106 protein-coding genes (1 of these 106 cut by a window edge) are annotated in these 110,026 nt (G+C 67.4%); 50 read left to right on the forward strand and 56 right to left on the reverse strand.

Translation table 11 applies throughout. From position 1 onward, the window contains the following. The 5 genes from ACGLHS_RS29715 to fusA all read left to right on the forward strand — a co-directional run. Positions 1-1,674: DUF4118 domain-containing protein (locus ACGLHS_RS29715; protein ID WP_394485415.1), on the forward strand; the 1,674-nt coding region annotated here is incomplete at its 5' end. A 4-nt stretch (positions 1,675-1,678) separates the two neighbouring features. Beyond that, a complete protein-coding gene (gene kdpE / locus ACGLHS_RS29720; RefSeq protein WP_093243150.1) occupies positions 1,679-2,377 on the forward strand; it encodes a two-component system response regulator KdpE in 699 nt (232 codons plus the stop codon). Between the two features lie 695 nt (positions 2,378-3,072). Next, complete coding sequence (locus ACGLHS_RS29725; RefSeq protein ID WP_394485661.1) at positions 3,073-4,242, forward strand: FAD-dependent oxidoreductase; 1,170 nt, start codon at positions 3,073-3,075, stop codon at positions 4,240-4,242. A 15-nt stretch (positions 4,243-4,257) separates the two neighbouring features. Continuing rightward, the gene (locus tag ACGLHS_RS29730; RefSeq protein ID WP_394485416.1) at positions 4,258-4,842 is read left to right on the forward strand and encodes a hypothetical protein; all 585 of its coding nucleotides are present in this window, start codon (positions 4,258-4,260) and stop codon (positions 4,840-4,842) included. A 454-nt stretch (positions 4,843-5,296) separates the two neighbouring features. Further along, on the forward strand, positions 5,297-7,315 hold the full coding sequence (fusA, locus tag ACGLHS_RS29735) for an elongation factor G (RefSeq protein WP_394485417.1): 2,019 nt from the start codon (positions 5,297-5,299) through the stop codon (positions 7,313-7,315). A 43-nt stretch (positions 7,316-7,358) separates the two neighbouring features. Here fusA and ACGLHS_RS29740 read toward each other — a convergent pair whose 3' ends face one another. The 6 genes from ACGLHS_RS29740 to ACGLHS_RS29765 form a co-directional block, all read right to left on the reverse strand. After that, the gene (locus tag ACGLHS_RS29740; protein WP_394485418.1) at positions 7,359-8,489 is read right to left on the reverse strand and encodes a zinc-binding dehydrogenase; all 1,131 of its coding nucleotides are present in this window, start codon (positions 8,487-8,489) and stop codon (positions 7,359-7,361) included. Between the two features lie 90 nt (positions 8,490-8,579). Beyond that, positions 8,580-9,122 carry a tyrosine-protein phosphatase gene (locus tag ACGLHS_RS29745; protein ID WP_394485419.1) on the reverse strand — a complete coding sequence of 181 codons (543 nt, stop codon included), beginning with the start codon at positions 9,120-9,122 and terminating at the stop codon, positions 8,580-8,582. Next, the gene (locus ACGLHS_RS29750) at positions 9,119-9,613 is read right to left on the reverse strand and encodes a hypothetical protein (RefSeq protein ID WP_093243166.1); all 495 of its coding nucleotides are present in this window, start codon (positions 9,611-9,613) and stop codon (positions 9,119-9,121) included. Before ACGLHS_RS29750 ends, ACGLHS_RS29745 begins: the two co-directional genes overlap by 4 nt. Further along, the gene (locus ACGLHS_RS29755; RefSeq protein WP_394485420.1) at positions 9,610-10,764 is read right to left on the reverse strand and encodes a glycosyltransferase; all 1,155 of its coding nucleotides are present in this window, start codon (positions 10,762-10,764) and stop codon (positions 9,610-9,612) included. The genes ACGLHS_RS29750 and ACGLHS_RS29755 overlap by 4 nt, the downstream gene beginning before the upstream one ends. 336 nt (positions 10,765-11,100) lie before the next feature. After that, positions 11,101-12,546 carry a nicotinate phosphoribosyltransferase gene (locus ACGLHS_RS29760; protein WP_394485421.1) on the reverse strand — a complete coding sequence of 482 codons (1,446 nt, stop codon included), beginning with the start codon at positions 12,544-12,546 and terminating at the stop codon, positions 11,101-11,103. Between the two features lie 66 nt (positions 12,547-12,612). Next, entirely contained in the window at positions 12,613-13,683 is a 1,071-nt protein-coding gene (locus ACGLHS_RS29765) for a bifunctional nicotinamide-nucleotide adenylyltransferase/Nudix hydroxylase (protein WP_394485423.1), read from the reverse strand. Positions 13,684-13,935: 252 nt separating this feature from the next. Between ACGLHS_RS29765 and ACGLHS_RS29770 the strand changes: the two genes are divergently transcribed. The 5 genes from ACGLHS_RS29770 to ACGLHS_RS29790 all read left to right on the forward strand — a co-directional run bounded on the left by ACGLHS_RS29770 (position 13,936) and on the right by ACGLHS_RS29790 (position 18,559). Next, entirely contained in the window at positions 13,936-14,718 is a 783-nt protein-coding gene (locus ACGLHS_RS29770; RefSeq protein ID WP_371126698.1) for a pseudouridine synthase, read from the forward strand. Between the two features lie 23 nt (positions 14,719-14,741). Further along, positions 14,742-15,863, forward strand: coding sequence for a winged helix DNA-binding domain-containing protein (locus tag ACGLHS_RS29775; RefSeq protein WP_394485424.1), 1,122 nt, complete (start codon positions 14,742-14,744; stop codon positions 15,861-15,863). A 125-nt stretch (positions 15,864-15,988) separates the two neighbouring features. Then, a complete protein-coding gene (locus tag ACGLHS_RS29780; protein WP_093243176.1) occupies positions 15,989-16,645 on the forward strand; it encodes a response regulator transcription factor in 657 nt (218 codons plus the stop codon). Continuing rightward, positions 16,642-18,024 carry a sensor histidine kinase gene (locus ACGLHS_RS29785; protein ID WP_394485425.1) on the forward strand — a complete coding sequence of 461 codons (1,383 nt, stop codon included), beginning with the start codon at positions 16,642-16,644 and terminating at the stop codon, positions 18,022-18,024. The genes ACGLHS_RS29780 and ACGLHS_RS29785 overlap by 4 nt, the downstream gene beginning before the upstream one ends. Positions 18,025-18,220: 196 nt before the next feature. Continuing rightward, positions 18,221-18,559, forward strand: a complete 339-nt coding sequence (locus ACGLHS_RS29790) for a hypothetical protein (protein ID WP_093243178.1) — start codon at positions 18,221-18,223, stop codon at positions 18,557-18,559. Positions 18,560-18,611: 52 nt separating this feature from the next. Here the strand turns inward: ACGLHS_RS29790 and aqpZ are convergent, their stop codons facing one another. Both aqpZ and ACGLHS_RS29800 read right to left on the reverse strand, forming a co-directional pair. After that, a complete protein-coding gene (aqpZ, locus tag ACGLHS_RS29795; protein ID WP_093243180.1) occupies positions 18,612-19,316 on the reverse strand; it encodes an aquaporin Z in 705 nt (234 codons plus the stop codon). A 179-nt stretch (positions 19,317-19,495) separates the two neighbouring features. After that, positions 19,496-20,506 carry an NAD(P)-dependent alcohol dehydrogenase gene (locus ACGLHS_RS29800; protein ID WP_394485426.1) on the reverse strand — a complete coding sequence of 337 codons (1,011 nt, stop codon included), beginning with the start codon at positions 20,504-20,506 and terminating at the stop codon, positions 19,496-19,498. A gap of 99 nt (positions 20,507-20,605) precedes the next feature. Here ACGLHS_RS29800 and ACGLHS_RS29805 point away from each other — a divergent pair, with 99 nt between their 5' ends. Further along, on the forward strand, positions 20,606-21,520 hold the full coding sequence (locus tag ACGLHS_RS29805; RefSeq protein WP_394485427.1) for a LysR family transcriptional regulator: 915 nt from the start codon (positions 20,606-20,608) through the stop codon (positions 21,518-21,520). 69 nt (positions 21,521-21,589) lie between these two features. After that, the gene (locus ACGLHS_RS29810; RefSeq protein ID WP_394485428.1) at positions 21,590-22,636 is read left to right on the forward strand and encodes an ABC transporter substrate-binding protein; all 1,047 of its coding nucleotides are present in this window, start codon (positions 21,590-21,592) and stop codon (positions 22,634-22,636) included. 125 nt (positions 22,637-22,761) lie between these two features. Here the strand turns inward: ACGLHS_RS29810 and ACGLHS_RS29815 are convergent, their stop codons facing one another. From ACGLHS_RS29815 to ACGLHS_RS29845, 7 genes are all read right to left on the reverse strand, one after another. After that, positions 22,762-23,295, reverse strand: coding sequence for a DUF3761 domain-containing protein (locus tag ACGLHS_RS29815; RefSeq protein ID WP_394485430.1), 534 nt, complete (start codon positions 23,293-23,295; stop codon positions 22,762-22,764). 77 nt (positions 23,296-23,372) lie between these two features. Then, positions 23,373-24,029, reverse strand: coding sequence for a hypothetical protein (locus tag ACGLHS_RS29820; RefSeq protein ID WP_394485431.1), 657 nt, complete (start codon positions 24,027-24,029; stop codon positions 23,373-23,375). Beyond that, on the reverse strand, positions 24,029-24,859 hold the full coding sequence (locus ACGLHS_RS29825; protein WP_394485432.1) for a hypothetical protein: 831 nt from the start codon (positions 24,857-24,859) through the stop codon (positions 24,029-24,031). Before ACGLHS_RS29825 ends, ACGLHS_RS29820 begins: the two co-directional genes overlap by 1 nt. Beyond that, on the reverse strand, positions 24,856-25,380 hold the full coding sequence (locus ACGLHS_RS29830) for a hypothetical protein (RefSeq protein ID WP_394485433.1): 525 nt from the start codon (positions 25,378-25,380) through the stop codon (positions 24,856-24,858). The genes ACGLHS_RS29825 and ACGLHS_RS29830 overlap by 4 nt, the downstream gene beginning before the upstream one ends. Positions 25,381-25,382: 2 nt before the next feature. Continuing rightward, the gene (locus tag ACGLHS_RS29835; RefSeq protein WP_394485434.1) at positions 25,383-25,976 is read right to left on the reverse strand and encodes a hypothetical protein; all 594 of its coding nucleotides are present in this window, start codon (positions 25,974-25,976) and stop codon (positions 25,383-25,385) included. Beyond that, a complete protein-coding gene (locus ACGLHS_RS29840; protein ID WP_143012528.1) occupies positions 25,969-26,580 on the reverse strand; it encodes a hypothetical protein in 612 nt (203 codons plus the stop codon). Before ACGLHS_RS29840 ends, ACGLHS_RS29835 begins: the two co-directional genes overlap by 8 nt. Positions 26,581-26,620: 40 nt before the next feature. Next, entirely contained in the window at positions 26,621-28,744 is a 2,124-nt protein-coding gene (locus ACGLHS_RS29845) for a hypothetical protein (RefSeq protein ID WP_394485435.1), read from the reverse strand. Positions 28,745-29,165: 421 nt separating this feature from the next. On the opposite strand from ACGLHS_RS29845, the gene htpG reads away from it, so the two are divergent. From htpG to ACGLHS_RS29865, 4 genes are all read left to right on the forward strand, one after another. After that, positions 29,166-31,202 carry a molecular chaperone HtpG gene (gene htpG, locus ACGLHS_RS29850; protein WP_394485436.1) on the forward strand — a complete coding sequence of 679 codons (2,037 nt, stop codon included), beginning with the start codon at positions 29,166-29,168 and terminating at the stop codon, positions 31,200-31,202. Beyond that, the gene (locus ACGLHS_RS29855; protein ID WP_394485437.1) at positions 31,202-31,858 is read left to right on the forward strand and encodes a hypothetical protein; all 657 of its coding nucleotides are present in this window, start codon (positions 31,202-31,204) and stop codon (positions 31,856-31,858) included. The genes htpG and ACGLHS_RS29855 overlap by 1 nt, the downstream gene beginning before the upstream one ends. Positions 31,859-31,932: 74 nt before the next feature. After that, complete coding sequence (locus ACGLHS_RS29860) at positions 31,933-32,919, forward strand: tripartite tricarboxylate transporter substrate binding protein (RefSeq protein WP_093243206.1); 987 nt, start codon at positions 31,933-31,935, stop codon at positions 32,917-32,919. Between the two features lie 180 nt (positions 32,920-33,099). Next, positions 33,100-34,785, forward strand: coding sequence for a hypothetical protein (locus ACGLHS_RS29865; protein WP_394485438.1), 1,686 nt, complete (start codon positions 33,100-33,102; stop codon positions 34,783-34,785). Here ACGLHS_RS29865 and ACGLHS_RS29870 read toward each other — a convergent pair. From ACGLHS_RS29870 to ACGLHS_RS29885, 4 genes are read right to left on the reverse strand one after another with little or no spacing between them, the layout of a single operon-like run. After that, positions 34,775-35,896 (reverse strand): hypothetical protein, encoded by a 1,122-nt coding sequence (locus tag ACGLHS_RS29870; RefSeq protein WP_394485439.1) that lies wholly within the window; start codon positions 35,894-35,896, stop codon positions 34,775-34,777. The genes ACGLHS_RS29865 and ACGLHS_RS29870 overlap by 11 nt on opposite strands. A gap of 4 nt (positions 35,897-35,900) precedes the next feature. Next, positions 35,901-36,665, reverse strand: coding sequence for a hypothetical protein (locus tag ACGLHS_RS29875; protein WP_394485440.1), 765 nt, complete (start codon positions 36,663-36,665; stop codon positions 35,901-35,903). After that, complete coding sequence (locus ACGLHS_RS29880) at positions 36,655-37,671, reverse strand: hypothetical protein (protein ID WP_394485441.1); 1,017 nt, start codon at positions 37,669-37,671, stop codon at positions 36,655-36,657. Before ACGLHS_RS29880 ends, ACGLHS_RS29875 begins: the two co-directional genes overlap by 11 nt. A gap of 36 nt (positions 37,672-37,707) precedes the next feature. Continuing rightward, positions 37,708-38,733, reverse strand: a complete 1,026-nt coding sequence (locus ACGLHS_RS29885; protein ID WP_394485442.1) for a glycosyltransferase — start codon at positions 38,731-38,733, stop codon at positions 37,708-37,710. 96 nt (positions 38,734-38,829) lie between these two features. On the opposite strand from ACGLHS_RS29885, the gene ACGLHS_RS29890 reads away from it, so the two are divergent. Continuing rightward, positions 38,830-40,170 carry a UDP-glucose dehydrogenase family protein gene (locus ACGLHS_RS29890; protein ID WP_394485443.1) on the forward strand — a complete coding sequence of 447 codons (1,341 nt, stop codon included), beginning with the start codon at positions 38,830-38,832 and terminating at the stop codon, positions 40,168-40,170. On the opposite strand, the gene ACGLHS_RS29895 is transcribed toward ACGLHS_RS29890, so the two are convergent. From ACGLHS_RS29895 to ACGLHS_RS29915, 5 genes are read right to left on the reverse strand one after another with little or no spacing between them, the layout of a single operon-like run. Next, the gene (locus ACGLHS_RS29895; RefSeq protein WP_394485444.1) at positions 40,156-41,319 is read right to left on the reverse strand and encodes a CaiB/BaiF CoA transferase family protein; all 1,164 of its coding nucleotides are present in this window, start codon (positions 41,317-41,319) and stop codon (positions 40,156-40,158) included. The genes ACGLHS_RS29890 and ACGLHS_RS29895 overlap by 15 nt on opposite strands. Next, a complete protein-coding gene (locus ACGLHS_RS29900) occupies positions 41,316-41,786 on the reverse strand; it encodes a PaaI family thioesterase (RefSeq protein WP_394485445.1) in 471 nt (156 codons plus the stop codon). Before ACGLHS_RS29900 ends, ACGLHS_RS29895 begins: the two co-directional genes overlap by 4 nt. A 15-nt stretch (positions 41,787-41,801) precedes the next feature. After that, on the reverse strand, positions 41,802-42,791 hold the full coding sequence (locus ACGLHS_RS29905) for a tripartite tricarboxylate transporter substrate binding protein (protein WP_394485446.1): 990 nt from the start codon (positions 42,789-42,791) through the stop codon (positions 41,802-41,804). Positions 42,792-42,834: 43 nt separating this feature from the next. Next, the gene (locus ACGLHS_RS29910; RefSeq protein ID WP_394485447.1) at positions 42,835-43,821 is read right to left on the reverse strand and encodes a Bug family tripartite tricarboxylate transporter substrate binding protein; all 987 of its coding nucleotides are present in this window, start codon (positions 43,819-43,821) and stop codon (positions 42,835-42,837) included. A gap of 32 nt (positions 43,822-43,853) precedes the next feature. After that, positions 43,854-45,584, reverse strand: a complete 1,731-nt coding sequence (locus tag ACGLHS_RS29915; RefSeq protein ID WP_394485448.1) for an acyl-CoA dehydrogenase family protein — start codon at positions 45,582-45,584, stop codon at positions 43,854-43,856. 91 nt (positions 45,585-45,675) lie between these two features. Between ACGLHS_RS29915 and ACGLHS_RS29920 the strand changes: the two genes are divergently transcribed. Continuing rightward, on the forward strand, positions 45,676-46,578 hold the full coding sequence (locus tag ACGLHS_RS29920) for a LysR family transcriptional regulator (protein ID WP_394485449.1): 903 nt from the start codon (positions 45,676-45,678) through the stop codon (positions 46,576-46,578). On the opposite strand, the gene ACGLHS_RS29925 is transcribed toward ACGLHS_RS29920, so the two are convergent. From ACGLHS_RS29925 to ACGLHS_RS29940, 4 genes are all read right to left on the reverse strand, one after another. Further along, the gene (locus ACGLHS_RS29925) at positions 46,569-47,603 is read right to left on the reverse strand and encodes a serine/threonine protein kinase (protein WP_394485450.1); all 1,035 of its coding nucleotides are present in this window, start codon (positions 47,601-47,603) and stop codon (positions 46,569-46,571) included. The two genes, ACGLHS_RS29920 and ACGLHS_RS29925, sit on opposite strands and share 10 nt — an antisense overlap. A 33-nt stretch (positions 47,604-47,636) precedes the next feature. Then, a complete protein-coding gene (locus ACGLHS_RS29930) occupies positions 47,637-48,752 on the reverse strand; it encodes a DUF2855 family protein (protein WP_394485451.1) in 1,116 nt (371 codons plus the stop codon). A gap of 181 nt (positions 48,753-48,933) precedes the next feature. Next, positions 48,934-49,359 (reverse strand): organic hydroperoxide resistance protein, encoded by a 426-nt coding sequence (locus ACGLHS_RS29935; protein WP_093243232.1) that lies wholly within the window; start codon positions 49,357-49,359, stop codon positions 48,934-48,936. A gap of 88 nt (positions 49,360-49,447) precedes the next feature. Next, positions 49,448-49,903, reverse strand: coding sequence for a MarR family winged helix-turn-helix transcriptional regulator (locus ACGLHS_RS29940; RefSeq protein WP_093243234.1), 456 nt, complete (start codon positions 49,901-49,903; stop codon positions 49,448-49,450). 152 nt (positions 49,904-50,055) lie between these two features. On the opposite strand from ACGLHS_RS29940, the gene ACGLHS_RS29945 reads away from it, so the two are divergent. Together ACGLHS_RS29945 and ACGLHS_RS29950 are read left to right on the forward strand one after the other, a co-directional pair. Then, complete coding sequence (locus ACGLHS_RS29945) at positions 50,056-51,630, forward strand: glycosyltransferase family 39 protein (RefSeq protein ID WP_394485452.1); 1,575 nt, start codon at positions 50,056-50,058, stop codon at positions 51,628-51,630. Positions 51,631-51,778: 148 nt separating this feature from the next. Next, complete coding sequence (locus tag ACGLHS_RS29950; protein WP_394485453.1) at positions 51,779-52,342, forward strand: hypothetical protein; 564 nt, start codon at positions 51,779-51,781, stop codon at positions 52,340-52,342. 77 nt (positions 52,343-52,419) lie between these two features. On the opposite strand, the gene ACGLHS_RS29955 is transcribed toward ACGLHS_RS29950, so the two are convergent. Further along, positions 52,420-53,268, reverse strand: coding sequence for an ABC transporter permease (locus ACGLHS_RS29955; RefSeq protein ID WP_394485454.1), 849 nt, complete (start codon positions 53,266-53,268; stop codon positions 52,420-52,422). A 3-nt stretch (positions 53,269-53,271) separates the two neighbouring features. Next, on the reverse strand, positions 53,272-54,213 hold the full coding sequence (locus ACGLHS_RS29960; RefSeq protein ID WP_394485455.1) for an ATP-binding cassette domain-containing protein: 942 nt from the start codon (positions 54,211-54,213) through the stop codon (positions 53,272-53,274). A gap of 160 nt (positions 54,214-54,373) precedes the next feature. Between ACGLHS_RS29960 and ACGLHS_RS29965 the strand changes: the two genes are divergently transcribed. Together ACGLHS_RS29965 and ACGLHS_RS29970 are read left to right on the forward strand one after the other, a co-directional pair. Continuing rightward, on the forward strand, positions 54,374-55,216 hold the full coding sequence (locus ACGLHS_RS29965; RefSeq protein ID WP_394485456.1) for a hypothetical protein: 843 nt from the start codon (positions 54,374-54,376) through the stop codon (positions 55,214-55,216). Beyond that, entirely contained in the window at positions 55,213-55,899 is a 687-nt protein-coding gene (locus ACGLHS_RS29970) for a hypothetical protein (RefSeq protein WP_394485457.1), read from the forward strand. Before ACGLHS_RS29965 ends, ACGLHS_RS29970 begins: the two co-directional genes overlap by 4 nt. Positions 55,900-55,956: 57 nt before the next feature. On the opposite strand, the gene ACGLHS_RS29975 is transcribed toward ACGLHS_RS29970, so the two are convergent. Further along, on the reverse strand, positions 55,957-56,847 hold the full coding sequence (locus ACGLHS_RS29975) for a LysR family transcriptional regulator (protein WP_394485458.1): 891 nt from the start codon (positions 56,845-56,847) through the stop codon (positions 55,957-55,959). Positions 56,848-56,965: 118 nt separating this feature from the next. Between ACGLHS_RS29975 and ACGLHS_RS29980 the strand changes: the two genes are divergently transcribed. Next, a complete protein-coding gene (locus tag ACGLHS_RS29980; RefSeq protein ID WP_394485459.1) occupies positions 56,966-57,628 on the forward strand; it encodes a glutathione S-transferase family protein in 663 nt (220 codons plus the stop codon). Next, complete coding sequence (locus ACGLHS_RS29985) at positions 57,625-58,596, forward strand: pyridoxamine 5'-phosphate oxidase family protein (protein ID WP_394485460.1); 972 nt, start codon at positions 57,625-57,627, stop codon at positions 58,594-58,596. The genes ACGLHS_RS29980 and ACGLHS_RS29985 overlap by 4 nt, the downstream gene beginning before the upstream one ends. 16 nt (positions 58,597-58,612) lie before the next feature. Here the strand turns inward: ACGLHS_RS29985 and ACGLHS_RS29990 are convergent, their stop codons facing one another. After that, positions 58,613-59,782 carry a cytochrome P450 gene (locus tag ACGLHS_RS29990; RefSeq protein WP_394485461.1) on the reverse strand — a complete coding sequence of 390 codons (1,170 nt, stop codon included), beginning with the start codon at positions 59,780-59,782 and terminating at the stop codon, positions 58,613-58,615. An 82-nt stretch (positions 59,783-59,864) separates the two neighbouring features. Here ACGLHS_RS29990 and ACGLHS_RS29995 point away from each other — a divergent pair, with 82 nt between their 5' ends. Further along, a complete protein-coding gene (locus tag ACGLHS_RS29995; protein WP_394485462.1) occupies positions 59,865-60,572 on the forward strand; it encodes an ArsR/SmtB family transcription factor in 708 nt (235 codons plus the stop codon). Positions 60,573-60,597: 25 nt separating this feature from the next. Here ACGLHS_RS29995 and ACGLHS_RS30000 read toward each other — a convergent pair whose 3' ends face one another. The 7 genes from ACGLHS_RS30000 to ACGLHS_RS30030 all read right to left on the reverse strand — a co-directional run bounded on the left by ACGLHS_RS30000 (position 60,598) and on the right by ACGLHS_RS30030 (position 67,611). Continuing rightward, a complete protein-coding gene (locus tag ACGLHS_RS30000; protein ID WP_176801172.1) occupies positions 60,598-61,608 on the reverse strand; it encodes a tripartite tricarboxylate transporter substrate binding protein in 1,011 nt (336 codons plus the stop codon). A gap of 115 nt (positions 61,609-61,723) precedes the next feature. Further along, positions 61,724-63,241, reverse strand: a complete 1,518-nt coding sequence (locus ACGLHS_RS30005) for an AMP nucleosidase (RefSeq protein WP_093243496.1) — start codon at positions 63,239-63,241, stop codon at positions 61,724-61,726. A gap of 77 nt (positions 63,242-63,318) precedes the next feature. Beyond that, on the reverse strand, positions 63,319-63,867 hold the full coding sequence (locus ACGLHS_RS30010) for a TIGR00725 family protein (protein WP_394485463.1): 549 nt from the start codon (positions 63,865-63,867) through the stop codon (positions 63,319-63,321). Next, positions 63,818-64,639 carry an ABC transporter permease gene (locus tag ACGLHS_RS30015; protein ID WP_093243257.1) on the reverse strand — a complete coding sequence of 274 codons (822 nt, stop codon included), beginning with the start codon at positions 64,637-64,639 and terminating at the stop codon, positions 63,818-63,820. Before ACGLHS_RS30015 ends, ACGLHS_RS30010 begins: the two co-directional genes overlap by 50 nt. A 19-nt stretch (positions 64,640-64,658) precedes the next feature. Next, positions 64,659-65,747 (reverse strand): extracellular solute-binding protein, encoded by a 1,089-nt coding sequence (locus ACGLHS_RS30020; RefSeq protein ID WP_394485464.1) that lies wholly within the window; start codon positions 65,745-65,747, stop codon positions 64,659-64,661. A gap of 43 nt (positions 65,748-65,790) precedes the next feature. After that, positions 65,791-66,819, reverse strand: coding sequence for an ABC transporter ATP-binding protein (locus tag ACGLHS_RS30025; RefSeq protein ID WP_394485465.1), 1,029 nt, complete (start codon positions 66,817-66,819; stop codon positions 65,791-65,793). Positions 66,820-66,825: 6 nt separating this feature from the next. Continuing rightward, positions 66,826-67,611, reverse strand: coding sequence for an ABC transporter permease (locus ACGLHS_RS30030; RefSeq protein WP_394485466.1), 786 nt, complete (start codon positions 67,609-67,611; stop codon positions 66,826-66,828). Between the two features lie 165 nt (positions 67,612-67,776). Here ACGLHS_RS30030 and ACGLHS_RS30035 point away from each other — a divergent pair, with 165 nt between their 5' ends. Beyond that, positions 67,777-68,685 (forward strand): LysR substrate-binding domain-containing protein, encoded by a 909-nt coding sequence (locus ACGLHS_RS30035; protein WP_093243301.1) that lies wholly within the window; start codon positions 67,777-67,779, stop codon positions 68,683-68,685. Positions 68,686-68,758: 73 nt separating this feature from the next. Further along, positions 68,759-69,667, forward strand: a complete 909-nt coding sequence (locus tag ACGLHS_RS30040; protein WP_394485467.1) for a ketopantoate reductase family protein — start codon at positions 68,759-68,761, stop codon at positions 69,665-69,667. Here the strand turns inward: ACGLHS_RS30040 and gorA are convergent. Continuing rightward, on the reverse strand, positions 69,664-71,022 hold the full coding sequence (gene gorA, locus ACGLHS_RS30045) for a glutathione-disulfide reductase (protein ID WP_394485468.1): 1,359 nt from the start codon (positions 71,020-71,022) through the stop codon (positions 69,664-69,666). The two genes, ACGLHS_RS30040 and gorA, sit on opposite strands and share 4 nt — an antisense overlap. A 218-nt stretch (positions 71,023-71,240) precedes the next feature. Between gorA and ACGLHS_RS30050 the strand changes: the two genes are divergently transcribed. The 3 genes from ACGLHS_RS30050 (at position 71,241) to ACGLHS_RS30060 (ending at position 74,257) form a co-directional block, all read left to right on the forward strand. Further along, the gene (locus ACGLHS_RS30050) at positions 71,241-71,546 is read left to right on the forward strand and encodes a zinc ribbon domain-containing protein (protein WP_394485469.1); all 306 of its coding nucleotides are present in this window, start codon (positions 71,241-71,243) and stop codon (positions 71,544-71,546) included. A 132-nt stretch (positions 71,547-71,678) separates the two neighbouring features. After that, positions 71,679-73,685 carry a PEP/pyruvate-binding domain-containing protein gene (locus ACGLHS_RS30055; protein WP_394485662.1) on the forward strand — a complete coding sequence of 669 codons (2,007 nt, stop codon included), beginning with the start codon at positions 71,679-71,681 and terminating at the stop codon, positions 73,683-73,685. A gap of 161 nt (positions 73,686-73,846) precedes the next feature. Next, complete coding sequence (locus tag ACGLHS_RS30060) at positions 73,847-74,257, forward strand: rhodanese-like domain-containing protein (protein ID WP_394485470.1); 411 nt, start codon at positions 73,847-73,849, stop codon at positions 74,255-74,257. An 11-nt stretch (positions 74,258-74,268) separates the two neighbouring features. On the opposite strand, the gene ACGLHS_RS30065 is transcribed toward ACGLHS_RS30060, so the two are convergent. The 7 genes from ACGLHS_RS30065 to lysM form a co-directional block, all read right to left on the reverse strand. Beyond that, on the reverse strand, positions 74,269-77,394 hold the full coding sequence (locus ACGLHS_RS30065) for a type I restriction endonuclease subunit R (protein WP_394485471.1): 3,126 nt from the start codon (positions 77,392-77,394) through the stop codon (positions 74,269-74,271). Continuing rightward, positions 77,391-77,840, reverse strand: coding sequence for a DNA-binding protein (locus ACGLHS_RS30070; protein WP_394485473.1), 450 nt, complete (start codon positions 77,838-77,840; stop codon positions 77,391-77,393). Before ACGLHS_RS30070 ends, ACGLHS_RS30065 begins: the two co-directional genes overlap by 4 nt. Continuing rightward, positions 77,788-78,417, reverse strand: a complete 630-nt coding sequence (locus tag ACGLHS_RS30075; protein WP_394485474.1) for a nucleotidyltransferase domain-containing protein — start codon at positions 78,415-78,417, stop codon at positions 77,788-77,790. Before ACGLHS_RS30075 ends, ACGLHS_RS30070 begins: the two co-directional genes overlap by 53 nt. A gap of 85 nt (positions 78,418-78,502) precedes the next feature. Further along, a complete protein-coding gene (locus ACGLHS_RS30080) occupies positions 78,503-79,372 on the reverse strand; it encodes a GIY-YIG nuclease family protein (RefSeq protein WP_394485475.1) in 870 nt (289 codons plus the stop codon). Then, a complete protein-coding gene (locus tag ACGLHS_RS30085; protein WP_394485477.1) occupies positions 79,369-80,709 on the reverse strand; it encodes a restriction endonuclease subunit S in 1,341 nt (446 codons plus the stop codon). The genes ACGLHS_RS30080 and ACGLHS_RS30085 overlap by 4 nt, the downstream gene beginning before the upstream one ends. Continuing rightward, positions 80,706-82,547 carry an N-6 DNA methylase gene (locus ACGLHS_RS30090; protein ID WP_394485479.1) on the reverse strand — a complete coding sequence of 614 codons (1,842 nt, stop codon included), beginning with the start codon at positions 82,545-82,547 and terminating at the stop codon, positions 80,706-80,708. The genes ACGLHS_RS30085 and ACGLHS_RS30090 overlap by 4 nt, the downstream gene beginning before the upstream one ends. A 183-nt stretch (positions 82,548-82,730) precedes the next feature. Further along, positions 82,731-83,201, reverse strand: a complete 471-nt coding sequence (gene lysM / locus ACGLHS_RS30095) for a peptidoglycan-binding protein LysM (RefSeq protein WP_394485481.1) — start codon at positions 83,199-83,201, stop codon at positions 82,731-82,733. A 134-nt stretch (positions 83,202-83,335) separates the two neighbouring features. Here lysM and ACGLHS_RS30100 point away from each other — a divergent pair, with 134 nt between their 5' ends. Continuing rightward, positions 83,336-84,112, forward strand: a complete 777-nt coding sequence (locus ACGLHS_RS30100) for a type III pantothenate kinase (protein WP_394485483.1) — start codon at positions 83,336-83,338, stop codon at positions 84,110-84,112. 21 nt (positions 84,113-84,133) lie between these two features. Here the strand turns inward: ACGLHS_RS30100 and ACGLHS_RS30105 are convergent, their stop codons facing one another. From ACGLHS_RS30105 to ACGLHS_RS30115, 3 genes are all read right to left on the reverse strand, one after another. Then, positions 84,134-85,423 (reverse strand): serine hydrolase domain-containing protein, encoded by a 1,290-nt coding sequence (locus ACGLHS_RS30105; RefSeq protein ID WP_394485663.1) that lies wholly within the window; start codon positions 85,421-85,423, stop codon positions 84,134-84,136. Between the two features lie 76 nt (positions 85,424-85,499). Further along, entirely contained in the window at positions 85,500-86,315 is an 816-nt protein-coding gene (locus ACGLHS_RS30110) for a crotonase/enoyl-CoA hydratase family protein (RefSeq protein WP_394485485.1), read from the reverse strand. Positions 86,316-86,355: 40 nt separating this feature from the next. After that, positions 86,356-87,204, reverse strand: a complete 849-nt coding sequence (locus tag ACGLHS_RS30115) for a 3-hydroxybutyryl-CoA dehydrogenase (protein ID WP_093243320.1) — start codon at positions 87,202-87,204, stop codon at positions 86,356-86,358. 177 nt (positions 87,205-87,381) lie between these two features. Here ACGLHS_RS30115 and purT point away from each other — a divergent pair, with 177 nt between their 5' ends. The 10 genes from purT (at position 87,382) to ACGLHS_RS30165 (ending at position 98,115) form a co-directional block, all read left to right on the forward strand. Beyond that, on the forward strand, positions 87,382-88,584 hold the full coding sequence (gene purT / locus ACGLHS_RS30120) for a formate-dependent phosphoribosylglycinamide formyltransferase (RefSeq protein ID WP_394485487.1): 1,203 nt from the start codon (positions 87,382-87,384) through the stop codon (positions 88,582-88,584). A gap of 176 nt (positions 88,585-88,760) precedes the next feature. Then, positions 88,761-89,702 (forward strand): alpha/beta hydrolase, encoded by a 942-nt coding sequence (locus ACGLHS_RS30125; RefSeq protein WP_394485489.1) that lies wholly within the window; start codon positions 88,761-88,763, stop codon positions 89,700-89,702. 110 nt (positions 89,703-89,812) lie between these two features. Further along, positions 89,813-90,643, forward strand: a complete 831-nt coding sequence (locus ACGLHS_RS30130; protein WP_394485491.1) for a helix-turn-helix domain-containing protein — start codon at positions 89,813-89,815, stop codon at positions 90,641-90,643. A gap of 15 nt (positions 90,644-90,658) precedes the next feature. Continuing rightward, positions 90,659-91,534, forward strand: coding sequence for a branched-chain amino acid ABC transporter permease (locus tag ACGLHS_RS30135; protein ID WP_394485493.1), 876 nt, complete (start codon positions 90,659-90,661; stop codon positions 91,532-91,534). A gap of 7 nt (positions 91,535-91,541) precedes the next feature. Continuing rightward, a complete protein-coding gene (locus tag ACGLHS_RS30140) occupies positions 91,542-92,618 on the forward strand; it encodes a branched-chain amino acid ABC transporter permease (RefSeq protein WP_093243330.1) in 1,077 nt (358 codons plus the stop codon). Next, entirely contained in the window at positions 92,615-93,439 is an 825-nt protein-coding gene (locus ACGLHS_RS30145) for an ABC transporter ATP-binding protein (protein ID WP_093243333.1), read from the forward strand. The genes ACGLHS_RS30140 and ACGLHS_RS30145 overlap by 4 nt, the downstream gene beginning before the upstream one ends. Before the next feature lie 286 nt (positions 93,440-93,725). Further along, a complete protein-coding gene (locus ACGLHS_RS30150; RefSeq protein ID WP_394485496.1) occupies positions 93,726-94,499 on the forward strand; it encodes an ABC transporter ATP-binding protein in 774 nt (257 codons plus the stop codon). 5 nt (positions 94,500-94,504) lie between these two features. Further along, positions 94,505-96,361, forward strand: coding sequence for an AMP-dependent synthetase/ligase (locus tag ACGLHS_RS30155; RefSeq protein ID WP_394485497.1), 1,857 nt, complete (start codon positions 94,505-94,507; stop codon positions 96,359-96,361). Between the two features lie 57 nt (positions 96,362-96,418). Next, the gene (locus ACGLHS_RS30160; protein ID WP_093243339.1) at positions 96,419-97,585 is read left to right on the forward strand and encodes an ABC transporter substrate-binding protein; all 1,167 of its coding nucleotides are present in this window, start codon (positions 96,419-96,421) and stop codon (positions 97,583-97,585) included. Between the two features lie 68 nt (positions 97,586-97,653). Beyond that, on the forward strand, positions 97,654-98,115 hold the full coding sequence (locus tag ACGLHS_RS30165) for an EVE domain-containing protein (protein WP_394485498.1): 462 nt from the start codon (positions 97,654-97,656) through the stop codon (positions 98,113-98,115). 21 nt (positions 98,116-98,136) lie between these two features. Here the strand turns inward: ACGLHS_RS30165 and ACGLHS_RS30170 are convergent, their stop codons facing one another. From ACGLHS_RS30170 to ACGLHS_RS30180, 3 genes are read right to left on the reverse strand one after another with little or no spacing between them, the layout of a single operon-like run. Then, positions 98,137-98,739, reverse strand: a complete 603-nt coding sequence (locus tag ACGLHS_RS30170) for a hypothetical protein (RefSeq protein ID WP_394485501.1) — start codon at positions 98,737-98,739, stop codon at positions 98,137-98,139. Positions 98,740-98,751: 12 nt separating this feature from the next. After that, positions 98,752-99,405, reverse strand: a complete 654-nt coding sequence (locus ACGLHS_RS30175) for a MarC family protein (protein WP_093243346.1) — start codon at positions 99,403-99,405, stop codon at positions 98,752-98,754. A 2-nt stretch (positions 99,406-99,407) separates the two neighbouring features. Further along, positions 99,408-100,154, reverse strand: coding sequence for an SDR family oxidoreductase (locus tag ACGLHS_RS30180; protein ID WP_394485502.1), 747 nt, complete (start codon positions 100,152-100,154; stop codon positions 99,408-99,410). A gap of 137 nt (positions 100,155-100,291) precedes the next feature. Between ACGLHS_RS30180 and ACGLHS_RS30185 the strand changes: the two genes are divergently transcribed. Next, on the forward strand, positions 100,292-100,900 hold the full coding sequence (locus ACGLHS_RS30185) for a 2-hydroxychromene-2-carboxylate isomerase (protein WP_093243349.1): 609 nt from the start codon (positions 100,292-100,294) through the stop codon (positions 100,898-100,900). A 65-nt stretch (positions 100,901-100,965) separates the two neighbouring features. Further along, the gene (locus ACGLHS_RS30190; RefSeq protein WP_394485504.1) at positions 100,966-101,649 is read left to right on the forward strand and encodes a dienelactone hydrolase family protein; all 684 of its coding nucleotides are present in this window, start codon (positions 100,966-100,968) and stop codon (positions 101,647-101,649) included. Positions 101,650-101,708: 59 nt separating this feature from the next. Here ACGLHS_RS30190 and ACGLHS_RS30195 read toward each other — a convergent pair whose 3' ends face one another. Continuing rightward, positions 101,709-102,614, reverse strand: coding sequence for a LysR family transcriptional regulator (locus ACGLHS_RS30195; protein ID WP_093243353.1), 906 nt, complete (start codon positions 102,612-102,614; stop codon positions 101,709-101,711). Between the two features lie 173 nt (positions 102,615-102,787). On the opposite strand from ACGLHS_RS30195, the gene ACGLHS_RS30200 reads away from it, so the two are divergent. After that, positions 102,788-103,117 (forward strand): alpha/beta hydrolase, encoded by a 330-nt coding sequence (locus tag ACGLHS_RS30200; protein ID WP_394485506.1) that lies wholly within the window; start codon positions 102,788-102,790, stop codon positions 103,115-103,117. A gap of 230 nt (positions 103,118-103,347) precedes the next feature. Then, positions 103,348-103,716: a DUF4148 domain-containing protein gene (locus ACGLHS_RS30205; RefSeq protein ID WP_093243357.1), complete on the forward strand. Its 369-nt coding sequence runs from the start codon at positions 103,348-103,350 to the stop codon at positions 103,714-103,716. Between the two features lie 89 nt (positions 103,717-103,805). On the opposite strand, the gene ACGLHS_RS30210 is transcribed toward ACGLHS_RS30205, so the two are convergent. Beyond that, entirely contained in the window at positions 103,806-104,972 is a 1,167-nt protein-coding gene (locus ACGLHS_RS30210; RefSeq protein WP_394485509.1) for a magnesium transporter CorA family protein, read from the reverse strand. Between the two features lie 69 nt (positions 104,973-105,041). Further along, entirely contained in the window at positions 105,042-106,031 is a 990-nt protein-coding gene (gene hemB / locus ACGLHS_RS30215; protein WP_394485510.1) for a porphobilinogen synthase, read from the reverse strand. 369 nt (positions 106,032-106,400) lie between these two features. Between hemB and ACGLHS_RS30220 the strand changes: the two genes are divergently transcribed. The 5 genes from ACGLHS_RS30220 to ACGLHS_RS30240 all read left to right on the forward strand — a co-directional run. Then, the gene (locus ACGLHS_RS30220; RefSeq protein ID WP_394485512.1) at positions 106,401-106,829 is read left to right on the forward strand and encodes a CopD family protein; all 429 of its coding nucleotides are present in this window, start codon (positions 106,401-106,403) and stop codon (positions 106,827-106,829) included. Between the two features lie 14 nt (positions 106,830-106,843). Further along, entirely contained in the window at positions 106,844-107,971 is a 1,128-nt protein-coding gene (locus tag ACGLHS_RS30225; protein WP_394485513.1) for a VanZ family protein, read from the forward strand. Between the two features lie 25 nt (positions 107,972-107,996). Then, positions 107,997-108,350, forward strand: a complete 354-nt coding sequence (locus ACGLHS_RS30230; protein ID WP_093243364.1) for a ferredoxin — start codon at positions 107,997-107,999, stop codon at positions 108,348-108,350. A gap of 73 nt (positions 108,351-108,423) precedes the next feature. Continuing rightward, entirely contained in the window at positions 108,424-109,056 is a 633-nt protein-coding gene (locus tag ACGLHS_RS30235; RefSeq protein WP_093243366.1) for an alpha/beta hydrolase, read from the forward strand. Between the two features lie 40 nt (positions 109,057-109,096). Further along, positions 109,097-110,026, forward strand: the 5' portion of a protein-coding gene (locus ACGLHS_RS30240) for a D-alanyl-D-alanine carboxypeptidase family protein (protein WP_394485515.1). The gene runs 240 nt beyond the window's last position; 930 of the gene's 1,170 nt are visible here — the first part of the coding sequence; it begins with the start codon at positions 109,097-109,099; its stop codon lies beyond the right edge, outside the window.

Consider the following 110,026-nt stretch of genomic DNA (forward strand, 5'->3'; position numbering starts at 1 on the left):
CGTGGCCACCGCATCGCCGCCCTGGGCGCCGACGCCCGGGATCAGCAGCGGCCCCGTCGGCGCCAGCGCGCGCCCGCGCTCGACATCATGGAAGTGGCGCGCGCCGACAGCTCGCGCCGCCTGTCGCGTGCGCCGCTCGAAGGCGCGCGCATCGACAGCGACGATCACGAGAAGGCGCCGACCTACTGGCCGGGCTACGCATGGGCCGCCGCCACCAGCGTGGCGCTCACGCTGGTCTGCACGCCGCTGGCCAGCGTGCTCGAACTGTCGAACATCGTGATGCTCTTCCTGCTCGGCGTGGTGGGCGTGGCGATGCGCTTCGGCCGCGGGCCGTCGGCGCTGGCGGCATCGCTCAACGTGGCGGCCTTCGACTATTTCTTCGTGCCGCCGCGCCTGTCGTTCGCGGTGAGCGACGTGCAGTACGTGCTGACCTTCGCGGTCATGCTCGGCGTCGGCCTGCTGGTGGGCCAGCTCACCGCCGGGCTGCGCTTTGCGGCCGGCGTATCGACCAGCCGCGAGCGGCGCGCACGCTCGCTGTTCGAGCTGACGCGCGAGCTGTCGGCCGCGCTGGAAAGCTCGCAGGTCGTCACGCTGGGCGGCGCCGCGGTGCGGGGCCACTTCGGCGGCCACGCGCTGGTGCTGGTCACCGATGCGGCCGACCAGCTCGTGATGCCCATCGATCCGCCGGAGGGCTTCGACCCGCAGGTGGCCGACTGGGCCTTCCGCCACGGCCAGCCGGCCGGCCTGGCCACCGCCACGCTGGCGGCGCAGACCTGGCACTACGTGCCGCTGCAGGCGCCGATGCGCGTGCGCGGCGTGCTGGCGCTGTCGCCGGCCCAGCCGCGTTGGCTGCTGATTCCCGAACAGGCACAGCAGCTCGACACGCTGGCCCGTCAGATCGCGATCGCGCTGGAGCGCGTGCACTACGTCGAGGTGGCGCAGCAGGCGGTGGTCGAGATGGAATCGGAGCGGCTGCGCAACGCGCTGCTCGGCGCGATCTCGCACGACGTGCGCACCCCGCTCACCGCGCTGATCGCGCTGGCCGAATCGCTGCAGACCCTGCCGCCCGCCGAACATGCCGACGCCGCGCGCGCCATCGTCGCGCAGGCGCACGAGCTGCATGCGCTGGTCAACAACCTGCTCGACATGGCGCGTCTTGAAAGCGGCATCGCGGGCGGCGCGGTGAACCTGCGGCGCGATTGGCAATCGGTGGAAGAAGTGGTGGGCTCGGCCATTCGCGCGGCGCGCACCTCGCTGGGCAACGTGGTGGTGCAGACGGCGCTCGACCCCGAGCTGCCGTTGGTCGAGTTCGATGCGGTGCTGATCGAGCGCGTGCTGGTCAACCTGCTCGAGAACGCCACCAAGTACGGCGCGCCACCCATCGTGGTCGGCGCCCGCGCCGAGCCCGGCACGCTGGTGCTGACGGTGCGCGACCACGGCCCCGGCCTGCCCGCCGCGCTGCTTGGTCATGAACAGAAGCTGTTCGACAAGTTCACGCGCGGCGAGGTCGAGTCGGCCACGCCGGGCGTGGGGCTTGGCCTGGCGATCTGCAGGGCGGTGGTGAGCGCGCACGGTGGTGAGATCACCGCGGCCAATGCACGCGATGGCGGTGCAGAATTCACGGTCACCCTGCCACGCCGCGAGCCGCCCGAACCGGCCGAAGCCCAACTCTGAAGCCATGCCATCTCCCACCGCCATCGTGATCGAAGACGAGCCGCAGATCCGCCGTTTTGTGCGCGGCGCGCTCGAGGCCGAAGGCTGGCTGGTGCACGAGGCCGGCACGCTGCGCGATGGCCTTGCGGCAGCGGGAACGCGCCAGCCCGACCTGCTGGTGCTCGACCTCGGGCTGCCCGATGGCGATGGGGTGTCGCTGATCCGCGATGTGCGTGGCTGGTCGGCCGTGCCGATCATCGTGCTGTCCGCGCGCACCGATGAAGCGGACAAGATCGCGGCGCTCGATGCGGGCGCCGACGACTATCTGACCAAGCCCTTCGGCACCGGCGAATTGCTGGCGCGGGTGCGAGCGAATCTGCGGCGCCCACGAGCGGCGGGTGGGGGCAGTGATGAACCTGCGGAAGCACTGTTCCGCTTCGGTGAGATCGAGTTCGATCGCGGTGCGCGCATCGTGCGCCGCGCCGGTGAAGAGGTGCACTTGACGCCGACCGAGTACCGGCTGCTGTCGGTGCTGGTCGCCAACGCGGGTCGCGTGTTGACGCAACGCCAACTGCTGCGCGAGGTGTGGGGCCCATCGCACACGGACCAGAGCCACTATCTGCGGATCTACATGGGGCATCTGCGGCAGAAGCTGGAGGCCGACCCTGCGCAGCCTCGGCATCTGTTGACGGAGACTGCTGTGGGGTATCGGTTGGTGGTCTAGTTTTTTCGACCGCCGACCGCTGGTTGTTGGCTGTGTCGATCGGGGGCGCGGCGATGGGCGCTGTGCCCTTGGGCGGCCGACGTCACCGGCCGCTTCGCGGCTTCCCTGCGCTGCTCACGACGGGCGGGGTCTCGCAGAACTCGCTTCGCTCAAACAGCTGCGAGCCCTGATCCGCCCGTCGCTCCGCTGCTCGGCGGTGCCTCAACGGCCACCCAAGGGCACAGCACCCATCGCCGTGGTCAGAGCGGTTGTTGATCCCTCCTCTTCGGAGTCCGTTCCCTGTCTTGCTCCCTCTCCCTCCGGGAGAGGGTTGGGGTGAGGGCAGTCGGCCTCGAAGAAGTGCAGTGTTCTTGTTAAACCCCTGAGCCCGGTATGCGGTGCGGCGCGGTCAGCCCCTCTGGGCAGCCGAGGAGCGCAGCGTTTCGCGGATCAGGGCTCGCAGCTGTTTGAGCGAAGCGAGTTCTGCGAGACCCCGCGAAATGCGAGCACCGCAGGGAAGCCCGAAGGGCCGGCACAGCGGGGCTGACCGCGCCGTGCCGCGTACCGGGCGCCTCCCCAAATAACACTGAAGGAGCCTCCTGACCCAATCTCATTACTTTCAGTCCCTCACTCATTACCGTCTTCAAGTCTCCTGGCTCAACACTGTCCCCTGTCCGAATGCCCGGACAAAAAACAGGAGAGCAGATTTGCACATAGTGATCATCGGCGCAGGCCTTGGCGGCCTGTGCCTCGCACAAGGACTCCGTCGACGCGGCATGTCCTTCGCCGTCTACGAGCGCGACGCCGCACCCGACAGCCGGCCACAAGGCTTCCGCATCAAGATCGACCAGGCCGGCCAGCAAGCACTCGAAGTTTGCCTGCCACCCGCGTTGAACACGCGCTTCAAGGAGACCTGTGCAATCCCCGTGAATGGCGTCAACCTCATCGGCCCGAACCTCGAACCCGTGAGCGAACGATGGGTCGCATCATGGCAGCGCGCCGGTGGCGACGATGCTCCCGTGGGCCGCGTGGAAGACGTGAACGCCGACCGCCTCGCGATGCGCCGCGTGCTGCTCAGCGGCATCGAAGCGCACGTCCATTTCGGTCGCGCATTCACCGGCTACGAGCGCAGCGGCGGTGTGCTGCGCGCACGCTTCGAGGATGGCAGCGTGGTCGAAGGAGATGTTCTCGTGGCCGCCGATGGCGTCAACTCCGCCGTGCGCGCGATGCGCCTTCCTGACGTGGTGCCGCTCGACACCGGATCGACCTGCATCTACGGCAAGACCCTCTTCAGCGCCGACACCGCATCACGCATCGCGCCGCTGTTCCACACGAAAACCTCCGTCGCATTCGGCGACCGCCTCGCGGTCATCGTCGACCCGATGAAGTTCAAGCGAGAGGCGTCGCTTCAGCCAGTCGGCGACTACCTCTACTGGGCCATGATCGGCCCGAATGACCGTCTGAACCCCGATGACGACGCTGCTGCGCCACCGTCAGACCCGCGCAACCGCGCACACGCCATCGTGCTGTCCCGCACCGCCGATTGGCATCCAGGGTTCCGTGCCCTCTTCAAGCTGGCCGCGCCCTCCGACGTCGCCATGCTCCCGATCCGGACCATGACCGCGCCGCCCGCCTGGACCACAGACGGCGTGACCGTGCTCGGCGATGCGATCCACGTCATGAGCCCTGCTGGTGGCCTGGGCGCGAACACCGCATTGCACGACGCCGCCACGCTCGCCGAAAAGATGGGTACGGCATTTGCCAATCGCACCTCCGTAGTGGCGGCAGTCGCCGAATACGAAGCGGCCATGCGCGACTACGCACGCGAGGCCATCCAGCAATCGAACGAGGGTGCACAACTGTTGTTCGGCGCGGTGGCTACGTAGCGACAATCGGCCGGCATGAACACCACGATGAAACGCGTCGGCAGGGCCTGGGTTGTTGGCGCATCGATGGCGTTGCTCGGCGCGACAATCCATGCGGCGCTGCCATCGCAGCCGCTACAGATCGGCGAAGGCGCCACGCTCCGCATCGCGCCTGCGCCGCGCGTAAAGCTGGCCTCCGGCGCTTCAGTGAACCTGAAATGGAGCCCGGCGCTGAAGCGAGCCATTGCCACGTCGGATGATGTCTTCGTCGCCGGTGCAGCAACCTTCCAGCAAGACGGCCACACCTACTTCTACCTCGTGACCCAGGAGCCTTCGCGAGAGAACCGTGGTGCCGGTTACTGCGGCGCAGGCACGGAAGACATCCTTCGCCTCATCGAGATAGCGAAGCCACCGCTGCACCTGATCGAGCGCGACAAGCTGCTCCTGCAAAGCTGCCTCGAATCGATAGAACTCGACGACGCCAGCGGCGCCTCGCTGCGCAAGCAACTGGAAAGCCGCACCGATCCGCAACACCTGACGCTCACCTGGTCAGAGCATCCCAAGTTCGGCTCCGCACCCAAGCGGGTGACGGTGCGCGACGGACGGCTCGCACTCGAATAGACGCCGTCGCGCATCGAGCGCAGTCGTGGTGTCCGGCCAACATCGCGCTCACGCACAACTTGCCTTCTGCCTTGCCTGCAAACACAATCCGCCCCACCATGAAATTCATCCAGGCCATCGAGGCGAGCATCGCCACCCACTGACATCGCCCTCGATCGCGTTCGGAAGGCGTTGCGCCTTCCGGTCTCCAACCCCGGCAGGTTCGTCCCTCCGGGGTTTTGTTTTTTCTGCGTTCCCATTCCATTCACACCATGCGTACCTACGACAAGCTGATCGCCACGATTTCCGTCCGCCGGAGCGTGGACACCGTGCGCCCGGGCTCCGGCCGCAGCAACAGATTGCACGACACCGTTCGTCGCTAGCCCCAAGGCGAATCTCGCCTGGGGCTGGCGCAAAGCCAACCAGGCATGCGAGGCGCGCAGGACGCGCCTCGATTCAAAGAAAGAGATTCGTCATGAACCCGAAACCCAGGAACATCCGCAACATCGGCATCATTGCCCACGTCGACGCGGGCAAGACCACCACCACCGAACGCATCCTGTTCTACGCCGGCGACAGCCATCGCATCGGCGATGTGAGCAGCGGAACGACCCGCACGGACTTCGATCCGCAGGAACGCGCACGTGGCATCACCATCAGCAGTGCGGCTGTCACGGTCCACTGGAATGCGACCCAGATCAACCTGATCGACACGCCCGGCCACATCGACTTCAACATCGAGGTGAACCGTTCCCTGCGTGTGCTCGACGGTGCCGTGGTCGTGTTCGACGGCGTTGCCGGCGTGGAGCCGCAGACGGAAACGAACTGGCGCCTCGCGGACAAGTACCGCGTGCCGCGCATCGCTTTCGTCAACAAACTCGACCGGCTCGGTGCCGACTTCCTGCGCGTGGTCGCGATGATGGAAGAACGCCTGGGCGTGAAGGCCGTGGCCGTGCAGTTGCCCATTGGCGCGGAAGGCGACTTCCGTGGCGTGATCGATCTGGTCGGCATGCGCGCACTCGTCTGGGACAAGGACGATGCCAGCCAGCCGTACCGCGTGGCCGAGATTCCTGCCGATTCGTTGGCTCTGGCGCAGCGCCATCGCGCGCGGCTCGTGGAGCTTGCGGTCGAACAGGATGAAGCGGCAATGGTCGCGTATCTGAATGGCGAAGAGCCGACGGCCGACGTGCTGCACGCGTGCATCCGCAAGGGTGTGCTGGCTGGTGCGTTCGTACCGGTGTTGGCCGGTTCGGCGTTCCGCAATCGCGGCGTGGAGCCCCTGCTCGATGCCGTCGTGGACTGGCTGCCGAAGCCCGGCGAAGTAGAGATGGCGTGCGATCCGGCGGCACCGTTCGCGGCCCTCGCATTCAAGGTCGTCACCGACGACCACGGCGCGATGGTGTTCGTGCGCGTCTACAGCGGCAGGTTGCGGCGTGGCGACACGATGCTCAATGCCACGACGGGTCGCAGCGAACGCGCGGCACGGCTGTATGAAGTGCATGCGGACGACCGCATCGAACGCGACGAACTCGTGGCCGGCGACATCGCGGCCATCGTCGGGCTGAAGGACACGCTGACCGGCCACACCCTGTGTGACCGGAACCATCCGGTTCATCTGGAAGAGATCAGCGTGCCCGAGCCCGTGATCCACATCGCGATCGAAGCGAAGGCGCAGGCCGATCAGCAAGGGCTGTCGAAGGCATTGCAGGCCATGTTGCGGGAAGACCCGAGCCTGCAGCTTCGACAGGATGCCGAATCGGGCCAGACGATTCTTTCGGGCATGGGTGAGTTGCAGCTCGAAGTGTCGATCGAGAAGTTGCGCGCGAAGTACGGCATAGACGTGTCGGTGGGCCGGCCCCAGGTCGCCTACCGTGAAACGATTTCAAGAGAAACGGAGGTGCACCATGTGCACAAGAAGCAGACCGGCGGCCCCGGTCAGTTCGCGGCGCTGACGCTTCGTCTCGCGCCGCAAGCGCGCGGCGAAGGCATCGCTTTCGAGAGCCAGGTGGTGGGCGGCGTCATTCCGCGCGAGTTCATTCCCGCGGTCGAGGCCGGCATCCGCCGAGCCGCGCAATCGGGCGTGGCCGCCGGTTTTCCGTGCGTGGACTTCGTGGCCACGCTGGTGGACGGCAGCCACCATGAGCGCGATTCGTCCGCGATGGCTTTCGAGCTGGCGGCTGCCACGGCATTCCGTGAGGCGGTTGTCAGGGCGGGGCCCCAGGTGCTCGAACCGGTGATGGCCGTGGAGGTCATCACGCCGGCCGACTACCTGGGCGATTGCATCGGTGATCTGCACCGACGCCGTGGTTCGATTCGCGGCCAGTCGATGCGCGGCAATGCGGCCGTCATCGATGCGCATGTGCCGCTGAAGGAGATGTTCGGCTACATCGGCAACCTGCGCGCGCTGTCTTCGGGCCGCGCGCAGTACACGATGCAGTTCGACCACTATGCAGTGGCGCCTGCGAGTGAAACGGCCGGGCTCGTGAAGAGCTGATGGCCTTGAAAGGGCGGTCCTTGTGGGCCGCCCTTTTTTCATGTCAGGCCGTCAGGCCCTTGTTCGGATTCAGCAGGAACTTCTCCCCCGTCGCCTGCTTGCCATACACCCCGATCGCATCGAGCTGCAGCGCCTCGACCAGCGAGACTTCCCGCGTGTACTTGCTTGCGAACGTGGTCTTCAGTTCCGCCACCACGCGTGCCTTCAGGCGTTGCGTGCCTTCATCGCCGAGCTTCCCGAGGAACGGGAACAGCAGCCAGCCGCCCATGCCCCATGCCATGCCGAAGTTGCGCACGAACTCGGTCGGGCTGCGGTCGAGGCCGCCGTAGATGTAGACCTGCTTGTGGGTGGTCGAGCCGTAGCGGCTGTATTCCTTGGCGGTGCGGTTGATGGCCGCTTCCATGCAGCCGAGGATCTGGCCCGCGAGCTTGCCGCCGCCGGTAGCGTCGAAGGCCAGCGTGGCGCCGGTGTCGACCAGCGCCTGCGTCAGGTCTTCGAGGAAAGTGGGCGACGTGGCGTTGCACACGTGCTTCGCGCCGAGGCCGCGCAGCAGCGCTTCCTGTTCGGGCTTGCGCACGATGTTGACGAGGTCGATGCCGTCCTTCTGGCAGATCTTGTTGAGCATCTGGCCGAGGTTGGAGGCGGCGGCGGTGTGCACCAGCGCCTTGTGGCCTTCTCGCCGCATCGTCTCGACCATGCTGAGCGAGGTGAGCGGGTTGACAAAACACGAAGCGCCTTCGGCGGCCGTCGTGCCCGGCGGCAGTTCCATGCACTGCGCGACGGCAACCGCGCGGTACTGCGAGTACATCGCGCCGCCGATGGCGGCCACGGTCTTGCCGAGCAGTGCCTGCGCGGCCGGCGACGAACCGGCCTTGACGACCACGCCCGCGCCTTCATTGCCGACCGGCATCGACTGGTCGAGGCGCCCGGCAACGAAGGCGCGGGCGCGTTCGGGCACGGTGGCGGTAACGACGGGGCGCTCGGCCGTGCCGGATGCCTTGGCAGTGCTCATGTCGGCGGCGCCGAACAGCAGGGCCAGGTCCGATGGGTTCATCGGCGATGCCTCGACGCGGATCACCACCTCGTGGGCCTGCGGTTCGGGGATCGACTCGTCGTGCAGCGAGAGTTCGAGTTCGCCGTTCGAGCGAACGAGGGAGCGGATTTGCAGCGCCATGGAAGTAGCCCTTGAAGAGGTTCGTTCGGAGATGGCCGGTGGCCACGGGGCGGCCAGTATAGGAGCGGGGTGCGAAAGCCGCAGGCGCCTTCAGGACACCATGGGAATGGCCTGGGCATGGGCCAGCGCGTGGCGCATCTTCGGCGGGTCGAGCCGCTCGATGTAGCGCGGGATGTTGCGCCACAGCGTGTGGTAGCCGTAGCCGCCGCGCAGCATTTCGTGGCGCGCGCTGTCCTTGTCCCAGTCCTGCACCGCCATGCGGTAGACGGCGGCCACCACGCCGGTGCGGTCGGCGCCGTGCATGCAGTGGATGAGCACCGGGCCGGTTTTTTCTGCCTCGCGAATGGCGACCAATGCGCGCAGCACCTTGGCATCGTCGATGGACCAGGTGTTGATCGGCACGCGCAAGAGGCGGATGCCGGAGCCGGCAAACACCTTCTTGTCGTCGTTGAAGGAGCGCAGGCTCACCACGGTGCGGATGCCCAGCGACTGCAGCGCGGCCATGTTGGCGCGCCGGGGCTGTGCGCTGCGGTACAGCGTGGGTGTGATGCGGTGCAGGTTCTCGACCCGCAGTTCGTCCAGCGGGTCGGCCCAGTGGCCGGGGCGCGGGTCGTCGATCTTCGGTGTGGTCATTTCTTCTTTCGGCGCCAATGCCGGGTCACCACGATCAGCAGCGCCACCGCCAGGCCGCCCCAGTAGTCGACCGGCGCGCCCCACAGCCAGTGCTTGTGCCAGAAGGCATCGACCGGGTTGAAGCGGGCCCAGCCGAAGGCCGGGTTGATCATGAACCACATGAAGTCTTCGCAGACCCAGAACACGATCAGGCCCGCGAGCGCAAGGCCCCAGTCGCGCAGCTTCCAGCGCCCGTTGAAGGCCAGCGGCGAGAAGAACACCAGCGCCATGAAGGTGAAGACCCAGGCGTGGTAGCCGGTCATGGCGCGGCCGCCCCAGAAGATGTCGAGCCAGATGCTGTTCTCGATGCGCCATGTGGGCAGCGAGGTGGCCCAGCCCGCGCCGCCTTCGATCTGGATTTCTGCGTTGGCAAAGAAGAAGGCCATCACGACCACCCAGACGAGGTAGCCGAGCGTGCGGCCCACACCCGTCTTTTCGACCTCGCCGCTCACGCGCCGGCACCCAGCACGTGTTGCAGCACGGCCCGTGCGGCCTGCGGCTTGCCGAGCGCGCGGCTGCGCGTGGCCATGTGTGCGAGCTTGGCGGGGTCGGCCATCAGGCGCGCCACCTTGTAGTCGAGGCCGATGGCGTCGTAGGCAAGCCATGCGGCGCCTTCTTCCATCAGGAAGCCGGCGTTGTGTTCTTCCTGCCCCGGAATGGGCGAGATCAGCAGCATCGGCTTGCCGAGCGCCAGGCATTCGGACACCGTGAGGCCGCCGGGCTTGGTAACCACCAAGTCGGCCGCGGCCATGAGCTTGTGCATTTCGTTGGTGAAGCCGATGGCCACCACGCGGCCCGGATGGCGCCGGGCCAGCGCCTCGAGCTTGCCGTGCGCCTCGACGTTGCGGCCCGCCACGGCGATGACCTGGAAGTTGCCCTTGTTGCCGTCCTGCCCGCCCAGGCCGAGCACGCGCTCGACCATGCTGGGCAGGTCGCCCACGCCGGCGCCGCCCGAGGCCATCAGCAGGATGGGGCGCGACGGGTCGAGGCCGAGTTCGGTCGCGCAGGCGTGGCGCGCGAGCGCCGGCACGTCGGGCTCGGAAAAGCCGGGCATCACCGGGATGCCGGTCACGTGGATGCGCTCCGGCGGAATGCCGCGCGCCCGCAGGCGGAAGGCCACTTCTTCCGTTGCCGCGAGGTAGCCCGCCATGCCCGGTACCAGCCACATGTTGTGCAGGTCGTAGTCGGTGATCTGCAGCCACACGGGGTAGTCGATGCGACCCCGGTTGCGCTCGCGCATCAGCAGCTCGGCCGGCAGGAAGTGGGTGCAGATCACCGCGTCGGGCTTCTCGCGGCGGATCTCGCGCACCAGCGCGCCGGTGCTCAGGCGCTCGATGCCGCGGCGCAGCCGTTGCGAAGGCGCGTGGTGCGGCGTGACGTCGGTGCGCTGATGGAGGTACGACCAGAGGTCGGGCGCGCGGTTCACGAGCTGGATGTACCAGTCGGTGTAGACCTTGCGAAAGCCTCCGGCCACATGGGCCATGGCGTCGATGTGGACCGCCGTGCAGGGCGGGGCGAGGGTCTGGGCGGTGGCGGCGAGCGCCTGTGCTGCACGCACATGTCCGTTGCCGGCACTTACGCTGAGGATCAGGAGTTTGGTCATGGATTCGGCAGTCTGCGCGGATTATGGCCATGCCGTGTGGCAGTGCTGGCTGCGGCTGCCCAGGTCGCTGCTTGCGGGGTGATGAACTCCTCGACTTGAACGCTGTTGTTGCTCTTGGCGCTGCTGTTCAGGGCGGCGCCCACGCCGCCGGCGCGGGCGTTGTCAGAGCAGTTATTGATCAGCGATTCACTAGCAGCGTGCCCTCGTGCGAATGGCCCCGGGTGCTCCCCGCAGCGAAATAAAGGAGGAGCGAAGCGGGGGACATTCGCGGAGGGGAGTACCCGGTGTCATCCGCACGCGCCCCGAACAGCAGCGCCGCGAAAGACCAGAGACACCTCAGAGCGGAGCGCGCGAAGTCACGAACTGATTGACACCAACGGCCGCACGCTCGCGAATCGCATCGAAAGTCGTGCTCGCCACGATGCGCCCGTTCTCGAACACCGTCTGCAGCAGATCGACCTGGTCGGCTGCAAGCGTTTCCTCGCGCAATGTCTGCACCTCGCCACGTGCGTTCTGCACGAGCGCGAGCCGACCCTTCTTCGATGCCTTGCTCACATCGCCCACCGGCGACTTGTAGACATCGCGCCACTCGCCGTTCACCTGCATGGCCGAACACTTCATCGCCCATTGCATCGTGTCGCGGTTCACCTGCTGCAGCAGCCCGCCGCCCATGCCGAAGGAGATGTTCTCGGTCGAGAACCCGTTGTGGAAGAAGTTCGACAGGCACAGCCGCAGCGAATCGAGCGTCACGCCGTCGCCCTGGATGATGCGCACGTTGTTCAGCACGCGAAAACCCTTGGCATTGGTCGTGGTGCCGAAGCGATCGGCCAGGATCTGCGCCACCTTCAGCGTGGTTTCGGCCGGGTCGCCCGAGTCGGGCCGCACCACCAGCGTCGCGCCCGAGCCCACCACCTTCGCCTTCAGCTCGTTGCCCCAGATGCGCGCGCAGGCATTGAAGATGTCGTAGCTGTCGCTCACCACCGCGAAGGTCGCGCCGGGCTTGCCGAACTGCTCGACCATGTTGCTGTACGCATCGGCCTCGTGGTCGCGGCCCCAGCCGGTGATGGTGCTGTGCTCGGCCGCGGGAATCGAGAAACCCGCCACGTCGCAGTCGTAGTAGCGGCGCGCGGCCACCAGCGCGGCCAGCGTGTCGGTGCCCATGAAGTTGACCAGGTGGGCCATGCCACCGAGCGCCGCCGATTCGAGGCTCGACACACCGCGCGCGCCGAAGTCGTGCAGCCGAAAGGCGATCTGACCTTGCGGGTCGTCGCAGGTCGCTTCGAGGTAACGCAGCAGCGTGGTGCGCGCGGCGGCCGACAGCGTGGCCACCGTGGTCGGGTACCAGATGGCGCGCAGCAGTTCGGTTTCGAGAAAGCTCGTGACCCAGAAGAACTCGGGGTCGGTGTTCTCGATGGTGGCCAGCACGTTGTGCACCGGCAGCACGCTGCCTTCGGGCACGGCGCGGATGCGCACGGGCATCAGGCCGCCGTGCTTCTCGATCAGGCGCAGCCAGCCTTCGCGGTTGAAGGGCTCGCCGTGCACCGCCATCAGCGCGGCGGCTTCATCGACATCGGCCAGCGTGACGGGCGTCTGCAGGTACTCGCGCAGGTACGCCTGCAGGCCGAAGAAGAGCGAGTGGCTGAAGATGCCGCCGCGCGATTCGATGTAGCTGTACACCGTCTGCGTGCCGGGCGGATATTGCATCCAGTGCGACACCTTGTAGGAGTCGGTGCGCAGCAGCAGGTTGTTGCCCAGGGGCGAGGAGGTGAGGTTGCGGTTCATGTGAAAGCTCCTTTCACTGTGGCACCCGTCAACCGGGTGCCGTTCTTGCTGACAAAGCCTGGTCGTTCAGTTCTTGCCCAGGCCACCCAAAAAATGATTCGCGATGAAGAAGTGGTCTTCGTAGATGCGGTCCTGCATGTCGAGAAATTCTGCGATCGGCACCCAGCGCACCTCGGCGGCATCGTCGTCGGCGCGCACGTCCGAAAGACCGGTCCACTGGTTGTGCGCCAGCTCGAAGAAGAAACCGTGCGTGATCGTGCGGCCGCGCTGCGAGCGGTCGGGCGCATCGAACACATGGCTGGCCTTCATGCTGCCGTTGAGCACGGGCACGGGCACCTTCAGCCGGGTTTCTTCCTTCAGCTCGCGGACGGCCGCGTCCTGCAGCCGCTCGTGCTGGCCGACGAAGCCGCCGGGCAACGCCCAGGTGCCTTTGCCAGGATGGAACTTGCGCTGCACCAGCAGGATGTGGCCGGCCTCGACCACGATGGCATCGACCGTGGTGTAGATGGGCGGAAAGTCGCTGCCCGCATAGCGGTACTTGTCGCGGTAGTCGACAAGAAAGGCGCGCTCTTCGCAAAGCTCGGCGTAGTCGCCGGTGTGCGTGAACTGTTCGAGGAATGCGGCGGTGCCGTCGGGCAGGTCGGCGCGTGCGAGCTGGCCGCGGTTCTCGGGGTCGAAGTAGAGGCTGCGCACGTCGGTGGCGTTCAGGCTCTCCACGTTCTGGTGGGCCACGAACTCCCAGTGCGGGAACAGCTTGAGGTAGTAGCTCGATGCGTCCTTCAGGTGGCCCACCAGCGCCACCTTGGCCTTGGCGGGCGCATGGCCGTCCTGCTGGATGAGGCGCTCGACGGCCGACTGGATCGACGCGATCCAGAGCTGGTCGTTGTAGGGCGAGTCGCCCACGCCGACGACGCTCACGCGCATCTGGTCGGTGCTGCGCAGGCAGGCGCGCACCATGCGTTCGCGTTCGTCGAAGGTGAAAGGGTTCTTGACGCTGCGCGGTGTGCGGGCGGAGCCGACCACCACGATGACCCGATCGGCGGCGCGAGAGGCCTCTTCGATGAGTCGTTGGTGACCGAAATGAACGGGCTGGAAACGCCCGATGACGATGGCGTACTGGTACTTGCGTGTGCTCACTTGGGAATCCCCCAAAAAGGGCGCGATCAACTCGCGCTTGCGGTCAGGATAGCACCGGGGCCGGGGATCGATCAAGCCATTCTGGCGACGGTCACCGGGCCTCATCGATAATCGGCCATGCCTGCGTCTCCTCCCTCCAACGGCCCGGCCCGTCGCCTGCCGGCCCGCCCTCCGACCGAATCCAGCCAGCCGTTTCGTCGCGCGCCCGCGCCGCAAGCGGCCAGCGATGGCCCGGTGCGGCTCAACAAGCGCATGGCCGAACTCAACATGTGTTCGCGCCGCGAAGCCGACGAATGGATCGCCAACGGCTGGGTCAAGGTGAACGGCAAGCCGGCCGAGATGGGCGTGAAGGTCACGCCCTCCGACCGCATCGAGATCGACAAGGCGGCCAAGGGCCAGCAGGCGAACCAGGTCACCATCCTCATCAACAAGCCCATCGGCTATGTGAGCGGGCAGGCCGAGGACGGCCATGAACCCGCGGTCGTGTTGTTCACCCCGCAGAACCGTTGGGCGGACGACAACGCCCGCTTTTTCTTCAGCCCCCAGCAGCTGCGCGGCCTGGCGCCGTGCGGCCGGCTCGACATCGATTCCATCGGCCTGCTGGTCATGACGCAGGACGGCCGCGTCGCGCGCCAATTGATCGGCGAAGACTCGGTGATGGAAAAGGAATACCTCGTGCGCGTGGCCTACCACGGCCTGGGCCAGCCGGCGCCCACCGGGCAGCTCATTCGCATGGACGACGACGACCCGGTCACGCAGAACGTGCAGGCGGTCTTTCCGCCGGCGATGCTTGCGAAGCTGCGGCATGGCCTGAGCCTCGACGGCCAGGCGCTCAAGCCGGCGCGGGTCGAATGGCAGAACCCCGAGCAGTTGCGCTTCGTGCTCACCGAAGGCAAGAAGCGCCAGATCCGCCGCATGTGCGAGCTGGTCGGCCTGAAGGTGGTGGGCCTGAAGCGCGTGCGCATCGGCAAGGTGATGCTGGGCAACCTGCCGGTGGGGCAGTGGCGTTACCTCGGCCCGCACGAAAAGTTCTGACTGACCGAGGGCTTCGCACGCGCATGGCCGACGCCCCGCTGCTGAGCCTGCGCGCGCTCAACCGCGCGACGCTGGCGCGCCAGATGCTGCTGGCGCGGCGCAAGCTGACGGCCGTGCAAGCCGTCGAGCGGCTGGCCGGGTTGCAGGCGCAGGCACCGAACCCGCCCTACATCGGCCTCTGGAGCCGGCTCGAAGGCTTCGAGCGCGAACAACTCACCGAGGCCATGCGCAAGCGCCGCATCGTGCGCATGTCGGCGATGCGCTCGACCCTGCACCTGATGACCGCGACCGACGCGCTGGCATGGCGCCCGTTGCTGGAGCCCGTGCATCAGCGCGGCCTGCTGGGCAATCACAAGCGGGCGCTCGACGGCCTCGATCGCGCGGCCGTGGTCGCGGCCGGCCGTGCGCTGCTCGACCAGCGCCCGCACACCAGCGCCGAACTCGGGCAGGCGCTCGGTGCACGCTGGAAGGGGCGCGAAACCGCATCGCTGGCCGCGCTGATCCGCAACAACGTGCCGCTGGTGCACCTGCCGCCCGCCGGCAGCTGGAACTCGCACCAGAGCGCGCTGCTGCAGCCCATCGGGCACTGGCTCGGTGAATCTGCCGCCGACATCGCTCCGGCCACGCAGGACGACCTGCTGCTGCGCTACCTCGCCGCCTTCGGCCCTGCCACGCTGGCCGATGCGGGCGCATGGTCGGGCCTGACCGGCTGGAAGGCGGTGGCCGAACGCCTGCGGCCGCAGCTGCGCGTGTTCGTGGGCGAGCAGGGCGAGGAGTTGTTCGACCTGCCGCGCGCGCCGCGCCCCGACCCCGACACGCCTGCGCCGCCGCGCCTTGTCGCCGAATGGGACAACCTGCTGCTCTCGCACGCCGATCGCAGCCGCGTGCTGAGCGAGGCACATCGCGCGCGCGTGTTCACTATCAACGGCATCGTGCGCGGCACGGTGCTGCTCGACGGCTTCGTCGCGGGCGTGTGGAAGATCGAGCGGGCGAAGAACACCGCCACCGTGGTGCTGGAGCCGTTCACGCGCTGGTCGAAGGCGGACCGGCTCGGCGTGCAGGAAGAGGCAATGCGGCTGCTGGCTTTCGCCGCCGCTGACGGCGACGGCGATGAAAGCGAGCGGCACGCCGTTCGCATGCCCTGAACCTGCTGCACTGTGCGGCGGCCAAGTCAGTCCCGCCTAATTCTTCGCCCCTAGGCTGCGCCACGGCGCAAGCACTTCCGGTCATCCCGATCGCGTGCTACCTTGCGGCCGAAGGAGTCGCTGCAATGCGCGTGCTTTTGGTGGAAGACGACGAAATGATCGGGCGCAGCCTGAAACAGGCGCTCGAAGGCGCGGGCTGGTCCGCCGACTGGGTGCGCGACGGCGAGCTCGCGCAAAGCGCTCTCGGCGACGGCGGCTACACCTGCGTGCTGCTCGACCTGGGCCTGCCCAAGCAGGACGGCACCGAGGTGCTGCGGCGCGCCCGCGAACGCGGCGACGCCACGCCGGTGCTGGTGCTGACCGCGCGCGACGGGGTCGACGACCGCATCCACAGCCTCGACCTCGGCGCTGACGACTACCTGCTCAAGCCCTTCGAATTCCGCGAGCTGCTCGCGCGCATGCGGGCCGTCGTGCGTCGCCGCGACGGCGCCGCGCACTCGCTGGTCGGCAGCGGCGCGCTGCAGCTGGACCTCACCACGCGCGAGGTGGTGGTGAACGGCGCACGCGAGGCACTGACCGCGCGCGAGTTCGCGCTGCTGCATGCGCTGCTGGAGCGGCCCGGCGCCATCCTCTCGCGCGAGCAGCTTGAAAACCGCATCTACGGCTGGGGCGAGGAAGTGACGAGCAATGCCATCGACGTGCTGATCCACGGCATGCGCCGCAAGCTCGGTGCGGATGCGATCCGCAACGTGCGCGGTCTGGGTTGGCGCGTGGCGGCATGAACGGTGCAACGCGCGGCCACGGCCGGTGGTGGCGGCCGCGTTCGCTGCGCACGCAACTGTTGTTGTGGTTGATCACGCTGCACGTGCTTGCGGCCGTGCTCACGGCGTGGTTTTCTTTTCTTGCCTACGGCAACCTGGTCCACAACGCTCTGGATGACCAGATGCGGCTGGTGGCCGAGTCGTATACGGGCAGCGATCAGCCCAAGACGCCGCGCGAGATGGACGGCGAGGCCGCCTTCTCGCGCGGCGCGTTCATCGTGCAGATATGGAGCGCCGACGGCACCACGCTGCGCGCGAGTTCATGGCCCGCGCTGTCGGTGCCGCTGCAGCCGGGCATCGGCTTCAGCGACGTGAGCGCGGGTGCGCACGCGCAATCGAGCTGGCGCGTGTTCACCGCCGAGCCCGGTCCGCGCGCCGACCAGCCGCGCGTGCAGGTGCTGCAGAACGAGGACTATCGCCGCCGCCGCGCGCTGCGGCGCGCCTTGCTCGAAGGCTTGCCGATTGCGCTGCTGTTGCCTGTGGCGTTGCTGATCCTGTGGCTCATCGTGTCCGCCGCGTCGCGCTCGCTGCGCGCGGTCGCGCGCGAAGTGGCGTCGCAGGACGAGCGCAGCCCCACCGAGTTGTCGCTTGCGCGCGTGCCCGACGAGATCGCGCCGCTGGTGGGGGCCTTCAACAACCTGCTGTCGCGCGTGCGCAGTGCCTTCGCCACGCAACGGCGCTTCGTGCAGGACGCGGCGCATGAGTTGCGCACGCCGATGGCGGCCATCGGCTTGCAGATCGAGAACCTGCGCTCGCACGTGCCGGCCGGCGAGGCCACCGAGCGCTTCAACCAGCTCGAAGCCGGCGTGACGCGCGCGCAGCACCTGATCGAGCAGCTGCTGCATCTCTCGCGGCAGGACGCGCCGCAGCGCGGCGCTGCCGGCGAGCGTGTCGACATCGAGGTGCTGCTGCGCGAGAGCGTGAGCCAGCTCATGGTGCTGGCCGATGCACGCTGCGTGGACGTGGGCTTCGAGGGCACCACGGCGGCGGTGGTGTTCGCGCCGGCGGCCGAACTGCGCAGCGTGTTCGACAACCTGATCGACAACGCGCTGCGCTACGCGCCCGAAGGTGGCGTGGTCGACGTGCGGTTGCACACCTTCGACGGGCACGCGGTGGTCGATGTGCTCGACAACGGCCCCGGCATTCCACAGGCTGCGATGGGCCGCGTGTTCGATCGCTTCTTCCGCGTGCCGGGCGCGGCGGCGGGTGGCAGCGGGCTGGGGCTTGCGATCGCGCGCACGGCGGCTGAACGGCACGGCCTGCGCATCGAGCTGCGCAACCGCATCGACAGCCGGGGCCTGATGGCACGTGTGCATCTGCCCGCATCGATGGCGCAGTGATCTGCGAAACAGCGAAACAGCGAACCAGCGCTTGCATGAAACCAAAGCGGTATTTTTAAGCGCAACGCTAACCCGCGCTTAACTCTTCGCTCACCTTCATCTCAGTCTGCCTGCCTAGAGTGCATTCAGGTCCTGCCACGCGCAGTTCGCGCGATGGCACGTGACCGGAGACAACCTGCTCTCAGGAGAACACACCATGCGCAATTCCTTCAAGCTTCTCGCCGTTGGTTCCTTTGCTGCGCTCGCAGCGCTGGGCGCGGTCAATGCGTCGGCCGAAACCACCGATGGTTCGGACTTCCACCCGCTGCAGATGAACTCACCGGAAAAGCCGGAAGTGCAAGCCGGTGCCATGGCAGCCGCCCGTCCGAGCGGCACGGAAGCCGTTGGTCAGTCGACCTCTGCACCCGCGATGAATTCGACGACGCCGGTGTCCGACATCCAGGCCGGCGCCTGGGCGGCATCGCACCCCACCGGCACGGAGCCGATCGGGCAATCGACTTCACTGCCGCTGGTGAAGTCGAGCAGCGGAAGCTGAGTCGATAGCAATCGACACATAGCTTCCGCCGCGGCTCACGACAACGACGGCATCAGTCGTCGTTGTTGCTGAGCAGGGCGCGGTAGATCACCGCGCCGATGATCGCGCCCGCGATGGGCGCGACCCAGAACAGCCAGAGTTCCGACACGGCATAGGATGGCCCGAACAGGGCCGGGCCCGTGCTGCGTGCCGGGTTCACCGACGTGTTGGTCACCGGGATCGAGATCAGGTGGATCAACGTGAGGCACAGGCCGATCGACAGGCCCGCGAAGCCGCCTGCCGCGCGCTTGGCGGTGGAGCCGAGGATCACGATCAGGAACACCGCGGTCATCACGACCTCGCACAGCAATGCGGCCGTCATGCCGTACTTGCCGGGCGAGTGTTCGCCATAGCCGTTGGTGGCGAAGCCGCCGATGTCGGCACCGGGCTTGCCGGTGGCGATGAGGTAGAGCACGCCGGCGGCCGCGATGGCACCCAGCACCTGCGACACGATGTAGCCCGCGAGCTCCGAAGCCTTGAAGCGGCCCGCGGCTGCAAGGCCGATCGACACCGCCGGATTGAAGTGGCCGCCCGAGATCGGACCGAGTGCATACGCACCCGTCACCACCGTGAGACCGAAGGCGAGTGCGACGCCCAGAAAGCCGATGCCGGTACCTGGAAAGGCCGCGGCCAGAACTGCGCTTCCGCAGCCTCCGAGCGTGAGCCAGAAAGTACCAATGAACTCCGCAGACCATTTTTTGTAGGTACTGTGTTCCATAACGCTCCATCCTGAAGTTGAGAAAACGCACGCGGCCGAAGCCGGGCGCGGGCGGATTCTGAAACGAGAAATGGAGAGAGTCGAGCATGTCGTTGCGATGAACGGAACCTGTTCACGAACAACGCAGCTTTTGTGCAGTGCCGCAACTGCGTTGCATGTGAACGGAAGGCCTCAATACCTCAGAGCGTGATGATGATCTTTCCGAAGGCGCCGCGTTCCAGGTGATCGAGCGCCGCAGGCAATGCGTCGAAACCGTACTGCGCCGCGATCACCGGCTTGAGCGCGTTGACGTCGATGGCGCGCACCAGGTCTTCGAGCGCGCGCCGATGGCCGACGCCGATGCCCTGCACCGTCACGCGGCCGAGCACCATGGCGTAGAACGACGCGCTCAGCGTGTCGCCGCCGAGCATGCCGATGATCGAGACGCGGCCGCCTTGCTTCGTGGCCTGCAATGAACGGTCGAGGTTGGGGCCGCTCGACAGCTCGAGCACATGGTCGGCACCGCGACCGCCCGTGAGGCGCCGTACTTCGGCCGGCCAGTCGCTGTCGCGCAGCAGCGCGTGCGTGGCCCCGAGTGCGAGCGTCTGCGCGCGCTTGTCCTCGCTGCCCGTCACCACGATGGCTTGTGCGCCATGCAGCCGCGCGAGCTGCAGCCCGAACAGCGCGACACCGCCGGTGCCGTGGATCAGCACGGTCTCGCCGGCGCGCAGCCCGCCGGTCTCGGCCAGTGCGAACCATGCAGTCAGGCCCGCGCACGGCAGCGTGCTCGCTTCCGAAAGGCTCAGGGTGGTGGGCGCGGCCACCGCCCATGCCGCGTCGATCAGCACATGCGACGCCAGCATGCCCGGGCCGGGGCCGCCCAGCAGCGTGGTGTCGGCGTGCCAGTGGCTGTCGATCCAGCCGCCCCAGAAGGTGTTGACCACGCGGTCGCCCACGGCGAAGCGGGTCACGCCGGGGCCGGCGGCCACGACAGTGCCGGCCATGTCGGAGCCGGGCGTGAAGGGCAGGCCGAGCGGCATGCCCATGCCGTCGCGAATCATCAGCAGGTCGCGGTAGTTGAGTGAAACCGCACCGACCTTCACCAGGATCTGGCCCGCGCCCGGCGTGGGCATCGGCGCTTCGGCTTGCTCGAGGTGGGTGCGGCCCAGCCGGGGCAGTTGCCAGCGGCGCAGGGTGTCGGGTTCTTGCATTGAAAGGCTCCACGAATGACAGGGAGCCGCCATGCTATTGAGGATGTTAGATATCCGGTGGAGGATAATTTTCTCTTTACTGGTGCTTGAAAGTATCCAATGGGACAACGTCTCCAAGGCATCGAAGAGTTCGTCGCGGCGGTCGAGGCCGGCAGCTTCGCGCTGGCGGCGCAGCGCCTGCATGTCACCCGCTCGGCGGTCGCCAAGAGCATCGCGCGGCTCGAGGCGCGGCTGAACACGCGGCTGTTTCTGCGCACCACGCGCAGCCAGAGCCTCACCGAGGAAGGCCACGGCTACTACGAGCGCTGCCGGCGCGTGCTGGACGAACTCGATGCCGCGCAAGCGCTGACCGACGTGGCGCGCAGCACCGCGACCGGCGTCGTGCGGATCAGCATGCCCGCGATGCTCGGCCGGCTCAAGGTCGGCCCGTTGCTGCTGGCGCTGGCGCGGCAACATCCGCAGTTGTCGCTCGAACTCGCGTTCAACGACCGGCGCGTGGACCTGGTCGAAGAGGGGCTCGATCTGGCGATCCGCAGTGGCGAGCTGGCCGACAGCATGGACCTGGTCGCACGGCCGGTCGGTGTGCAGTGGATGGCGCTGTGCGCCGCGCCGGCGTACCTGCAGCAGCGCGGCCACCCCAGGGGCATCGGCGATCTGCAGGGGCCGCACGAAGCGGTGCTCTATGCCCGCGACGGCCAAGTCTCCGCGTGGCGCTTTCATGATGCCCAGGGCCGGCCGGTCGAAGTGACGCTGCCCTCGCGGCTGCGCTGCGACAGCGCCGAAGTGCTGCTCGAAGCGGCCATCGGTGGCCTGGGGCTCGCGCGGCTGCCGTCGTGGCTGGCGGCCGATGCGCTCGCGGCCGGCACGCTGGTGCGCGTGTTCGAGGAGCCCAGGCCTTTCGGCTTCGAGCTGAACGTGATCCGCTCGCGCAGCCGCTACCTGCCCTTCAAGACGCGCGTGGTGATCGACTGGCTGGCCGAGCACCTGCCGCCGCTGCTGCAGGTCGCGCCTTGAACGGCGAGGCAGCCGCTATCCTGCGGCTTGCCTTCAACAACAAACGAGCCATTCGCAGGAGACCAACGCATGCGCCCCTTCACGCTTCGCCCTTCCGCAACCATCGCCGCATGCCTGATGGGCACCGCGATGCTGCTTTCTTCGCCGCACGCCGCCGCGCAAGGCACGGTCAATGCGCTGTGCAGCACCGACGCGGGCTGGTGCGAGGCGGCCGCCACGGCCTTCACGCGCGAGACCGGCATCAAGGTGCTGCAGGCCCACAAGGGCACCGGCGAGATCGGTGCGCAGCTGCGTGCCGAGGCCGCCAACCCCAAGACCGACATCTGGTGGGGCGGCACCGGCGACCCGTTCCTGCAGGCGGCCGAGCAGGGCCTGCTCGATGCCTACCGGCCGGCCTACATCAACGACCTGCACGAATGGGCGGTGCGGCAGTACGCGCTGTCGCAAAACATGGTGGGCGGCTTCTACACCAGCGCGATCGGCTTCGGCTTCAACACCGACCTGCTCAAGAAAAAGAAGCTGCACGAACCCAAGTGCTGGGCCGACCTCGTCAAGCCCGAATACAAGGGCGAGATCGAGATCTCGCACCCGGCTTCCAGCGGCACGGCCTACACCGTCATCGCGGGTCTCGTGCAGCAGATGGGCGAGGACGCGGCCTTCGACTACCTGAAGAAGCTGCACCGCAACGTCACCAGCTACACCCGCAGCGGCCAGGCACAGGCGCCCAACGTGGCCAAGGGCGAGGTGGCGATCGGCGTGAGCTTCATCTTCGGTTTCGAGCGCTGGCGCTTCGACAAATTTCCGGTGAAGACGGCTGCGCCGTGCGAAGGCACGAGCTACGAGGTGGGCGGCATCGCGCTGGTGAAGGGCGCGCGCAACAAGGAGAACGCGAAGCGCTACTACGACTGGCTCATGAGCCCCGCGGGGCAGTCCATCGGCGCGAAGGTGGGCAGCCTCCAGACGCCGGCCAACAAGACCTTCAAGCCCGATGCGCGCATCGCATCGATGGCCGACGTGAAGCTCATCAAGTACGACTTCGAGAAGTACGGCAAGGCGGCCGAGCGCAAGCGCCTGATCGACCGCTGGACCCGCGAGGTCGAGTCGCAGCCGAAGTAGCCGACGCCAGGCTCATTTTGTGAAACACCGCGGAACCGGCTTTGCCGGGCCGCAGGTGTTGCCCCCGGCAGGGGGAAGGCGTGCGCGACACGAAGTGCGCGCAGCCTGGGGGCGAGCCTATGAGCTTATGAGCAGGCCTTGTTGTGCGAGGCGTGCATGCCCTTGGCCTTGGCATCGGCTTCGCTCATGTACTCGCCCTTCTTGGTCTTGCCGTAGTAGCGGTCGCCCATGCAGTGGTAGACCTTGGTCGTGTCGTTGGCCCACACCATGCCGGGGCCGCCGCCGGGTGCCGCGGCCATCTTCGTGAGGTCGGGCGAGCCGGGCGTCCTGGTCGCGGTGCCGGTGCTCGGGGCCACGCCGGTCTTGTCGACGCTGGCCGACTGGGTTTCCACGGCGGGTGCGGCGGCGGCAGCGGGCGCAGCAGCAGCAGCGGCTGCTGCCGGTGCGGCCTTCGCATCGGCGGCCTTGCCGAACCAGGTCTTGATGCCCTTGTGGCCGCGGCAGGCGCCGGACTTGGTGTCGGGCGAGGCATAGCTGCCGTCCTTGCATTGCACGGTGGTGCCGGCCGGCGCATCAGCCGGTACTTGCGCCTGGGCAGCAAAGGCGGCCAGCCCGAGGCAGGCGGTGATCCACAGCATCTTCCTGGGGTTCTTGTTCATGCAAAGCTCCTGAGGTGTTGAAGGGCAACTGCGCAGCTTTGGGGGGCAATCCCAGCGGAAGCTGACTTGCTGGAGATTCAGGGTGAGCTGGCGGTAAAAGTCACCACGCCCTGGTAGTTGCCGGCAGGGCGGTTCGCAGAGTTGGCGTAGAAGAAAGTCCAGTTCGCGCTGCTCTGGGTCACGAAATTGGTGGCATCCGTGGTGGCGACGGTCACGGTGCTGCCGGTGCCGCTGGCAGGGATCACGGGCGCGGGCAGCAGGCTGTTGCTCGACGTGATGGTGATCTCGGACATCGGAATCGTGGCGGTCCCGTTGGTCAGCGGCGAGGTCGCGGCGGCGCGCAGGCTGACCGGTCCGCCATTGCTGCGCACCTCGACCGCCAACGTCACGCCGGCGGACGGTGCGACCGAGAAGGTGGGCGCACCGCCGTTCCAGTTGGCGGCCGTGTTGTTGGCAACGACCGGCGTGGTGGGGCCGCCCGGGATCGACGGCGTGAGGACGAAGGCCGCGCTGTTGACCGTGCCGCTGAGCGTGGGCCAGGCGCCATCGCCCAGCCGGAAGAACACGAACTTGTCGATGTTGACCGTGAACTTGAGATCGACGGCCGCGGGGTTGCCCAGGCCGGCGGTGGTGGTCGTGCCGGCCAGTGCCGCGCAGGGCAGGAGCAGCGCCGTGAGGAGGCCCCCGGCGCGCATGCACGGGGCCTGCAGGTGCGGCCGCCGGCCCGCGTGCATCAGCGGAACTCCGCGTTCACCTTGAAGCCGCCCTTCTCCCAGTCGAGCGTGCCGCTGGCCTTCAGGGGGTAGGCCGGCGGTGCGGCGGCCTTGCCGCCCGCTTCGCCTTTGGGCAGCAGCGAAATCAGGCGTGTCTGCCCCGGCATGACGGGCGTGCCCTCGGGCACCATCTCGAAGGTCTTGCCTGCTGCATCGGTGGCGTCGAGGCTGCCTTCGAGCCGGCCGTGTGCGTCGCCGGTGTTGCTGACCGTCACGTAGGGTGTGCGCTGGCCGCGCACTTCCCGCATGCCGACCTGGCTCAATGCGAGCTTTGGCTCGGCGCCGTTCAGCAGCACGTACACCGCCACGGCGATGCGTCCGCTGACAGGAAGGCTCAGGCTGGCGCCGCCCTGCGCAATGGCGGCCTGGTAGGCCGGCTCCACGCCCTCGATCGCCAGCATGAAGCGGCACTCGCCGCGCGGCGCATTGGCCGGCGGGTCGATCTGGAAGCGGAAGCCGGCCTTGCCGCGCGCGGGCACCTTGACCGTCTTGCGTTCCAGCGTCACCCACGGCCGGCAACTGCCGGGCTGCAGCGGATCGAGGTAGGCGATTTCCCCCTCGGCCGAATAGCTCCAGTCGAGCGTGCGCACCGACACCTCGGTGACGGTGTTGCCCACGTTGTGGATGTCGAGCGACTGGCCCAGGCGCACGCCGCTCTTGGCCGACAGCTCGAAGCGCGAAGGCATGATCGCGACCTCGAAGGGGGCGGCCCATGCCGTGGAGGCCGCGCAGGTCGTTGCGAGGGCAACGGCCAGCAGGCGGCGTGCGAAGGTCGGGAAATGCAGTCTCATGGCAGTGTCTCTATCTCGAAGTAGGCCTCGAAGCCGAGGGGCATGCCGCGTGTCAGCCGCAGCTCGCGCGTGTCCAGTTGCCAGGTGAGGTCGAGCGATTCGGTGATCCACGCATCGCGCACCGTGCCGCTCCACACCGGCACCCGGTCGCCCGGACGGCCGCTGCCGCTGGCGAACAGGCCGTTGGTGCGCCAGCTCACCTGCAGGCCGGCCGGCGAGCGCAGGCCCGGAATGCCCATCGGCAACACGTAGTAGATGCGGGCCTGGCGGCCCACGTAGCGCGCGGTGGCCAGCCGGTAGTGCACGCGCCCGAACGCGACCCGCACGATGGGCGAGTACGAGGCGCTCGGCGCCGTGATCGGCGAGCCGTCGTCCAGTGAAGCGCGCACCTGCGAACTCGGCGAGCTGGAGTCGTCGAGCCGTTCGACCAGCGCGCTGGCGATGCCCGGCACGCCCGCGAGCCACGCGAACATGCCAGCTGCCACCAGCCGGTGCGCGCGAAGGGCGGTGGCGTGCTTCATCGTCACAGCATGGTGGCCGTGAACCTCACCGTGCCGCTGTAGCTGCCCGCCGGATACACCGTGGCGTTGCTGTACTGGAACGTCAGGGTGTTGGACATGAAGCGGGTGTTGCCGTTGAACACCAGAAGCGTCGTCGTCGCCGCGTTGAAGCTGGCGAGCGGCTGGGTCGCGTTGCCGGGTGCGAAGGTGCCATTCTGGATGTCGCCCTCGTTGGGCGAGGTCGCATCGGTCGAGACCCAGCTGATCGTGCTGAAGGGAATGACGGTGGTGCCGCAGGAGGTCGTCGTGGTGCAGACCAGCCCGGCCGGCACGTTGGCGGTGAGCGTGACCGGCCGGGTCTCCGCGAACACCATGGCCGGTCGGGCCGGGCTGATGCTGATGGTGATCGACTTCGAGCCCGCGACCGGGGCCATCGTCAGGCCCGCGTTGGGGCCGCTCGCGTTGAAGACCACCTCGTCGGTGGCCACGGCGGAGCCCACCTGCAGCGTGATGCCGTAAGGCTGGCTGGTGGCCGCATAGGTGAAGACCGCCTCCGCGTGCGGCGCGATGCCGGCGAGGAGCGCGACCGCCGCCACGGCGCGCAGCGCTTCAGACACTGGTCGCGGTGTAGGTGATGACCGTCGTGTAGGTGCCGGGCGTCCAGGTGACGGCCGAGCCGGTCAGCGAGAAGGTCCAGGTGCCGGTGACGAGCGTGGTGGTGGCAAAGCCGGTCGAACCCGTGCTGGCGGTTGCCAATGTCGCGGGGGTCGGATGGGTCAGGCCCGCGCCGGACGCGACCGTGATGTTGCCGAGCGTCGGTCCACCCGCCGCGAAGGCCACGGCCGTGTAGCTCAACGATCCGCCGCCCGAGCTGTTGGTCCAGGCGGACACGGGCACCGCCGCCGGGTTGGTCACCGTGCCCAGCGACGGCGCGGTGCCGTCCCAGTTGGCCGCCTGGTTGTTGGCGGCGGTGATCGCGGGCGCCGTGGCCCACGTCAGCGGCGCGGTCCAGCTCAGCGTGTCGCCGGTGCCGGTCTGGGTTCCGACGCGCAACAGGATCAGCTTGGGCACCGTCACGCTCAGGTTCAGGTGGCCCTGCGCGGTCACCTGGGTGGCTGGGGTGGTGGTGTAGCCATACTGGCTCTCGGCCAGCGCAACGCCGCAGGCCAGGGCCAGGGCTGCGGCGGCAGCCACGGTGAGCAGTCGCGGGGGGAGTCTCATCTCGATTTCCTTTGCTTGGGGCGGTGGACAAAAAAAGTGGTCACTGCCCCACCTTGATCACGGGGATCATGGTGAAGGCCTGGCCACGCAGCGGAACCTCGACGCTCACGCCCGCATCGCGCGCCGGGCCCCAGGGCAGCGGCACGGTCTCGGGTGTGAGGGTGAGCTGGTGGCGACCGGTCGTCACCAGCGGGAATTCGAAACGGCCGTCGCGGTCGGTCGTGGTGCGGTAGCGGCCGTCGAGCAGCACTTCGACGTTGGCGGCGCCGCCTTCGCCGATCTGCGGCTCGCCGTCGTTGTTGGCGTCGAGGAACACGCGGCCGGCCACGCTGCCGCCGCCGGCACCGTTGCCGCGAACGCCGGCCGCCTGATAGGGCGAGCCCGCGCTGGCCTCCCAGCGCAGGTAGATGTAGACCGTCTTGTCGTTCGAGCGAAAGAGCTGCGGGGTGTTCAGCGAGGTCGGCAGCGTGGTGGCGCGGGCCTGGTTCAGGTTGGCGGCGATGCCCGCGCGCCAGCCCGGTGCCAGTTCTTTCTCGGCGCTGAGCGTGCCCGACAGTCCGCGGCTGGTGTACAGGCCGCCGTGCTGCGAGGTGTAGCGCAGGTTGCCCAGCACGCTGAAGCCGCTGGCCAGCCAGAAGCGGAACTGCACGCCGGCAGTGGGGTAGTGCTGCACCGTGCCGCTGCTCTGGTCGCGCGCGTAGCCGAGGGTGGTGGTCAGCTCGGGGCGCATGGTTTCGTAGCGGCCGCTGATCCAGTCCTGCTCCCACTGCAGTTCCTGCCCCGTCGCCGTTCCGCCGCCCAGCACGATGGCTTCGTTGCGCCGCACCGAAAGGCTGAAGCGGCTGCGCGGCCAGTCGAAGAAGCGCGTCTGATAGAAGGCGTTGCCATACAGGCTGTGCGTGCCGCTGCCCTGGCCTTGTGGGGTCGACGGGCTGTTCGTCGCGTTGTCGTAGCGCGTCTGTGTCACGCTCAGGCTGCCGCCGAACGAGGTGTGGCGATCGAGCAGGTACTGGAAGTTGCCGCTCGCGCTGCCGCGGCGGTAGCCGAAGAGGTTGAAGCTGTCGTTGGGCGCGGCGCGCTCGACGTCGACCGACGCGCCCCAGTTCATGCGGCTCGCGCTGCGGTCGATGCGCCAGTACGCGCCGCGCGTGCCGGTCGTGAGTGCGTAGTCGCCGAAGTACAGGTTCGGCCGTGCCGTGTACACGCCGAACTCGTGCCGGTAGGCGCCGGTGCGTGCGCTGGCCTCCACGAACAACCCCTGCGAGCTGCCTGTGGCCACGCCCGGCGTCTGCGAGCTGGCGCGGCTGCCCACCAGCGTGGCGCGGGCCTTGAAGTCGCCGTCGTTCACCACCTCGCGGCCGTAGCCCAGCGAGGTGGCCCAGCTCGTGACGTCCTTGCGGCCGTAGCCCTGTGCCGTGAGCGGGTCGTAGTAGTACGCCGGAATGTCGCGTGCCTGGTCCACCTGCACCGAGGCGAACCAAGGGTCGCCCAGGCGTTGCGTGAGGCCCAGCCAGCCGAGCGTGCCCTGGCTCTTCTCGAAGCCGGGGTAGGGGCCGCCCGCGAGGTTGCCGCGCTGGCCGAAGCCTGCGCGCAGGTCGGTGTCGGTGTTGAAGATCCGCGTCGACGCGCCGCGCACCGTGGACGAGCCCAGCGACAGGCGGTAGTTGCGGCTCAGGCCGTCGGTCAGCTCGCTGTAGATGTCGCCCACCGCGCTGTCGGCAAAGGTCTGGGTGGTGAGCGGAAAACCGAGGTTGCGCAGCGTGAAGCGGCCGCTGGTCGGCTCGCGCGCATAGCCCAGCGAACCGATGCTGTTGCCGTTCAGGATGCCGTCGCCGCCCAGGTGGCGGCCGTCGGCCTGCAGCACGAATTCGCCGTAGTTGAGCGTTTCGCGGCGGTACTCGAAGCGCTGGCCGATCTCGGTCGCGCGCTGGCGGGCGTAGCCGGTGCTGGTCGCGTCGCCGAAGCCGATGCGGCTTTCCACCAGCCAGGAACGAAAGCCCTGCGGCTGCTCGGCCTCCGGTGCGGCCTCGTCGGCGGCGGCCGGATCGGTCCCCGTGTCCATGAAGCGGTCTTCGTAAGCCTTGGGGGCGGACTCGATGAGCGCCTTCAGCCTGGCCTGCTCCGCCTGGGCGCGGTCCATCGATTCGATGCGGGCCTCAGCCACGGTGGCCCCGGCGGGAGACTGGGCAAATGCCGGCGCAGGCCAGCACAGGACGGCGACGCACCCGAAGAACCACGCCCGAGCACCTGCCGGGCGCCAGATGGCTCTGGCGGGGTCGACCGCGGTCGGCAGCGTCACTCGAATCATCAAACGACATCCCTGGTTCCCTGAGCATTGCTGCCCTGTTCGGTTGCGGAGACGAGGATATTTGATAAATGTTAACGACGGTTACTTTTTGTGTTACAGCCGACGGAGCGGACTCACCGGGGCTGTGGATAACCTCTCGGGGCGCGTATCTCCTTCTCGCCTTGCCTTGTGCCGTTGTTTCGCCGGACAAAGGCCCTACCTGAGAAAGTTGGCACGGCGCCGTCCTGCGACCATCGCGGCCGGCTTAGAATTTTTTCGATCCGATATCTCTTCTTCCATGGCTGATTCTTCCAATACCAAACTCCCTTTCCAGGCTGAAGTCGCGCAGCTGTTGCACCTCGTCACGCATGCGCTTTATTCGAACAAGGAAATCTTCCTGCGCGAGCTGATCTCGAACGCGTCCGACGCGTGCGACAAGCTGCGCTTCGAGGCGCTCGACCACCCCGCGCTGTACGAAGACCAGCCCGAGCTCGACGTGCGCCTGACCTTCGACAAGGCCGCCCGCACCATTACCATCACCGACAAGGGCATCGGCCTGTCGCGCCAGGAAGCCATCGACAACCTCGGCACCATCGCCAAGAGCGGTACCAAGGACTTCATGAGCAAGCTGAGCGGCGACCAGAAGGCCGACGCACAGCTCATCGGCCAGTTCGGCGTGGGCTTCTACTCGGGCTTTATCGTGGCCGACAAGATCACCGTCGAATCGCGCCGTGCCGGCCTGTCGGCCGACCAGGGCGTGCGCTGGGTGAGCGGCGGCGCCGGCGACTTCGAGGTGGCCGACATCACGCGTGCCGAGCGCGGCACCAGCATCACGCTGCACCTGCGCGACGATGCCGACGAGTACCTCAACGCCTGGAAGCTCAAGCAGATCGTCGGCAAGTACTCCGACCACATCTCGCTCCCGATCCTGATGGAAAAGGAAGAGTGGAAGGAAGGCGAGAACGACCAGCCCGGCGACATGGTGAAGACCGGCGAGTGGGAAACCGTCAACAAGGCCAACGCCCTGTGGAGCCGCCCCAAGAAGGACATCACGCCCGAGCAGTACGAAGAGTTCTACAAGAGCATCAGCCACGACTACGAGGCGCCGCTCGCCTGGAGCCACAACCGCGTGGAAGGCAGCACCGAGTACACGCAACTGCTCTACATCCCGGCCAAGGCGCCGTTCGATCTGTGGAACCGCGACAAGAGCGCGGGCGTCAAGCTGTACGTCAAGCGCGTCTTCATCATGGACGACGCCGAAGCCCTGCTGCCCAGCTACCTGCGCTTCGTGAAGGGCGTGATCGACTCGGCCGATCTGCCGCTGAACGTGAGCCGCGAGCTGCTGCAGGAAAGCCGCGACGTGAAGGCCATCCGCGAGGGCAGCACCAAGCGCGTGCTTTCCATGCTCGAAGACCTGGCCAAGAAGCAGAAGACCACGCCCGAGAGCGCCGAGGGCAAGACCGACGTGGGTTCGGGCGAATCGGTGCCGGCTCCCGAGCCGACCGAAGCGGTGACGGACGTGGTCGACAAGAACGCGCCCACCGCCGCCGAAACCGCCGCTGCGGCCGCCGATGAATCGGGCAAGTACGCCAAGTTCTACGCCGAGTTCGGCGCGGTGCTCAAGGAAGGCCTGGGCGAGGACATGGGCAACCGCGATCGCATCGCCAAGCTGCTGCGCTTCGCCTCGTCCACCACCGACGGCGTGACCGTGAGCTTCGCCGATTACAAGGCGCGCATGAAGGACGGCCAGGACGCGATCTACTACATCACCGCCGACACGCTGGCCGCCGCCAAGAACAGCCCGCAGCTCGAAGTCTTCAAGAAGAAGGGCATCGAGGTTCTGCTGATGACCGACCGCGTCGACGAGTGGGCACTCAACTACCTCACCGAGTTCGACGGCACGCCGCTGCAAAGCGTGGCCAAGGGCGCGGTCGACCTGGGCAAGCTGCAGGACGAGGCCGAGAAGAAGGCCGCCGAAGAAGCCGCCGAGTCGTTCAAGCCGATGCTCGAGAAGCTCAAGGAAGCACTCAAGGACAAGGCCGGCGACGTGCGCGTGACCACGCGCCTTGTCGATTCGCCCGCCTGCCTCGTGGTGCAGGACGGCGGCATGAGCACGCAGCTCGCGCGCATGCTCAAGCAGGCCGGCCAGCCGGCGCCCGACCTGAAGCCGGTGCTCGAAGTCAACGCCGACCATCCGCTGGTGAAGAAGCTCGACGGCTCGGCGCATTTCGACGACCTTGCGAACATCCTGTTCGACCAGGCGCTGCTCGCCGAAGGCGGGCTGCCGGCCGACCCGGCCGCTTATGTGAAGCGCGTCAACGCGCTGCTGGTGTGATGGCGCGGCCGCGCATCCGTGCAGCGACGGCCGCCATTCCGGCGGCGCTGGTGCTGCTCCTGATGAGCGGCTGCTCCCACTACCAGATCGGCATTCCGCTGGTTCCCGGGCTCTCGCTGGGCCTGGGCGCCACGAAGGACGGCAGTTTTTCGATGGGCCTGAACACCGGCTTCGGCCCGCTCGGCGCGGGCGTGGCCGTGAACAACGGCGGGCAGGTGTCGGGCTCGGCCGGCGTGGGTGTCGGCGTGGGGCCGGTGGCCGCGGGGGTCAGCAAGGGCACCGTGCTCTATGACCCGAAGGCTGCACCTGCAGCGCCTGCCGGTGGTGGTGCTGCCGCAGCCGGTGCGGTGGCATCCACGGCGCCCGTGGCGCCCGCGGGTTTGGTACCGCCCCCGGCGGCACCGGCGCCCGTGCGCTATTCGACGCCCGCCGATCCGTTCACGCCCATCGCCGCACCCGCGGCCCAGGCGCCGGCCGCTGCCGCCCCGGCGACACGCACCGTGGCCCAGGCCCGGGCACCGCTCGTCAAGATCACGCGCCCGCCGCCGGAGCCCGTCGCGCCTGCGGTGAACCACCCCCCGGCCGTGGCCGCCGCCTCGGCCCCGGTCCGCGAAGCCGGCGCCCTCGGCACGCCCGGCAACCCCGTCGCGCCCTGACCGGCGCGCCTTTCACGCGAACCCGCGACCCGGCCTAACATGGCGGCTGGTATCTCCTTCGGAGACAGTCGCCCATGACGCGCCGACCGCTGCTGCTGCACCTTCTGGCCCTGGCCGCCCTTGCGGCCACGGTGCTGCCTCGCGCAGTGAAGTCGCAGGGCGCCTACCCCGCCAAGCCCATCCGCTGGATCGTGCCGTACCCGGCCGGTGCCGGCGCCGACATCGTCGCGCGCACCATCGGCACCCAGCTGGCCATCGACGCGGGGCAGCAGGTGATCATCGAGAACCGCGCCGGCGGCAACACCGCCATCGGCGCCATCGAGGTCGCACGCGCCCCGGCCGATGGCTACACGCTGCTGTCGGCCGACAACGGCACGCTGGTCTTCAACCCCGCGCTGTACCGCAACCTCAGCTACAACCCCTCGCGCGACTTCGCCCCCGTCACCTTGCTGGGCCGGTTGCCGATGGTGCTGCTGGTCGGGCCGTCCAGCGGCGTCAAGGACGCGCGGGCCTTCATCGAAGACGCGCGCGCCTTCCCCGGCAAGGTCAGCTTTGCCTCGGCCGGCACCGGCAGCCCGCAGCACCTGGCGATGGAACTGCTCGAGCGCCAGGCCCGGCTGGAGATGGTGCACGTGCCCTACCGGGGCGCCGCGCCCGCGCTGGCCGACGTGGCGGGCGGCCAGCTGCCGGTGATGATGTGCGACCTGGCCGCGGCCCGCCGCTTCATCCAGAGCGGCAAGCTGCGTGCGCTTGCGGTGGCCCATCCGGCGCGCCTGGCGCAACTGCCCGGCGTGCCGACCTTCGCCGAGCTGGGCATGCCGCAGGTCGAGGCCGCCGCGCTCATGGGCCTGGTGGTGCCGGCCGGCACGCCGCCCGAGGTGGTCGCGCAGCTGCAGGAGTCGGTGGCCAGTGCCATCCACAACCCGGTCGTGCGGCGCAAGCTGGCCGAGTTCGGCGTCGAGCCCGTGGGCGACGCGCCCGCCCAGTTCGCGGCGCTGCTGGAGGGCGAGTCGGCCCGCTGGCACCCGCTGATCCGCGAGCTGAATCTGTCGCTCGACTGAGGGCCCGCGGGCCCCTGCGGCGCCTGTGTATCGCGGCGCTTTACAACGCCTTTGCACGAACTTTGCTTGGCCTCCACGCCTTCCTCATTCTTTGCTAAGAGTCGCTGCCTAGATTGGCACATCGCTCAGGAAAGGTCGGCGGGACGGTTTGCAAAGGGCACGCCACTCCCCCCGAAACCGATGACAACTCGCCGGTTCAATCACGTTATTTTTGCGGACGACTTCTTCCGCTCGCCCGCCAACGGGCTTCAGTACCACGTCGCAAACCGGCGATTTCTCCGAGGTTTCTTCGACTCCGCGCTGGGCCGGCTGGGCCTGCCGATGCGCGAAGTGGCGCCGCTGTCGGAAGGCGGCCGCATCGATGTCGCACGGCTCATGGACCGGCTCGAACTGCCCTGCACGGCCGCCGGCTGGGCGCGTGCCTGCGTGGCCGACCTGCTGCCGCTGGCCGGGCGCGACGGCATGCCGGTGTTCGATCCGGGCTGCCTCGTGATCGGCTGGGGGCTCACGCCGGCGCTGCAGCACTGCATCCACCGCAGCGGCGCGAGCTACCTCGACATCGAGATCGATCCGCGCCGCTTTACCGAGCACCTGCACTTCTGCGCCCGCACCAACGACCCCGTCATCGAGGCCGCGCTGCGGGCCCGCCGCGTGGACGAAGAGCTGTTCTGGAACCACGCGGCCGTGCTCAAGGGCTACTTCGCGCGGCGCGGTGCTTCCTCGCTGTTCGATCCGCGCCTGCGCGTGGGCCTGTTCTTCGGCCAGAGCCTGGTGGACCTGTCGCTGGTCAGCGGCGGGCGCACCATGCACCCGGCCAGCGTCGTCGCGCCGCTGCGCGAACTGGCGCAAGGCGTCGACCTGCTGGTCATCAAGCCGCACCCCTACGAGCCCGCGCTGCACGACCTCGCGCCGATCGCGCGCGCCATTCCCAACGTGGCATGGACCCACGAGAACACCTACGCGCTGCTGTCGGCGTCGAACGTGCACTTCGTCGCCAGCCTGTCGTCGAGCGTGCTGACCGAGGCGCGCTACTTCCGCAAGCCCGCGCACGCGCTGATCGAGGCCGACCGCAACGCGGCCGGGCAATTGCCGGCCGCCTGCTCGGACTGGATCGCCATCGGCGCCGAACTGGGCGCGATGGATTTCGTGGCCGATGCCTGCATGGGCGGCGATGCGGAAAGCCGCATCGCGGTGCCTGCTGGCGCCGCCGCCTGGCCCGCCGCCGCCATCGAGCGTGCGTTCGGCGCGCGCTGGGGCTTCGACGACCAGAGCCTGGGGCTCGGCGAAGTGTCCGAGCTTCAGCTCGGCCGCCCCTACATGTTCCACCCCGGCAGCCCCGCGCTCGGTTGGCTCAGCCACGGGTGGCATGGCTTTCACGACGAGGGCGTGCGCAGCCTGGGCGAGCTGGCCTGCCTCGTGATTCCGCTGCCGACGCTGGCGCCGTCGTCGTCGCACCAGCAGCCGCACCGCCTTGAAGTCCGTATCGACTTTCGCAGCAGCGCCAAGACCACCAGCGTCCACGCGATGTTCGACGGCGTGGTGCTGCCAGGGCAGCGCACCACCGGCGCGCGGCGGCGCACCCTCGTCTTCGAGGTGCAGCCCAGCGCGGGCCGCAAATGCCTGGTGCTGCAGTTCGTGGTGGCGGACGCCGCCACGGCCACAGGAGGGCCGCGCCGGCTGGTGGCGGCCCGGCCGAGCTTCGCGATCCGCAGGCTGCAGGTGTCGCTGCGCATGGGCCGGGGCGTGATCTCGGCACCGCCGAGGGCCACGGCGTCGAAGCCGTGGCTGGAGATGTCGCCGGTGCGCGCCATCGCGCGGGTGTTTCGTGCGCTGGTCGATTCGGCGCGTGGGGTGATCAGCGGGTAGCTGGCGTCGCCAGCGTCGACAGCAGCGCGACCCAAGGCTGCAGCCTGTCGATGGCACCCTGCCTGCCTTCCGCAGCATCCGTCGCGCTCTCCGGCAAGGCAAGCAATTCGCCAGCCGCCGCCGTCACCGCCCGCGCAAACTTTGGCGCATCGCCGCGCCACACCACCACGCGGTGCGCCAGGCCCAACTGCGTCGCGCGCCCCGCATTGATCGCCTGCTCCGGCTGGTCGGTCAGCAGCAGCAGGATGGGCTTGCGGTAGACCGCCGCGATCGACAGTGCGGCCATGCCCGGCGCCGAGACGATGAAGGCGCTGCGTGCGGCCGTCTCGATCCAGTGCTCGTCGCGCGCATGCCAATGCGGCCGATGGGCATAGCCCTCGCCGACAAGGTGTGCCGGCAGGCCCGCGGCGGCCAGTCCTTGTTCCAGCCCGTCGGCGAGCGCGGGTTCCTCGAAGTGCGGGTTGAGGTACACGGCGGCCCTTCGCGCCGCGCCATCTTCTTGCGTGCCATGGCTGGCCACCACCGCGACCGGCGTGGCGAGCCGGTGGCCGCCGTGCCCGTCATGCCGTGGCGCGTCGTAGGCGAAGTCGTGCTCGATGCGCGCCCGGCTGCGGTCGATCTGCCAGGCCACGATGCCGCCGAACACCTTCGCGATGAAGCCCGGCATGCGGCCGCTGAAATTGGTCTGCAGCGCATGCCGCAGGCTGGCGCCGTACACATGCACCACCTTGCGTCGCCATCCGGGCATCCAGCCCATGAACAGCAGCGCGGGATGAAAGGAGTCGTTCACCACGAGGTCCGCGTCGCGGAACCAGCGGCGCAGCCGCACGATGTCGCGCAGCATGCGCTCGGGCCGGAACATGTAGTGGGCGACGTTGCGATCGGTCTCGCGGCGCAGCATGTTCTGCTCGCGGTCGAACTGCACTGCGTAGTGGCGCGAGAGCACTGGCGCGTCGATGCCGAAGCCGGCCAGGAAGCGCGCGCCTTCGTCCGAGGTGGTGAGCACCTGGACCTGCACGCCCGCAGCCCGCAGCGCGTGCGTGAGCAGCTGCGCGCGCATCAGGTGGCCGCGCGCGTCCGCGGTCGCGAGGTAGACGATGCGCGGCGGCATCGACTCAGGCGTGCACAGGGCGCGCCGCGCCGGGGCGCAGTCGCAAAGCCACGCCGGCGAGAAACATGCCGACCGCGCCGGTGATGCCGAAGCCGCGCTCGGTGTCGCGCACCTCGCGCATCAGCTGCGCCAGCCGCGCCTGCTCGTGCGGCGCCACGCAGCGCTGCAGCGTGTGGCTGCACAGGCGGATGTGGCGGTCTTCATCGGCCAGCACGCGCGACAGCAGCGGATGCAGTGCATGCCCCGTCCCGATCAGCGCGCAGTGCCGCTGCAGGATGCGCGAGGCCATCTGCTCCGCCGACAAGCCGATGGCATAAGCCGGCACCAGCCCGCCCTGCGCGAAGTGCGGCGCATGCTGGCGGATCAACCCCTGCCAGCGCGCCAGCTTGCGGCGACTCAACCAGTCGGGCTGCGGCGCTTCTTCGGGTGATGCGGCGGCCTGCGCGTTGCCGCCGCGTTCGACGATGGCTTCGGCGAAAAGGCGCGCATGCAATTGCTCGTCGGCCAGGTGCTGGTCGAGCTGACGTGCGAGCCAGTCGGGCGGGTTGATGCGCAGCTCGCGCTGCAGCGCCTGCTCGGACGATTCTTCGCCGACGAGGTAGAAGCGCAGCAGCAGCATCTCTCCTGCATTGCTCGCATGCAGCTGGCGCAGCGCGGCGCGCTTGACGTGATGCACCAGCCAGGCCTGCAGGGCCGGCCAGCCGCGCAGAACTGGCGGATCGAGGCAGTCGAAGCCGGCTGCCGGTGCGAGCGAAGTGTCAGCGGCCATTGGCCTTGGCCGCGGTGGCCTGCGGCGGTTGCTGATGTTGTTGCTGCCAGCCCAGCACGAGGCCGATGAAGCTGTCCTGCAGGAAGGCGCGCGCGGCCGCATCGGCCCCCGCGAACTCGCGCTGCTGGCCGTCGTAGCGCACATAGCCCTTGCCGTTGATGGCGCCGAGCACCAGCTTCTCGTTCTTGCGAAAGCCCCGCTGCAGCAGCGGTTGCAGCAGCGACTGCGATTCGAGCCCGTACAGGAACAGGTCGCGCTGCACCACCTGGCGCGGGATCTTGCCGCTCAGGGCCTGCAGCTCCAGCGTCCAGTTGCCTTGCCGCATGGCTTCCGCCAGTTCGTGGCCCTTGGCCGCCGGGGCGTGGAAGCGCGCCCGCGCCACCGACTTCGAGGCCTTGCTCAGCCCCAGCCCGATGGTGATGTCTGCATCTTTCGCGCCGCCGGTGCGGTTGTCTTCGACCTGCACCAGCACGTTGGCAAGGCGCGCGGTGAGCGAGGGCTTGGCGAGCGCTTCGCCGATCTGCGCGGGCGTGAGCACGACGCGCTCGGCGTTGCCGTCATTCACGACGACCTGGTAGGGGTCGATGCGGATGTCGCTGAACTCGTCGCCGACGGGCGTGTGCGCATGGCTGCTCACCGACCAGTCGGTGCCCGAGCGGCTCAGCAGGGCGTGGAAGGTCAGCGGCACGCGCTGGCCGCTGCGCGTCTGGCCGGAGCCCTGCAGCAGCACGTCGCCCACGATGGTCTTTTCGCCATAGCTGTGGGTGTTCGTGAAGCGGATGGTGTGCGCGGCGCTGTCGAGCACGGCGTGCGTGTCGGCATCGTCCAGCGCGAGGCGGTTGCAGTCGTCGTCGGCGGCGAGCGGGCCGAAGGGGCAGCCGCTGTCGGACTTGAAGTTGAAGACGCCGCGGCCCGTGAAGTCGGCGGCGTCGGCAACGGTGAAGGCGCCTGCGAGCGCGAGGCCCAGGGCGACGTGGCGCACGGAAAAGAGAGAGCGGATTGGCATGGTCTTGCTTGTTTGTTGTTCTTTTGAAGAGGGCCATCAAGGCCGGTGATAGGAAAGCGCCTGCGCGTCGGCGTTCGTCTTCCCGGTGGTGTGCAGGCCGATGCCGCGCGCGAACGCGCCCAGCATGTCGACCGCCGAGAAACCCAGGATCAGCGCCACGCCCGCCACCCAGCGCAGGCCGCGCAACGGCGGCAGGTCTTGATGATTGAGCGCACGCATGCTGAACCCCAGCCGCGTGAACAGCACGCACAACGGCCCGATCGGGCCGCTCTTCGCGAGCCACTGCCAGCGCGCCGACACGTAGCTGCGCAGCAGGTGCGGCGTGAGCGAGTAGGTGTCTTGTCCGCGCATCCAGCGCAGCTTGAGCGCTTCGGCGCGCGTGTCGGGCAGGCGGTGTTCGGTGTGGGCCGCGGCCGCGTAGTGGATGGGTACGCCCGCCGCCTTCAATCGCATGCCCAGCACCTGGCAGTGCGCGCGGTACACGCCGTCGAGCGCCTGGTAGCTGTGCTGCTCGAACACGTCGCGGCGGAAGACCACGTTGTTCGCGTAGAAGTTGCTCGTGGCGCCCGCGTGATCGGCGTTGGGGAAGTACATGAAGTCGATGGTCGTCAGCGCGGTGCCGACCACGCTGGCCGCATAGCTGGTGCGGCCGGCCACCACGGCGGGCGCATCGGGCTTCGTGAGCGGCATCAGCATCTGCAGCAGCCAGTCGTCGTCGGGCAGGCAATCGGCATCGGCGAACACCACGTGGTCACAGCGCGTCGCGTCGGTGGCCGCGAAGCCGACGTTCTTGGCGTCGTAGTAGCCGGTGGCCGCGTCGATGCGCACGAAATCGACCGGGCGGCCCGCGAGCGCGCTCACCGCATCGCAGGTGGCCGGGCTCAGTCCGTCGTGCGTGACGACCACCTGCGCCAGGGCGGTCAGCGGAAGTTTCTGCCTTGCCAGCAGGGCGACGAGGCGTTGCAGGCTGGTGCTCGTCTTGGCCTCGGCATCCGCTCCGCCGCGCAGGTTGTTGGTCTCCAGGACCAGCGCGCAACGCGCTGCAACTTGATCGGGCATCATCGAATTTTCCTGTCCGGACATTGTTTTGAAGGCTTGCATCCTGCTTTTATCGCACAACCGTGCGCGCCACCAGTGCCAGAACGACCGGGGGCGGCCATGAAGGTCAGCATCTTCGGCGCCGGCTACGTGGGCCTGAGCTTCGCCGCCTGCCTGGCCGAGGCGGGGCACGAGGTGCTGTGCGCCGACGCGGATGCGGCGCGCGTCGAGGGCTTGCAGCGCGGCCTCATGCCGCTGCACGAGCCCGGTCTGGAGGCGCTGGTGGCAGCCGGCATCGCTGCCGGGCGACTGCATTTCACGGCCGACGAGCGCGTGGCCAGCCTGCATGGCGACGTCCTCTTCATCGTGGTCAACACGCCGGCCGATGCGCAGGGTGACGTCGACCTGCGGCATGTGATGGCGGTGGCGCGCGGCATCGGCCGGCACCGCGACCGCGATGCGCTGGTGGTGTGCAAATCCACCGCGCCGGTGGGAACGGCCGAACAGGTCGAGGCGGCATTGCAGGGCGAACTTTCGCAACGCGGTGCGGCGCATCGCATCGCGGTGGCGGTCAACCCCGAGTTCTTGCGCGAAGGCTCGGCCGTGCGCGATGGCCGCCAGCCCGACCGCGTGGTGATCGGCTCGCAGGACCCGGCCGCCATCGACCTGCTGACCCGGCTTTATGCGCCCTTCGTGCGCGAACCGGAACGGCAGCTGCTGGTGATGGACCGCCGCTCGGCCGAACTCACCAAGTACGCCGCCAACGCGATGCTCGCGACCCGCATCAGCTTCATGAACGAGATGGCGCGCGTGGCCGAACAGGCGGGCGCCGACATCGAGATGGTGCGGCGCGGCATCGGTGCCGATCGCCGCATCGGCCCCGACTTTCTGCAGGCGGGCGCGGGCTACGGCGGCTCGTGCCTTGCCAAAGATGTGCGGGCGCTGCGGCATGTGGCCGACCGCGACGGCCATGCGCTGCGCATTCTCTCGGCGGTCGAGGCCGTCAACCACGAGCAGAAGGGGCGGCTGTTCGACCTGATGACGCACCACTTCGAAGGCCGCATCGCGAACAGGACCATCGCCCTCTGGGGCCTGGCCTTCAAGCCCGACACCGACGACATGCGCGACGCCCCCAGCCTCGTGCTGCTGGAGCGGCTGTGGGCCGCGGGCGCACGCGTGCAGGTCTACGACCCGGCGGCGATGGCGAATGCGCGCGCCATCGTCGGCGAGCGCGACGACGTGCGCTGGTGCGCGTCTGCGGACGAGGCGCTGCAGGGCGCCGATGCGCTCGCGCTGGTGACCGAATGGACAGAGTTCCGCCAGCCCGACTTCGCACGCATTGCGAACGCGTTGAAGGCGCCCGCGATCTTCGACGGCCGCAACCTTTACGACGCTGCAGAGGTCGAAGCCGCCGGCATCGCGTACTACGGCATCGGCAGGGGCCGCTCAGTCTTTCGCTGAAGCAGCAGCCGCCTCACCCTGGGGCAGGAACGCACTGCCCGGCGTGAGCGGCACATGGCGATAGCTGGCCGGCGTGCGGCTCAGCTTCACCGGCGCGCCGATGCCGCGGTAGCCGCCTTCCATCTCGACCACCATCTCGCGGTGCAGCGTGTGGGGGTGTTGCAGCGCGGCGTCCACCGGCAGCACCGGCGCGGCGGGCACGCCGGCCGCCATCAACTGCTCGACGAGTTCGCGGCCGTCGAACACGGCCATCGCCGCTTCGAGCCGCTGCTTGAGCCCGTCGCGATGCACCGAGCGCGCACCGGCCGTGCGGTAGAGCGGATCGTCGGCCAGGTCGGGCAGGCCGATGCAGCGGCACAGGCTCGCGAACTGCCGGTCGTTGCCTACCGCCACGAACACCGGGTCGGTGCCGGTGGCCAGCGCGTCGTACGGGTAGATGTTGGGATGCGCGTTGCCCGTGCGGCGCGGCGCCGTGCCGTCCATGAACCAGTTGGCCGCATGCGGATGCAGCAGCGACAGGCCGCTGTCGTACAGCGCCGCTTCCACGAACTGCCCGCGCCCGCTGCGCTGGCGCTCCTGCAGCGCGAGCAGCACGCCGATCACCGCGTTCAGCCCCGTCACCATGTCGACGACAGGCAGGCCCACGCGCAGCGGGCCGCCGTCGGCCTCGCCGTTGATGCTCATGATGCCGGTCATGGCCTGCACCGCCGCGTCGTAGCCCGGCAGCGCGCCCAGCGGGCCATCGGCGCCGAAGCCCGACACGCGGCACCACACGAGGCGCGGAAAGCGCTGCGACAGCGTCTCGTAGCCGATGCCCCAGCGCTCCATCGTGCCGGTCTTGAAGTTCTCGATCAGCACGTCGGCTTCGGCCACCAAGGCGAGCAGCGCCTCGCGGCCTTCTTCCGTCGAGAAGTCCAGGTGCTGCACGCGCTTGTTGCGGTTCAGGCCGTGGTAGTACGAGGCCACGCCTTCCTTGAAGGGCGGGCCCCAGGTGCGCGTGTCGTCGCCCTGCGGCGGCTCGACCTTGAGCACGTCGGCGCCGTGGTCGCCCAGGATCTGACCGCAGTACGGGCCGCCGAGGATGCGCGAGATGTCGAGCACGCGGATGCCCGCAAGGGCGCCGGTGGAAGGCGTGGAAGTGGTGGTCATGCGGTGGGGGCGATGGAGGCGTCAGCTGTCGAAAAGGTGGAAGAGGCGCGCGCCACGAGCTTGAAGGTGCCGGTGGCCAGCGCCAGCAGTTCGCCGTTTTCGTTGCGGGCTTCGCCGCGCGCGAAGCTCAGCGACTGGCCACGCCGCTCGCAGAACGCGGTGGCGATCACGTCGCCATTGCAGGGCGCGACGAAATGCACCGTGATGTCGACGGTGACCACGCCGTACTGCGTGGGCGCATGGGCGCGCACGGCGCACGACAGCACGCAGTCGAACAGCACCGCGATGGCACCGCCGTGCACGTCGGCGCGGCTGTTGGTGTAGTCCGCGTCGTAGGGCATGCGGATGCGCGCGCTGTCGTCGCCGATGGCTTCGCCGCGCAGCCCGAAGGCGCGCGCCATCGGCATCGGCAGGCCGAACAGGATGCCCGGCGGCTCGGGTGGGGTGGGGGCGGTGGTGGCGGGCATGCGATGGCAGTCGGTTCAGTCGAGCAGGCCGCGCTGGCGCAAGCGGGCCACGCGATCTTTCTCGCGGGCCGTGGCCGCGAGCGCGTACTTGCGGTAGTCGTCGGGGCCCATGTAGTTGATCTGCTGGTTCAGCTGCTCCAGCACGCGCAGGCCGGGTGCGGACTCCAGCGCCTTCTTGAAGGCGTCGTGCACGATCTTCACGCGGGCCGGGTCCATGCCGGCCGGGCCGGCGATGCCGTAGGGCGAGTCGATGACCGCGTCGACGCCTTGCTCGCGCAGGGTCGGCACGTCGGGGTAGCGCTTCACGCGGTGCGGCGTGAGCATCACCAGGTAGCGCATCTTGCCGGCGTCGATGTGGGGCACGGCCACGCCCGACAGCGGCGCCGCGTCGATGTGGCCGCCAAGGATCGCGTTGGTCACCTCGGCATCGCCTTTGAACGGCACCATGTTGAACTGCAGCCTGGCCGCTTCGCCGGCCTCGTCCATCACGATGCGCGGCGTGCCCACCGCGCCGGTGGCACCGACGTTGATCTTGCCGGGCCGGCGCGCGGCATCGGCCGCGAAGTCCTTCCAGGTCTTCCAGGGCGCGTCGGCCTTGACCGCCAGGCCGAAGGTGTAGTCGGACAGCAGGATCGCGTACGAGAAGCTGGTCTTCGGGTCGAACGCCACCTTGTTGATGTACGGCTCGCGGTACACCGAGGCGGGCAGCACCGCCAGCGTGTAGCCGTCGGGCGCCGCGCGCACCAGCGCGGCCGCGCCGTTGGTGCCGCTGGCACCGGGCCGGCTCTCGATGATGACGGGCTGGCCCAGGGCCTTGCCCGCTTCTTCTGCGACGGCGCGCAGGTGCTGGTCGGTGGGGCCGCCGGCCGCGTACGGCACGATCAGCGTGACCGGCCGCTGCGGATAGGTCTGGGCTGTGGCGACGGTGGCAGTGGTGACGCCGATCAGCGCGATGGTGGCCAGGGAGGCGGCGCGGAATGCGCCCAGGCGTGACAGCAGTTTCATTTTTTCTTGTCTCCTTGTTGTTCGAATCGAGTCGCTGGCGGCATCAGTCGAGCTGCGCGCCCGACTTCTTCACCACGTCCTTCCACTTGGCCGACTCGGCCACGATGAACTGGCCGAGCTTCTGCGGCGACGTGTCGGCCGAGGCCTCCAGCCCCTGCGACGCGAACATCTGCTTCACCTTGGGCGAGTTCAGCACTTCGGCGAACGCATGGTTGAGCTTGGCGACGCGGTCGGCGGGCGTGCCGGCCGGGGCCACGATGCCGAAGAACACGCTCACGTCGTAGCCCTTGTAGCCCTGCTCCGAAATGGTGGGCACGTCGGGCAGTGCCTGCGAACGCGCGAGCGTCGCCACGCCCAGTGCGCGCAGCTTGCCGGCCTTGACGTAGGGCAGCGCGGTGAGGATGTCGGTGAAGGTCATGCTGACCTGGTTGCCCAGCAGGTCGTTGAGCGCGGGGCCCGTGCCCTTGTAGGGGATGTGCTGCAGGTCGGTGCCCGCCACCGAGTTGAAGAGCACGCCCGCCAGGTGCGATGACGCGCCGTTGCCCGACGAGGCATAGCTGAGCTTGCCGGGGTTGGCCTTGGCGTAGGCCACCAGCTCCGGCACGTTCTTCACCGGCAGCGCGGGGTTGACGACCAGGATGTTCGGCAGGTAGCCCACCTGGATCACCGGCGCGAAGCTCTTCACCGGGTCGTAGTTGACCTTGCGGTACAGGCTCTTGTTGATGGCCAGCGGGCCCGAGGTGCCGAACATCAGCGTGTGGCCGTCGGCCTCGGCGCGCGCCACGTATTCGGCGCCGATGTTGCCGCCGGCGCCCGCGCGGTTCTCCACGATCATCGGCTGGCCGAGGCGGTCCTTCATCTCGGCAGCGAGCGTGCGGGCCATCGCATCGGTGGGGCCGCCGGGCGGGAAGGGCACGACCAGCGTGATGGGCTTCGAGGGGAAGGCGTCGGCGGCCTGTGCAGTGGGAGCAGCGGGCACGACGGTCAGCAGCGTGGTGCAGGCGGCCAGCAGGAAGGTGAGGCGTTTCAAGGGATGTCTCCGTTTCTTGTCGGGGGAAAAGTTCAGGCCGCTACCGGGGCGTTGCGCGCGGCCGCCGTGTTCCAGTCGGCGGGCATGGCATCGGGTGCCAGCGGATCGCGCGGCAGCACGCGATGCAGCAGCACCAGTTGCGCCCAGCGCAGGCGCGCGGCCGAGCCGCCGCGCGAGGCTTCCCACGCCATCGCGATGGCGCTCGTGCAGTGGTACAGCGCCGAGGCGGCCTGGCGCGCCAGCACGTCGCCGCCTTCGCGCGCGGCGGTCTCGGCCAGCGCGGCGGCGCGTGCCAGTGCATCGCGCAGCGCTTTCGCAAAGGCGGGTGCGAGCGCCGCGTCGTCGAGCAGCTTTTCGCAGTGCGCGCGCAGCACCGGCAGCGAGCCTTCGCGCTTCAGGGCGCGGATCACGTCGAGCGCCACGATGTTGCTCGTGCCTTCCCAGATCGAGCCCAGGTGCGCGTCGCGCACGAGGCGCGGATCGCTCCACTCCTCGATGTAGCCACAGCCGCCGCGCACTTCCATCGCATCGCCCGTCACCTTGCGTGCATCGCGGCACGCGCGGAACTTGATGAGCGGCGTGAGGATGCGCAGCAGCGCATAGGCATCGGGCTCGCCGGCGTCGGAGCGGGCCAGCGCCAGCGCGGTCTGGCACACCATCGTGCGCGCCTGCTCGGCCGGCAGGCGCAGCTTGTCGAGCTGGCGCTGCATCAGCGGCATCTGATCGAGCGTGCGGCCGAAGGCGCGGCGCTCCGACGCGATGTACTCGGCCTCGGCCACGGCGCGGCGCATCAGGCCGGCGGCGCGCACGCCGTTCGACAGGCGCGAGTTGTTCACCATGTCGGCCATCTGCACGAAGCCCCGGCCGGCTTCGCCGACGAGGTACGCCACCGCGCCTTCGAGCCGGATCTCGCCGCTGGCCATCGAGCGCGTGCCCAGCTTGTCCTTCAGGCGAATGATCCGGTAGTGGTTGAGGCTGCCGTCTTCCAGCCGGCGCGGCAGCAGGAACAGCGACACGCCCTTCATGCCCGCAGCGCCGTCTTCGGCGCGCGCGAGCACCATCGCGAAATCGGCGTCGGGGTTGGAGCAGAACCACTTGTCGCCGCTCAGGCGCCAGCTGCCATCGGACTCGGCCCGCGCCATCGTGGCGGTGGCCGCGATGTCGGAGCCTGCGGCCTGCTCGGTCATGAACATCGCGCCTTGCGCGAGTTCGTCGAAGTCGAGCGAGGTCAGGCGCGGCAGGAAGCGCGCGACCAGCTCGGGGCTGCCGAACTTCTTGAGCGTGCGCGTGAGCGAATCGGTCATCGAGACCGGGCAGCACAGGCCGAACTCGGCCTGCACGAACAGGTAGGTCAGCACGTACTTGACCAGCGGCGGCATCTTGCCGGTCCAGCCCAGCGTTTCGTCGCGGTGCGAGATCGCGGCCAGGCCGAATTCGCTGAGTGCCAGGCGCTCCATCTCCACATAGGCCGGATGCTTGACGACCTTCTGCTCGTCCAGGCCGGTGCGGGTGCGCTGCTTCAGCGTGGGCGGGTTGCGGTCGGCGGTGCCGGCCAGTTCGTCGAGCAGGCCGCCCGCCAGGCCGCCCAGGCGCTCGAAGTGCGGCTGCATATGGCGCCGCAGATCGTCGGGCAGGTAGAGCGCGAGCAGCGCGTGCAGCTCGGTGTCGGTGGTGAACAGGTTCTGACCGTGGCGGTCGGGAATCGGATGGGCGTGCGCGGCTTCTGGCGCGACACCGGTGCGGGTGGCAGCGTTCTCGGACATGCGTTTGTCTCCTGGGTTCGCCGCATTGTTGAAGCCGCGACGATCCGTGTCTAATATCGAATTGGTCTTGTTCGATTTGATTTGGCTATTCATGGAACTGCGACACCTGCGCTACTTCTCCGTGCTCGCCGAAGAACTGCACTTCGGGCGGGCGGCGCGGCGTCTGTCGATTTCGCAGCCACCGCTGTCGGTGGCGATCCGCCAGCTCGAAGAGTCGGTGGGCGCGCGGCTGTTCGAGCGCAACAGCAAGGAAGTGCGCCTGACCCCTGCGGGCGAGGCGCTGCGCATTTCGGCGCGGCGGGTGCTGCTGCAGGCCGAAGAGGCCGCGCTCGAAGCGCGCGACGTGGCCACCGGTTCGGCCGGCCGGCTGCGCATCGGCTTCGTCGGCGCCATGCTCTACCGGGGCTTGCCGCAGGCGCTGCGCGCCTTCCAGGCCACGCACCCGGCGGTGCGCATCACCTTGAGCGAACTCAACTCCGGCGTGCAGATCGCCGAGCTGCTGAACGACCGGCTCGACCTGGGCTTTGCCCACACGCGCCGCGTGCCGCCAGAGCTGCAGCACCGCCTGCTGCTGTCGGAGCCCTTCGTGTGCTGCCTGCCTGCGGGGCATTCGCTCGCCCGCAAGAAGGTGCTGGCCCCGGCTGACCTGCGCGACCAGCCTTTCGTGCTGTTCTCGCGCGAGGCTTCACCGGACTATCACGAGCGCATCCTGTCGATCTGCGCGGACGCAGGCTTCCTGCCTGAGGTGCGGCATGAAGTGCGCCATTGGCTCGCCGTCGTGTCTTTGGTTTCTCAGGGTATGGGCGTGGCGCTGGTGCCGCAGGCGATGCGGCACTCGGCCCTGCGCGGCGCGGTGTTCCGCCCGCTCGACCGCGCGGTGGCGCAGTCGGAGGCTTACGGGGTGTGGCGGACGGGGCCGCCGAACGTGCTGGTCGAGCGGCTGCTGCAGGGCGTGGCCGAGAGCATCGCAGCCGCTGCCGGGCTTCAGGCGTAGAGCGGCTCTTCGGCCATCTGCTCGCACTGGTCTTCCAGCACGAGGATCTGCCCCTTCCAGTAGTCGCTCGAGCCGAACCACGGGAAGTTGATCGGAAAGATCGGGTCTTCCCAGCGCCGCGCCAGCCATGCGCTGTAGTGGATCAGCCGCAGCGTGCGCAGCGGCTCGATCAGTGCCAGCTCGCGGCGGTCGAATTCGCGGAACTGCTCGTAGCCGTCGAGCAGGCCCGACAGCTGCGAGGTGCGTTGCGCGCGGTCGCCGGACAGCAGCATCCACAAATCCTGCACCGCGAAGCCGGTGCGCGCGTCGTCGAGGTCGACGAAGTGCGGGCCGCCGCCGGGCCGGTCGGTCGGCGTCCACAGGATGTTGCCGGGGTGCACGTCGCCATGCAGGCGCAGCTTGCGCGGGTTGAAGTCGGAGGCCGGCGGCTGCAGCGCAAGCGCGGTCGCGCGGACCATGTCCAGCGCCTCGTTGCATACCTTTTCCCAGTCGCGCTGCATGTCGAGCGGGATCTTGTCGTTCTCCAGCAGCCAGTCGCGCGAGTCGAGGCCGAAGGTCTGCAGGTCGAGCGCGGGGCGGGCCTCGAAAGGCTTGGCGCTGCCCACGGTGTGGATGCGCGCCAGGAAGCGGCCGACCCATTCGAGCACCTCGAAGTTGTCGAGCTCGGGCGCGCGGCCGCCGCGGTAGGGGCTCACGCTGAACGCGAAGCCGGCGTGGTGGTGCAGGGTCTTGCCGTCGACAACCAGCGGCGGCACGGCCGGCACTTCGGCGGCGGCCAGCTCGAGCGAGAAGCCGTGCTCTTCGAGGATCTCGGCTTCGCTCCAGCGCTCGGGGCGGTAGAACTTGACCACCACCGCGCTGCGGTCTTCCAGGAACACCTGGTAGACCCGGTTCTCGTAGGAGTTCAGGCCGGTGAGCCGGCCGTCGCCGTGCAGGCCCAGCGTCGCGAGTGCGTCGAGCACCACGTCGGGCGTGAGGCTCTCATAAGGATGGGTGTTCGCGGGCGCTGCAGGGGAAAGGGTCATGCAGCGATTGTCGCCACTGTGACCCGAAGGGCGTCAGTGGCCGGCGGGTTGTTTGTAAAGAGAAAGGATATGGCCCGTGCGCGGGTCGCCCTTGCCCGCTAGCACCTGGGCGTAGGCCGCCTGCACCGCATCGCCGCCGGCGTGGTGTTCGGCGCGCAGCCAGGGTTCTTTCGCGTCGGTCGCTTCGGCGATGAAGTGATGCCAGGCCGACACCATGCGCCGACCGAACTCTTCGGCGCCCCACTCGGTGGTGCGCTTCTTGATCTGCGCGGGCGCAAAGAACAGCGTGGCGCGCGGGCCGCTCAGGTCTTTGCCCGCGCCCTTCGACGCCAACTGCTCGACGTGCGTGCCGCCGATGGAGCTGCTGAACTTGAGGTTGGCAAAGCGCGCATGGATCGCGTTGCGCAGCTCGCCGTTGCCGGCGAAGTCCACGTAGACGCAGGACGTGTCGGCCGCGATGGTGTCGAGCGCGTCGTAGGTCACCACGCGGTCGTAGCAGCCCAGGCTTTCGCAGAAGGCCACGTTGCCGGGCGAGGTCAGGCCGATCACCTCGATGCCCTTGCGCTGGTGCAGCTGGAAGGCCGTGCCGTAGGCCGTCTTGCTCGATGCGCTCGACAGCAGCATGGTGTTGGCGCCGAAGAAGTCGTTGTCGGCCATGAAGTCGTCGATCAGCCACGAGGTGATGAACAGCGGGCGCAGCAGCGACTGCGTGTCTTCCGTATCGGCGGTGTAGAGCGGGTCGGCGTTGCAGCGGAAGTACTGGTTGTAGACGGCCGGCAGTTCGGCGCGGTGCGGCGCCACGTCGGTAAAGCGCTCGGGCGACAGCCGGCCGGGGCTCAGCACCGCGCCCGAGGCCATCGGCCAGTAGCCGTAGAGCCGCTCGCCCACCGGCACGCCCGGATGCAGCGACTGCACCACGCTCGCGAAGCCCCACACGGGGATCGTGCCCCAGCCTTCCTCGCCGCTCGGAAAGAACTGCCAGTAGCTCATCGCGTCGCCGAAGGCGGCGTAGGTGATGTTGTTCGAGGTGAGCGCAAAGCTGTCGACGCGCACGCGCACCTGGCCGTCCGCCAAGGGTTCGTCGGTGGCGGTGTGCAGGCGCGTGGTGGCGAGCTGGTCTTTGCGGATCAGGAGGCTGGTGGTGCTCATGGTGTCGATCTCCACGGGTTGAGTGAGGTGTGGGTTTCGGGGCGTGCCGCGACATTAGCCAAGCTTGGTGAAAGGCGCTATCGCGGTGCCCGTTCCGGCGTCACCCGTGAGACAAGCGCGGGCATGAAAAAAGCGCCCCGGCTTGTGGCCGGGGCGCTTGTTCGTTGCTGCTGCAGGGTGCTCAGGCGATCGTCAGTTCGACGTCGATGTTGCCGCGCGTGGCGTTCGAGTACGGGCAGACCTGGTGAGCCGTGTCGACCAGCTTCTGCTTGGCATCTGCATCGAGGCCGGGCAGCGTGATCGCCAGCTTGACGGCGATGCCGTAGGCGGCGCCGCCGTTCGTCGGGCCAAGGGAAACGCTGGAGTCGATGGCGACGTCGTCCGGCACCTTCACGCCGATCTTCGGGCCGACGGCCTTCATGGCGCCGATGAAGCAGGCGGCGTAACCCACCGCGAACAGTTGTTCGGGGTTGGTGCCGGGCTTGCCGGAACCGGGCGAGCTCAGCTTGACGTCGATGGCGCCGTCGCTGGACTTGCCAGCGCCGTCACGGCCGCCGACGGTGTGGGCTTCTGCGGTGTAGAGCACTTTGTCGAGCTTGGTGGTCATGGTGATTCCTTTGATGATGGAGGAGGGTGAAAGAGCTTCTCTCTTTTCTGGATCGAAGCGGGGGAGAAATAAAGAAACCGGTTGCGTGTCAGGCCGCCTTCTTGATGCGGTCGCGCAGGGTCTGGATCTGCTGGGTCAGGGCCACGAGTTCGGGCACCGAGCACTGGGCCGCCGCCATCAGGCACTCGGGCACGTTGGCCGCGCGGGCCTTGAGCTTGCGGCCAACGGCGGTCAGGGTGATGTGCACGCGGCGCTCGTCGGCCACGTCGCGCACACGGGCCACATAGCCGTTGGCCTCGAGGCGCTTGAGCAGCGGCGTGAGCGTGCCGGAGTCGAGCGAAAGGCGCTCGCCCAGCGCGGAAACCGTGGGGCCGTCATGCTCCCAGAGGGCGAGCATCACGAGGTATTGCGGGTAGGTGAGCTGCAGCTTTTCCAGCACCGGCTTGTAGAGCCGGGTCATGGCCAGCGAGGCGGAATACACGGCAAAACACAGCTGGTTGTCCAGCTTGAGCATTTCGTCGGAGGAGGCTGAGGCGGGGTGCATGAGGCGAATTGTAGCGAGCAATTGAATTGCGTGCAATGTAAAGTTAAGGTAAACGACGTGCCACACTAGAGGCCTTTTGTTTCTCTCTTCCCCGGTCCGTTCCCTCTGGCAAGGCTCCCCGACTTCGTATGCGCCCCCTTCCGATTCAGCCAATGGGAACCACCCCGGCCTTCACCCGCACCTCGCACCGCGACATCCTGTGGGCCCTGGGGGCGATGCTGCTGCTGTGGACCCTGTCCATCGGCTACTTCTATCCGACCCCGCCCTGGGACAACGTCGAAGAGCTGTTCTGGGGCGGCAGCTTCGAGTGGAGCTACTACAAGCATCCGCCGTTGCCGAGCTGGATCATGGGCGTGCTGGTGCGCCTGGGCGGACGGCAGGCCTGGCTGACCTACGCGGCCGGCGTCGGCTGCGGCGTGGGCGCGCTCTACCTCGTCTGGCGCTGGTCGCTCGAGATGGTCCACCCGGCGCGCGCGGCGCTGGCCGTGCTGCTCGGCTCGCTGGTGGCCTATCACGTGCAGCGCGCGATCATCTACAACCACAACACCGTGCAGCTGTTGCCGCTGGCCGGCTACTGGTGGATGCTGTGGCGTGTGCTCCATGCGCCGGCGGCGTCGAGGCTGCGCGACTGGGCATGGCTCGGCGTCTTCGCGGCGCTGTCGATGCTCACCAAGTACAGCGCGGTGGTGCAGTTTGCGGTCGGCGCGGCCTTCATCGTCCGGCAGGGCCTGTGGCGCGACGCGCAGGTGCGGCGCGGGCTCCTGGTGGCGGTCGGCGTGGCGGCGCTGCTGATGGCGCCGCACGTCTGGTGGGTGCTGGAGCACTCCACGCGAACGATCGCCTATGCACGCCATTCGGTTCACGCGCCGGGTGCGCACGGGCAAGGCCTTCGTCGGCTGGTGCATGTGTTCGTGACGCAGGTGGCTCGGTTGTCGCCCATGCTGTTGCTGGTCGGCTGGGCCTGGTTCACCCGCGCTTCGGTGGCGGCGCCGTCGCCTTCGGTTGCCGCCCCGCCGGGGCTGAATGCGTTCGACCGACGCTTCCTGGCCTGGGCCACGCTGGGGCCCGCATGCCTGGTGTTTCCCGCAGCCATCTTGCTGAAGATCCCGTTGCTTGCATCGTGGCTCACCACCTTCTTCCTGCCGGCCGCGCTGTGGGCCGTGGCCGTGATGCCCGGCCTCGAGGCGGAGCGCTGGAGCCGTCGTCGCTGGCGCGGCGTGATCGCCACCGTGGTGGCGCTTCATGTCGCCGGCGCGCTCGGCCAGGGCTGGGTCGACGGCGTGCTGAGCAAGCGCCTGGGCTACATCACGCGCGCCAACCTGCCGGCGCAAGAAGTTGCCGATGCCGTGGGCGCCATCTGGCGCGACCATGCCGGCGAGCGGCCGTTCAAGCTGCTCGTGGGCGACACCTGGTTCGCGGGTGCGGTGGCCTTGAAGATGGACCCGTCGATGCAACTGCTGATCGACGGCGACGAACGCAACTCGCCGTGGCTCGCGCCCGGCGTGCTCGAGCGCGAAGGCGGCATGGTGCTGATCCTCGACACGCAGGAGTTCCGCTCCGAAGGCATGCTGCTCGAACCCCGCATGGCCGCCGCCAACTGCCGTGGCACGCTGGACATTCCGTGGGCCGGCGTCGACGAGCGCAACAGCCTGCGCATGCGCTGGGGCATCGTGCTGCCGAAAGGCGACAGCGGCACGAAGAACTGCGGAGCCGACGCGGGCAGGTAGCGCTGCGGCGGCTTTGCCCGTTGGGCGGGGCGAGATGTCAGTTGAAGGTGCTGCGGTTGCGGCAAGGCTCGGCATACTCCCGTGCCAGCTGCGTGAACCGTGGTCCACGGCCGGCGCGAACCATTCCTCAGCCCTTCAACTGAAAGCCATGAACAGTTCTCTGATGCTCTTCACTGCCTCGGGAATCCCTCGCATGCGACGCCTCTCGACGGTGGCCCTCGCCCTGCTGCTGGCCGCCTGCGCCGCTCCGTACCAGGCGCCCCAGGGCAAGGATGTCGCGCGATTACGCATCCTCAGCGAGCAGACCGAATGGTCGAAGGGCGTCAAGACAGTGATCTATCCGAGTGGCGGGTGCGAGGCTCCGATGGAGCTTGGCTTCTTCGGCGGCATCGCGCGGCTGGGCGCGCAGGACAAGCCGCTAGGCATTCCCGGGGGCGCCGAGCTCGACCCCCGCACGTTCATCGAGCGGCTCATACCCGCCGGCCGCCGCGACCTCATCTCCATGAAGCTGGGGATCAGCGCGGACAGCAAGACCTGTGTGGTGACCTTCTCTTTCGAGCCGGTGGTCGGCGGCGACTACGAAGCCCGCATGCACTGGCAAGCGGACAGGTGCTATGTGAGCCTGAACAAGGTCGGCACGCAGGATGGCGCTGCAACGTACACGAGGGAACTGAGCGTTCGTCGAGAACAGACGTGCATCAGGGGGACATGAGCGCACCGACCCTCAGGCCTCTGGATGCGGCCCATGCGCTTGCCCGACCGCAACCTGAGGGCGGTGGCTGAAGGCGTTCAGCCCCGGAACCGCTTGCGCGTGAGCGCCAGCGCGATCCAGAAGGCGACGACCGCGTAGACCGCCAGCACCGCCGCGTGCAGCCACCAGTCGGCCGGCCACTGGTCCATGAACAGCGGCCGCACCAGCGCCACCGCATTGGTCAGCGGCAGCCACGCCGCCACCGCCCTGACCGCCGAGGGCAGCTGTTCGAGCGGAAAGAACACGCCGCTCAAAAACATCATCGGCGTCATGAACAGCGTGAAGTAGTAGGTGAAGAAGTCGTAGCCCTTCGCCAGCGCATTGAAAATCAGCGCGATCGACGAGAAGGTGATGCCCGCGCCGACCAGCACCATCCACGCGACGACCAGCTTGGGGCTGTGGCTGATGCCCAGCCCGAGCATCACGAACAGGATCGCGGTGACCGTGAAGATCGACTTGAACGCCGCCCACAGCATCTCGGCCAGCACGATGTCGTCCAGCCCCACGGGCGCGTTCATGATGCCGTCCCAGGTCTTTTGCACGTGCATGCGCGAGAACGCCGAGTACAGCGCCTCGAAGCTCGCCGCGTTCATCGCGCTCATGCAGATCGAGCCGCTGGCCAGGAAGAGGATGTACGGCACCTTCACGCCGTCGACCGACACCTGCCCCACCAGCGCGCCCATGCCGTAGCCGAAGGCCACGAGCCAGATCAGCGGCTCGGCGATGTTGCCGATCAGGCTCGGTATCGCGAGCTTGCGCCACACCAGCAGGTTGCGCAGGAACACCGGCCACCAGCGCAGCGAGATCTCGGGCGCGCGCCACACCGAAGGCGAGGGCGGCGCGGCGTTCGTGAGGCCGGGCGTTGTTGTTGAAGTCGTCGTGTTCATGGTCTAGCCGTCCTCGCGAATTTGCCGGCCGGTGAGCTTGAGAAAAAGGTCTTCGAGATTGGCCGGGCGATGAAAGGTGCGCAGCCCGCTGTGCTGCGTCAATGCATCGAGCAGCCGCCGCGCGTCCTGCGTGTAGAAGAACACGGTCTCGCCGCTCACTTCCACGCGCGCGGCCATGGCCTTGAGTTCGGGCGACTCGGCCAGCGACAGCGCGCCGTTGCCGTACACCTCGACCACATCGGGCTCCAGGTGCTCGGCGATCAGGTCGCGTGGGCGGCCTTCGGCGATCTTGCGGCCGTGGTCGAGCACCAGCAGGCGCGAGCACAGGCGCTCGGCCTCGTCCATGAAGTGCGTGGTCAGCAAGATCGACTTGCCCTGCTGCAGCAGCACCTGCAGCCGCTCCCACATCAGGTGGCGCGCCTGCGGGTCGAGGCCGGTCGTCGGTTCGTCGAGCAGCAGCAGCTTCGGGTCGTTGACCAGCGCGCGCGCCAGCGACAGGCGCCGGCGCATGCCGCCCGACAGTTCGCCCGGCTTCGCATCGGCCTTGTGCGAGAGCGCCGCGAACTCCAGCAGCTGCGGCACGCGTGCCCGCACCTGCGCCTTGCTGAAGCCGAAGTAGCGGCCATACACCACGAGGTTTTCGGCGCAGCTGAAGTCGGGGTCGAGCGTGTCGAACTGCGTGACCACGCCGAGCTGCGCCTTGATGGCCAGCGCATCGCGCGGCATCTGCAGGCCCAGCGCCGAGATGTCGCCGCCGTCGGGCGCGGTGAGCCCCAGGCACATGCGGATGGTGGTGGTCTTGCCGGCGCCGTTCGGTCCGATCACGCCCAGGCATTCGCCCGGCGCGATCTCGAACGACAGGTCATCGACGACCGTGGTGTCGCCATACCGCTTGTGCAGATGGCTGACGTGAAAGAGCGCGGGGGGTGGGGTGGATGGCGGCACGCGGCGATTCTGACCCAGACGCGCATGGCGCGTGCCCTCGCTTCAATCGATGGACAACCCGCCCGACTTGCTGGCAACTTCATGCGGCATGGCGCGGGCCGCGCTCGCGGCAACGGCACAATCGACGCCGGATTGCAATTCCCGGGGGGAGGCCCAAAAGATGCTGCGTTTCCTGTTGGCGCTGTCGGTGCCATTGCTGCTCGGCGCCTGCGCGCCTTTTCACCGCCCCCTGGCGGCCGCCGACCGGCACACGGTCCAGGAGGTCGACGTGCGCGTGGTCGTCGCGCAAGAAAGCTTCATGTTCTCCGCGCAGGCGCCCGGCCTGAGCGCGGCCACCGGCGGCGGGCTCATCGGCGCGCTGATCGATTCGTCGGTGCAGCAGTCGCGCCAGAAAGACATGAGCGCCGAGGTGCAGGCCATCGTCGGCCCGCTGCTCGACTACGACTACCGCGCCGAAGCCGGCCTTGCCGCCAACGCGATGCTGGCCGAGCCGGGCGCGTTTCCGCTGAAGGTGCGCTCGTCGCAGGTGCTGGCGGCCATGCCGCTCAAGGCCGAGCAGGACGCCCGCATCGCCGCCACCAAGACCGGCCCCGCCTACATGGTGCTGTTGCTGCAGTACGCGCTCGAGCCGGGGCTCGGCGCGTTCACCACGCGCACCTCGGCCATCCTCTGGCAGGGCGGCAACAAGGAGCCTTCGTACCGCGCCTCCGCCATCTTCCAGACGCCCATTGGTGGCGGCACGCGCGCCACCGTCATCCGGCGCCTCGCGGCCAACGACGGGCAGGTGCTCCGCTCGGTCATGCGCGACTCGATGACGCAGACCCTGCACCTCGTCGGCATGGACATCGCCGGCGCGCGCTCGGGTGCAGTGAAGACGTCGCGCTTCAACGTCAACGGCTCCTGGGTCACGCTGGCCGGCCAGGGCTTCGACGACCAGGCGGGCCGCGTCGTGTTCCGCGACCAGGACGGCGCCATGTACTCGCTGCGGAGCACCGCCCCATGAACAACCGATGCCATCGCGTGGCCGTTGCCGCGCTCTCAGTCTTCTGTTTTCTGCCCGGCCTTGCGCATGCACTGACCGAAGAGGAACCGCTCGGCATGGTGTTCGAGCCCTCGCCGGTGCCCGCCGAACGCGCCGACGGCTCGCCGGTCATGTCGCAGCCGCAGCAGCTCGCGCGCAGCTGCACGCTCTATCTGCCCAGGATCGAAGACACGCGCAGCAACAAGGCGAACGCGGGCAACCTCACCCTGATGATGCCCACGGTCCATGCCACGCCGAGGTCGGTGCAGTCGCTGCGAAGCGGCGATGGCGTGGCGTGGACGCGCGGCGCGCTGCAGTCGATGAGCCGCTACGGTTTCCAGACCGTGCTCGGTGCACCGCCTGCCGCACCTGTCGGCACACCGCAGGTCACGGCCGAGGTGGCATTGCGCCTGGCGCATGCGTGGTCCACCGACCTGAACCTCGTCTCGCATGTGGTGCTGCAGGTCAGCTACCGCTTGCCCGGCGGCGAATCCGCTTTGCGCCAGTACCACGGCATGGGCACCGGCACCAACTGGGTCAACGGCAATGGTGAGTTCATGTCGGTGCTGAACCTCGGCCTCGAAGAAGCCGTGCGACGCATGGCGAGCGATGCAGCGCTCTTGTGCGAGGGCAAGCCCTTGCCACCACCGGTGGCCGCGCTGTGAAGACGATGCTGGCGCTGTACCCGACCCGATCGGCGATGCATCGCAGGCCGTCGAGCTTCAGAGCCTGAGCCCGCAGAACTCCGCCTTCATCCAGTCGATGAAGGCCCGCGTGCGCGCCGGCAGCAGCCGCGCGTTCGGATAGATCACGTTCACCGGCTTCGGCGGCGGTTCGTAGTCTTCGAGCACCAGCTTCAGCCGGCCTTGCGCCACCATCTGCAGCACCTGGTACGAGAAGAAGGTGCCGAAGCCCATGCCGGCGGCGCACGCCTCGATGGCGGGCGCGAGGTGGTTGAACTCCAGCCGGCTGCTCGGCGTCACGCGGAAGGTCTTGCCGCCCTGGTGAAAGGTCCATTGCGGCGGCGCATCGATGCGGCCGCGCACGCAGGGCGCACCGGCCAGGTCGCTCGGGTGCCTCGGCGTGCCGTGCTGCGCAAGGTAAGCGGGGCTTGCCACCACCACGCGGCGGATGGTGCCGAGCGTTTGCGCCACCAGCGAGGAGTCTTCCAGCGCACCGATGCGGATGCCGACGTCGATGCCTTCTTCGAGCAGGTTCACCGTGCGGTCGTACAGCCTCACGCTGCAGCGCACCTTCTCGTGGCGTTGCATGAAGCGCGTGATGGCGGGCGCCACGTACATGTGCCCGAACAGCACCGGCGCCGTGATGGTGAGCTGCCCCGCCAGTTCGTGCGCCTCGGTCTTCAGCGCCAGGTCGGCGGTGTCGGCGGCCAGCAGCACGTCGCGCGCGCTGGGCAGGTAGTGGCGGCCCTCTTCGGTGAGCGACAGGCGGCGCGTGGTGCGGTGAAAAAGGCGCACGCCCAGGTGCGCTTCGAGCGCGGCGAGCGAACGCACCACCGCGGGCAGCGAGGTGCCGAGCACCTCGGCGGCGCGCGTGAGGCTGCCTTGCTCGGCAATCTGCACGAAGGTCTGCATGGCCTTGAATCGATCCATGGCGCGATTAAACCGGAAAACGCAGCAGTCAAATACAGAAATGGCTATTCATTCATGACGCGCAAGAGAGAAGAATCCGGTGCAGGCCCCGTCATTCACTGGCTCACAGGATTCGCGCATGAACACCACAACAACCGCCACCCGCCCGACGCAACCCATCAAGCTCTACGGCACCAGGCTCTCGGGCCATGTGCATCGCGTGCGGCTCTTTCTCACGATGCTCGGGCTGCCGTTCGAGATCGTCGAACTCGACCTGCGCAAGCGCGACCATCGCACGCCGGAGTTCCTGGCGCGCAACCCTTTCGGGCAGGTGCCGGTGATCGAGGACGGTGAACTCACGCTGGCCGATTCCAACGCAATCCTCGTCTACCTCAACGAACGCTACGCACCCGATCCCGCACGTTGGATGCCGCGCGATGCAGTGGGCGCGGCGCGCGTGCAGCGCTGGTTCTCGGTGGCGGCCGGCCCGCTGGCATATGGCCCGGCGGCGGCGCGCATCCTGGCGTTGTTCGGCCTGGACACCGACCCCGCGGAGATGGTGACGCGGTCGCACGCATTGCTCGCAGTGATGGAGTCGCACCTGCAGCAACAGCCCTTCCTCGCCGGCGCCACCGCCACGTTGGCCGACATCGCGAACTACGCCTATGTGGCGCATGCGCCCGAAGGCAGCGTGTCACTCGACGCCTATCCGCATGTGCGCGACTGGCTGGCGCGTGTGGAAGCGCTAGCCGGCTTCGTGCCGATGGCGCGTACGCCTATCGGGCTTGCGGCGGTCGCATGATCGCCGCGCCGTTCCATGCCGGCGAGCGCGCGTTGCAAACACTGGTGGGTTCGCGCGAGCAGATGGAGGTGGCGGGTCCGCGCGTGATCCGCGACTACATGCCGGACCAGCACCGCACCTTCTTCGCGCAGTTGCCCTTCCTCGTGGTCGGCAGCCTCGATGCGAACCTGCAGCCCTGGGCCAGCGTGTTGGCGGCGCCCGCCGGCTTCGCGCATTCGCCCGATCCGACGCACCTGCGTGTCGATGCGCTGCCCATGGCGGGCGATCCGCTGGCCGGCCAGCTGGTGCAGGGCGCCACGCTGGGCCTGCTCGGCATCGAGCCGCACACGCGGCGGCGCAACCGCATGAACGGCACGGTCGAGGCGCTCGATGCCACGGGCTTCATGGTCCAGGTGCAGCAGAGCTTCGGCAATTGCCCCCGGTACATCCAGGCGCGTGAGCCGGTGTTCGTGGCGGCGCGCGGCGATGCGGCGCCAGTGCAGTGGCTCGATACGTTGGATCTGGCGGCCCATCGCCTGATCGGCAGCGCCGACACGCTGTTCATCGCGACCGCGTATCCGCACGATGTGGCGGCGGGAGACGACGCCGATGCCAGCTCGCACGGTGTCGACGTGTCGCATCGCGGTGGCCTGCCGGGCTTCGTGCGCATCGATGGCGACAACGTGCTCACCGTGCCGGACTTCAACGGCAACCGCTTCTTCAACACGCTGGGCAACCTCGCGGCGCATCCGCGCGCGGGCCTGCTGTTCATCGACTTCGACAACGGCGAGTTGCTGCACGTGGCGGTCACCGCCGAGATCGTGTGGGGCGGCCCCGAGGTCGCGGCCTTCGAGGGCGCCGAGCGACTGATGCGCTTTCACGTCCAGCACGCGCTGCGCCGGCCGTTGGCGCTGCCGCTGCGTTGGGGCGACGCGGAGTTGTCGCCGCATCTGGCGCGCACCGGCCGCTGGGCGTCCACGCACGCCTGAGCAAGCGCCACGCCCGTCAGTGAAAGACGGGAATGCGCGCGGCCGTCGGCCGGTAGTGCCAGCCGCGCGCGCGTTGCGCTTCTAGGTCGGGCGTGCGGCGTAGCAGCGTATCGAGGCCCGCCGCCGCCAGCGTGCAGGCCAGCGCCTGTCCCGGGCAGGCGTGCATGCCGTGGCCAAAGCCGAGCATGCGGCGCCGCACGCGCACAAGCATGAAGAGGTCAGGGTCGGGGTTGAACGCCGGGTCGCGGTTGGCCGAGGCCAGCAGCACCAGCACCGTGTCGCCCACGGCCAGTGGCGTTCCCGCGAGCGTGATCGGCTCCGCCACGAAGCGTCGCGTGTTCTGCGCCGAAGGGTCGTACCTCGCGGTTTCTTCCACGATGGCTTGCAGGCCATCGCGTGTGCGCAGGGCCGGGCGCAGCGAGGGTTCGCGCATCACCGCGATGAGGCTGTTGCCCAGCAGGCCCGCCGTGGCGTCGCAGGTCTGCGAGAGCAGGCCCACGAGGTTGGCCAGCAGCGAGCGCGACAGCGGTGCGCTCGCCGCGCTTTCCGCCAGCACAGCGGCGAGCAGCGTGCCCTGGCGCGGTGCCGCGCCCGTGGCCAGCGCTTCGAAGCGCGTCAGCAGTTCGGACGCGGCCGCGTTGGCGGCCTGCAACTGTTCCGCGGTCGACAGCGGCGACAGGCAGGCGACGAAGTCGCGCATCCAGCGGTCCACCTGCGGCAGCATCTCGTCGGCAAAGCCGAGCAGGTGCGCGACCGCTTGCAGGGGCATGGAAAAGATCGTGTCGGGCAATGGCTGCACTGGCACACGTTGCGCCACTTGCGATGCGGCCGCGTGCACGGCGTTCAGGTCGAGCCCGGCCAGCGCGCGTTGCAGCGCGGGCCGGTGGGCCTGATGCGCCGGGCCTTCGTTCATGCGCACCAGGTGGCCGAACACTTCGCCGGCCGCGCTGCCGACGATGGCGCGCGGCACCGGTTCGGAGACCGGCCGCACCCGCAGCGCGCCGTGCGCGCCCAGCACCTGCTCGACGACCTCGGCGCGGCTCGCAACCCACAGGCGAAGCCTTTCGTTCCACACCAGCGGCGGCCCGTCGCGAAGGCTGGCGTAGTAGGGATAAGGGTCGGCGTGCGTGGCGGCCGCGACCGGGTCGACGGGCAGGCCGGTGGAGGTGGGGCTTGATGTGTTCATGGCCGCAGTGTGCGATCGAAGCGGCCGCCACACTTCGTCCGTGAACGAAGTGTCGGATGCGCCGGCGCTCTACCATGAGGACATGGAAACGAACACCTCATCCCCTTCTTCATCGAATGCGGACTTCCATCTGGCCCGCCTGGCCGGTGCCATCGCCGAGCCGGCGCGTGCCCGCATGCTGAACTGCCTGATGGACGGCCACGCGCGCACCGCCACCGAGCTGGCCACGGTGGCCGAGGTCGCGGCCTCCACCGCGAGCGCGCACCTCGCGCGGCTGAAGGAAGAGCGGCTGGTCGAGCTGCTGGTGCAGGGCAAGCACCGCTATTTCAGGCTGGCCAACGACGACGTCGCGGCCGCGCTCGAAAGCCTGATGGTGGTGGCCGGCGCACCGCGCGCCGCCGAGTTCAAGCCCAACACGCCCAGCCGCCTGCGCAGCGCGCGCACCTGCTACGACCACATGGCCGGCACGGCGGGCGTGGCGCTGCACGACCGGCTGCATGCGCAAGGCTGGCTCAGCGGCCTGCAGAGCGGTTCTTATGAGCTCACGGCCGAAGGTGCGATCGCGCTGGAGAGCCTGGGCGTCGAGGTCGATGCGGTGCGTCGCTCGCGGCGTCGCTTCGCCTGTGCCTGCCTGGACTGGAGCGAGCGCCGCCCGCACCTGGGCGGCGCGCTCGGTGCGGCGTGGCTGCAGCTGTCGCTGCGCCGCGGTTGGGTGCGGCAGGAGCTGGATGGCCGTGCGCTCGCGCTGACGCCGAAGGCTCAGCGCGAAATGCCCGAGCTGTTTGCTTGAACCAGGAGAACCGGAAGAAGGGCGCTCAGGCCTTCAGCTTGAGCAGATAGATCAGCGGGCCGGCCATGGCCGTGTCGAGTTCGAGGAAGCTCTCGAAGTCCTTGCCCGCCATCCAGTACGGGTCCCAGTTGTTGCGCTTGATGGTCTTCACCCACAGGTCGTGCGTGGTGGCGCGGCGCACCGCGTCGAGCAGCACGGCCTTGCGGTAGGGCGGCACCTTCTTGCCGGTCATCACGCCGCGCCAGTTGGCAAGGTCGGCATCGACGCCTTGTTCGCGCACCGAGGTGATGCCCTGGAACGGCTGCTTCGACGACACGCCGATGGCGCGCAGCCTGCCGCTGGCCAGGCTGTCGCTGAACTCGCTGTAGCCCGAGATGCCGGCCGCCGCCTTGCCGGTTTCGAGCGCCTCGACCACCTGCGCGCCGCCCGGATGCGCCTGGTAGGCCAGGGTTGAAGAGGCGCCCGCCACGCGCGCCAGCATGCCGGCGTACATGTGGTCGACACCGCCGGCCGAGCCGCCCGCGATGACCGTGTTGGCGGCATCGGCGCGCAGTTGCGCGATCAGGTCCTTGGGGGTCTTGATGGGCGAGTCGGCCTTGACCGCCACCACTTCGTAGTCGCTGGTCAGGCGCGCCACGGGCGAGACCTGGGCCATGGTCACGGCTGGCTTCTGCAGCGCCACCGCGCCGACCATCACCATGCCGCTCACGAGCAGGGCTTCGGGGTCGGCATCGTATTTCTCGACGTACTTGGCCAGGCCGATGGTGCCGCCCTTGCCGCCGATGTTCTCGTACACCACGTTGCCCACCGCGCCAGAAGCCAGCAGGGCGGCGCCGAGTGCGCGGCCGGTCTGGTCCCAGCCGCCGCCTTCGTTGGCGGGAATGACGATGCGAAGCTTGCTGCTCAGCGGTGCGTCGGCTGCCCTGGCGGCACCGGGCCACAGCGCGGCGTGCCCCGCGCCGGCAGCGGCGGCCGATGCCGCGATCCATGCCGAGAAACTGCGGCGGGAGAGAGGTGCGGACGTCGACTGGGGCATCTTGTTTCCGGTTGTCTGTGGGGAAACTGAATGATGTCCGCGAAATATGCGAATCGTTCCCGCAGGCGGGCAGGGACAAACCCCGATGGACGCCCGCCGGCCGGGAACACGTTTCTTACTGGAACGCCACTTCGGCAAAGCTGCGAAGTTTGCGGCTGTGCAGCCGTGTCGAGCCTTCTTCGCGCAGGATGTCGATGGCCCGCATGCCGATGCGCAGGTGCTGTTCGACGCGCTCGCGGTAGAAGTGATTGGCCATGCCGGGCAGCTTGATCTCGCCGTGCAGCGGCTTGTCGCTCACGCACAGCAGGGTGCCGTAGGGCACGCGAAAACGGAAGCCGTTGGCCGCGATGGTCGCGCTTTCCATGTCCAGCGCCACCGCGCGGCTCTGGCTGAAGCGGCGCTGCGGCTGGTTGCCGGGCAGCAGCTCCCAGTTGCGGTTGTCGGTGCTCGCCACGGTGCCGGTGCGCATGATCTTCTTGAGGTCGGGGCCTTCGTAGCGCGTGATGTCGGCCACGGCTTTTTCGAGCGCGAGCTGGATCTCGGACAGCGCGGGAATAGGCACCCACAGCGGCAGTTCTTCGTCGAGCACGTGGTCTTCGCGCACGTAGGCATGGGCCAGCACGTAGTCGCCCAGTTGTTGCGTGTTGCGCAGGCCGGCGCAGTGGCCCAGCATCATCCAGGCGTGCGGGCGCAGCACGGCGATGTGGTCGGTGATGGTCTTGGCATTGGCCGGGCCGACGCCGATGTTGACCATGGTGGTGCCGCTGCAGTCTTCGCGCACCAGGTGGTAGGCGGGCATCTGCGGCAGGCGCGGCGGTGCGGTGCCCTGGCTGCCATCGAGCAGGTGGGCGTAGCTGGTGCTGGCGCTTGCCGCCAGGCCGCGCCGGCGCGTGACCACGTTGCCGGGCTCGATGAAGGCCACGTACTCGCTGTTCTCGTCGGCCATGGCCTCGTGGCCCAGGCGCACGAACTCGTCGATGTAGAACTGGTAGTTGGTGAACAGCACGAAGTTCTGGAACCACTCGGGCGCGGTGCCGGTGTAGTGGCGCAGGCGGTGCAGCGAGTAGTCGACGCGCGCGGCCGTGAACAGCGACAGCGGCTGCGCTTCGCCGTCGCGGGCCTCGAAGGTGCCGTTGGCAATGCCGTCGTCCATCACGCCCAGGTCGGGCAGGTCGAACACGTCGCGCATGAGGGCGCGGCGCTCGGCGCTCATGGTGCCTTCGATGTGGTCGTTCTCGGCAAACGAGAAGTGGATCGGAATGGGCTGCGTGCTGGTGCCCACCTCCAGCTCGACCTGGTGGTTTTCGAGCAGCAGGCGGAACTGGTCGAGGTAGTAGCGCGAGAACAGGTCGGGCCGCGTCAGCGTGGTCTCGTAGCGGCCCGGCCCGGCCACGAAGCCGTAGCTCAGACCCGCATTGGCCGGCGGCGTGTGGCGCGAAACCGTGTGCGTGTGCACCCGCACGAAGGGGTAGCAGGCGCGCACCCGGCCGGGCAGCGCCTCGCCGGCGACAAAGCGCAGCATCGACTCGCGCAGGTGGGCAAGCCCGCCCTGGTAGATGGCCTTGACCTGTTCGAGGGCGGCGGCGGCATCGGTGAAGCGGGCGGGGGCGACGAAGGTGGGCATGTAGGGCATGCCGGCATTGTGCAATGCGGTCGTGGCTGCTGCCTGACCGCGCGGCGGCGGTTCAGGCCCCGGGGTTCAGGCCCGGGTCAAGCCAGCAGGCAGGCCAGCACCTTGGCGAGCATGTCGTTCACGTCGGTGGCCTGCACCGCGCCCGGCAGCTCGATGTCGCCATGCATCACGAACACCGGCTTGCCCCACTTCAGGCCCAGCGCCATTTCAGACAGCGTGCCCATGTTGCCGCCGATGGCGATCAGGCAAACGCCGCTGCGCGCCACGATGGCATTGCGTATCTCGCCCATGCCGGTGGGGATGGCCACGCTGAGCCATTCGTTGGCGTTGCGGTCGTCGTCCTCGGGCAGGATGCCCACGGCGATGCCGCCGGCCTCGGTGGCGCCGCGCGAGGCCGCGGCCATCACGCCGCCGCGCCCGCCGCAGATCACCGCCATGCCCGCACCGGCCAGCGCATGCGCCACTGCGTACGCGGCCTCGCATTCGGCCGGGCCGCCGTCGCCGGGGCCGATCATGGCCACCGGCTGGCGATGCCGCGCCGGGCCCCATTGCTTTTGCGCCAGGCGCGTCAGCGCCTCAGTGACCGGCGCCGACAGCACCGCGCTCGCGCCTTCGCGTAACGACATCGCCCACTCCCATCACGATCACACACACCACCATCAGCACCAGCGACAAGGCCGCTGCCACCGCGAAATCGGAACCGCCGTCGCCCACCTGCGCGAGCAGCATCAGCGGCAGGATGTTCAGCTGCGTGCCCACCAGCGCCAGCGCCGTGCCATACGTGCCCATCGCAATCGCGGCCACCATGCAGGCGTTCGACAGCACCGAGGGCATCACCTCGGGCACCACCGTGTCCCAGAAGGCGCGCGCCTTCGACGCCCCCAGCGTGCGCGCCGCCTGCGCCGGGCGCAGGTCGAGGTTGGCGAACACCGGGTACAGCGACAGCGCCACGCGCGGGATCAGGTAGTAGGCATAGGCAAAGCCCAGGCCCGACACGCTGTAGATCCAGCTCCCGATGACGGCCGGGTCCGCACCCAGCCCCGCGAGCAGCTGCGTCACGAAGCCCGCGCGTCCGAACGCCAGGATGAAGCCGTAGGCAATCACCAGCCCCGAGAAGGCCAGCGGCAGGCCCAGCAAGGTCATCATCCATTGGCGCCGGCCTTCGGGCTGGCGCGCCAGCTCGATGGCGATGCAGGTGCCCACCAGCGCCGAGATCGCGCCCGCCGCCAGGCCCAGGCCCAGCGTGTTGCGCAGCGCGCCCAGGAACAGCGGGTTGCCGAACAGCCGCCCGAAGGCGCTGCCGCCCTCGCCGAAGGCCTCGGGCAGCAGCGCCGCCAGCGGCACCGCGAAGAACAGCGCCATGAAGGCCCATGCGGGCCAGGCGCCAAAGCGTCGCATCACGTTCCTTCGGGCCTTCTTACTTGCCCAGCGCGGCTTGCGCCCAGAGCTTGTCGACCTCGGCCTTGCGCTCCGACGCTTTCACCACGTCGAGCGGCTTGATCTGCGGCGCGGCCGGCATCTTGGCGGCAATGTCGGCCGACAGCGGCGTGCCCGGCACGGCCGGCCGCACGAAGCCCTGTGCGAACAGCGACTGGCCCGCCTCGCTCATGATGAAGTTGAGCCACAGCTTGCCGGCGTTCGGGTTCGGGCCGTTCTTCACGAGGCTGATGGCGTAGGGCGCGGCCACGCTGGCTTCCTTCGGAATCACCACTTCCACCGCGTCGCCCATGCCGTCGACGTGCTTGGCCTTCAGGCCGTCGTTCTCGTAGCTGATCCACACCGGGATCTCGCCCTTCAGGAACTTGGCATACGGCGTGGTGCCTTCCACGCGCAGCACGTTGCCGGCCGCGTGCAGCTTGCCCAGGTAGTCGGTGCCGGGCTGCACGTTGTCGACGCTGCCGCCGTTGGCATAGGCCGCGGCAAAGGTCAGCACCTGGCCGATGCCGGTGGAGCGCGGATCGAGGTACACCACCGTGCTCTTGAACTCGGGCTTGAGCAGGTCGGCCCAGCCGGTCGGCACGTTCTTCACCAGCTTCTTGTTGATCAGGAAGGCGATGTTGAGCGTGTGGATGGTGAACCAGCGGCCCTCGGCCTCGCGGAACACCGGCGGCAGCTTGTCGAAGTTGACGGGCTTGAAGGGCGCGACCACGTCCTTCTTCGCGGCATCGACGGCCGAGGCGGCGAAGTAGTAGGCGGTGTCGGCCTGCGGGCGGCGCTTGGTTTTTTCGAGCGACACCACGGTGGCGGCCGAGCCGATGTCGTTGTAGGTCAGCTCGATCTCGGGGTAGCGCTTCTTGAAGGTGGCGAACAGCGACTTCCAGTTGGCCCATTCGGGGCCGGTGTCGAAGGACACGCACAGGCCTTCCTTTTGCGCTTCGGCGTACAGCGCCTTCTCGCCCGCATACAGCTCGGGGCCGTCGAAGGCGAAGGCGGTGCGGGCCGCGAGCGTGGCCAATGACAGCACGGGCAATGCGCCGGCGGCCTGGATCAGATGTCTGCGTTGCATGGTGGCTCCTCGATGGAATGGGTCGGTAGTGAAGGCGGTGGGCTCAGTGGTCGAGCAGGCGGATGTGTTCGGGCGCAATGCCGATGGCCTCGGCGGCCGGCGCGGGCGATTCGGCAAGAAAGGGCTTGCCGGCGCCGGCCACTTCGAAGTCGTAGCGTGTGAGCGCGCCCAGGTAGCGCTGCGCGCCCGTGCGGCCGGGCAGGCGGTTTGCGCTGTCGGGCGCCGGATCGGGCTGGATGTGCTCGGGACGCACCAGCACATGCACCGGCGTGCCGAAGGTGCGGCTGCCGGTGTCGGCGAAGAGTTCGGCAAAGCCCATGTCGAGCCGGCCCGGCGACGACACCTTGCCCGGCAGGATGGTCGAGAGCCCGACGAACTCGGCCACCGCGCGGCTCGCGGGGTTTTCGTAGATCTCGCGCGGCGTGGCGATCTGCAGCAGCCGGCCGTCCTTGAGCATGGCCACGCGGTCGGCCATCACCAGCGCTTCTTCCTGGTCGTGCGTGACCAGCAGCGTGGTGGCATTGAAGCGTTGCTGGATCGAACGGATCTGGTCTCGCAGGTGGCCGCGCACGCTGGCGTCGAGCGCCGACAGCGGCTCGTCGAGCAGCAGCGCACGCGGGTCGATGGCCAGCGCACGTGCCAGGGCCACGCGCTGCTGCTGGCCGCCCGAGAGCTGCGCGATGGCGCGCTGCGCGTAGTCGCCCAGCCCCACGATGTCGAGCAGCTCTTGCGCACGCTGGCGCCGCGCGGCCGTATCGACCTTGCGCAGCTTCAGGCCGTAGGCCACGTTGTCCAGCACGCTCAGGTGCGGAAACAGCGCATAGCTCTGGAACACCATGCCGATGTGGCGCTGGTGCACCGGCGTGCGCGACATCTCCACGCCGTCGAGCGCGATGCGGCCGGTGTGGCCCGTCTCCAGGCCCGACACCAGCTTCAGCAGCGTCGACTTGCCCGAGCCGCTCGGCCCGATCACCGCCACCAGTTCGCCGGTGCGCACGTCGAGCGACACGTCGTGCAGGCCGTGCGTGCTGCCGGGGTAGTTGTAGCTGACGTTGTCGAGAAGGAGGCTCATGGCGGATTACGCGCGTTGCTTCACGAGGGAAGAAGAAAGAAGGGCCGACGCGCTCGCCAGCACCAGCAGGATCACCGTGGCCGCGCAGGCAAAGCCCGTTGCGCCATAGAAGGCCTGCAGCAGCACCACCGGATAGGTGCGGTTCTGGAAGCTCGTGAGCAGGTTCGACACGCCGAACTCGCCCACCGAAATGGCGGCCACCATCACCAGCCCGCTGATCAGGCTCTGGCGCAGGCTCGGCAGCACGATGCCGGTGAACTGCTGCCAGCCCGAGGCACCGAGCGTGGCGGCCGCCTGTTCGAGCCGGCCCAGGTCGAGGTGGCGCAGGTCGGCCAGCAGCGTGTTCGTGAGGTAGGGCAGCGTCAGGATCGCGTGCGCCGCGATCAGCAGCGGCATCGAGCCCAGCCAGGGTGCCAGGTCGGTGTTGAACACGATCATGTAGCCGAAGGCCATGGTGATCGGCGGCACGGCCACCGGTGTGGCGCTCACGATGCGCGCCGCCAGGCTGCCGCCGCGCCGCGCGCCGTGGTACAGCGCATAGGCCAGCGGCAGCGCCAGCACGGTGTTGATCGCGCAGGCCGACATGGCCACCACCAGGCTGTTGACGAAGGCCTTGCGGAAAGACGGGTCGAGCCAGAGGTCGACATACCACTGGCCCGTGATGCCCGTGGGCAGCAGCGTGTTGGTCCAGTTGCCGCCCACGCTGCCGACCAGCAGCAGGGCGATGGGCAGCAGCAGGTACAGGCCGTAGATGAGCGAGATGCCGCGAACCAAGGTTGTCTCCAGTGTCATGGACACCCGGCATACTTTCCGGATGCGCTACTGTCTGCGCCAGGCGTGCCGCAGCGTTCCCCGAATTCTAGGAAGCCGATGAGTACCTATGGGTGAAAGTTGGATGACGACGCTTGAGCAATTGGAAAATGTTTTTCACCGAGGTTTCATCAACCGGAGCCATGCATGAAGCGTGACTGCCCCACCATCCAGGAGCTGCTGGCCTTCGACGCGGTGGCGCGCCACGAGAGCATCACCCTTGCTGCCGGTGCCCTGTGCATCACCGTGAGCGCGGTCAGCAAGCAGATCGCGGGGCTCGAAGCTTTCCTCGGCCGCGAGCTGCTGCAGAAGAACGGCCGCGGCGTGCAGCTCACGCCGCAAGGGCGCGTGTACTGGCAGAAGATTTCGGGCGGCCTGCGCGCCATCGAGACCGCGACCTTCGAGGCGCGCTCGGGCGATGCCGGTGCCGGCCTGCTCACGCTGGCGAGCGTGCCCACCTTCCTCACCAAATGGCTCATTCCGCGCCTGCCGGCCTTCAGCCAGAAGAGCCGCCACGTGATGCTGAGCTTCAGCCGGCACCTGGAGCCGAGCGACGGCATTCCGGCCGGTGTCGATGCGGCGATCCGCTACGGCCCCGACGGCTGGCCGGGCGTGGTGTCCGAATACATCGCGGGGCGCGAGTTCGTGCTGATCGTGGCGCGCTCGCTGGTCGAGGGGCGCCACCGCATCGTGCAGCCGGCCGACGTGGTGGGCCACACGCTGCTGCATCACGAAGGCGCGCCCACGGCCTGGCGGCAATGGGCCGCGCAGCACGGCGTGCCCGAGGTGCAGACCGTGGCCGGCCCGCGCTTTGCGCAGTATTCGGCGCTGATCCAGGCGGCGCTCAACGGGCTGGGCATCGGGCTCGTGCCCAAGCTGCTGGTGCAGGAAGAGCTTGCCGAAGGCTCGCTGCTGAGCCCCTGCGGCACGCCGGTGAGCGTGAACCAGGGCCACTACCTCTGCTACCGGCCCGACCGCCTCGACCTGCCCGCCTTCGCGGCGTTTCGCGAATGGCTGCTCGAAGAGGGCGTGGCGTCGCGCGGGGCGGAAGCATGACGCATGAAAGGCATGAAGTGCGTGTCTTCGCTAACCTCTGCAACCGCAGAGGAACAACCAAGGAAGTGAATCGATGAAAGTCGCAGTGATGGGTGCCGGCGCGGTCGGCTGCTACTACGGCGCCATGCTGGCGCGCGCGGGCCACGAGGTGGTGCTGATCGGGCGGCCTTCGCATGTCGAAGCCGTTCGGGCGCATGGCCTGCGGCTGGAGACGAAGGCGTTCGACGAACACGTGCGGCTCGGCGCGAGCACCGAGGTCAGTGCGGTGCAGGGCGCCGATCTCGTGCTGTTCTGCGTGAAGTCCACCGACACCGAATCGGCCGCGGCGCAGATCGCGCCGCACCTGTCGGCCGACGCATTGGTGCTCACGCTGCAGAACGGTGTCGACAACGACGCCCGCGTGCGCGCCGTGCTGCCGTCGAATGAAGTGGCCGCCGCCGTGGTCTATGTGGCGACCGAGATGGCCGGCCCTGGCCATGTCAGGCATCACGGCCGCGGCGAACTGGTGATCGCGCCCTCGCGCGCCAGCGAGCAGGTGGCGCAGCACCTGATCGCGGCCGGCGTGCCCACGCAGATTTCGGACAACGTGCGCGGCTCGCTCTGGGCCAAGCTGATCCTCAACTGCGCCTACAACGCGCTGTCGGCGGTCTCGCAGCTGCCCTATGGCGAACTGGCGCAAGGCGTCGGCGTGACCGACGTGATCCGCGACGTGGTGGCTGAATGCATCGCCGTGGCCAAGGCCGAGGGCGTCGTCATTCCGGGCGACACCGACGCCGCCGTGCGCGGCATCGCGCAGTCGATGCCTTCGCAATACTCATCGACCGCGCAAGACCTCGCACGCGGCAAGCCCAGCGAGATCGATCACCTCAACGGACTGGTCGTGCGGCGCGGCGAAGCGCTCGGCGTGCCCACGCCGGCCAATCGCGTGTTGTTCGTGATGGTGAAGCTGCTTGAAGGCAAGCAGCAGAAGGTGCGCGCCTAGCCGGGCATCGGTTCGCGCATCGTCACGAACTCTTCGGCCGCCGTGGGGTGGATGCCGATGGTGCTGTCGAAGATGGCCTTCGTCGCGCCCGCTCGCATCGCCACCGCAAAGCCCTGCACCACCTCGCCCGCGTCCGCGCCCACCATGTGCAGGCCGACCACGCGGTCGCTTTTCTTGTCCACCACCAGCTTCATGAAGGTGCGCTCGCTGCGGCCCGAGAGCGTGTGGCGCAGCGACTTGAACTCGCTGGAGAACACCGTCACCTCGCCGAACTTCGCGCGCGCATCGATCTCGCTGTAGCCACAGGTGCCGATGTTCGGGTGGGTGAAAACGGCCGTCGGAATGAACTCGTAGTCGAGGTGGCGCTTGCCCTTGCCGAAGAGTTCGTCGACCACCACCATCGCTTCGGCCAGTGCCACCGGCGTGAGCTGCACGCGGGTCGACACATCGCCCACCGCGTAGATCGACGGCACCGAGGTGCGGTAGTGCGCATCGACGGCAATCGCGCCCTTGTCGTCGAGCTTCACGCCTGCTGCTTCGAGGCCCAGGCCCTGGGTGTTCGGCACGCGGCCGGTGGCGAAGAGCACCGTGTCGGCCTCGATCTGCTGGCCGCGCCCGAGCGTGACGGTCAGCCCGTGCGGGCCACGCGAAATCGACGAGGCCTCGCAGTTGAGCCGCAGGTCGACACCCGCCTTGTCCATCTCCTTCGCGAGAAAGTGGCGCACGTCGTCGTCGAAGCCGGTGAGCAGGTGCGCGCGGCGATGCAGCTGCGTCACCTGGGCGCCGAGGCCGTTGAAGATCGATGCGAATTCGCAGGCGATGTAGCCGCCGCCCACCACCAGCAGGCGCTTAGGGAACGGGTCGAGGTCGAACATCGCGTCGGAGGTCACGATGTGCTCGCGGCCCGGAATGTCGGGCACGAAGGGCGTGCCGCCGGTGGCCACCAGCAGGTGGCGCGCGGTGTGGCGCTGGCCGCCGATCTCGACCGTGTGGCCATCGACCAGCTGCGCCCACCCGGTGATCAGCGTGACGCCCGAGTTCTTCAGCAGCGAGGCATAGATGCCGTTGAGCCGCGTGATCTCTTTGGCGCGCTGCGTCTTCAGGTGCGCCCAGTCGAAGCGCGGGGCTTCGGGAAGCGTCCAGCCATAGCCCGCCGCTTCCTCGAAGGATTCGGCATAGCCCGCCGCATAGCTGTAGAGCTTCTTCGGGATGCAGCCCACGTTGACGCAGGTGCCGCCCAGCTCGGCAGCCTCGGCCAAGCCCACGCGGGCGCCGGTCTGCGCCGCCATGCGCGCGGCGCGAACGCCGCCGCTGCCGCCGCCGATGACGAAAAGATCGAAGTCGAATGTGCGCATGAAAAGCTCCTTGAGCGCCGACTCTAGCGGCCGCCCGAAGGCAGCGCTCCGGGCGGGGCTTGCGCAGTAAGCCGCACTCCCCAAGGGCTATTGAAAGCACGTGCTTGACCCTGAAGCTGCTTCAGGGATTCCACTTGCGTCAGGCCCTGCGGGAATCCATCGCCACCGGCGACGTTGCCGCAGTCCTTCATCAGCAAGAACGGGAGAAGCACATGGGCATGTTGGAAAGACTTTTCGGTGGACACGGCGGCGGACGGCATGGCGGCGGTGGCGGCCATCACGGTTCCTCCGGTGGCTACGGCGGCTACGGAAACGGCGCGCCGCCACCGAACAACGGCGGTGGCGGTGGTGCCATCGCATGCCCGGCCTGCCGCGCGGCCAACGCGCCCGGCGCGCGCTTCTGCCAGCAATGCGGCACGTCGATGCTGCCGGCCGCATGCGTCAAGTGCGGCACCACGATGCAGGCCGGCGCGAAGTTCTGCGGCCAGTGCGGCCAGTCGTCGGAGGCTGCGTCGCGAGGCTGACAGCGCAAGGGAGAACCAAGCATCTGCCGCGAGCGAGAATCCGCGCTCGTCGGCAATGAGGGACTCCCCATGAAGAATGACCGCACCGCGCATCCAGCGGGCAAGGCACAAGATCGAGGCAATGCAGGAGCGATGAAGGCGCTGGGCCGGGTTTCAGTCCTGGCGCTTTGCGCAATGGCTGCCGCACCCGCCAGCGCCCAGCTCGCGCGCAAGCCGTCTTACTACCAGCAGCAGAACCAGCCCCAGCCCGAAGGCCCCGCCGCGCAACTGGTGCCACGACCGGCCGTGCCGTCGTCGCTGCCCGCGCTGCGCAGCCAGGGCGACTTCGACACGCTGGCGCGCGTCTACGACGCCGGCACGCCGATGCAACTGGCCCACGTGCTGTTCGTGATCGACCGGCAGGCCAAGCCGGCGCGCATGTACTACATCGACACGCCGCGCTACCAGCTGCATGTGCGCTTTCTGCGCGACACCCGGCTCACGCCCAACACCATCAAGCGCGAGATCGACCGCAACTACCTTGTGCCTGACCGGCGCTTTTTGTTCGGCACGCTGAGCTGGCAGCAGAACATCGGCACCTTCACCTATGAGTTCTGGGAAGGCGACCGGCTCACCGCGCCGCTGCTGCGGCAGGCCGATGCGCAGATCAAGGCCAGCTTCTTCGGCCCCGTGAAGTTCAAGACCAACTCCACGCTGCACGAGCGCGTCGCGAAGGAAACCGGGCTCGACTACGTGAGCCAGGAGGCGCTGATCCGCGAGCAGCCCTACATGCCGATGAACCTCGGCACCGCCACCGGCCGCGTGCGCATCGTGGACGAAGCCGCGAGCGCGAATGCACTGAACGCGCTGCTGCCCGACGACATCGCCGTGCTGCGCCAGGTGCCGATCGGCCTGCCGCCCGTGGCGGGCGTGCTGACCGAGCGGCCATCGACCGCGCTGTCGCATGTCAACCTGCTCGCCAAGGGCTGGGGCATTCCCAACGCCTACGTGCGCGATGCCGCGACTGTGCTGAAGGAACACGCGGGCCAGTGGGTTGCGCTCAAGGTCGCGGCCTCCGGCTACCAGGTGCGCCGTCTCACGCCCGAAGAAATCGCCGCGCTGCCGCCGCGCGCCGTGCGCACCGCATCCACCGGCGCCACGCCCGGCGGCGCGAAAGCCATCAAGCCCGACCTGCGCGAAACCCGCCTGCTGCCGCTCGCCTCGCTGCGCGCGCGCAACAGCGCGCAATGCGGCACCAAGGCCGCGAACCTCGGCGCCATGCAGGCTGCGCACATTCCCGGCACATCCGTGCCCGACGGCTTCTGCATTCCCTTCGCGCACTACGACCGCTTCATGCGCAGCAACGGCCTGGCCGATCGCATCGCACGCATGCAGCAGCAACCCGGCTTCGCGAGCGACCCGCAGCTGCGGCAGAAGGCACTGGCGCAACTGCGCGACGAGATCGTGCAATGGCCGGTCGATGCAGCCACCGCGGCGGCATGGCGGGCCGCATGGCAGGCACAGCTGGGCGGCGGCGGTGTGTTCGTGCGCAGCTCGTCCAACTCCGAAGACCTGCCCAGCTTCAGCGGCGCGGGGCTCTACACCACCATGCCCAACGTCAAGACCGGCGACGCACTCGAGGTCGCGGTGAAGAAGGTCTGGGCCTCCGTGTTCAACCCCGAGGCCTGGGAGGCGCGCAGCGCCGCGGGCTTCGGCGCCGAGTCGGTGCTGATGGGCGTCTTCGTGCAGACCGCCATCGACTCGACCAACGCCGGCGTGATGATCACCCGCGACCCCTTCGACGCGGGGCATCCGCATGTGACCTACATCTCGGCCAAGCGCGGCATCGGCATCCGCGTGGTCGAAGGCAAGCGCGTGGCGGAGCAGGTGATGTATTCGAGCTGGTCGAAGGCCATCCAGGTGCTGAGCCGCTCGGCCGAAGAGACTTCGCTGCAGCTCGACAAGGATGGCGGCGTGAAGGAAGTGCCAGTGGAAGCCGGCCGCAACGTGCTGACCGATGAACTGGTGGTGCGGCTCGCCAATGTGGGTGCGGCAGTGAAGCGCACCTTCAACGCGGTCGATCAGGACATCGAATGGGCGACGGTGGGCGACAGGATCGTGCTGCTGCAGGCGCGGCCGTATGTGGAGCGGCGGCGCTGACCGGGCACTCTCCCCAGCAGATACTGCGGCAGCCACAGCGGGCATCACGACAAACAGGGTTTCACGAACCGGTGAAAAATTCCGCCATCCGGCGGATGTCGCGCAAGACAACGGTGGCCACAGCGCTGGCCCCATCCTATTGATTGAAGGACGCAAAAAAGATGAACGCAACGACTGAAGACAAAGGCTACGCGGGCGACGTCACGCCCGAGCAGGCTGCACAGTGGCTGGCAAGCGGCGAGGCCGTGATGGTCGACGTGCGCACCGACGCCGAGCGCGAGTGGGTCGGCTTCGTGCCGGGCGCCGTGCCGCTGGCGTGGAAGCAGTGGCCCGGCATGGCGCTGAACCCCGCCTTCGATGACGGCGTGCGCGCCGCAGGCGAGGGCGGCAAGAAGCTCGTGCTGCTGTGCCGCAGCGGCGTGCGTTCGATTGCTGCTGCCAAGCGTGCGACCGAACTGGGTCTGGTGGCCTACAACATCCTCGAAGGCTTCGAGGGGAACCCGGATGCGGACGGCCATCGCGGGCTGCTTGGCGGCTGGCGCAAGCGCGGGCTGCCCTGGAAGCAGAACTGAACTCGCGTCCGCTAAAAGGCCGAAGGCCTTGTGTCTCCGCTGCCTGAGCGTGCTCGCAATGCCTCGTACAGCTGTGCGGGGCCAAGCAGTATGTCTTTCAGCCCATCGCGGACACGCTCCGAGCCCAAGGCCTGGGAACTCATGGCCTGGTGTGCCTCGAAGGCGTCGATGATCGCGTCCATGAGGGCCTTGCCCAGGTCCGGCGAGTTTGCGAACTGCTCCTTGCTGTTGCTGGCCGCCTGTTGGACCAGGGTCTCGTTCTCCAGTAGCTTGCCCTTCAGCACGCCGTTGATGTACACGAGCTGGTCGTCATCGGTCAGCTCACCTTGAAAGAGGCCGTTCACCTTCTCGATGATCTCGACCAGGTAGACCGCCTCTTTCTCCTGGACACGGCCCGTGCCCACCGCATCCATGGGGGCCAACTTGTAGGTGCCATCCGCATTCAGCCCCATCGGCTGCTTGCCTCGACTCTTCAGTGTGTGGTGAGTCAGCACCACCTTGGACAGGTCCACGGTGTCGCGTTCGCGGCCGAAGTCCAGCAATGGGACGAGTCGCTTGTAAAAGAGAAAGCGCTTTTCGATGTCGGTGTTGCCGTAGTCGAAGATCTGGCTAAGGAAGGCATACAGGCGCACATAGGCACCCATGTCATTCTTGAACAGCAGCAGCGCGTCCAACTGGTCCTTGGCTGTTTGAGCGGCCTTGTGGTCGTGCTTCTCCTCGGCTGCCGCCAGATCTTGCTGCGTGGCCTTGTAGCGCTTGAGCAGGCGGTCGGCCACGGGCGCGATGGCGGCGTCGAGCTGCTTCTGCGTGCCGTTCGGGTCCAGGTCCACCTTGGCCACGCGGTCCACCTCGTACTCATCGTAGTAGCCCGTGGCGTCCAGCTTGGCGCGCAGGTCGTAAACCTGATGCGGGTCGGTCACCGTTTCCAGCTCAGCGGTCTCGTAGTAGGTCTTGAAGGCCGTGAGGATTTCCGCCGGCTCGTTGACGAAGTCCAGCACATAGGTCGTGTCCTTGCCGGGGTAGGCACGGTTCAGGCGTGAGAGCGTTTGCACGGCCTGGATGCCGCCCAGCATCTTGTCCACGTACATGCCGCACAGCAGCGGCTGATCGAAACCGGTCTGGAACTTGTTGGCCACCAACAGCAGGTGGTAGTCCTGCCCCTTGAACACTTCACGGATGTCGCGTCCGCGCAAGCCCGGGTTCAGCGTGTCATGGGTCTCGGTGACGGCATCGGGAAAGCTCTCAGGGTCGTTCACCTCACCTGAAAAGGCCACCAGCACGCCCAACGGATAGTTCTGCCTGGTGATGTAGGCGCGGATGGCTTTCTGCCAACGCACGGCTTCCTTGCGGCTGCCGACGACCACCATGGCCTTGGCCCGGCCTTCCAGCAGCGGCTGCACGTTCTCGCGGTAGTGCTCGACGACGATCTGAACCTTGCTGGCGATGTTGTAGGGGTGCAGTCGTACCCACTGCATCAGGCCCTTCATCGCTGTGTTGCGCTCAACCTGTTTGTCGTCCCACTCCTGTCCGTCGTGGGCCAGCTTGAATGCGAGCTTGTAGCTGGTGTAATTTTTCAGCACATCGAGGATGAAGCCCTCTTCGATGGCCTGGCGCATCGAATAGACGTGGAATGGCTGTGGCAGCCCGTTTGGCCCTTTGCGCCCGAAAAGCTCCAGCGTCTTGGCCTTTGGCGTCGCAGTGAATGCCACGTAGGTGAGGCTTCCATTGCCGCTCCCGCCAGCGCGCGCTTCCATCTGTGCAGCCAGCAGCGCTTCGGTATCCACTTCGCCGCCATCCTGCAACTCGGCCCATTCCTGCGCCGACAGCAGTTGCTTGAGCTTGGCCGCTGCCTCGCCAGTCTGCGAGCTGTGTGCCTCGTCGGCAATCACCGCGAAGCGCTTGCCCTCGGTAGCGGCCAGTTTCTGCACTTCCTGCAAGGCAAAAGGAAAGGTCTGGATGGTGCAGACGATGGTTTTCTTGCCGTCTTTCAGCGCCTGGCCGAGCTGCGCGCTCTTGCTGCCGTGCTCGTTGGTGATGCTGGCCACCACACCGGTGGTGCGCTCGAAGTCGAAGATGGCCTCTTGCAACTGCGCGTCCAGCACAGTGCGGTCGCTGACCACCAGCACGCTGTCGAACAGCTTTTGATGTTGCGCGTTGTGCAGATCGGCCAGAAAGTGCGCCGTCCACGCAATCGAGTTGGTCTTGCCCGAGCCGGCCGAATGCTGAATGAGGTAGCGCTCGCCCGGCCCCTTGTCGAACACATCCGCTACCAGACTGCGCGTGGCGTCGAGCTGGTGATAGCGGGGGAAGATGACCGCCTGCGGCTGCTTTTTGTCATCGCGTTTGCAGATGAGGTAGCGGTGCAGGATGTCCAGCCAGCTTTCGCGAGCCCACACCTCTTCCCACAGATAGGCAGTAGCAAACCCCTCTGGATTGGGGGCGTTGCCGGCGCCGCCCGCATTGCCGCGGTTGAAGGGCAGGAAGGTCGTTGCCGGCCCGGCCAGCCGGGTCGTCATCATCACTTCGGACTGGCTGACCGCGAAGTGCACCAGTGCACCGCCCGGGAAACCCAGCAGCGGCTCCAGCACGCCACCCTTGGGCTGCGGATACCGGTCGAAGCGGTATTGGTCCACGGCATCCTGAACGTTCTGCGTGAAGTTGCTCTTCAGCTCCACCGTGGCCACGGCGATGCCATTGAGGAACAGCACCAGGTCCAGCTCGTCCTTCGGGTTGTTGGGCGAGTGGCAAACCTGCTGCACCACGCGCAGCCGATTGGCTGCGTACTTCGCCTGGATGTTCGGGTTGATCGCCAGGGCAGGCTTGAACTGGGCCAGTTCCAGGGGCTCCCTGAGTCCAAGCATTTCCACGCCTCTGCGCAGCACGTCCAGCGTGCCCCGCTCGCTCATGCTCTTGCGCACGCGCTCGGCCAGCACCTGGGGCAGCGCGGAGCCATGTGTCCTGGAAAGGCGCTGCCAACTGTCGGTTTGCGTGGTCTCCACCCAGGCCAGCAGGTCGGGCAGAAACAGCCCATGGGCGCGATCGAACTGCGCGGCATCCCCTTCGGCATACAGCCAACCGTTGGCGGCCAAGTGAGCGCAGATTTCACGCTCGAAGTGGTGTTCCTGGTGCAGATTCATGGCGAGGTCAGGAGATCGGGTCGATGGGCTTGGAGCCAGTTTTCGGCACTGGCCAGCAATTGCGCGGCTTGCTCGATGCAGGCCTGCAGCGTGGCGGTGGAAACCGGGTCACCTTCATAGTCGCTCACATTGCGCTGCCGACGCAGCGCATCGAGCACGATGATCTGCGGCTGCGCCACACCCAGCGTCAGGCCCAGGCTTTGGATGGCCGTCTGGTGGTGACCGGGTTGGCTGGTGGACGTGCGGTAGCCGTTGGCCCATAGAGCCAGCATCGCGCATTGCATGATGCATTTGTAGGCCGCGTCGAATCGGTTGTCGGTGCTGACTTGCGCAATGTGCGCGTCAGCCAGATTTCGCCGTGCCGCCTGAAGCAACTTGGCGATGCCCGCGGCATCAGGCTGGTGGGCCTGCAGCCGCCCGATCGCCAGCAAGTTCTGCAAGCTCATCGGCTCCCCCCTTCACAAGCAATTTTGGTTTGGCCAGTATGTCGCGCGAGAATGCATCGCCACTGCGCGCGCGTTGCGCAAATTCCTCGGGCGTGTAGAGCACCGTGTTCACCTCGCGGCCCAGTGCCGCATGCAGAGGAAACACCGCCTGCGCCAGCGTCATGAAGTCCACGCTGCCCAGCACCAGCAGGTCGACATCGCTGCCCGGCGAGGGCGTGCCGCGTGCCACCGAGCCAAACACCAGTGCCAACCGGATCTGCGCATCCAGCGGCGCCAGCGCTTCGCGCACGGCGGGCACCACGCCGTGCGTCTTGCGGAACATGGCCGCCAGATCGTCGAACAGAGGATGGCGGGTGTTGGCGTTGTAGCGCACCTGGTTGCCCTGTTCGCTGCGCACCAGCAGCCCGGTGCGCGCCAGCTTGTCCACCTCTCGCGCCAGCGTGCCGGCATGGCTGTCGGTCAGGCGCGCAAGCTCCCGCAGATGGAAGGCCGACTGCGGCTGCAGCAGCAGCACCGCCAGCGCGCGCTGCCGCGCGGTGGGGAACAGCAGGTCCATCAGGGAGGAGTCGTTGCTCATTGGGCGACGATTGTTGCCAATAAGGCGACGTTCGGCAAGCCTTGCGCAGCATCAGATGCGGTGCGCTCGCCTGGCAAGCAGCTGCTCAGGCGCCGATGGCTTGTCGCTTGACCGCATCAAGGGTTCGACCGGCCTGGTCTTTCCATGTCATCCAGCCATTCGCCGTGCGGCCGAGCAGCGCCACTGCCGCCGTGCTGGGGGAGCGGAACAGGTGATCGCGGGTGAACACGACGGTGTTACCGTCGATCTTCATCACGCCCTCACTGATGAGCCTTTCGCGAAAGCGCTCGTCACTCGTGCCGTGGATCGACGGCATGTTTTGCCGGCGCCCTACCGAGCCGGCCAGCACCACGAAGCCTTCATTCGTGAAGAGCCCTCGCCCGTCCACGCCGCCCGATTTGCAGTGGAAAAGCTCCGCCTCGACCGTAGGTCCATCGGGCTGGGGGAGCGGAACGAACAAGGGGTGGCCCAGTGTCGTCAGCAAAGTCTGGGCGGTTTCGAACATCTCGCGGCACTCGGCCTCCAGCGGCGCGAGCGTGTGCGGACGGCTGCCCGCGTTGGCGTTCAGGTCACTGTAGCGGCCCACCTTGCGCGCGGTGTCTATGCTGAGCCATTCCAGGAACAGCGCATGCGTCGGCGTCAGCGAATGCGTGCGCGACACCAGCACCAGCACCCGTTCCCAGAAATCCTTCTTGTTGTCGTGCTCGGCCAGGCGTGCGCGCAAATCGCTCGTCTGGCCGATGTAGACCTGCGGCGCGCTGCCGTCCTCGGGCACCGCGACGAGGTAATACACGCCGACCTGTGTGCTCTCGGTCATCTTGAAGAACTCGGGCAGGCGCTTGCGTGGCACCTCGATCAGTTGAACGATGCGAGTCGTGATCTCTGCGACGCGAATGCCCGTGGGTTCTCCGCTTGGCAGAAAAATCTGGATGGTCTTGGGGCTGGCACTGCTCATGGGATTGCTTCTGCGGCGATGGCGCCTCGCACGTCGATCTGGCCGGTGACGGCGGCGGCGATAAGGGCGCTGCGGCGTTCTTTTAGAAGTGAAACGCCTCGTTCGGAGTCTTGCTTTAACTGGTCTAGTCTTGCGACTTCAGCATCAAGGAACGCGCAAATCGCTCGCTGCTCTTCGGTGTCTGGTACCGGCATCTTGAAGCTTTGAATGGTTCCGAGGTAGATGCCGGGTTGGGCGGAAAAACCGACGCGCTCCCAAAGTTGTCTTTGGAAGGCGTCGCTGCTGATGCAATAGAAGAGCCACTGTGGCAAGAGCGCGGCCCTGGTGCGGAAGATCGCGAGGCTTCGCTGAATATGAAATCGGCCCAGCCCATCAGGGACGATTGCGACCTTGCCAAGCGTTGCGCCAACGGTTGCCATGAGTACATCGCCGGCCTGAGGGACGAATGCTCTACACAATTCCGCATAGTCGTCAGCTGAAATCCTTGAATCGTCCTCTCGAAAACCAAACACGCTTTCGTCGATATTCCGAACGCTAAGGAGTGGTACGCCTTCTTCAACACGCGCCGGAGGCAAGTGCGTTCCATCTTTCAGTAATTCGCAAAGGTGTTTTAGTGCCAGCGCTTCCCAATTCGCTGGCACCTTCCCCAGCCACGTCACGCCGGAATCCTTAATCGGGGCGTTGGGACTGAGGCCGCGGGTAACAGCATGGGAGATGGTGGCTTGGCGCTTTTCGGCTAGCAGGGTGATGAGCTTTTCCTGCTCGGCAATCAGTGCATCGATCTTGGCGGTTTCGCGATCGAGGAAGACCGCGATAGTGGTTTGATCAACAGGCGGCGGAATGGGAACGCAGATGCGGACCAAGTCCGACGCATTGATTGCCGGATAGCTCACGCCGGTCGAGCGGCTGATTACTTCGTCAACAAAACCAGTCGCTTGCAAAGCGTACTTGGCATATCCAGAAGCCAGTCTGGAGTGTGGTCGAACCACAGCGAAACCTGTCGAAACGACCAAGTTCTCTGGCGGATTCGCAACTGGCGCGATGGCCTTCAGGTAGGTCCGGACGGTCGATACCAAGATGTCACCATCTTCGACCAAGCGGCGCGCACGCGATGGCGCATCTGAAAAGGCCATACGTTCAGTGCGTTCAACTCCTCGGTCAAGACTCACGCTGCCAATGTCGACGTACTCAAGCTCAAAGCTAGGCTCAGTGGATTCAGGCAGGACGCCGTCGTTGACGCTAGCAACTCGCATGAGCCGCGCTACGTCCCAGTCGGACGGTACTTGTTCCAACCAGCTATCGCTGTCCTTGTAATGGGGATATCTGGGCAAACTCATTCCGCCAACTCCTCCAGCATCTTCATGATGTTGGCCGAGACGGTCTTCAGCTCTTCGTCGATGGCGTGCAGGCTGCGCGGCGGCTCGAAGACGTAGAAGTGGCGATTGAACGGAATCTCGTAGCCGACCTTGCTCTTTTCCTCGTCAATCCAGGCATCGGGCGCGTGGGGCAACACCTCGCGCTCAAAATAGGCTTGAATGTCTTCGGCCAGTGGCACGTTCTCGGTATCGCGCAGCCCGCTATCGGATTGGGGCTTCCCCTTCTGCTTGCCTTTCACGCCGAGTACCGGCTTGCCGGTCTCGTCCTTCAGCGGACGCTCAACGGTGACGGTTGTGTAGCCGAAGTCCTTGTTCCTGAAGATGCGCGAGATGGGCACGCGCTTGAGTTTGCCGCCCTCAGGCATTGCGGGCGTGTTGTCGGTGCCAGTCACGAGTTGCGGCTCACCTTGCACCTGGCCGGCAGCGTCGAACACCGTGACCAACTCGGCCTCGGCGAATTCGCCGAATAGGCGCGTGACGGTGGCGATATGCGCGTCGCTCATCTCCTTGCGCTTGGAGCCCAGGCTCTTGCGCATCTTCTGCCAGAAGCCGCTGGCGTCGATAAGCTGCACACGATCCTTGCGCTCGGCTTGCTTCTTGTTGGAAAGAATCCAGACGTAGGTGGCGATGCCCGTGTTGTAGAACATGTCGGTGGGCAGGCCGACGATGGCCTCCACCAGATCGTTCTCCAGTACGTGGCGACGGATCTCGCTCTCGCCGCTACCGGCGCCACCGGTGAACAACGGTGAGCCATTGAGCACGATGCTGAAGCGGCTGCCGCCGTCCTTGGCGGGACGCATCTTCGACAACAGGTGCATCAAGAAGAGCATGGAGCCGTCGCTCACGCGTGGCAGGCCGGGACCGAAGCGGCCGTCGAAGCCCTTGTTCTCGTGCTCCTGGCGCACGGCCTTCTCGACCTTCTTCCACTCCACGCCGAAAGGCGGGTTCGAGAGCATGTAGTCGAACTTGCGGCCGCCATGGCCGTCATCGCTGAGCGTGTTGCCAGCGACGATGTTGGTCACATCCTGATTCTTGATGAGCATGTCTGCCTTGCAGATGGCGTAGGACTCGTCGTTGAGTTCCTGGCCGTACATGGTCAGTCGTGCCTGCGGGTTGTGCTCCTGCAAGTGCTCGTCGGCGATCGAGAGCATGCCTCCGGTGCCGGCGGTCGGGTCATAGATGGTGCGAACGACGGCGGTGCCGGGCGTGAGCACCTCGTCGTCGTTGATGAACAGCAGGTTCACCATCAGGCGGATGACTTCGCGCGGCGTGAAGTGTTCCCCGGCTGTCTCGTTGGAGTCTTCGGCAAACTTGCGTATCAGCTCCTCGAACACCGTGCCCATGCTGGCGTTGTCCACCACTTCGGGATGCAGGTCGATGTTGGCGAATTTCTCGGTGACGAGGTAAAGCAAGTCAGCTTTGGCCAGTCGCTCGATCTGGGTGTAGAAGTCGAAGCGCTCGAAGATGTCGCGTGTTGCGGGCGAAAAGGCATGGACGTAGTCGCTCAGGTTCTTGCGGATGTTGTCCTGATCGCCCAGCAACTTCACGAGGTCCAGTGCAGAGGTGTTGTAGAAGCGTTCGCCGGTCTTGCGCAGCAGGAAAGGCTCGGGGTTCAGGCCCGCTGTTGTCTTGGCGGCGAGTTCTTTCAGGACCGCAGTCTTGGTCGCTTCAAGGACGCAATCCAGTCTGCGCAGCACGGTGAAGGGCAGGATCACGCGGCCGTATTCGGATCGCTTGTAGTCGCCGCGCAGCAGATCCGCGACAGACCAAATAAAGGACGAGAGGGCTTGGGGGTTCATCTACTAAGTCGTTAACGCATTCTTACGCCGGGCGCAGCTTAACCGGTGCTGCCTGATGGGGCGCGGCGGACCCTTGCGGGGAGCGGCCGGTATTCGTCTGAGTGCAAACACGATAAGGACCGCCGGTAAAAACAAAAAAGCCCACAGCATGCTGCGGGCTTTCTTGGAAGGACGGAAAGAAGCTCAGTTCAACGGCGGAATCCGCAGCTTCTGCCCCGGATAGATCTTGTCCGGGCTCGTCAGCATCGGCTTGTTCGCCTCGAAGATCGCGTTGTACTTGTTGGCATCGCCGTAGTACTTCTTGGAGATGGCGGACAGCGTGTCGCCCCTCACCACGTCGTGGTACTGCGCGGGCGGCGCGGCGGGTGCGACGAGGTTGTTGTCCACGCTCGTCACGTTGGCCACGTTGCCCGCCGCCAGCGAAGCCTTTTCGCTGGCTTCCTGCGAGGGCGCCTGGCCCGCGAGCGTGACCACGCCGGTGCTTGCAACGTAGGTCACCTCAAGGCCGGTGAGCCCGAGGTTCTGCGTTTCGATGTAGGTCTTGATGGCGGCTGCGGCCGCCGCGTTCGCGTCCGTGTCCGGCGTGGCGGCCTGCGCCGACGATCCGCCAAACAGTTTTTCACCGGCTTCCTTGATGAAACTCAGCAATCCCATGGTTTTCTCCTTGTGCCGTGGTGGATGGAATTTGCGAATGTAGTGGCCGAGCGCGGTGGGCCGGCGTAGGCCCATGCCGCGTGTGTCAAAGACGTGCCAGCAGGAATAACAACAAAGTCGCAATAATCCGGCGCATGGCATCCCCCTTCCTCGCAATCGACATCGGCAACACCCGCCTCAAATGGGCGCTCTACGACGGAGCCCATCCCGGCGCCACGTTGCAGGCGCAGGGTGCGGAATTTCTCGATCACATCGAACGGCTCGCCGATGGCCCGTGGGCCGACCTGCCCGCGCCCGGCTCCATGCTGGGCTGCGTGGTGGCCGGCGACACCCTGCGGCGCCGCGCCGAAGACCAGATCGTCGAGCGCTTCGACTGCACGCCGCGCTGGGTGGTGTCGAGCGCGGGCGAGGCCGGCATCGTGAACGGCTACGACCATCCGACGCGCCTGGGCGCTGACCGCTTCGTGGCGATGATCGGCGCGCGCCACCGCATGCTCGCGCAAGGGCCGGCGCGGCCGATGGTGGTGGTGCTGATCGGCACGGCCGTCACCGTCGAGGCGATCGATGCCAGCGGCAAGTTTCTTGGCGGCCTCATCCTGCCGGGCCACGGCATCATGCTGCGCGCATTGGAGTCGGGCACGGCGGGCCTGCACGTGCCCACCGGCGAGGTGCGCGAATTTCCCACCAACACCAGCGATGCGCTGACCAGCGGCGGCACCTACGCCATTGCCGGTGCGGTTGAGCGCATGGTGCAGCACGTGCGCCAGCACTGCGGCGCCGAGCCGGCCTGCTACATGACCGGCGGCGCGGGCTGGAAGATGGCGCCCGTCATGAACGGGCACTTCGAGCTGGTCGAGAGCCTCATCATGGACGGACTGCTGGTGATCGCCCGCGAGCGGGCCAAGCCCTGAGCCCGAAGGCCCGGGGACGCATCAGCGCATCAACGCCTCGGCCATCGCCTGGAACGCAGGCAAGGTCAGCGGGTCGTTGCCGCCGTTGGCCGCGATCGGGTGCGAGGCATAGCGCACGATCACCATTTCGGCCTTCGGGTCCACATAGATGCTCTGGCCATGGATGCCGCGCGCCATGTAGGCGCCGTGCGGGTTGTTCGTGACCCACCACATGTCGCGGTACGACCAGCCCGGCAGCAGCGCATAGCCCGCCTTGACGAACTTGGCCGGGTCGCCGCCGCGTCGGATGTCTTCCACCACCGCCTTCGGAATCGCCTGCTGCCCGTTGGACGCGCGCCCGTCGTTGCGCATGGTCTCGCCGAAGCGCGCCAGGTCGCGCAGCACGGTGTTCAGGCCGCCGCCGCCCGACTCGGTGCCGATGCGGTCGACCATGAAGTAGGCGTCCTGCTCGGCGCCGATGCGGCGCCAGATCTTCTCGCTCAGCAGGTCGGCCAGCGACTGGCCGCTCGCGCGGCGCACGATCCACGCGAGCACCTCGGCGTTGACGGTCTTGTAGGCGAAGCCATCGCCGTGCTCGCCTTCCTTCTTCAGCGTGACGAGGAATTCGTAGAACGACTTCGGGCCGGTGTAGTTCTGGCCTTGGGTGAGCATGCCGCCGGCGCGCGCGTAGTCCCAGATCTCGGCCTTCGGGTCGGCGTAGTTTTCGGAGTAGTGCACGCCGACCGTCATGTCCATCACCTGGCGCACGGTGGCGTCGCCGTACGCCGTGTCCTTCATCTCGGGCAGGTACTTGGTGACCGGTGCGGCCGGGTCCAGCTTGCCTTCGTCCGCGAGGATGGCCGCCAGCGTGCCCACGAAGGACTTGGTGACCGACATCGCGAAGTGCGGCCGCTCGGGCGACAGCGCGCCGAAGTACTTCTCGTAGAGCACCTTGCCGCGGTGCATCACCAGGATGCCGTCGGTGTAGGTGCCCGAGATCATCTGGGCGAAGTTCATCGTTGCGTCGCCCGTGCTTCCCAGCGGCTTGAACGTGACCTTCTCGATGTCGAAGCGCGGTGCGGCCGATGGCAGCGGGCTGGCCGCGCCGGGGCCGCGCCACACGTTGGCGGTGGGCACCGTCTCGCGGGTGTGCGAGAAGCTCCAGCGCGTGCGCGGAAACACGCCGCCCGCCGGGTTGTCGAAGGTGATCAGCTTGTCGGGTGCGGGCGGAAAGCCCTTCATCCAGCCCATGGCCTCGACCGAGGTGGCCACGGGGTCGGGCAGCGCGGCGGGCGCGGGCGTCTGGGCGTTGGAGGTGTTCACGGCAAGCAGGGTGAAGGCGGCGGCAAGCGCCGTGCGTGCAAAAAAGTCATGGTGGTTTTTTGGGGGGTGTTCATCGGCATCGGCATCAACGGCCGCTGAAGCGCGCGGGACGGCGCTCGACGAAAGAGCGCACGCCTTCGGCCGCGTCTTCGCTGTTCGACAGCCGCTTCTGTGTGGCGATGAACTCCGACACGGCCGCGAGCGGCCCCTGCTCGACGGCCTTGATGACGTTGAGCCGCGTGGCCACCACTGCCAGCGGTGCCTGCGCCGCGATGCGCTGCGCAATGGCCAGTGCCGCGTCCAGCTCCTGCCCGGCCGGCACCACCTTCTGCACGAAGTTCAGGCGGTACGCCTCGGCGCTGTCGAACTCGTCGGCCGTCAGCAGATGCAGCATCGCGTTGCCCACGCCCGCGCGCTCGGCCATGCGCAGCGTGGCGCCGCCCGTGGCCATGATGCCGCGCTGCACTTCCATCTGCGAGAAGCGGCAGTTGTCGGACGCCACCACGATGTCCGCGCCCAGCATGAGCTCGATGCCGACCGTGAAGCAGATGCCCTTGACGGCCACCACCATCGGCTTGGTGCGGCGGCGGTAGCCTGGCAGGCCGAAGTCGTGCGGCTCCACCAGCCCGGCGGGAATCGCCTTCTCGCCGCGCTTCATGTATTCGGTGACCGCCGGCAGGTCCAGGCCCGCCGTGAAGTGGTCGCCGAAGGCATGCAGCACGCCCACGCGCAGGTTCGGGTCGTCATCGAGGCGGGTGTAGGCCTCGGCCAGCTGCTTGAACATCGGCGGCGTCCAGCCGTTGCGCTTGGCCGGGCGGTTGATGCCGATCAGCAGCACATGGTCGAGCACCTGGGTGTCGATGCAGCCTTCTGCCGGTGGGGTGGTCGGGGTCGCAGTCATCGGTCTTGTCTCCGTGTTGTTGTTGCGATGGCGCTGCGGCTCAGTACGTGTAGACGCCGCGGCCCGTCTTGCGACCGAGTTGGCCGGCGGCCACCATTTCCTTCAGCAACGGGCAGGGGCGGTACTTCGAATCGCCGAACTGCTCCAGGTACACCTCCATCACGGCCAGGCACACATCCAGGCCGATCATGTCGGCCAGTGCCAGCGGGCCGATGGGCTGGTTGCAGCCCAGCTTCATGCCAGCATCGATGTCTTCGGCTGTGGCGATGCCTTCGGACAGCACGAAGAAAGCCTCGTTGATCATCGGCACCAGGATGCGGTTGACCACGAAGCCCGGCGCGTTCTTCACCGTGATCGGCGACTTGCCCAGCGTCTCGGCCAGTGCCTTCACCGCGTCGTGCGTGGCGTCGCTCGTGAGGTAGCCGCGGATCAGTTCCACCAGCGCCATCATCGGCACCGGGTTGAAGAAGTGCATGCCGATGAAGCGGTCGGGGCGCGAGGTGGCGGCCGCCAGCTGCGTGATCGAGATCGACGAGGTGTTCGATGCAATGATGACTTCGGGCGCCAGCATGTCGTCGACCTGCTTGAGGATCTTGAGCTTGAGCGCGTGGTTCTCGGTGGCTGCTTCGATGACCAGTTGCGCGCTCTTCAGGTCGTCGTAGTTGGTCGAGCCCTTGATGAGCGCCAGCGCGGCGGTCTTCTGCTCGGCCGTGAGCTTTTCTTTCTTGATCAGGCGGTCGAGGCTGCCCGACACCGTGGCCAGGCCCTTGTCGACGGCCGCCTGGGCGATGTCGACCATCACCACTTTCACGCCGGCCACCGCGCAGGCTTGCGCGATGCCGTTGCCCATTGTTCCGGCTCCGATGATGCCGACGGTCTGGATAGCCATGAGAAAACTCCTTGAGAGAAAACAAAAAAAGAATGCGGGGAGCGGGTGGCGTGCAAGGCCGCCACCGCGGCAGGACATCGATTGTGAATCAGCCCCGCCGGGGCGCCGTTGCCGCGTGCGACACGGGTGGCTTACAGTGCGACGGTTGCTTTTTCTTCCCCTTTTTCGACTTCGATCATGACCACCCTCGGCACCCCCCTTTCCCCCTCCGCCACCCGCGTGATGCTGCTCGGCTCCGGTGAGCTCGGCAAGGAGGTGCTGATCGCCCTGCAGCGCCTGGGCGTGGAGACCATCGCGGTCGACCGCTACGAGAACGCCCCCGGCCAGCAGGTGGCCCACCACGCGCGCACCATCACCATGAGCGACCCCGAGGCGCTCAAGGCGCTCATCGAGGCCGAGAAGCCCACGCTGGTGGTGCCCGAGATCGAGGCCATCGCCACGCCGATGCTGCAGCAGCTCGAAGACGCGGGCGTGGTGCGCGTCATTCCCACGGCGCGCGCCGCCCGCCTGACCATGGACCGCGAAGGCATCCGCCGCCTGGCCGCCGAAACGCTGGGCGTGCCGACCAGCCCGTACAAGTTCTGCGACTCGCTGGCCGAGCTGCAGGCCGCCATCGACGAAGGCATCGGCTACCCCTGCATCGTCAAGCCGGTGATGAGCAGCTCCGGCAAGGGCCAGAGCAAGATCGACGGCCCCGCCGACGTGCAGAAGGCCTGGGACTACGCCATGGCCGGTGGCCGCGTGAGCCATGGTCGCGTGATCGTCGAGGGCTTCATCGACTTCGACTACGAGATCACGCTGCTCACCGTGCGCGCCAAGGATGCGGCCGGCGCGGTGGAAACGAAGTTCTGCGACCCCATCGGCCACGTGCAGGTGAGCGGCGACTATGTGGAAAGCTGGCAGCCGCATCCCATGGCACCGGCCGCGCTGCAGAAGGCGCAGCAGATCGCGCAGGCCGTCACGGCCGACCTGGGCGGGCAGGGCCTGTTCGGCGTCGAGCTGTTCGTGAAGGGCGACGAAGTCTGGTTCAGCGAAGTCAGCCCGCGCCCGCACGACACCGGCATGGTCACCATGGCCACGCAGTGGCAGAACGAGTTCGAGCTGCACGCCCGCGCCATCCTCGGCCTGCCGGTCGACACCTCGCTCAAGAGCCCTGGCGCCAGCGCGGTGATCTACGGCGGCGTCGATGCCACCGGCATCGCCTTCGACGGCGTGGCCGAGGCGCTGCAGGTGCCCGGCAGCGACATCCGCCTGTTCGGCAAGCCCGAGAGCTTCGTCAAGCGCCGCATGGGCGTGGCGCTGGTGCACGCGGCCGACACCGACACCGCCCGCAAGCTCGCCAAAGAAGCGGCTTCGCGCGTGAAGCCGCGCAAAGCCTGAGTCCCCGAGTGTCGGGACGCAAGCGACAGCCGTAGCCAGTTTTCGCAAGCCGCGCCGCACAGGCGCGTGCATGGTGCGGGCTCCTGCCAGAACGCCGGTGGATGCGGGTGCATGCGGATACCGCGCATGCGCGATGCACTCCACACTGGGCGTTCGCTCGATCCACCGGAGACACCATGCTGCATCCCCAGGCGCGCGCCTTGCTCGACTTCATCGAGGCGCGCGGCATCCCGCCGACGCACACCCTGTCGCCCGCCGATGCGCGGACCTTCTACCGCGAGCGGCGCACCGCCACGCAGCCGCTGCCCGCTGAAGTCGCCGAAGTGCGCGACCTCGCGGCGGACGGCCCGCACGGCACCATCCCGGTGCGCCTGTACCGGCCGCTCGGCTCGGGCGCAGGTCCGCTGCCGGTGCTGGTGTACTACCACGGCGGCGGTTGGGTCATCGGCGACCTCGACACGCACGACGTGCTGTGCCGCGAGCTGGCCAACGGTGCCGGCTGCGCGGTGGTTGCGGTCGACTACCGCATGGGGCCCGAGCACCGCTTTCCCGCTGCCTTCGACGACGTGCTCGCCGCCACCCGCTGGGTGCGCCGCGAGGCCGCGACGCTGGGGCTCGATGCGAGCCGCCTCGCCGTGGGCGGCGACAGCGCCGGCGGCAACCTCGCGGCCGTGGTGTCGATCGCCGCACGCGATGCGGGCGACCTGCCCATCGCCTTCCAACTGCTCATCTACCCGGCCACCGACATGCGCCGCGTGCACCCCTCGCACCAGAGCAACGGGCAGGGCTATCTGCTGACCAGCGACACCATCAAGTACTTCCACGACCACTACATCACCGACCCGAAGCACGACCTCGACTGGCGCGCTTCGCCGCTGCTGCACCCCGACCTGTCGAAGCTGCCGCCGGCGCTGGTGATCACCGCCGGCTACGACCCGCTGCGCGACGAAGGGCTGGCCTACGCAGAGGCGCTGACCGCCGCCGGCAACCGCGCGATGTACGTCTGCTTCGAGCGGCAGATCCATGGCTTCGTGCCCATGGGCAAGGTGCTCGACGAGGCCAACACGGCGGTCGCGCTTTGCGCCGCGGAGTTGCGGCGCGCCTTCGCATTGGCCTAGGGAAAGTCCCCGCGCAAATGGGTGCCGCGCAGCCGGCTCGCGCCGCTACGATCCAGCGAACGCGACGCCACCCCCCGGTTGGCAGTTGAACGATGCAGGAGACAAACACCATGCAGCGAACAAGGACGGCGCCGCCTCACAGCGGCGACGCACGGCAGGGCGAGCGCCTGATGTGGCTGGTGCCGCAGCGCGTGTTCTACGCCGGGCTGCTCGGCGCGGCCGCCGAGCGCACCATGGGTGGCCACGGCGTGTACGTGTCGCCCACCGGTGCGCCGCCGAACCGCATCCGCATCGGTGGCGGGGCATGGCAATCGGGCGAACTGATCGTGGTGCCGCCGCACGTGCCGCACCATGTCGAGAGCGCGTGTCCGCTGATCTTCAACCTGCTGATCGAATCCGAATCGGTCGACCCCGGGCGCATGCCCGCCTTCATGCAGCACTGCGGGCCGGTCGATGCACCCGAGTTCGCACAGCGCGTGCGCGATGCCCATGCGCAACTGCTCGCCGCGTCGGGCCGCATGCTGAGCTTCGACGGGTTCGATTTCGACACGGTGTTCTTCGGCCAGGCGCTTGCACCGCGCGTGCTCGATGCGCGCATCCGCAAGGTCATCGACGCCATCAACGCCGACCCGGCTGCACCCACCTCGGCCGAAGACTGCGCGGCCTCGGTGAACCTCTCGTTCTCGCGCTTCCTGCACCTGTTCAAGCAAGAAACCGGAATGGCGTTCCGCGCCTTCAGGGCGTGGAAGCGCGCGCGCAGCCTGCTGCGCTACGTGCACCAGAGCGCCACGCTGACCGACATCGCGCTGGACACCGGCTACCCCGATTCGACGCACTTCAGCCATTCGATCCGCCAGGTCTACGGCCTCAAGCCCAGCGACATCGTGGCCGGCTCGCGCCGCCTCGCGCTGCACGACGCGGCCGGTGGCTTCCGGCAGTAAGCGCGCAGGGGCCCCATGCAGATCCTCCAACTCCTGCTGTCGGGCATTGCACAAGGTTGCATCTACGGCCTGATCGCACTGGGCTTCGTGCTGATCTACAAGGCCACCGAAACGGTGAGCTTTGCGCAGGGCGACCTGATGATGCTCGGTGCCTTCGGCGCGTTCGCGGGCATGTCGCTCTTCGGCATGCCGTTCTGGCTCGCGGCCATCCTCGCGGTGGTGGCGATGGCGGCCTTCGGCGTGCTGCTGGAGCTGGTGGTGATCCGCCCGATCCTGGGGCAGCCGCAGTTCTCGATCGTGATGCTCACCATCGGCATTGCGTATGTAGCGCGCGGCATCATCACGATGGTGCCGGGCATCGGCACCGAGACCCACACGCTGGCCGTGCCTTACAAGGACCAGATATGGAAACTGGGCGAGCTGGTGGTCAACCTCGAGCAGCTGGCGATCATCATCGCCACGGCCGTTCTTTGCGCGCTGCTGTTCGCGATGTTCCGCTACAACAAGCTCGGTATCGCGATGCAGGCCTCGTCGCAGAACCAGCTCGCGGCCTACTACATGGGAATCCCGGTGAAGCGGCTCAACGGGCTGGTGTGGGGGCTGGCGGCGGCCGTCGCGGCCATTGCCGGCATGCTGCTCGCGCCCATCACCTTCGTGCACGCGAACATGGGCTTCATCGGGCTCAAGGCCTTTCCTGCCGCGGTGGTCGGTGGCTTCGGCAGCCTGCCGGGCGCGATCGTCGGGGGGCTCGTCATCGGCATCGTCGAGTCGTTCGCGGGCTTCTATCTGCCCGATGGTTTCAAGGACACGGCGCCGTACATCGTGGTGCTGCTGATGCTCATGATCAAGCCCAACGGTCTGTTCGGCGAGAAGCTGCGCAAGAAGGTCTGAACATCCCATGCGCTTCATCTTCAAGACCAGCTACGACCAGGACATCCGCCTTGCAAGGCACGGCGGCCATGTGCTCTGGTACAGCCTGCTCATTGCGTTTCTCATCGCGGCGCCGTGGGTCATCGACGAATACTGGCTGGCGCAGCTGACCTTCGTGCTGATCTACGGCATCGTCGGTTTGGGGCTGATGCTGCTGGCCGGTTTCACGGGGCAGTTCTCTATCGGGCATGCGGCCTTTCTGGGGGCGGGGGCGTACACGCAAGGCGTGTTGACGAACCTGGGCGTGCCGTTCCCGCTGGCGCTGGTCGCGGCCGCGGCGCTGTCTGCGGCTGTGGGCGTGGTGGTCGCGTTGCCGGCGCTGCGCGTGAAGGGCATTTACCTCGGCATCGCGACGCTGTCCTTCGGCTTCATCGTCGAAGAGGTCTTTGCGCGCTGGGAGAGCGTGACGGGCGGCAACGCGGGGCTGCACGTGAAGTCGCCGCAGCTCTTCGGCTGGTCGCTGGGTTCGGGCGACGGCTTCTACTTTCTGTGCCTGGTGGTGGCGGTGCTGGCCACGCTGGGCATCCTGAACCTGCTGCGCTCGCCGACGGGGCGCGCCTTCGTCGCGATCCGCGATTCGGAGATCTCGGCGCAGAGCATGGGCATCCATCTCGCGCGCTACAAGACGATGTCGTTCGCGATCTCGGCGGCGCTCGCAGGTTTGGGCGGTGCGTTGTACGCGCACAAGCTGAGCTTCATCTCGCCCGACCAGTTCAGCATCCTGCAGTCGATCGACCTGCTGCTGATGGTGGTGATCGGCGGGCTGGGGTCGGTGCATGGCGCGTTCCTCGGCGCGATCTTCCTGATCGCGATGCCGCAGCTGATCTCGATGGGCAAGGACTGGCTGCCGGAGGTGGTCGGCCAGGCACCGGGCCTGCAGGGGCTGGTGTACGGGCTGGTGCTGATCGCGTTCGTGCTGTTCGAGCCGTTGGGGCTGTATGGCCGCTGGCTGAAGATCCGCACCTGGCTGCAGCTCTTTCCGTTCTATCGCAAGGGCCTGTTCAAGCGGCAGAAGTCGTTCACCAAGTCGGACCGCCTGAGATGAGCAGCAGCAACGACATCCTCCTTTCCGCGAAGGAATTGAGCGTGCGCTTCGGCGGCGTGCTCGCGGTCAACAAGGTGAGCTTCGACGTGCGGCGCGGCGAGGTCTTCACCCTGATCGGCCCGAACGGCGCGGGCAAGACGACGGTGTTCAACCTCATCAGCCGCATCTACACGCCGACCACCGGCGAGATCACGTGGCACGGCGAAGCGGGAAGCCCGATTGCGCTGACGCAGCAGGCGCCGCATGCGATTGCCGCGCTGGGCATTGCGCGCACCTTCCAGAACATCGAACTCTTCGAGCATGCGACGGTGCTGCACAACCTGCTGATCGGCCGGCACACGCACCGGCAGACGGGCTTCTGGAGCGAGGTGTTCTTCACGCCCGCCACGCGGCGCGCGGAGATCGCGGCGCGCGAGAAGGCGGAGCAGGTGATCGAGCTGCTGGACCTGCAGCACCACCGCGACTCGATGGTGGCGGGGCTGCCCTATGGCGTGCGCAAGGTGGTGGAGCTGGCGCGCGCGCTGTGCACCGAGCCCAAGCTGCTGCTGCTCGACGAGCCGTCGTCCGGTCTCAATGTCGAAGAGACGGCGGACATGGCGTTCTGGATTCAGGACATCCAGCATGAGCTGGGCGTATCGGTGTTGATGGTCGAGCACGACATGTCTCTGGTCTCGAAGGTGTCGGACCGCGTCCTTGCCATGAATCAGGGCGAGGTTTTGGCTACCGGAACACCGCGTGAAGTACAGGCGGATGCACGTGTGATCGAGGCTTATCTTGGGACTGTGGATGACGTCAGCAGTTTGAGGAGGGTGGCGGTGTGACGGCCTTGTTCGTTGCCTCTTTGGGAGCGCCCGGCATGCGGCACGGTGCGGGCGCCCCCGCTGCGCCGGCCGCTTCGCGGCTGCCCTGCGGTGCTCGCGTTTCGCGGGGTCTCGCAGAACTCGCTGCGCTCAAACAGCTGCGAGCCCTGATCCGCGCAACGTTGCGCTCCTCGGCGGCGCAGAGGGGGCGCCCACCCCGCACCGCACACCGGGCTTGGTCGTGGGGTTTTTGTCCTGTGCGTGTTTGTGGGGCTCGGCGTTGCTCCCTGAACGTAGGAGCGCCGGTATGAGCGATGTCGTACTCCAGTTGCTCAATGTGGAAAGCGCCTACGGGCCCATCAAGGCCATCCGGGGCGTCAGTCTGAAAGTTCGGCAGGGCGAAATTGCGACGGTGTTGGGCTCGAACGGTGCGGGCAAGACCACGATCCTCAAGACCATTTCGGGGATCATCGATCCGCGCAAGGGCAGCATCGAATTCCAGGGCAAGGACATCACGGCCAAGGACCCGGCCTACATCGTCCAGCAGGGGCTGAGCCATGTGCCCGAAGGGCGCGAAGTGTTCCCGCTGCTGTCGGTGAAGGACAACCTGCTGATGGGCGCCTACACACGCAAGGACCGCGACGGCGTGGCGCGCGACATGGAGACTGTCTACAGCTACTTCCCCATCCTGCGTGAACGCGCCACGCAGGACGCCGGCCTGCTATCGGGCGGCCAGCAGCAGATGCTGGCGATCTCGCGCGCGATCATGGCGGCACCGCATCTCATTCTTCTGGACGAACCCAGCCTTGGCCTGAGCCCCAAGCTGACGAAGGAGATCTTCGAGATCGTCGTGCGCATCAACCGCGAGCGTGGCACGACGATCCTGCTGGTCGAGCAGAACGCCAACATGGCGCTCAATGCCGCGGACCACGGCTACGTGCTCGAGAACGGCCGCATCGTGATGGAAGACTCCTGCGAACGCCTGCGCGAAAAGGAAGACATCAAGGAGTTCTACCTCGGCGTGAAAGACGACGGCGTGCGCGGCGAGCGGCGCTGGAAAAAGAAGAAGACCTGGAGGTAGCCGCCATGCAAGGACTCTGGGAGCTCAACACCTTCGAACCCCGGCTCGACGTCGTCGTGCCCGGCGACACCATTTCCACCATGTTCTGGAACGCCGTGAAGCAGCGCGGCGACACCGTCTGGATGCGGCAGAAAGAGCTGGGCATCTGGCGCAGCTGGAGCTGGCACCAGACCGCCGACGCGGTGCGCGAGATCGCGGCCGGTCTCCAGGCGATCGGCTTCGCGCGGGGCGAGTGCGCATCGATCCTCTCGAACACGGTCATCGAATGGGTGCTGGCCGACCTGGCCGTGCTCAGTTGCGGCGGCGTGTCGAACGGCATCTACCCGACCGACGCGGCTTCGCAGGTGCACTACCTGTGCGAAGACTCGCGCACCACCATCCTCTTCGTGGAAGACGACGAGCAGCTGGACAAGGCGCTCGAGGTGCGCGACGGCCTGCCGGGCCTGCGCCGCGTGATCGTGTTCGACATGGAAGGCCTGCGCGACCTCGACGACCCCGGCGTCATGAGCCTGGAGGCGCTGCGCGTGCTCGGCCGCATGCACCTTGCGGGCGACCCGCAGGCCGTCGAGCGCAGCGTGGCCGCCTGCCGGCCCGAAGACCTGGCCATCCTCGTCTACACCTCGGGCACCACCGGCAAGCCCAAGGGCGCCATGCACAGCCATGCGGGGCTGGTGTACACCGCGCGCGGCTACAACACGCTCATCGCGCAGGACGAGAAGGACGAGCGCATGTGCTTCCTGCCGCTGTGCCACATCGCCGAACGCATGGGCGGCGAGTACTTCGCGATGTACACCGGCTCGATCCTCAACTTCGTGGAGAACCCCGAGACGGTGCCGGAGAACGTGCGCGAGATTGCGCCCACCGTGTTCACGGCCGTGCCGCGCGTGTGGGAGAAGTTCTACTCGGGCGTGATGATCGCGCTGAAGGAGGCGGGCCCGCTGCAGCAGGCCGCCTACAAGTGGAGCATCGGCGTGGGCGAAGCCATCGCGGCGAAGGTGCTGGCGGGCGAACCTGTCGGCGCGGGGCTCAGGCTCAAGTTCAGGCTTGCGCGGCTGCTGGCGCTGGACAACGCGCGCAAGCTCATCGGCATTCACCGTGCGCGGTTTCTCGTGACGGGCGCGGCGCCGATCTCGCCCGAGCTGGTCAAGTGGTACCTGGCGCTCGGCGTGCCGATGCTGGAGGTGTGGGGCATGACGGAGTCGTGCGGCGCCTCGACGGCCGTGCCGGCGACGCGCATCAAGCCGGGCTCCATCGGGCCGGCCACGGGCTACAACGAAGTGCGCATCGAACCCGGCACCGGCGAAATTCTGGTGCGTGGCCCCAATGTCTTCATGGGTTATCTGAACCTGCCCGAGAAGACCGCCGAGACCATCGACGCCGACGGCTGGCTGCACACGGGCGACGTGGGCGTGATGGACGAGGACGGGTATTTCCGCATCACCGACCGGATGAAAGACATCATCATCACGGCAGGTGGGAAGAACGTGACGCCGAGCGAGCTGGAGAACGAGCTCAAGTTCAGCCTCTACATCACCGATGCGGTGGTGATCGGCGATGCGAAGCCCTACCTCACGGTGATCGTCATGATCGACCAGGAGAACGTCGAGAAGTTTGCGCAGGACAACGACGTGCCGTTCAGCAACTACGAGAGCCTGACGCGCACGCGCGAAGTGCAGGACCTGATCCAGGGCGAGATCGACCGCGTCAACGCCAAGTTCGCGCGTGTCGAGCAGATCAAGAAGTTCTTTCTGCTCGAGACGCAGCTCAGCGCCGAGGACGAAGAGCTCACGCCGACGATGAAGCTCAAGCGCAAGCTGGTGCAGACCAAGTACGCGGAGCGCATCGAGGCCATGTACCGCTGACCTGTGCGCAGAGAGATTGCAGATCCGTTTTTTTCGTCAACCCGAGGAGACAACCGCATGAAGCTCAAGACACTGACGGCGCTGGCCGTGCTGGGCCTGGTCGCCACGCTCGCGTCCGCGCAGCAGCAACAGGGCGTGACCAAGGACGAGATCCGCATCGGCACCATCCAGGATCTGTCGGGCCCGCTTGCGGGCTTCGGCAAGCAGGCGCGCAACGGCATGCAGCTGCGGGTGGACGAACTCAACGAGCAGGGCAACATCAACGGGCGCAAGCTCAAGCTCTTCGTCGAAGACTCGGGCTACGACCCGAAGAAGGCGGTGCTGGCGGCGCAGAAGCTGGTGAACCAGGAAAAGATCTTCATCATGGCCGGCCACATCGGCACGGCGCAGAACATGGCGGCGATGCCGGTGCAGTTCGACAAGAACGTCATCAACTACATGCCGATCACGGCGGCGCGCGAGATGTACGAGCCGCTGAACCGGCTGAAGTATTCGTTCGCCGCCACCTACTACGACCAGATCCGGCTGGCCCTGCCGAAGATGATCAAGGACAAGGGCGCCAAGAAGGTCTGCACCATCTACCAGGACGACGAGTTCGGGCTCGAGGTGCAGCGCGGCGCCGAAGCGGGCCTGAAGGCCGCGGGCATGGAGCTGGCCGAGAAGACATCGTTCAAGCGCGGTGCCACCGACTTCAGCTCGCAGGTCGCGAAGATGAAGGCGGCCAATTGCGACCTCGTGGTGCTCGGCACCATCATCCGCGAGACCATCGGCACGGTAGGCGAGGCGCGCAAGACGGGCTTCAACCCGACCTTCCTGGGCTCGAGCGCGGCGTACACCGACCTGATCCACAAGTTGGGCGGCAAGGCGATGGACGGCGTCTACGCCACGATGACGGTGCAGAACCCCTACACCGACGAGCAGTCGCAACCGCTGCGCTTCTGGGCCAACAAGTACAAGACCAAGTTCAACGAAGACCCGACCGTGTTCTCGGTGTACGGCTACGTGATCATCGACTCGTTCATCAAGGCGGCGCAGAAGGCCGGGCCGAACCTCACGACCGACAGCTTCATCAAGGCGATGGACAGCATCACCTTCGAGCCCGACATGTTCGGCAGCCCGAAGAGCACGTACACCGCGACCAAGCGCCTGGGCAACGACCAGTCGCGCCTCTCGCAGATCAAGGACGGCAAGTGGGTGGTGGTCTCTGACTACGTGACGCCGTAAGGGGTGCTCGCCAGCACCGGGGAGGGCGGCTATATTTCGTCGCGAAACCCATCGCGAGAGTGCCCGCCATGCCCCAGTACTGGTTGATGAAATCCGAACCCGACGAGGTCTCGATCGACGACGCGCTCGCCGCGCCCGATGCCACCGTGGCGTGGACCGGCGTGCGCAATTACCAGGCGCGCAACTTCATGCGCGACGGCATGAAGGTCGGCGACGGGGTGCTGTTCTATCACTCGAGCTGCCCGGAGCCGGGCATTGCCGGCATCGCGCGGGTGGCCTCGGCCATCAAGCCCGATCCGACGCAGTTCGATCCGAAGTCGCCGTACTACGACGCGGGCGCGAAGAAGGACGATCCGCGCTGGCTGCTGGTGGATGTGCAGGCGGTGCGCAAGACCCGCCTGCTGGCCTTGCCCGAGCTGCGCGCCAAGCCCGAGCTGGCCGAGCTGATCGTGCTGCGCAAGGGCAACCGGCTGTCGATCACGCCGGTCGAGCCCGCGCACTGGAAGATCATCGAGAAGATGCTGGCCTGAGCCAGGGCGGCGGATTGCCGCCTACTTGCTCACGACGCCCAGCGCGTTGTCGAGCTTGGCGAAGAACGCCTGGTAGGGCGGTGCGTCGGTCACGAGCATGGAGCGCGAATCGCCATTGCTATCCCAGACCGTGGTCCTGAAACGTGCGCGGACCACGACCTCGCCGGGCGCCCGGCCCGGCCGCAGCGCGACGAAGGCTTCGGTCGTCTGGTGGTCGGGTCTTCCGGGCAGGCCCATCCTCGACTTCAGCACGGCACGCAGGGTTTCGCGTTCCTTGCTGACCAGCAGTTCGTTGTGCACGCCCTGGATGAGGTTGAAGTCGGGGTCGGCTTCCACGCGCGCATAGCCCAGCGCTTCGAGCGAGCCCTGGCTTGCGCGCAGCGCGGTCGCGAGCGAGCTGCGCTGCACGATGTGGTCGCGTTCGCGCTCGAAGGTGCTGCGCTCCTGCGCGGTGGGCTCGACCCAGGTCTGCGACGAGCTGTAGCGCAGGAAGCGTCCGCCGTCGCCATCTTTTTGCTCCTGGGGCTTGGGCGATGCGCAGCCTGCAATGGCCAGCACCGCGAGCAGCGCGCCGGACGCCAGCGGGGCGCGGGATGCGAAGGAGAAAAAGAAGAACTTCTTCATGTCATGCCCTTGTCATGTGATGCGCGAGAGGACGGGGAACAGCTTGCCGAGCCCATCGGCCATCACTTCGACCGCGAGCGCCGCAAGGATCAACCCCATCAGCCGCGTCATGATGTTGATGCCGGTCTTGCCGAGCACGCGCGCGATCGGGTGGGCGAGCGAGAACGCAAGGGCCGTGGCCAGCGCGACCACGACGCCGTAGCCGACCAGCACCGCCAGCTCCCAGAGGTGCTGCGCCTTGTCGGCGTAGATCACCACGGTGGAGATGGCGGCCGGCCCGGTGAGCAGCGGAATCGTGAGCGGCACCACCGCGATGGAGGCGCCCATCGACGCCTTCACTTCGGTGGCGCGCAGTTCCTCGACGTTGGTCTTGCTTTCGGCAGGTTGCGCATTCAGCATCGAGATCGAGCTCATCAACAGCAGCAGGCCGCCGCCGACCTGGAAGCTGGCGATCGAGATGCCGAAGAAAGACAGCAGCTGCAGCCCGATCAGCGCGCTGACCGCAATGACGACGAAGGCGCTGAAGGCCGACATGCGCACCGTGTGGCGCCGCTGGGCGTCGGAGTAGTCCTGCGTGTAGTGGATGAAGAAGGGCACGATGGCCAGTGGGTTGACGATGGCCACCAGCGTGACCAGCGGCTTGATCAGGTCCATCGAGGTGCTCATGGCTACCTTCCTCCGGTGACGTCGAGCAGAGCCATGGTGGTGTAGCTGGCCTCGGCCGAAAGCAGCCAGAGGATGGCGCCCGCGATCTCGTCGGCGGTGCCGGCGCGCTTCATGGGTACCTGCGGGCCGAGCGCGGCGGCGCGGTCGGGCAGGCCGCCCGAGGCGTGGATGTCGGTGTCGATCACGCCGGGGCGCACTGCGTTCACGCGGATGCCTTCGTCGGCCACCTCTTTGGCCAGGCCGATGGTGAAGGTGTCGATGGCGGCCTTGCTGGCCGCGTAGTCGACGTACTGGCCGGGCGAGCCGATCCGCGCGGCGCCGCTGGAGACATTGACGATGGCGCCGCCCGCGCCGCCGTGTTTGGTGCTCATGCGGCGCACGGCTTCGCGCGCGCAGACGAAGCTGCCGATCACGTTGATGCGGAACATGCGCTCCAGCCGCGCCGTGCTCATTTCGTCGACCCGGGCCGTCACGTCGACCACGCCCGCGTTGTTGACCAGCGCGGTGAGTCGGCCGAGCTTGGCGTCGACCTTGGCGAACATCGCGAGCACTTGCGCTTCGTCGCCGACGTCGGCCTGCACCGCGATGGCCGTGCCGCCGCCCGCGCGGATGGTGCGCACCACTTCGTCGGCCGCCAGCGAGTTGCTGGCGTAGTTGACGGCCACCGCGTAACCGCGCTTTGCCGCCAGCAATGCAGTGGCGGCGCCGATGCCGCGCCCGCCACCCGTGATCAAGAGCACTTGGTCCAAAACCTACCTCCTGCAGAGAAACTGCGTGTCAGTTAAAACCGTCGGCTTGGATTACATCATCGAGGGCCGGCGCACGGGCACTGCGCGGGGCCGTCCAGGCAAGCGCGCACCGCGGTGCGCGGCACGGAGGTTACCGAATGCACACCACCAGCAAGACGATCGACTACTACTTTGCGCCCCAGAGCCCGTGGACCTATCTGGGCCACAGCCGCTTCGAGGCGATTGCCGCGGCGGCGGGCGCCACGGTGCGCGTGCGGCCCATCGACATGGGCAGCGTGTTCCCGGTGTCCGGCGGGCTGCCGCTGGGCAAGCGGGCGCCGCAGCGCCAGGCCTACCGGCTGGTCGATCTGGCGCGCTTCTCGCGCCATCTCGGGTTGCCGCTGAACCCCAAGCCGAAGTTCTTTCCGGTGGCGAGCGACGACGCGGCCCGGCTGATCATCGCGGTCGACATCAACGACGGCACGCAGGCCGCGATGCGCATGAGCGCGGCGGTGTTCGCGGCGGTGTGGGTGCAGGAGCGGAACATCGGCGATCCGAACCTGCTCGAAGCGCTGGTCGTGGAGTGCGGGCTGCCGGCCAAGCGCGCCGAGCAATCGCAGAGCCAGGCGGTGCAGGAACGCTACGAGGCCTACACGCAGGAAGCCATCGACATCCAGGTGTTCGGCGCGCCGAGCTACGTGATCGACGGTGAAATATTCTGGGGGCAGGATCGCCTCGACTTCGTCGAACGGGCGCTGCGCCCGTAGCCACGGCATTCACCTGCGCATCTATCCATCTATTCACTCATTTGCCATCAAGGAGCAAGACAACCATGGGCCAATTCATCGATCTCACCGCCAAGGACGGGTTCAGCTTTCCCGCCTACGTGGCAGAACCCGCGGGCAAGCCGCGCGGCGCCGTGGTGGTGGTCCAGGAAATCTTCGGCGTGAACTCGCACATCCGCGCGGTGGCCGACGGCTATGCGGCCGAGGGTTACCTGGCGGTGGCGCCGGCGACCTTTCATCGCGTGGAGCAAGGCGTCGAGCTGGGCTACAGCGAGGACGACATGAAGAACGGCTTCGGCCTGAAGACCGCGGTCGAGGCACTGCCCGCACCCGGCGTGCTGCAGGACATCGAAGCCGCGATTGCCTATGCCTCGAAGGCGGGCAAGGTCGGCATCGTCGGCTATTGCTGGGGCGGCCTGCTGGTCTGGCGCGCGGCGAGCCTGTTGCCGGGCCTGGCCGCGGCGGCGCCGTACTACGGCGGCGGCATGACCTCGCCGGAAGAAACGGCACGCCAGCCCAAGGTGCCGGTGCTCGCGCACTTCGGCAACCAGGACCACTGGATTCCGCTGGACACCATCGAGACCTTCAAGAAGGCGCATCCCGAGGTGGAAGTGCATGTGTACCCCGTGGGCCATGGCTTCAATTGCGACCAGCGTGGTTCGTACAACGCCGAGGCGGCCAAGCTGGCGCGCGAGCGCACGCTGGCGTTCTTCGCCAAGCACCTCGGCTGACGCGCGCAAGGCCGTCCCGCCAGACACGAAGCCCGGCCATCGGTGCCGGGCTTTTTCGTTCAGGGCTTGCGGGCGCCCGTGCCGTTGCCCACGCGGGTCTGCAGAAAGTCGAGCAGCGCACGCAGCGCCGCGCTGTTGTGGCGCCGCTGGAGGTACGCGGCCGACAGCCACATGTCCTTGCGCGCGTAGTCCTGCAGCACCGGCACCAGTTCGCCATGGTCGATGTGCGACTGCACCAGGAGCGACGGCAGGTAGATCACGCCGAAGCCGTGCATGGCGACCCGGATCAGCGGCGCGCCCTCGGTGCAGTCCATGCGGCTCTTGACCGGCACGTCGAGCGGCTGCCCGCCATCGTCGAAACGCCACACCGGCTGCGCGCCCAGCAGCGAATGCGTGAGCGCCTCGTGGCCGGCCAGGTCGCGCGGATGCTCGGGCTTGCCGTGCTTTTTCCAGTAGACCGGCGAGGCGCAGACCACCATGCTCATGGGGCGCAGCTTGCGCACGATCAGGTTCGCGTCTTCGACGGGGCCGCTGCGGATGTCGACGTCGATGCCTTCTTCCGCCAGGTCGACCGTGCGATTGGTCAGCTGCAGGCTGATGCTCACGTCGGGGTAGTAGCGCATGAAGTCGGCGAGCAGATTGGGAAACTCGCCGTTGCCCATGCCGTGCGGGGCCGAAATGCGCAGCCGGCCGCCGGGCTGGCTGGCGCGCTCCTGCAGGGCGGCCTGCGTGAGCTCCACCATTTCGAGCACGGGCGTGCTGCGTTCGAGCAGCAGCTGCCCAGCGTCGGTGAGGCTCACGGAACGCGTGGAGCGGTTGAGAAGACGCACGCCGAAGCGGGTTTCGAGCTCGGCCACATACTTGCTGACCGTGGCTTTCGACATGTCGAGTTTCTTGGCCGCCTGGGAAAAGCTGCCATGGGAGGCGACTTCCCGGAAGGTTCTGATCAGATCGAGACTGTCCATGTCAAAGAGCCCATTGTTTCCGTTTTGGGAACGCGATGGTTCGATTCTCCCGGGTTTTTCCTAACGGGATTGGGCGACACTTCGGTTACAGGCCGCCGTTTCAGCCAGCCTGCATCGATCTTGCGGCTTCGCCCCGCGTTCGAAGGCCCGCTGAAACACCGGAAGGAACAGAAATGAAGACCTCGAAGACCATTGCCGCTGTCGCCCTGTCGATGCTGGCCGTCGCGGGCGTCGTCCATGCCGAAGGCTACGAGCCCGTGCAGCCGCTCAAGGCGGCCACCAGTCGGACCGAAGTGGCAAGTGAGGCCGCAGCGGCGGCGCGCGACGGGAACGTTTATGGCGACGTGGTCGAGGCGCCGCCGGTCTCGCGGCCCAGCTCGCGCGATCGGGCGTCGGTTCGCGCAGAAGCGGTGGCGACCGCGCACGCGCCGAACCAGAACCTGGACCGCCGCGCCTTTGCCAACAGCGAGGTCCCGCCGCAATTCCGAACGGCGCGGCCATAGGCCGAAAGCAAGCGATTTTCAGAGGCCGGGCCGATGCAAATCGGCCCGGCTTTTTATTGCTTGCATGCCTTGATGTCAGCATTGTTTCAATAGAGGAAACACGGTGTCTCTGAACCGAGCGTTCTGGCTGTGCGATTCGCCCGGAAACTCGCCGCACAGGCAAGCAAACGTAAACGAACGTGCAAGCCTGGTGGAAAAACCATCCGACGAACACATCAGGAGAACTGACCATGAAGACCTCGCAAATCCTCGCTGCTGCCGCTCTGACCCTGCTTGCCGCCACCGGCGCTCAAGCTGAAACGTACCAAGGCGTGAACGCCGCCGTCTCGACCAAGAGCCGCGACGAAGTCAACGCCGAAGCCGTGCGCGCCGCGTCGGCTCCGAACCAGAACGTCGTGCGCGGTTCGCGCGGCGCTGAAACGGTTGCCGTGTCGCAAGACCGCGCCATCGTCGCAGCTGAAGCCGTTCGCACCGCCTACGCTCCCGACCAGAACGTGAGCTCGGGCTCGCGCGTCAACAGCAAGGTCATCTCGACCATGGCCAACCCCGCTGACGCACGTGTCCAGGCCCAACAAGGTTCGGGCGCTGTCGCCAAGTAATTGACGTTGCCCCTCGGGGCGGCTGAAATGCAAAAAGGGCCCCGCGCAAGCGGGGCCCTTTTTCTTTGGGCGCGATGAATGAGCGAGCGTCAGCGCGTGCGCGCGAGATAGCGCTTGCGCCAGAAGATCAGAACCAGCAGCACCGCGATGACCAGCATCGATGTCATCGCGATCCAGAAGCCATCGGCCTTGTGCACCAACGGAATGAACTCGAAGTTCATGCCGAAGATGCCGGCGATCAGGTTGAGCGGCAGGAACACGGCGGTCAGCACCGTCAGCACCCGCATGATGTCGTTGGCACGGTGGCCCTGGACGCTGAAGTGCATCTGCACGGCCGTCTCGGCGTTCTGCTCGAGCCGGTGCACGTGGTGCACCACGCGCTCGATGTGCTCGAGCACGTCGCGGCTGCGGATCATGATGAGTTCGCGCTCGCGCTGCTCGGTCTCGCCCTTGGGCATGGGCAGTGTTTCGAGCGAATCGATCCAGTCCTGGATGGCGGCGCGCTGGTCTTCGCAGATTTCGTCCAGGTGATGCAGCGACTGGCGCGCCCCCATCAGCGCGCCCCAATTGGTGAAGCGGCTGCGCGGGTCGATCAGCTCGGTCTGCCAGTGGTCGAGCTGCTTCGTGAGTTCCCGACGCAGGTCGAGGTAGGCGTCGACGATCTGATTGACGACGCGCAGCATCAGGTCGGACGGGCTGGTCGGCAGCCGGGCCGAGGTGGCGCGCACGTCCAGCGCCGGCGCGCCGCGATCGTCGGGCGAGCCGGCCGCCAGAAGCCGCGTGGCGAAGGCATCGCGCACCGCGCCGTCCTCGGGGTGCACCGACAGCAGCACGCGGTCGAACACTGCGAAACCGACCGGGCGGGTGTCGACACGGCGCAGCACGGGCGGGCCGCTGCGAGGCTGCGGCGGGGTGGGCGTCATCGGCGTCTCGTTGCCGTTTCCCTTGCCGTTGCCGAGCGCCGCCTGGCCCTGCGCGGTCGCGAGGCGGCGGAACACCAGCACGTCGTATTGCGAGGTGTAGTCGTAGTGCGAAGGCAACTGGTCGTTGAGCAGGTCGGCCACGTGCAGGTCGACCAGTTGGGTCAGGCAAAGGGTCTGCAGGATCTGCTGGACCTCGGGCAGCGAGGCGCGAAACTCCTCGCGCGTGAGCGATATCCAGAGGTAGCCGCCGGCACCGCACGCACCCGGCACGGCCAACGGCGCCAGCGCCTGGTGCTCGCAGGCTTGCGAACGGTTGATTTCGAAGATGCGCATGACGTCGCCCCGTTGGTTCTTCTTGTGCATCGGAACGCCCGGAAGCGGGCGTCCGACGGCCGCATGCCGCTACTGTTTTTGCAGCAGGCGGGCCGCGTCGAGCGCGAAATAGGTGAGCACGCCATCGGCGCCTGCGCGCTTGAAGGCCAGCAGGCTTTCGAACACCACGGCGTCGTGGTCGAGCCAGCCGTTCTGGGCGGCCGCCTTGAGCATCGCGTACTCGCCGCTCACCTGGTAGGCGAAGGTCGGCACATGGAACTCGTCCTTCACGCGGCGCACGATGTCCAGGTAGGGCATGCCGGGCTTCACCATCACCATGTCGGCGCCTTCGGCGATGTCGAGCGCGACTTCGCGCAGCGCTTCGTCGCTGTTGCCCGGGTCCATCTGGTAGACCTTCTTGTTGGCCTTGCCCAGTGTCGATGCGGAGCCCACGGCATCGCGGAAGGGGCCGTAGAAGGCGCTCGCGTACTTGGCGCTGTAGGCCATGATGCGCGTGTGGATGTCGCCGCGCGCTTCGAGCGCGGTGCGGATGGCGCCGATGCGGCCGTCCATCATGTCGCTGGGTGCCACGATGTCCACGCCGGCTTGCGACTGCGCAAGTGCCTGCTTCACGAGCACTTCGACAGTCGGCTCGTTGAGGATGTAGCCGCTGTCGTCGAGCAGGCCGTCCTGGCCGTGGCTGGTGTAGGGGTCCAGCGCGACGTCCGTCATCACGCCCAGCTCGGGGAAGCGCGCCTTGAGCGCGGCCACCACGCGGGGAATCAGGCCATCGGGGTTGAAGGCTTCGTCGCCGGAAGGTGTCTTGAGGCTGGCGTCGATCACGGGAAACAACGCCATCACGGGGATGCCCGCCGTCACGCATTGCTCTGCCACAGGCAGCAACAGGTCGAGGCTCAGGCGGTCGACGCCGGGCATGGACGGCACGGCATCGCGCCGCTTCTCGCCTTCCTGCACAAACACCGGGTAGATGAGGTCATTGACCGTCAACGTGTTTTCGCGCACCAGGTTGCGGGTGAAGGCATCGCGGCGCAGGCGGTGCGGCCGACCGGCGGGGAACATCGCCAGGGGGGAAAGTGATGACGTCATATATCCAAAATTGTGCCTGAAGCAACATTTCGCAGTACCGCGCTGCGGCAGTCAGGTTGTCTGACAACTACGGAAAATAGTAGAACAAAAGCTTTAGATTTTTTACTTTAAATGTCAAAGAAAGTGCCTCAGTCGCTTGAAACCTTGTTTCGTCTTTGTTAAATTCTGAAGCGGGCGGCTTGCCGCTCCCCGCTTTTCCTCCCTGAGCGGGTGCCTTGATGTGTGACAGCAAAAGGGCTTCCCAGCCCGACGTGAAGACGTCGGGCTTTTTTTTTGCCCGAAGCCTTTCTGAACCGCCTCGAATCAGAGGGCAATGGCAGGGCGCACTACTAAACTGCCGCCATGCTCTGGGTCAAATCTTTCCATATTGTTTTCATTGCAAGCTGGTTCGCGGGGTTGTTCTACCTCCCACGGATTTTTGTCAATCTTGCGATGGTTCCGCCCGAGTCGGTGGCCGAGCGCGAGCGCCTGTTGCTGATGGCGCGCAAGCTGCTGCGGTTCACCACTTTCCTGTCGGTTCCGGCCCTGGGTTTCGGACTCTGGCTGTGGCTGGGCTACGGCATCGGGCGCGGCCCGGGCAATGGCTGGATGCACGCCAAGTTGGCGCTGGTGCTGGTGGCGATCGGCTATCACCACGGCTGCGCCGTGCTGCTGCGGCGCTTCGCGGCGGGCGGCAACCGGCGCAGTGATCGCTGGTACCGCTGGTTCAACGAACTGCCCGTGCTGCTGCTGCTGGGCATCGTGATCCTGGTGGTCGTCAAGCCGTTCTGAGCCCGGTGCCTACGGTGGAGAGTTCGCACAAGTCCGCCGCGCTCCCCCTGGCGCTCGCCTATGCGGCGCTGATCGTCTACGCCAGCCTGTATCCCTTTGCCGACTGGCGCGACCAGGGCATCGCGCCCTGGGCCTATCTGGCGGCGCCCTGGCCCAAGTACTGGACTGGCTTCGACCTGGCGATCAATGTCGTGGGCTACGTGCCCTTCGGCTTCCTGTGCGCCCTGACGGTGCTGCGCACGCGCCGCAGTGCCAGCGTATGGCGCGCGGTGCTGCGTGCCACGGTGGCCGGCGCCGCGATCGCCTTTGCCATGGAGACGCTGCAGAGCTACCTGCCCGCGCGCATTCCGTCCAACGTCGACCTGGGGCTCAACACGGCCGGCACGATCCTCGGCGCCGTGCTGGCCGCGGCGCTGGAACGGCTGGGCGCGATCGCGCACTGGAGTCGCGCGCGATCGCAGTGGTTCGTCGAAGACGCGCGTGGCGCGCTGGTGTTGCTCGCACTCTGGCCCTTTGCGCTGCTGTTTCCCGCGGCTGTCACCTTCGGGTTGGGGCAGGTGTTCGAGCGGCTCGAAACGGCGATTTCCGAATGGCTGCTCGATACGCCTTTCATCGACTGGCTGCCGCTGCGCCAATTCGAGCTCGAGCCGCTGGTGCCGGCGGTGGAGTTGCTGTGCGTGATGCTCGGCGCATTGGTGCCGTGCCTGCTGGGGTATCTGGTGGCGCGCTCGGTCGTGCAGCGGGCCATTCTGCTGCCGCTGACCTTGCTTGCGGGCATCGCGGCCTCGGCGCTGTCGGCTGCATTGAGCTATGGGCCCACGCATGCGTGGGCATGGCTGGACCTGCCGGTTCAGGTCGGCATGGTGGCCGCGCTCTTTGCTGGCGTGCTGCTGCTGTTCGCGCCGCGTCGCTTGTGTGCGGCCTTGCTGCTGGTGGGGCTCGTGCTGCAGTTGAGCCTGTTGAACCAGGCGCCCGAGAGCGCGTACTTCGCGCAGACGCTGGCCACGTGGGAGCAGGGGCGCTTCATCCGGTTCCACGGGCTGGCGCAATGGCTGGGGTGGGCCTGGCCCTTCGCCGTGCTGGCGTACGTGGTAGCGGCCCTGTCGCGCCGGGGGCGGCCCGGCGTCGTCACGGCGGGCTGAGAGGGCCGTCACTAAAATCGGTCCGATGCCCAGTCCTACCTCTGCCGCGCCGTCCGGCTACTACGGCCGCCACATCTTCTTTTGCCTCAACGAGCGCAAGAATGGCGAAGACTCCTGTGCCTTGCACAACGCACAGGAGGGTTTCGATCGCTGCAAGGCGAAGGTCAAGGAGGCAGGGCTTGCCGGGCCCGGCAAGGTGCGCGTCAACAAGGCCGGCTGCCTCGACCGCTGCGCGGGTGGCCCGGTGGCGGTGGTGTACCCCGAAGCCGTCTGGTACACCTTCGTCGATGCCGACGACATCGACGAGATCGTCGAGTCGCACCTGAAGAACGGCCAGGTCGTCGAGCGGCTCGTGCTGCCTGCCGACGTCGGTCGCTGAACTTTCCCCAAGACCCCGTGCTCGTACCGGGCACGACGCCGGCCCGCCCGGCGGCCATCACTCTGACAGTGCCATGAACTCCCAGACCGAAAAGATCAGCCTCCAGGGCGCCGCCGGCGTCATCGAGGTGCAGCGCGATCTGCCGGCCGACGCTTCGCGCGGCATCGCGGTGATCGCCCATCCCCATCCGCTGTTCGGCGGCACGATGGACAACAAGGTCGTGCAGACCCTGGCGCGTGCCTTTGTCGCCAGCGGCTGGACCTCGGTGCGCTTCAACTTCCGCGGCGTGGGCGCCAGCGAAGGCGTGCACGACGAAGGGCGCGGCGAGCTGGAAGACATGCTGAATGTCGTCGGCCAGCTGGCCTCCGAAGGTCCGCTGGCGATCGCCGGTTTTTCCTTTGGCGCTTTCGTTGCGAGCGGCGCTGTTGCAAAGCTCTGGGCCGAGCGTGACCTCCGGCAGATCGTGCTGGTGGGAACCGCCGCCGCGCGCAACACCGTGGCCGCGCTGCCCGTCGAGGCGCACGAGCGCGCGCTGGTGGTTCACGGCGAAGCCGACGACACCGTGCCGCTGTCCGCGGTGATGGACTGGGCGCGGCCACAGTCACTTCCTGTCACAGTCGTCCCAGGGGGCGGTCATTTCTTTCACGGACAATTGCCGCTGCTCAAGGGGCTGGTTGTCCGCCATCTCCGCGCGGGCATCGCCTGAAGGCCTTGTGGCCTTGTCTTCGTCTCTCTCCAAACTCCCCATGAATCGTTTTGTAGGCGCGCTTCGCGCGCTGGTCTTTGCCGCCTTTGCATCCGTCAGCTTGATCACCGCCGCGCAGATGCCGGCACCGCCCGAAGTGGCTGCACGCAGCTACCTGCTGCTCGACGTGACCGCCAACCAGATCCTGGCGCAGAAGGACATCGACAGCCCCGTCGAGCCGGCCTCGCTGACCAAGCTGATGTCGGCGTACGTCGTGTTCGACGCGCTGCGTGCCAAGAAGATCACGCTGACCCAGACCTTCCCCGTCAGCCCGCGCGCCTGGAAGATGCCGGGCTCGCGCATGTTCATCGACCCCAAGATGCAGGTGCCGGTCGAAGACCTCATCAAGGGCCTGATCGTGCAGTCGGGCAACGACGCCACGGTGGCCCTGGCCGAAGGCGTGGGCGGCACGGTGGAGCACTTCGTCGAACTCATGAACGCCCAAGCCAAGGCGCTGGGCATGAAGAACACGACCTACAAGAATCCCGAAGGCCTCACGGCGCCCGGCCACACGACCACGGCGCGCGACCTGAGCATCCTGGCGACGCGCCTGGTGCGCGACTTCCCCGAGGAAGCCAAGTACTACGCGATCAAGAAGTACCGCTACCCCGGCACGCCGTCGACCAACGACACCAACCGCAATCTGCTGCTGTTTCGCGACCCGACCGTCGACGGCCTGAAGACCGGCCACACCGATGCAGCCGGCTACTGCATGATCGCGACCGCCAAGCGCGACTTTCCCAACCTGACCGGCGGCCGCCGCCTGCTGTCGATCGTGCTGGGTACTTCGAGCGACACGGCGCGCGCCAACGAATCCCAGAAGCTGTTGAACTGGGGCTACACGGCTTATGACGCCGTCCGCGTGTTCGACGCCGGCCAGCCGGTGGCCACGCCGGCCGTCTGGAAGGGCAAGGCCAACGTGCTGAAGCTG

The sequence above is a fragment of the Variovorax sp. VaC1 genome (genome assembly GCF_043658315.1).
In the GTDB taxonomy this organism is placed as follows: domain Bacteria; phylum Pseudomonadota; class Gammaproteobacteria; order Burkholderiales; family Burkholderiaceae_C; genus Variovorax.

Excerpts from the sequence above, each read along its gene's own strand:
- kdpE (WP_093243150.1), top strand. The coding sequence starts at position 1,679 with ATGCCATCTCCCACCGCCATCGTGATCGAAGACGAGCCGCAGATCCGC.
- ACGLHS_RS29730 (WP_394485416.1), top strand. The coding sequence starts at position 4,258 with ATGAACACCACGATGAAACGCGTCGGCAGGGCCTGGGTTGTTGGCGCA.
- fusA (WP_394485417.1), top strand. The coding sequence starts at position 5,297 with ATGAACCCGAAACCCAGGAACATCCGCAACATCGGCATCATTGCCCAC.
- ACGLHS_RS29740 (WP_394485418.1), bottom strand. The coding sequence starts at position 8,489 with ATGGCGCTGCAAATCCGCTCCCTCGTTCGCTCGAACGGCGAACTCGAA.
- ACGLHS_RS29745 (WP_394485419.1), bottom strand. The coding sequence starts at position 9,122 with ATGACCACACCGAAGATCGACGACCCGCGCCCCGGCCACTGGGCCGAC.
- ACGLHS_RS29755 (WP_394485420.1), bottom strand. The coding sequence starts at position 10,764 with ATGACCAAACTCCTGATCCTCAGCGTAAGTGCCGGCAACGGACATGTG.
- ACGLHS_RS29760 (WP_394485421.1), bottom strand. The coding sequence starts at position 12,546 with ATGAACCGCAACCTCACCTCCTCGCCCCTGGGCAACAACCTGCTGCTG.
- ACGLHS_RS29770 (WP_371126698.1), top strand. The coding sequence starts at position 13,936 with ATGGCCGAACTCAACATGTGTTCGCGCCGCGAAGCCGACGAATGGATC.
- ACGLHS_RS29775 (WP_394485424.1), top strand. The coding sequence starts at position 14,742 with ATGGCCGACGCCCCGCTGCTGAGCCTGCGCGCGCTCAACCGCGCGACG.
- ACGLHS_RS29780 (WP_093243176.1), top strand. The coding sequence starts at position 15,989 with ATGCGCGTGCTTTTGGTGGAAGACGACGAAATGATCGGGCGCAGCCTG.
- ACGLHS_RS29785 (WP_394485425.1), top strand. The coding sequence starts at position 16,642 with ATGAACGGTGCAACGCGCGGCCACGGCCGGTGGTGGCGGCCGCGTTCG.
- ACGLHS_RS29790 (WP_093243178.1), top strand. The coding sequence starts at position 18,221 with ATGCGCAATTCCTTCAAGCTTCTCGCCGTTGGTTCCTTTGCTGCGCTC.
- aqpZ (WP_093243180.1), bottom strand. The coding sequence starts at position 19,316 with ATGGAACACAGTACCTACAAAAAATGGTCTGCGGAGTTCATTGGTACT.
- ACGLHS_RS29800 (WP_394485426.1), bottom strand. The coding sequence starts at position 20,506 with ATGCAAGAACCCGACACCCTGCGCCGCTGGCAACTGCCCCGGCTGGGC.
- ACGLHS_RS29805 (WP_394485427.1), top strand. The coding sequence starts at position 20,606 with ATGGGACAACGTCTCCAAGGCATCGAAGAGTTCGTCGCGGCGGTCGAG.
- ACGLHS_RS29810 (WP_394485428.1), top strand. The coding sequence starts at position 21,590 with ATGCGCCCCTTCACGCTTCGCCCTTCCGCAACCATCGCCGCATGCCTG.
- ACGLHS_RS29815 (WP_394485430.1), bottom strand. The coding sequence starts at position 23,295 with ATGAACAAGAACCCCAGGAAGATGCTGTGGATCACCGCCTGCCTCGGG.
- ACGLHS_RS29820 (WP_394485431.1), bottom strand. The coding sequence starts at position 24,029 with ATGCACGCGGGCCGGCGGCCGCACCTGCAGGCCCCGTGCATGCGCGCC.
- ACGLHS_RS29825 (WP_394485432.1), bottom strand. The coding sequence starts at position 24,859 with ATGAGACTGCATTTCCCGACCTTCGCACGCCGCCTGCTGGCCGTTGCC.
- ACGLHS_RS29830 (WP_394485433.1), bottom strand. The coding sequence starts at position 25,380 with ATGAAGCACGCCACCGCCCTTCGCGCGCACCGGCTGGTGGCAGCTGGC.
- ACGLHS_RS29840 (WP_143012528.1), bottom strand. The coding sequence starts at position 26,580 with ATGAGACTCCCCCCGCGACTGCTCACCGTGGCTGCCGCCGCAGCCCTG.
- htpG (WP_394485436.1), top strand. The coding sequence starts at position 29,166 with ATGGCTGATTCTTCCAATACCAAACTCCCTTTCCAGGCTGAAGTCGCG.
- ACGLHS_RS29855 (WP_394485437.1), top strand. The coding sequence starts at position 31,202 with ATGGCGCGGCCGCGCATCCGTGCAGCGACGGCCGCCATTCCGGCGGCG.
- ACGLHS_RS29860 (WP_093243206.1), top strand. The coding sequence starts at position 31,933 with ATGACGCGCCGACCGCTGCTGCTGCACCTTCTGGCCCTGGCCGCCCTT.
- ACGLHS_RS29865 (WP_394485438.1), top strand. The coding sequence starts at position 33,100 with ATGACAACTCGCCGGTTCAATCACGTTATTTTTGCGGACGACTTCTTC.
- ACGLHS_RS29870 (WP_394485439.1), bottom strand. The coding sequence starts at position 35,896 with ATGCCGCCGCGCATCGTCTACCTCGCGACCGCGGACGCGCGCGGCCAC.
- ACGLHS_RS29875 (WP_394485440.1), bottom strand. The coding sequence starts at position 36,665 with ATGGCCGCTGACACTTCGCTCGCACCGGCAGCCGGCTTCGACTGCCTC.
- ACGLHS_RS29880 (WP_394485441.1), bottom strand. The coding sequence starts at position 37,671 with ATGCCAATCCGCTCTCTCTTTTCCGTGCGCCACGTCGCCCTGGGCCTC.
- ACGLHS_RS29885 (WP_394485442.1), bottom strand. The coding sequence starts at position 38,733 with ATGATGCCCGATCAAGTTGCAGCGCGTTGCGCGCTGGTCCTGGAGACC.
- ACGLHS_RS29890 (WP_394485443.1), top strand. The coding sequence starts at position 38,830 with ATGAAGGTCAGCATCTTCGGCGCCGGCTACGTGGGCCTGAGCTTCGCC.
- ACGLHS_RS29895 (WP_394485444.1), bottom strand. The coding sequence starts at position 41,319 with ATGACCACCACTTCCACGCCTTCCACCGGCGCCCTTGCGGGCATCCGC.
- ACGLHS_RS29900 (WP_394485445.1), bottom strand. The coding sequence starts at position 41,786 with ATGCCCGCCACCACCGCCCCCACCCCACCCGAGCCGCCGGGCATCCTG.
- ACGLHS_RS29905 (WP_394485446.1), bottom strand. The coding sequence starts at position 42,791 with ATGAAACTGCTGTCACGCCTGGGCGCATTCCGCGCCGCCTCCCTGGCC.
- ACGLHS_RS29915 (WP_394485448.1), bottom strand. The coding sequence starts at position 45,584 with ATGTCCGAGAACGCTGCCACCCGCACCGGTGTCGCGCCAGAAGCCGCG.
- ACGLHS_RS29920 (WP_394485449.1), top strand. The coding sequence starts at position 45,676 with ATGGAACTGCGACACCTGCGCTACTTCTCCGTGCTCGCCGAAGAACTG.
- ACGLHS_RS29925 (WP_394485450.1), bottom strand. The coding sequence starts at position 47,603 with ATGACCCTTTCCCCTGCAGCGCCCGCGAACACCCATCCTTATGAGAGC.
- ACGLHS_RS29930 (WP_394485451.1), bottom strand. The coding sequence starts at position 48,752 with ATGAGCACCACCAGCCTCCTGATCCGCAAAGACCAGCTCGCCACCACG.
- ACGLHS_RS29935 (WP_093243232.1), bottom strand. The coding sequence starts at position 49,359 with ATGACCACCAAGCTCGACAAAGTGCTCTACACCGCAGAAGCCCACACC.
- ACGLHS_RS29940 (WP_093243234.1), bottom strand. The coding sequence starts at position 49,903 with ATGCACCCCGCCTCAGCCTCCTCCGACGAAATGCTCAAGCTGGACAAC.
- ACGLHS_RS29945 (WP_394485452.1), top strand. The coding sequence starts at position 50,056 with ATGGGAACCACCCCGGCCTTCACCCGCACCTCGCACCGCGACATCCTG.
- ACGLHS_RS29950 (WP_394485453.1), top strand. The coding sequence starts at position 51,779 with ATGAACAGTTCTCTGATGCTCTTCACTGCCTCGGGAATCCCTCGCATG.
- ACGLHS_RS29955 (WP_394485454.1), bottom strand. The coding sequence starts at position 53,268 with ATGAACACGACGACTTCAACAACAACGCCCGGCCTCACGAACGCCGCG.
- ACGLHS_RS29965 (WP_394485456.1), top strand. The coding sequence starts at position 54,374 with ATGCTGCGTTTCCTGTTGGCGCTGTCGGTGCCATTGCTGCTCGGCGCC.
- ACGLHS_RS29970 (WP_394485457.1), top strand. The coding sequence starts at position 55,213 with ATGAACAACCGATGCCATCGCGTGGCCGTTGCCGCGCTCTCAGTCTTC.
- ACGLHS_RS29975 (WP_394485458.1), bottom strand. The coding sequence starts at position 56,847 with ATGGATCGATTCAAGGCCATGCAGACCTTCGTGCAGATTGCCGAGCAA.
- ACGLHS_RS29980 (WP_394485459.1), top strand. The coding sequence starts at position 56,966 with ATGAACACCACAACAACCGCCACCCGCCCGACGCAACCCATCAAGCTC.
- ACGLHS_RS29985 (WP_394485460.1), top strand. The coding sequence starts at position 57,625 with ATGATCGCCGCGCCGTTCCATGCCGGCGAGCGCGCGTTGCAAACACTG.
- ACGLHS_RS29990 (WP_394485461.1), bottom strand. The coding sequence starts at position 59,782 with ATGAACACATCAAGCCCCACCTCCACCGGCCTGCCCGTCGACCCGGTC.
- ACGLHS_RS29995 (WP_394485462.1), top strand. The coding sequence starts at position 59,865 with ATGGAAACGAACACCTCATCCCCTTCTTCATCGAATGCGGACTTCCAT.
- ACGLHS_RS30000 (WP_176801172.1), bottom strand. The coding sequence starts at position 61,608 with ATGCCCCAGTCGACGTCCGCACCTCTCTCCCGCCGCAGTTTCTCGGCA.
- ACGLHS_RS30005 (WP_093243496.1), bottom strand. The coding sequence starts at position 63,241 with ATGCCCTACATGCCCACCTTCGTCGCCCCCGCCCGCTTCACCGATGCC.
- ACGLHS_RS30010 (WP_394485463.1), bottom strand. The coding sequence starts at position 63,867 with ATGTCGTTACGCGAAGGCGCGAGCGCGGTGCTGTCGGCGCCGGTCACT.
- ACGLHS_RS30015 (WP_093243257.1), bottom strand. The coding sequence starts at position 64,639 with ATGCGACGCTTTGGCGCCTGGCCCGCATGGGCCTTCATGGCGCTGTTC.
- ACGLHS_RS30020 (WP_394485464.1), bottom strand. The coding sequence starts at position 65,747 with ATGCAACGCAGACATCTGATCCAGGCCGCCGGCGCATTGCCCGTGCTG.
- ACGLHS_RS30025 (WP_394485465.1), bottom strand. The coding sequence starts at position 66,819 with ATGAGCCTCCTTCTCGACAACGTCAGCTACAACTACCCCGGCAGCACG.
- ACGLHS_RS30030 (WP_394485466.1), bottom strand. The coding sequence starts at position 67,611 with ATGACACTGGAGACAACCTTGGTTCGCGGCATCTCGCTCATCTACGGC.
- ACGLHS_RS30035 (WP_093243301.1), top strand. The coding sequence starts at position 67,777 with ATGAAGCGTGACTGCCCCACCATCCAGGAGCTGCTGGCCTTCGACGCG.
- ACGLHS_RS30040 (WP_394485467.1), top strand. The coding sequence starts at position 68,759 with ATGAAAGTCGCAGTGATGGGTGCCGGCGCGGTCGGCTGCTACTACGGC.
- gorA (WP_394485468.1), bottom strand. The coding sequence starts at position 71,022 with ATGCGCACATTCGACTTCGATCTTTTCGTCATCGGCGGCGGCAGCGGC.
- ACGLHS_RS30050 (WP_394485469.1), top strand. The coding sequence starts at position 71,241 with ATGTTGGAAAGACTTTTCGGTGGACACGGCGGCGGACGGCATGGCGGC.
- ACGLHS_RS30055 (WP_394485662.1), top strand. The coding sequence starts at position 71,679 with ATGAAGGCGCTGGGCCGGGTTTCAGTCCTGGCGCTTTGCGCAATGGCT.
- ACGLHS_RS30060 (WP_394485470.1), top strand. The coding sequence starts at position 73,847 with ATGAACGCAACGACTGAAGACAAAGGCTACGCGGGCGACGTCACGCCC.
- ACGLHS_RS30065 (WP_394485471.1), bottom strand. The coding sequence starts at position 77,394 with ATGAATCTGCACCAGGAACACCACTTCGAGCGTGAAATCTGCGCTCAC.
- ACGLHS_RS30070 (WP_394485473.1), bottom strand. The coding sequence starts at position 77,840 with ATGAGCTTGCAGAACTTGCTGGCGATCGGGCGGCTGCAGGCCCACCAG.
- ACGLHS_RS30075 (WP_394485474.1), bottom strand. The coding sequence starts at position 78,417 with ATGAGCAACGACTCCTCCCTGATGGACCTGCTGTTCCCCACCGCGCGG.
- ACGLHS_RS30080 (WP_394485475.1), bottom strand. The coding sequence starts at position 79,372 with ATGAGCAGTGCCAGCCCCAAGACCATCCAGATTTTTCTGCCAAGCGGA.
- ACGLHS_RS30085 (WP_394485477.1), bottom strand. The coding sequence starts at position 80,709 with ATGAGTTTGCCCAGATATCCCCATTACAAGGACAGCGATAGCTGGTTG.
- ACGLHS_RS30090 (WP_394485479.1), bottom strand. The coding sequence starts at position 82,547 with ATGAACCCCCAAGCCCTCTCGTCCTTTATTTGGTCTGTCGCGGATCTG.
- lysM (WP_394485481.1), bottom strand. The coding sequence starts at position 83,201 with ATGGGATTGCTGAGTTTCATCAAGGAAGCCGGTGAAAAACTGTTTGGC.
- ACGLHS_RS30100 (WP_394485483.1), top strand. The coding sequence starts at position 83,336 with ATGGCATCCCCCTTCCTCGCAATCGACATCGGCAACACCCGCCTCAAA.
- ACGLHS_RS30110 (WP_394485485.1), bottom strand. The coding sequence starts at position 86,315 with ATGACTGCGACCCCGACCACCCCACCGGCAGAAGGCTGCATCGACACC.
- ACGLHS_RS30115 (WP_093243320.1), bottom strand. The coding sequence starts at position 87,204 with ATGGCTATCCAGACCGTCGGCATCATCGGAGCCGGAACAATGGGCAAC.
- purT (WP_394485487.1), top strand. The coding sequence starts at position 87,382 with ATGACCACCCTCGGCACCCCCCTTTCCCCCTCCGCCACCCGCGTGATG.
- ACGLHS_RS30125 (WP_394485489.1), top strand. The coding sequence starts at position 88,761 with ATGCTGCATCCCCAGGCGCGCGCCTTGCTCGACTTCATCGAGGCGCGC.
- ACGLHS_RS30130 (WP_394485491.1), top strand. The coding sequence starts at position 89,813 with ATGCAGCGAACAAGGACGGCGCCGCCTCACAGCGGCGACGCACGGCAG.
- ACGLHS_RS30135 (WP_394485493.1), top strand. The coding sequence starts at position 90,659 with ATGCAGATCCTCCAACTCCTGCTGTCGGGCATTGCACAAGGTTGCATC.
- ACGLHS_RS30140 (WP_093243330.1), top strand. The coding sequence starts at position 91,542 with ATGCGCTTCATCTTCAAGACCAGCTACGACCAGGACATCCGCCTTGCA.
- ACGLHS_RS30145 (WP_093243333.1), top strand. The coding sequence starts at position 92,615 with ATGAGCAGCAGCAACGACATCCTCCTTTCCGCGAAGGAATTGAGCGTG.
- ACGLHS_RS30150 (WP_394485496.1), top strand. The coding sequence starts at position 93,726 with ATGAGCGATGTCGTACTCCAGTTGCTCAATGTGGAAAGCGCCTACGGG.
- ACGLHS_RS30155 (WP_394485497.1), top strand. The coding sequence starts at position 94,505 with ATGCAAGGACTCTGGGAGCTCAACACCTTCGAACCCCGGCTCGACGTC.
- ACGLHS_RS30160 (WP_093243339.1), top strand. The coding sequence starts at position 96,419 with ATGAAGCTCAAGACACTGACGGCGCTGGCCGTGCTGGGCCTGGTCGCC.
- ACGLHS_RS30165 (WP_394485498.1), top strand. The coding sequence starts at position 97,654 with ATGCCCCAGTACTGGTTGATGAAATCCGAACCCGACGAGGTCTCGATC.
- ACGLHS_RS30170 (WP_394485501.1), bottom strand. The coding sequence starts at position 98,739 with ATGAAGAAGTTCTTCTTTTTCTCCTTCGCATCCCGCGCCCCGCTGGCG.
- ACGLHS_RS30175 (WP_093243346.1), bottom strand. The coding sequence starts at position 99,405 with ATGAGCACCTCGATGGACCTGATCAAGCCGCTGGTCACGCTGGTGGCC.
- ACGLHS_RS30185 (WP_093243349.1), top strand. The coding sequence starts at position 100,292 with ATGCACACCACCAGCAAGACGATCGACTACTACTTTGCGCCCCAGAGC.
- ACGLHS_RS30190 (WP_394485504.1), top strand. The coding sequence starts at position 100,966 with ATGGGCCAATTCATCGATCTCACCGCCAAGGACGGGTTCAGCTTTCCC.
- ACGLHS_RS30195 (WP_093243353.1), bottom strand. The coding sequence starts at position 102,614 with ATGGACAGTCTCGATCTGATCAGAACCTTCCGGGAAGTCGCCTCCCAT.
- ACGLHS_RS30200 (WP_394485506.1), top strand. The coding sequence starts at position 102,788 with ATGAAGACCTCGAAGACCATTGCCGCTGTCGCCCTGTCGATGCTGGCC.
- ACGLHS_RS30205 (WP_093243357.1), top strand. The coding sequence starts at position 103,348 with ATGAAGACCTCGCAAATCCTCGCTGCTGCCGCTCTGACCCTGCTTGCC.
- ACGLHS_RS30210 (WP_394485509.1), bottom strand. The coding sequence starts at position 104,972 with ATGCGCATCTTCGAAATCAACCGTTCGCAAGCCTGCGAGCACCAGGCG.
- hemB (WP_394485510.1), bottom strand. The coding sequence starts at position 106,031 with ATGTTCCCCGCCGGTCGGCCGCACCGCCTGCGCCGCGATGCCTTCACC.
- ACGLHS_RS30220 (WP_394485512.1), top strand. The coding sequence starts at position 106,401 with ATGCTCTGGGTCAAATCTTTCCATATTGTTTTCATTGCAAGCTGGTTC.
- ACGLHS_RS30230 (WP_093243364.1), top strand. The coding sequence starts at position 107,997 with ATGCCCAGTCCTACCTCTGCCGCGCCGTCCGGCTACTACGGCCGCCAC.
- ACGLHS_RS30235 (WP_093243366.1), top strand. The coding sequence starts at position 108,424 with ATGAACTCCCAGACCGAAAAGATCAGCCTCCAGGGCGCCGCCGGCGTC.